This window comes from Rickettsia endosymbiont of Lasioglossum villosulum (assembly GCF_964026455.1).
GTDB lineage: Bacteria > Pseudomonadota > Alphaproteobacteria > Rickettsiales > Rickettsiaceae > Rickettsia.
In genome coordinates, this window is record NZ_OZ032152.1 from 519,044 (window position 1) to 634,386 (window position 115,343).

Sequence of the window (115,343 nt, forward strand, 5' to 3'; positions counted from 1 at the left end):
CTTTTTCTATAAATTGCTTTGAGGTATAAATTACTTTTAGCTGTGCAGTTTTACATGAGTTAATAATAGTATTTATCCCGCTGCTCCAATTAATTATAGCTGGAACAAACCCGCTAAATTGCATGGCATAAAAGGTAATTAGGGTATTTGTCGTGTTAGGTAGCATTAAACCTAGATGCTTGCCAAAAATATTATTTCTTTTGATTAAATCACCAAGAATAAAAGATTTGAGTATTAAATCACGATAAGTAGCTTTGTTATTTTCAAAATCATTAACTATTCTTTTCTTAAACCCATGAATTTTGGCAGCTTCTATCAGCGATGCAAATAAAGTATTCTTATAGTCTGAACTCTCAAACATCATATCAGCCATGATATCATATAGAGTTCTTGCTATATATTGGCGTCTTTCTTGACCGGATGTAGCACCAATATCAGCAAATTTTACTGGCGGTAGAACAGTAACAGTAATTTTAGGAAATATTTTTCTCTTTAATATATTTTGTAGCTTTGAGAAATGAGTAAATTGTGTGCCATCTATTCTAACCGGTAAAATAGTTGCATTTGCTTTATCGGCAATCATCCCAGGACCCTCATAAATCTTCATTAAAGAGCCGGTAACACTTATTCTGCCCTCCGGAAAAATAGCTATTTTTCGGTCATTTTGTACTTCTTTTACTAAGGTCTTAATTGCCATTGGGTTGTTTGGATCAACAGGCAAAGTATTAGCCATACGCAAGAATGGTCTAATCCACCATATTTTGCGTATATCAGGGCTTATTGCAAAGGTCATTTCCTCTTTTAGATAGGTTGCAATTAAAGGTGGATCGAGATATGAAATATGATTGGCAATTACTACTACTTTGCTACCTGCTTTCTGTAAGTTCTCAAGTCCTTTAACTTCAACCTTATACATTAAATCAAACCAAAATTGGAATATTCTACGCAAGACAGGGTAAGGAATAATTTTAACTTCAGGGATTAGGCGATAAATATAGATAGTAACGATGATATTAGATAGGCTGATAAATAATATTATCCAAGGTATCGTAAAATTTAAATAAAATAATAATGATAGGATAATAGTTGATCCCACCATAAAGATAGAATTAATTAGGTTATTTACGGCAATAATACGGCTGCGGTGAGCGGGATTTGCGTAATGCTGTAATATAGCAAAAAGAGGCACAATATATAATCCACCAATTGCTGCTAAAAAGAATAGATCAATAACTATTCGCCAATTATGCCTTTTTGATAAAAATACAAAGATACTTTTTAGTTGAGCTGGTTCATAAGCAACTGCACTAATTCTACTAGCAAAAAATAAATCGATGCCAAAAATACTAATGCCAAGTGCTGAAATAAAGAGGTATTTAACAGTGATTTCATCTTCAAATATTTTACTACATAAAAATGAGCCGACACCAACGCCAAGCGAGAAAACCGCTAAAAATAAATTAGCAACATTCTCATCAGCTTTAAACGTTATTTTAGCAAGCAAAGGTATCTGAGAAATTATAGCAGCTCCAATAAACCAAAACCATGAAATGCCTAGTATTGCTAAGTATATTTGCTTTTTGGTTTGAGCATATCTTATCATATTTAGGCTTTCGTTTATGATATTAAAATTTATCTTAATATCACGATTTGCGTTATTTGATTTTGGTGTAGTAAGGCTTGAAATAAAGCCAATAGCTGCAATTGTAATTAAGGAATAAATTATGAAATTATTACTGATTGTGTAATAACTGCCGATTATAGTACCAATAAAAATGGCAATGAAAGTTCCGGCTTCAACAAAGCCGTTAGCTCCAAGCAATTCCTCTTTACTCAAATGATCAGGAAGAACGCTATATTTAATTGGACCAAAGAAAGTGGAATGAATACCCATTAGGCAAATAGAGCAGAGCAGTACTATAATATTATTATGATGAAAGCCGTAAATAGCAAAAGCAATTATAGCAATCTCGCAAGCTTTTATTATTTTAATTAGGGTAGAGCGTTCATATTTATCAGCGATTTGCCCGGCTATACTTGCAAATATTATAAAAGGTAAGACAAAAATAGCATTGGTAACTAAAACAAGTAAGTTATTATATTTGCTTAGAGAACCAACAACTCCATAAGTAATTAGAATTACAAGAGCATTTTTCAAGATGTTATCGTTAAGACAACCACATAATTGTACTATAAAATTCGGTAAGAATCGCCTATCCTTAAAGAGATATAATTTATTTGAATCCATAGTATATAGTAGTTTATTAGTTTTGCTTCTAATTCCTGCGTAAGGTTGGCGAGGTTTTGTAGTTAGGAAAATGCGTCCGATGTGTCATCCCGTGGCTTGTCCACGGGATGACATAGGATACATGATTTTAATCATTACCCTAGGTTTGAATTATTGTCAAATTGTATGGCTTTTTCGTGATTTTGGTTTATTTGTTATATTAGGTTTTTGTAATAACATTTTTTCTTTTTCTGATAAATTTGGCATTTTAGACAATTTATTCAAAATTTCATCTACATCGCCTTTAATTACTGGTGATATTTGTGGCTTTCTATTTATATTAGATTTATTTTTAGCGATTCCTATTTTTTCTGGTACTTTGTTAATTATTGTCAATAAATTTTCTTCATTAAAATTTTTGAATTTGCTAAATATATTAAGCTTATTTATTTTAATTTTTTCCAATCCTTTAGTAATTATATCTACTATTTTTTTGCTATTTATAACTAACGTCGGATAAAAATTCTTCTCTAGCTTATTGAGTAAACTATCGTTTAGTTGATCGGTTAATATTTTCGTTACGTTTGTTTTAGTTGAATTATCTAAATTTAATTTGTTGTTATTTTCATATTGTTCTATGGCACTTAATACTATTTTTTCTGTAGTTATACCTAAATTATTACCGTAAATAGTAATAATATTATTAACTTTATCATCTGAAGATATATTTTTTTGTGGGTCTGAGTTGAATTTTACTTGTTTATGATTGATTGCATGTTGTGCAATATTAGAGTCACTTAACTGCTTAATATACTGACCTTTCATATCTTGCAATGCTATTTCAGTACTCATTTTAGTCTCATCGCTCCAATCTTGGTAAGTTTTTGTAGCTCTTAAAAGAGAAGGATATAAAAGAAAGTTTATGCTTTGAGATACTAAACTATTGATATCATAATTAGATTTATTATTCTCTCTTACCTTAGTATCATTATAGAAATGTTTTTGTAATGTATTATAATGAGCTAAAATAGCGTCAGGAATGTCTTGAGGCTTTAGAGGTTGTGCGTTATTATTATTGTCAAATTTTATTTGCATACCACTACGTTTAGCTTCCATTACTAGTAAGTCAGCAAAAACTTTCTCTTCTTGCGTCCTACATAAAAGATTCGGTGCGTCACTTAAAATGTTAGCATGCTTCATTACTGCGGAGTTTAATGCATGTAAATCCTGATCTGTTAAAATTTCATCTAATACGGCAAGAAAAGCTTTGCGTCCAGGGATATTGTTACCAAAAGCACTTTTTAGTGTTACGACATCATCTTTTGTAACTTGTTGTGTTGCTATTCTATTTATTATTTCATGCGTTATAATCATATTCGTTTCCTCCTCATTAGTAATTTGCCGTGCATTATTATACTTTATTTTAATATATTACAAGCTAAATTATTTGCTAACGGTAAAGAAATCTTAACTTCTGAAATATTTTTATAAGAAGTTACATCTTTTCATCTTTTTCTAGTTTGTTCTTTGCTATCTTTGGTAGATGACATAAATTATATTATTCATTCTCAGCTTCTAGAAGTCTTGATTTTATTAATTCATCCGCCAAAGAAATTTTCTTTCCTTTAGAATCTGTATAATTTTTTATCTTTTCTTGTAGTTCAGATAAGGTTTGATTTCGAATAGTAATATAATTTATATTTTCTTCAATAATATTTGTTTTTTATTATTACTTTAAGCTTGAGATAGCGTCAACTTAAATTATATTTAGTCCTTTTAATAAGGGTTGCCTAAATCTTCATAATAATCACGGGTGGCTTCTCTATTAGCCGGAATATCATTACTAGATTTTTCTATATTTTGTTCAGGAATAAATAAAGAGAAAAAATTACCAATTTTAATCATTAATGTATATAAATTCATATTTTACCTTTTTAAAATATTTAATTGTTAGGTTTTTCTTCCTTAGCTTTTTTTCGTCTCTGTAAATTCTTTTTTAGAGCAGATGATAAATTGCTAAAATTAGGCTTTATTTTAGTTTTTCTAGTTTGTTCTTTGCTATCTTTGGTAGATGACATAAATAATTATCTTTTCACGCTAACATTATTATATTATACTACGGATATTTTGAAAAATAAAATTATAAATATCTATGAATCAAAGTAATATAATCTCTGCGGAGTTACTTGACGAAAAAAAAAATATTGCGAGGCAAGGGGGTGGTGAAGATAGAATTAATACCCAGTATAAGAAAGGTAAGTTAACAGCACGTGAGCGAATAGAGGTATTATTAGATCCTAATAGTTTCACCGAAACAGGAATGTTTGTAGCTCATAGATGTGAAAATTTTGGGATGGATGATAAGAAGTTTTTAGGTGATGGTGTTGTAACGGGTCATGGCACAATAAATGGTAGATTAGTTTTTATTTATAGCCAAGATTTTACAGTGCTTGGCGGTTCACTTGGTGAGTATCATGCTAAAAAGATCTGCGATATTCTAGATCAAGCTATAGCAACTGGTGCTCCCGTAATCGGCATTAATGATTCAGGTGGTGCAAGAATTCAGGAGGGTGTGGATGCTCTTGCTGGATATGGTGAGCTATTCCAGCGTAATGTTTTAGCATCAGGTGTTATTCCTCAGATTACCTTAATTATGGGTCCTTGTGCGGGCGGTGCTGTTTATTCGCCTGCTTTAACCGATTTTATATTCATGGTTAAAAATAGTTCCTATATGTTTGTAACCGGTCCTGATGTAGTAAAAACCGTTACTGGTGAGGAAGTAAGCCAAGAGAAACTTGGTGGTGCACGTATGCACACTACCAAAAGCGGTGTGGCTGATCTTGCATTTAATAATGACATAGAGGCATTGTTGGAAATTCGTAGGTTCTTTAATTTTCTGCCATCATCTAATCGTAGTCCTCTTCCTATTCGTCCTACTGTTGACCCTGCTGATAGGGTTGATATGTCTCTAAGTACTCTAATCCCTAATACTCCCAATAAACCTTATGATATGAAAGAACTTGTCGAACGTATTGTAGATGAAGGAGAGTTTTTTGAATTACAACCGGATTTTGCTAAGAATATCATCATTGGTTTTGGCTATATGGAAGGATATCCAGTAGGGTTTGTTGCGAATCAACCATTGCATTTAGCGGGGTGTTTAGATATTAATGCTTCAAGAAAGGCAGCAAGATTCATTAGATTTTGTGATGCTTTCAATATTCCTATAGTAAGTCTTGTTGACGTGCCAGGGTTTTTGCCAGGTACTTCTCAAGAGCATGATGGTATTATCAAGCACGGTGCTAAACTTTTATATGCTTATGCTGAAGCAACAGTCCCTAAGATTACTGTAATTACTCGTAAAGCTTATGGCGGAGCTTATATAGTGATGAACTCTAAACATCTTAGAGGTGATATAAATTATGCTTGGTTTAATTCCGAAATCGCAGTTATGGGAGCAGAGGGAGCAGCTGAAATAATATTTAGAGAAGAATGCAAAGATCCAGAGGCTAAAAAACAAAAAATCGATGAATATAAAAAAGTAGTAACATCACCTTTTGTTGCAGCATCTAGAGGCTATTTAGATGATATAATAAGACCACAAAATACAAGATGGCGAATATGTAAAGCCCTAAATTTCTTACGTACTAAAAAGGTAGAATTGCCTTGGAAGAAACATGATAATTTGCCGTTATAGCTGTCATCCTTGCGTAGGTAAGACGCATTTGATGTCATCCCGTGGCTTGACACCGAGGGTGCTTTTCGATCCACGTGGGGCAAGCCTTAAGCGGGAATGACATATGTTCTACGCAATAACGCCAACCCTATGAAAGAATGACATTATTAAAGTTCATAATAATATAAACAAAAAACTATGACTAAACCTTTATTTGATAAAATTTTAATCGCTAATCGTAGCGAAATTGCTGTTAGAATAATCCGTACTTTAAAAAAAATGGGGATAGGGTCGGTTGCTGTATATTCTGAAGCCGATACAAACTCAATGTATGTTCAGCATGCAGATGAAGCTTATTATATAGGTGATTCACCGGCAACCGAAAGCTATCTATCTATTAAAAATCTTGTTTCCGCAATTCGTGAAAGCGGTGCAAATGCCGTACATCCTGGCTATGGCTTTTTATCTGAAAACCCTAATTTTGCCAATGTTCTTAAAAGAGAGGGAGTAGTTTTAATAGGTCCTAATGCTGCTACTATAAAGAAAATGGGCGATAAAATTGAAGCAAAAAAGATAGCAATAGAAGCAGGAGTTAGTACTGTTCCTGGCTATATGGGAACTATAAATGATGTTAAGCAAGCAATAGATATTGCAAAAGAAATAGGTTTTCCGGTCATTGTAAAAGCGGCTGCCGGTGGTGGCGGGCGTGGTATGAGAGTGGTAAATAACCCTTCTGAAATGGCAAATGCTTTTGAATCTGCAAAGCTTGAAGCCGGTAATAGTTTTAGTGATGATAGGTTGTTTATTGAAAAATTGATCCAAAGACCTCGTCATATCGAAATTCAATTGCTTGCTGATCAGTATGGCAATAGCGTATGTCTTGGGGAACGTGAGTGTTCAATACAGCGTCACCATCAAAAAGTAATTGAAGAGGCACCAAGCTCATTCATTACCGAAGAAATAAGGCAAGAAATGTATAGGCAAGTAATATCTTTATCCAAAAAGGTAGGATATTATTCAGCAGGTACTGTTGAGTTTATAGTAGATAGTGAGAAAAATTTCTATTTCTTAGAAATGAATACGAGATTGCAGGTAGAACACCCTGTTACTGAATTAATAACTGGTATAGATATCGTTGAAGAAATGATAAAAATTGCTGCCGGTAAAAAATTATCATTTACGCAAGATGATGTAAAATTAAAAGGTTGGGCGTTTGAGTCACGAATTTGTGCAGAAAATCCAAGTCGTGGTTTCCTGCCTTCTAGTGGTAGGATTACGGCGTATTCTGAACCTGTAAAAAGTCCAAATATTCGTATAGATACCGGTATTGGACTTGGCGGTGAAGTTAGCATGTTCTATGATTCGATGATCGCAAAATTATGTACTTACGGCGAAACAAGAGAGCAGGCAATTGAGGTAATGCGTTCTGCCTTAAGCTCTTATATTATTAATGGTATTTCTCATAATATTAGTTTCTTAGAAGCAGTGATGCTTCATCCTCGTTTTGTTAGCGGTGATATTTCTACTGCTTTTATTCAAGAAGAATATCCAGATGGATTTTCTGGTGCAAGTCTAACCTCAGAAGTAACGGGAGTATTTTTAGCAACCGCTATTTTTATTTATATATCTGAGCAAAGACGTGCTTCTTTAATTTCTGGAAATATCAATAACCAAGCTAATAAAATCGGTACTAGATGGGTGGTAACGATTGACGATAAATTATTCCCCGTTCTAATTACGCCTGTTGAAAATGGCTATAATATACGCCATGAAAGTGACCGAATATATATTCGTAGTAACTGGAATTTAGGTAATGAGCTTTTTGTAGCTATAATTAATGGCAAAAAGACAAATATTAAAATTGAAAATATCAGAACTGGTTATTTACTATCACATGCTGGTATTAGCGTAAAAGCCTTCGTTCGTTCTCCTCGTATTTCAGAACTTGAAGGGTTAATGGTTTCGAAAGTAGTAACAGAAGAAAATTCTGAACTGCAAGCTCCTCTTAACGGTCAAATTGCATCAATTAAAGTGAAAGAAGGACAAGAAGTAACAATAGGGCAGGAAATTATGATCTTAACCGCTATGAAAATGGAAAATATCATCTTAGCCGAACGTGACGGGAAAATAGCTAAAATTTTCGTAAGTGAAAAGGATAATGTGGTCAAAGGTCAGATGCTGCTTGAATTTAATTAAATTACCATCTTCATTTATTAGAAAGCATAAAAGCTAGAAATAGTGGTATTTCTAGCTTTTTTTGTTATTATAGTCAATGTTATTCCTGCGTGAGACTTGCTTGCGTGGATGGATAGTCGTCATTGCGAGGAAGAGGCGAAGCCTCGACGTGGCAATCTTAGGAGTTCTACTTCATGAGATTGCCACGCTTCCTTTGGTCGCTCGCAATGACGATTTACGAGCCATGCAACACGTTAAAATAACAAACGAATTAAGATTTTAAGATAGCAAGATGCCGAAATTAAAAATATTTTTATTTAAATATCTCTATAGTAAAAGATTTATAGGTATTTTAGTCGCAATAGCTATTATTTTCTCTTATTTCACTTATTACACAATATCTATCGGCACAAAAAATGGTGCAGTTAATTCTAGTAAAGTGATTTGGTTTTTACTAATTGATTTAATAATTTTCTTAATCCTTGGCATATTATTAACTCGCAGATTTTTCCAAAGTTTTTTCTTTAAAAATAGCGATCAAAATACTTCTAAGTTACAAAATCGTATAGTAGTTGCATTTAGTCTAGCTGCTGCTATTCCCACTATAATCGTTTCAATATCTTCTGCTTATTTTTTAAACCTTAGTATTCAGGCTTGGTTTGATCGAAAAATTTCTGTTGTACTTGATCAATCTATAATGGTTGCTGATTCTTATATTGCTGAACATAAAGTGCTGTTACGAGAGACAGCACTTGCTGTTGCTGAGGATTTAAGTGATATGTATTACGATTTAATTCATAATCCCGCTTTATTTACTAAAACATTAAACACCGAAGCAGAAATGAGATCGCTTGATGAAGCAATAGTGTTAAATAAGTCGACTAATACAATAATTGCTAATAGCTATTTAAGTTTTTCTCTATCATTTGCAACTATTCCTGCCCATCTAATTAAAAAGGCAGATTCGTGTGAGCCTGTAGAAGTAAAATCTGATCCAACTAAAATAAGAATGTTAATTAAGTTAAAAGAATATAATGATGTGTATTTACTAGTTGGTAGGTCAATTGATAATAAAATTATTGATCATATAGATGCAACTAATGGAGCGGCAGCAGAGTATCATCGTCTTAAAAACCAGATAGGGAATATACAAATAAAATTCTCAATTATTTTTATCTTTATAGCCTTATTACTTCTTTTAATAGCGATAAGTTTTGGTGTTATAGTTACTGCTAAAATAGTAAATCCCATTAAGAAGTTAGTTATTGCAACCGATAAAGTAAAAAGCGGTGATCTAACAGTGCAAGTCCCAGAGAATGAAGTAGATAAAGACGAAATAGGAACGCTTTATGCGGCATTTAATAGAATGATTAAGCAGCTTTCACGCCAACAAAGGGATTTAGTGATAGCACAACGGGCATTAGCTTGGTCGGATGTAGCAAAAAAAGTAGCACATGAGATTAAAAATCCGTTAACACCTATTTTGCTTGCTTCTGAAAGATTGCTTAAAAAATTTAGTCCTGAAATTAAAGAAAGGGCAGAGTTTGAGAATTATTTAAAAATGATTATTCGCCATACTAATGATATTAAAAATATTGTATCTGAATTTGTTCTTTTTGCTCGTCTTCCTGCACCTAAATTTACCAATTGTGATTTGATTTATGTAATTAATAATATTGTAGAAGCACGTAAATTACTTAATGATAATATTTCCTATAGTTTTGAAACTAATATCGATCAATTTAATTTTACGTGTGATACTACTCAAATAAATCAAGTGATGATAAATTTGCTTAAAAATGCTGAAGAATCATTAGAGGGAAGTAATCAAGCAGCAATAAAAATTAATGTAAATGCGAGTGAGCAATTTATTAATATTGCAGTCATAGATAACGGCAGAGGGTTCCCGCCTGAGCTAATAGGTAAGGCTACTGAAAGCTATGTAACCACTAGAAGTAAAGGTATGGGAGTAGGGCTTGCTATAGTCAAAAGAATAGTTGAAGAACATTGCGGTGTTTTAGATATTGCAAATAGAGAGACAGGTGGAGCTGCGATTGATATTAGATTTAACCTTGAGGAGCTTAAGCTCAAGGTTAAACGTCATGAAATAGGTGTAATTAGTTAGGCTTTCTAAAACTCCAGAAAGCCTATAATTTAAGGCTCAACACTAGTGTAAGTATCACTATAAATATTTCCTTCAGTATTTACATAGTTCCGAATTATTATTAAATGGCTGCATTCCATCGGAAAAACTATTAGAGGATTTACTGAATAAATAATTTTATTTACAACAATCATTTAAAATAATTGTCAAAAAATTAATATTTATTAGCTTAGGTTAAGATTTTATATTTATACTTATTAAGTATTATATAATTTTTTAACATAAATAAGTTAGTATATGTCTAAAGACTTTGAATCCAAAATAAAAACACAGAAAGAAGCAAAAAAAGTACAAGAAGCACCACCTGTATCGGGGCTAAAGGGACGCATGGCATTAGGCTTTGAGTCTGAAATAAAAAAAGCAAAAGAAGCAAAAAAGATGCAACAAAATTCTATTAAACCTTTAATAGATATTATAGATAACGCAAATTTACAAAATCCTAATCAGGTATAAGAACTAAAAAAGGTTCAAACACAACTAGCAAATTGCTTTAAAGAAAATAAATTAGCTACTCATAATAAAGTAGATCAGTACTTAGAAAGCAAAGCTTCTCAAGATCGTCAAGAAGTTATGAAGGATGCTAAATTACCATTTGAAAGATAAAATATATAAACTTATTGGAAAAATGTCAGGTGCTTTAGGTATATCTTCATTAAAAAATTATTGTCAAAAGAAACTTAATGAGCATGCTGTCCAAAGGCAAGAAAAGAAAAAAATGACAGATAAAAAAAGTCATGTGGAGAGATTAAAAGAATCAACAGTAAAACGTGGCAATAAAGTAAATGAAAGATAATTATATCTGTGAATTTTTGAGTTTTGTTATAATTAAAGCAAAATAATTATAATTTTTAAAATAAATTTTAATACGTAATTAAATATAAAAAACCTTTAAGAATCAGCTCTTAAGGCTTTTGAAATTAAATATTTATACTGGGTAGTAATAAGTTATAAAATAAAAATAAAAATAATTTCAAAATTGTAGTTGACAGGTTCGATTATATTGCTTATAACTACACCTATCGAGAGCGACAAATGAAAAAAAATCGCAGCTGTTTTTAAAAGTAAATAATTAGATATAGATAGTGACAGTAAACATGTACATATCACAAAAGTGATAATTAAACCTGTCAATTTTTTAAAGTAAAACTGACAGAATCAAACTTGAGAGTTTGATCCTGGCTCAGAACGAACGCTATCGGTATGCTTAACACATGCAAGTCGAACGGACTAATTGGGGCTTGCTCCAATTAGTTAGTGGCAGACGGGTGAGTAACACGTGGGAATCTGCCCATCAGTACAGAATAACTTTTAGAAATAAAAGCTAATACCGTATATTCTCTACGGAGGAAAGATTTATCGCTGATGGATGAGCCCGCGTCAGATTAGGTAGTTGGTGAGGTAATGGCTCACCAAGCCTACGATCTGTAGCTGGTCTGAGAGGATGATCAGCCACACTGGGACTGAGACACGGCCCAGACTCCTACGGGAGGCAGCAGTGGGGAATATTGGACAATGGGCGAAAGCCTGATCCAGCAATACCGAGTGAGTGATGAAGGCCCTAGGGTTGTAAAGCTCTTTTAGCAAGGAAGATAATGACGTTACTTGCAGAAAAAGCCCCGGCTAACTCCGTGCCAGCAGCCGCGGTAAGACGGAGGGGGCTAGCGTTGTTCGGAATTACTGGGCGTAAAGAGTGCGTAGGCGGTTTAGTAAGTTGGAAGTGAAAGCCCGGGGCTTAACCTCGGAATTGCTTTCAAAACTACTAATCTAGAGTGTAGTAGGGGATGATGGAATTCCTAGTGTAGAGGTGAAATTCTTAGATATTAGGAGGAACACCGGTGGCGAAGGCGGTCATCTGGGCTACAACTGACGCTGATGCACGAAAGCGTGGGGAGCAAACAGGATTAGATACCCTGGTAGTCCACGCCGTAAACGATGAGTGCTAGATATTGGGAGATTTTCTCTCGGTTTCGCAGCTAACGCATTAAGCACTCCGCCTGGGGAGTACGGTCGCAAGATTAAAACTCAAAGGAATTGACGGGGGCTCGCACAAGCGGTGGAGCATGCGGTTTAATTCGATGTTACGCGAAAAACCTTACCAACCCTTGACATGGTGGTCGCGGATCGCAGAGATGCTTTCCTTCAGTTCGGCTGGACCACACACAGGTGTTGCATGGCTGTCGTCAGCTCGTGTCGTGAGATGTTGGGTTAAGTCCCGCAACGAGCGCAACCCTCATTCTTATTTGCCAGCGGGTAATGCCGGGAACTATAAGAAAACTGCCGGTGATAAGCCGGAGGAAGGTGGGGACGACGTCAAGTCATCATGGCCCTTACGGGTTGGGCTACACGCGTGCTACAATGGTGTTTACAGAGGGAAGCAAGACGGCGACGTGGAGCAAATCCCTAAAAGACATCTCAGTTCGGATTGTTCTCTGCAACTCGAGAGCATGAAGTTGGAATCGCTAGTAATCGCGGATCAGCATGCCGCGGTGAATACGTTCTCGGGTCTTGTACACACTGCCCGTCACGCCATGGGAGTTGGTTTTACCTGAAGGTGGTGAGCTAACGCAAGAGGCAGCCAACCACGGTAAAATTAGCGACTGGGGTGAAGTCGTAACAAGGTAGCCGTAGGGGAACCTGCGGCTGGATTACCTCCTTAAAGACTAAATTTAAGTACATTACTTTAATAGTAATTACTTCAGTCCAAATATTTACTGTCACTATCTTTAACTAATTGTTTGCTTTTCAAAAAACTTTTCTCATCCTTACATTTATCTTACCAACCTACATAATATTAAATAGCCTTATTTTTCTGTCATTGCGAGGAGCATAGCGACGAAGCAATCTAGTAAAAAAATGCTATAAATTAACATTTTTTATTATTTTTTCTGGGTTACAGCAAAGTTTCGCTCCTTGCAATGACGATTTTAATAATATTACAATTTTCCCTGGACACTACTGTGCAGTAACAGTGGGAATCCTATGACACCACCACAGTTGCTTGTAATGATGATATTTATGCTTAATTAACAATGCCATTTCCTACTATTTAAATAAGCAGTTTTTTTGATATTATTATTTTTCCAATTTTGCAATGAAGGATCAGAAATATTATATAATCTAAAATTTTCTTTTGCTTGATTTAGGCTTGTATCGTTTGTTCCTCCCTCAAAATCAGGATCGTAGAATTGGACCTCATCATATTCCCACGCACATATATAATGTGATCCGGGAAAGTCATTTGCTGGAAATGAAAAACTTTTACAAACAGGACATTCTATAGTTTTATTTTGTAACATTTCTTTAAAATATTTTCTTAAGTAATCTTCGTAATTATCAACTTCTTTTAATATAAAGTGATAATGCGAATCGGCTTCTTTAGTAAAATGAATAATCTCAACTTCTCCGAAAAAACCATATATATTATCTATAAAATCATTATCTACTTCGTCTAAAGCAGTAAGGTTTCCGCTTACATTTGATACCATATCGTTAGCACTTATTTGCCCTAAACGAAATCCTTTTGAAAGTGCTCAGTACCCTATTTAAGGGCCTTATATTGTTTGAGTTATTCATACTTAGTTATTGATTTTGTTTGTCTACCGGCTTTTCTTCTATTAACAGTTAACAAAATTCCTTTAAAATAGTGATATAAGCATTCTATTTAAATGATAATAAGTAGTTTTTTAACAATAATAAATAAATTAATTGTTCTAATTTAATAAAATTCCTTAATTAAATGTAATTAATATAGCATAATAATATTAATTAATATTAAAGGAATAATATATGCATTATTTAGGATATGGTGGTATTTCTCTTGGATCGATCCTCGCAATAGTAATATCATTTAACGTAAACCATTCAATATTATGGGCTATTATTCACGGATTTTTTGGTTGGTTTTATATTGCGTATTATTTATTGTTCAGAAAATAAGTTAGGTTCTTGGCATTTTGGTTAAAGAATCATCACCTGCTAATGAAATATCTATATTACTTTAATTTTCTAACTCAAATGGTGTTTGAAATAAAGTAACACCTAATTGATTATTGATTGCATGGTGGTTAGCTAATTCTGAAGCAACCAAAATCTTTCCATTATTTAATTCAAATTCCCAATATACTGGGGTATGCCAGTGTTTACCATTCGCTTTTAAATTAGCAAAATCTTTTTTAAAGGTTGCTGAAGAAAAAGTTTTAGCAATTAAACGTCCATTATCAAAAGTTCCAACTGATTCAACAATTTGAGTTATATCAGGGAAACTTTTACGAAAATCGATAAGACCATAATGCAAATCATAAATAGTCTCGATATTGAGTATCGGATGTATAAATTTCCCTTTACCCTCAACATATTGTGCTACTTTATCCTATGGGCTATCTGGCTCAAAAAGTGCGTTAATAAAATTAGTTATCATTTTTTTTTCTGGATGCATAATAATTATTGATTTTTAAATTAATATTTGATATCACTTTTTAAATTTATTAGATACTACAAAATTTGGAGAATGGCAAGGTGATTAATATTGAAAGCTTATATAAAAAACCTTATGCATTAATTCCTTTTTCGGTTAAAAAAGCTCAAATAGAAGAAGCTATAGGTTCTTTTTTTGAATTCCTAAAACTTCCTGAGAATATAAAGCAGCATATAGATTTAAAAATTTCCCCTTTACATCGGAGAGGTGATATCGGTTTTAAGCATCGTAACCCTGAGGATGATATTTATAATGATAGTAAAGATTTTTTTCATTATCATCCAATTATTGAAAAACACTATTCTGAATTTATTAAAAAGCATGAAACGCTCAGAATATTTTTAAAAAACGCTGCTCTATTATGGGATATTGTTTATTATACTATTAAAGATATATTAGCTAATTTTGAAAAAGACTATCCAAAATATTTGATACTGATACACCGCACATATTATTAAGGTTTCTCAAATATGATTATTCAGTATCGGGTCAGTATCTTGCAAAGCCTCACTTCGATTCAGGATCATTTACTATCGCAATAGCAGAAAGTAGTCCTGGTCTTCGAATTGGAACAAATCCTGAAGATTTGGAAGTTGTCAGACATAAAGAAAATAAAGCTATTTTCTTTATTTCTAGTAATTTTAGAAAAATAATTGATAATGAGCTATAAAACCTGCATGGCATGACGTAATTCAATTAGATAAATCTGAGATTGGCAAGTCTTTTTCAAGATGGGCGATTGTGGCGTTTATTGATGGGCATTCAGTTGAAGCTTTACCAAGAAGTAAAACCCATAAATTTTTTGTAAATATATAACTTTTATGAATCGCATTTTAATTGATTTACCGGAAGTAATTGAAACATCAAAACTAAAGTTACAAATGCCTAAAGCCGGGTACGGAAAAGGCTTGTATCAAGCGATGATGGATGGTTATGAGGATTGTATAAAATGGCTTAATTGGTCTTCGACTCCTCCAACTTTAGAATCGGTTGAAGAGGAATGTAGGAAGCATCATGCTGAGTTTATATTACGTAATTGCATTCGTTATCTTATCATCGATAAAGCAACTAATAATATTGTTGGCAGATGTGCATTCCCGCCTATTCAATCAGGTTGGTCAGTGCCGCAATTTGGTATTGCATATTTCATAAGAAAAAGTCAAAGATCTAAAGGTTATGCTACTACTGCAACTCATATAATGGCTTTACTAGCTTTTAGAAGTCTGAAGGCTAAGAAAGTTGAGATCCATTGTGATGCAGAAAATTTACCAAGTATACAAATTCCTTTAAAGCTTGGATTTAAGCTAGAATATTCCCAAAAAGGTGGATGGTTAAGGCAGGATAATACACTAGCCGAATTAAAGACTTTCTCTATATTTTCTGAAGATGAGCTTCTGCATTTAGAGATTGATTTATTTTAATTAAAAATCTCTTCTTTTTTCTGTACAAAAGGACGAGCATCATAAAATAATTCTATACGAGAAATAAGCCCGTCATTAAAAGATAATAGTGAAGCACCTCGAAAAATACCGATAGGTGCAGGGCAATCAAATTCAAGTGCCAGCATAACTTTATCATTAGAAGAAAATTTTTCACTAATTGTAAGATTCTTAAAGAACATAGCAAAGTTTTTCGCTGCCTCGACAACTGATTCTTTACCATCCATAACTGATAACGGTCCTATAAAATGAATATCAGAATGTAAGCAGGAAGCCATTTCCTCAAATTTCTTGTTATTCATGGAAGTATAGTAAGTTATTGCTATATTCAGATTCTTATCAGTCATATTATAATTTTCTATTAGTTTTTATACCTACAATATATTATTTAAAATATATTTAAAGAGAAAAATATGCTTACTGATATTATTTTCTAAAAAATATAAATGAGTCAATATACCGAAGCAGTAGAGCTTTTAGTGTTGTTCAATTAGTTCTTTTGCTAGTCCTGATAATTCTTCATTAATTTGATCAAAGCAGCTTAGCCAAGGAAAGTGTCCTGTATTACGTAATTCGACTATTTTTATATTAGGACGAGACCATTCTTTATCTTTCAAAAATAGTTCAATAGGCAGCGATCTATCATCATGACTTCCAATAATTAAGGTCGGTAATTTACTAGGTATCCAGCTATATTTATAAGAGTTATAAAAATTTTGACTAGCCCATATTCTTGTTTTTATGTTATATGAACAAAGCTCTAATAGCTCCTTTCCTGCAGGGATCTCATGTTCGCAAAATATATATGGAATATTTGCATAAATAAATGCCTTTAACTGATCATCTGTTGGGTTTGTATATAGCTCATTTATATCATTGGTTAAATCTGGTAAATTATATTTAGTAGCAGTTTTTTGTAATAATTCCATCCATGAACTATTAGGGGCACTATTCATTATAACTAAACCGGTTAATAAATTTTCTAAATTATCTATAGTTAATGCAAACATACCACTAAAAGAATGGGTAACAAGTATGCAGGGTGCTAATTCAGTTACTACTTCTATTAAACCCTCTTTCCAATCTTCATAACTTATTTCTTTAACATTACGATCATTGTTGCCATCTCCAGGAAAATCCCCTATAAACAATGAACCTGGTAAATCTAATTTTGATACGAAATCAATCAAGTAATTAGCTCCCATGCCAGGACCGCCAGGAAGGAAAAGCCAATTAAGTTTATAAATACTATCTTCCTTTAATTTATTTAACCTATTATTTTTTATAAATAGATAATTAGCCTTTATTTCTTCCTCTTTCATATAGCACCTTATAAAACGACTATTTAATTTTATACAATTTATAATATAAAAACTCAATTTAATATATCTCATTTATCCACGCTTTATAAAAAATTCACTTACTAAACAATTAATTAATATAATTAAAATATTTTGTTATAATCATAGGTAGTAATTATTACTAACTATTAAAACCCCTTATTATTGCTCTTAACCCCATACTAATCCTTACTTTTCTCAAATTACTCCTAAGTTATTAATTTATATTTTTAGTTAAATTTCTATTGCTTTCTTAAATCTTCTTATCTAGATTCTTCCGATAGCTCATTTTTAACAAAATATTAAAAATTATGAAATTTAATAAGAGTATAAATTATGTTTGGGTGGTTTCAAACTAAGCACGAAAAATTAATACAAGCAATAAAATCAAGAAATGAATTAGAAGCACAAAGATTAATTACTGCAATGAATATTACAGAGTTAAGCAAAGTTGATAATAACAGCGAGACAGCTTTAACTTGGGCTGCAGGTAACGGCTTAGAAAAGATTTGTGAGTCTCTTATTCTTAAAATGTCGCCACAGGCTATTAATCAGATTACTAAATACGGTGAAACAGCTTTAACTTTGGCTGCAGGTAATGGCTTAGAAAAAGTTTGTGAGGTATTAATTCTTAAAATGTCGGTGCAAGCTATTGACAGTGTTGTTAAAGATGGATTACTTAAAGGGCATACAGCATTAAACATAGCTAAGAATAAAGGTTTAAAAAAAATATGTGATTTATTAACTCACAAAATAGATGAACAAAACAATCCACCTATAGAAGTAAATAAGCAAGATCAAACTCAAGCAAATCTTCCAGCGTCAGAAGAAAATCTTTATAAAGTACTACAAAAAATGCTTGAGATACAAAAGCTAGTAGAAAACACAGCCGATTTATATACGCATCCAATAAGTCAAAACATAAAAGAGGTTATAAACAAGGATCAAATTAATAATGATATGTTAATCGATTTAGCAGGCAAACTTGATAAAGTATTAGAAGAGCAAACTATAATAAATAATCATTCATGTAAAGAAAGGCTTGTTTTATTCAGCAAAATAGCGATGGATATAACGGCTAAGTTAGATGATGACAATACTATTAGCTCAAACAATAAAGCTATAATGCAAAACGTCATGAACAAAATAATAGATAGGGTAGCAAATTTAACAAATATATCTCTCATAGAAAAAATAACGACTAGTATAACAGAGCTTAAAACTGGAAAAATTACAAAAGGTAAGCTTTTAGACATAGAAGATGAAATGGAGGGGTTTATACTTGAACAAACTAATAAAGAAGCTAACATGATGCTAACTTGGTCAGTAAAAGAAATAGTTTATGATAAGCCGCTTTTGAATCATCCAAAATTGCTAGAGTTAGCTTTAAGCAAATTTAGCCTGCAAAAAATAGCCGAGTTAAGTGATAAGTTAAGCCCTGATATAGTACAAGAAGCTATTACTAATTATGATTATGAGCTTGTCTTAGCCGCATTAATGAGCGTCGAAAATGCTGAAGTATAAAAAATGCTAATTTATAGTATTTTTTATTATTTTCTGGATGCCGCGGTCAAGCCACGGCAGGCATTGCCTGTGTAGATCATTTTCCCCTGTCATCCCGTGATTTATTCACGGGATCCAGTTAAAAATACTAATAAAATTAGTATTTTTTATTATTTTTTGAATTGCTACGTCGCTATACTTTTCGCAATGACGACTTTCAATCTACGTTTAAACTCTAAATTTATTCAGAATATAATTCTGGGTGACTGCCACTAAGTTCTAGGTATTTGTCGTTACTATATTCTAAATGGTGGCTTCTAAAAAATCTATCAGCCTCGTTATGATTACCCTTATGATCAAAATCTATTAACAGCTTCCCATTATCATTTGCATGTAGAATATTTGTAAATAATCGATCTCCTTCTGATCCTTTTAGCTCAATGGCATTATTTCTTATAAATTTAACACCAGTTCCCCCTTTACTATGGTGTAATATACCTTTTTTTAGAGCGTTTTCGTAGGAATCTATATTATTATCTAATTGAAGATTTTTAGAAATTTTCGCATAACAATCTAGCCCTTTATATTTTCCTATAAAAGTTGTATCTGTGCTTTTTATAATATCTTTATCAATATACCATATTATAACATCATTTTTAATAATGTTTTGGCTAGCTTTATAAAACGCTTCTTTCTTTAATAGCTGATAATGTTCATGGATCTTCTTTGGATCGTGCTGCTCAACAAGCTGCTCTATATCTTCTGCTGGGTTCTCGTCTAAAGAATAGCTTACGATAATTTCTTCTTGTTTTTCTTGGCTTAGTTTATTAGCATACTCCTTAGCTGTATCTGTATCTTTATTTAATAAGGAAGTAGCTACCCCTATTTCTAATGTTTCTTCATTATTAGGGTTATATTCTAAGGCTTTTTTAATAGTTTCAGCGGCTTCGCTAGGTTTTTTATCCGCAAGTAAACAAGTACTACTTGTATTAAGTACCTCAATGGCTTCTTTATCAGAGAATTTAGATTCTTCTATAAATTTTAGAATCTTTTTTAAACTCAAATAATTATTAACGAGTAAGTTATATTGCTTTAAAGTTTTACTATTAGCTACTTGTTCAGCAGGTATTTTATTAAAAATAATATGTGCTGTTTCGTATTCATTAGCATAAATTGCTAATGTAAAAGCATGCTTATAATCTAAATAATTATGTAAAAATTTAATAAAGTCATTTTTTATTTTTAAATCCATTATTTTATTATGCTTATTAATATAAGCGATGTATTTTAAGGCTTCATATTTTTCTTTACAATATGGAGATAACGCATCAGGATTAATTGATTTTAATTCTTCATCTGTAATTAAAGAAGTTTTAAAGTTCATCAAAAGTATTTTTTTTAAGTATCCATTAGGTAATTTTCCTACAAATTCGTCTATTTTATCAATTTCATTTTGAAGAGTAAAAATTGATATTAAGTTACAAATTACATCCTCATCTTTACAATTCTCAAGAGCCTTTAAATAATATTTTTCAGCCTCTGTATAATTTCCAAGTTTACAATATGCTAGAGCAAGGTTAGAGTAGCAATTAGTGAGATCAGGGTCTGACTTATCATTAGGAAGTGGTTTCTCAGTTAGTAATTCTATGGTTTTGTTATAATAATTATTATCTACTAATATTTTAGAGAAGTTAGACAATGCATTAAAATCATGTAGCCAGTATTTTTTAAAATCCATAATAATTTCTATTTGAAATTTAGGCTCTAAAAACATAGTAATTATTGCTGTAATAGCTTGAGTACATTTTTCATATTGTAATTTATTAGTAGTTTGCAATTTATCTAGAAATTTTGCAGTATTTTGTAGTAGATATTTTATAAGCTCATCTGCCATTGCTAAATTATTATTCATTGTAGCGGCATGTATAGCAGAGAAATATGCCATAGCTTTTGAAAAAGCATCTACATTTATATCTTTACTGCTATTATTTATTTTATATATTTGAGTTTTGTCGCCTATTTTATATTTTAAATGAGTCGTTTTATTACGCTCAATATTATACTTTTTAAGTAATGCGTTTTTACTATATTCATGATATTTATAACTATCAAATAGCTTTGTCATAATATTTTTAGTAGTCGTTACATCCCCTTTATTATGGTTAATAGTAAAATTAACTATTTCCACTGCTGCATTAGCATTTTCTACATATAAAATATCGTTATAACATGTTTCAAAATTTAATAATAAATGTGCATACTCAGCTATATTAGCTTTAGCTTTTTCTGAAATAATTTTTACATTGGAGGAATAAATATCCTTAATCTTATTTGTCTTATACATAATTTTACTAATATTAATTTTTTAAAAAAGAATTAATATATAGCTTTTTTTGTAAAAACTCAACTACTATTAACTTCCTGTAATAATAATTAATTTATAACTTTTCAATTTATAGTTTAAAAAACCTATTGACTTTAGAGTTAAAAGTGTTTATTACCATATCTATATGTAATTTATAGTTGAAAAATATGTTAGGCTTATTAAATAGTACGACTAATCAAAAAGAGAAGAAAAGATTTGTATCGATAAATAATAGAGTTACAAGAAGTGATCTAGATGAATCGTTTTGGCATTCTATTGCGGCAAATAGTTATGATACTAATTGGAAAAATATCCCAATGCAAAAAAGCCCTTTTCAAATTGTAACTACTCAGAATTTAATTCAAGAGTTAAAGCCTAAAACTATTATTGAATTTGGAAGTTTTAAAGGAGCTTCAGCTTTATGGTTAGCTGATATACAAAGTCTATCTGTAGAAGAAGGGAAAGTAATTAGTATAGATATTGATTTTGACAATATCGATTCAAGAGTAAAATTTGATGATAGAATTGAATTTTTACAAGGTGATTCTAATAAAGTAGAAGAAATTTTTCCCAAAGAAAAAATATCTGAAATAATTCATCCGCTACTTTTAATAGAAGATGCTCATATTAATACTACAGGTATTTTAGATTATTTTCATAATAACATATTTAAAACCGGTGATTACTTTATTGTTGAGGATACTAATATTGACTATAACAATGCGTGCTATGATATTTGGAGAAAAACCTTGCATAGAAAAACTAGAAAATTTAAACAATAAAATTGTTAAATTAACTAACTGGTTGAGAGAGAAAAAAGATTTATATTTAGTTGATACAAAATATGTAGATTCTTTTGGTATTACTAATGCTTCAAAAAATTGGAATTCAGTAATAAGAAAGTTTTAAGATAAATTATGAGAAAAGAAATTTATCTTAAAAATTTTGATATTGGATATAATGATATTTTAAATAATCTTTCTGATAATCCTCATCAAGCTAGTATGTTTTTTAAAGATTTTTTAGAAAAAACATATCCGGATTATATCAAAGAAATTAAGGATGCAATAAATAGTGGTGCGGAAATTATACATATAAAGAATGCTAGTAAGCAGAATTATAATGTTCTAACTCCTTATAACGGTGAAGTAGAAGTCACAGGAATAGAGGATTTAATTTGTCATATGTATGGAATAATAAGTGCAATAGATAGTTTACATATATTGTATAAAGATGAAGATAAAAATATTATCAGGGCAGTAGCACCTCGGTATGGTTCTCATAATGAACGCAGCTCTCAGTCACCTTTTAATGATTTAGATTGGCATGTTGACGCTGCGTATAGACCAATGCTTGAAAAAGCTAATAATCTATCGCCTATAGTTGATTATTTGATTTTCGGCATTGTTCATAAAGGGCATGAGAACTTACCTATAGTTTATATCAGCCTTAAAGATATATTAAACCAATTAAGCTATGATGATATTTTAGTAGGGCTAAGCAAAGAATTTACGATTATGAGTGCGGACTCTTTTTTGCATAAAATATCGATCAATAATATGCCTTTATTAGTAGAGCATTCTACAGGATATTATAGTAGAATAAAAATGGACGTTATAGCTGAAACGCAAAAGGCACAAGATTTTTTAAATAGAATTAGAGAGATTGTAGATCAGAAATCAATTCAGAACCATATATACGTTAACTCTGGGGATATTGTTATATTGAGCAATAAAGCGGTTTTACATAAGAGAGATAAATATACCCCTAAATGGGATGGAAAAGATCGTTATTTCACAAGAATATATGCAGTAAAAGATATAAAACAAGGAGTGCTAGCAGATCCTGATAAACCTTGGATATGGATATAAATATAGATATTGTCAGTGGTAAATTGTATTGCCCGCATGGACCAAAAAGCGTTCTCGGTATCATATCGAATAGTATTGGATAGTTTATTATTATAAGGATATTAAATAGCTTCCAAATCGTCATTGCGAGGAAATTACGAAGTAATTGACGAAGCAATCTAGCCAAAAAATGCTACTTATAATTTTTTATTATTTTTTCGGGATTGCCACGTTCGTTTCATTTGCGTAGCTCAGACGAATCTCGATCTACGCAACAAGGCCTTGCAAAGAGTGAAGCTTTGTTGCAATCTCATGAATTAAAGTTATAACTTCTAAGATTACGTACGTACAATATTTCATAATTTCCTCGCAATAACGAGACCTTTTTTAATAACTGTCCGGTACTGTAGGTTTGCGTGGATCGAAAAACGTTCTTGGTGTCATACCGTGGTGGCATTGTTGCGTGGATCATTCTCCCCCCTGTCATCCCGTGGACAAGCCACGGTAGGTATTGTTGCGTGGATACCAAATCGTCTGAGCTACGCGACTGCAAGGAGCGTGGCAATCCAGAAAAAATAGTAAAAAATGCTATAAGTAGCATTTTTGGGCTAGATTGCTTCGTCAATTATTTCGTAATTTCCTCGCAATGACGACTCTCAATCCACGCAACAATGCCTCCACGGTATGATACCGAGAGCGTTTTTCGATCCACGCAATAATGCCTCCCGTGGCTTGGGAACTAGATCCAGAAAAACAATTTTTGATACTAATAATTTTAGTATTTAAAGCTGGATCCCGTGATCAAGTCACGGGATGACAGGCAAAAACTGATCCACGCAATAATGCCTCTGCGAGAATGACATACAGGACGTTTTTTGAGCCATGCGACGACACTAGTACTATAATGGAGTGACAGAGAAAAATGATCCACGCTGGCAATGTCTACAAAAGAATAAATAAGTTTTACTAGATCGTATGAAATAAAAATTATTTCAATTTTAAAACATGCTCTAAAATTTTCTCTGCGGCAGCACTAGCAGATAAATCGCTAACGTCCAGTTCTAATAAATTAGAATGTGAGATATTAATTAACTCTATCCCCTCTTCAATTTGTAGAGATTTATAACGCAAAGCTCTTTCAGGGTTTGCTACACGTATTTTATTTTCTTCTTTTGAGATAAGTAGTTTTACCGGCACAAAAAGCGAATCACGCTGCAAAGCCATATTCTCTACTTGTTTAAAAAGCTTGTGATCTCGTTCAATTTCACCGAGTACATTAGTTAGCACATAATTATTGCTATGTTTGCAAGAAATAAATTCAAAAATATTATCCCGAATTTTCCTAATTATTTCCCAAGCAAATTCCGGAATCTCTTTAAATCCATCATATTCAAGCAACGCAAAAATAGGATTATTGATTAGTTGGTTGTCACATACAATATATCCACTTTTGCTAAGTTCTTTCGCTATAGTATATTTATACCTTTGATACTTCAAGATTTGGCATGTCAAATTTCGGGATTCGCCTGTGCTCACGTATTAATATACGCTGTGCAGGCTCACCGCTTATTTGACTTACCAACTTTTGAAGTATCTGCGGTATACCCGTTCTAGGTTTTCCTATCAAATAAATAATGGCTGTCATTTTCTAATTCTTTCCTCTAATTCCTTATCTAAAAGCCAAATATGTTCTTTTTCAAAAATTTCATAACGTAATTCTTCTTTTTCTTTATCAAGGATAGGTAAAGGGGCTATTTTAGCGGCTCCGTAATGAATACCTTGAAAATCAATGTTCATATCTAGGCAAGCTTTTTCAACCGATTCAAGATATTTTAGACTGTCATCAATAAAAATAATTTTTTTAAAATGTAAATTATATTTCTCAAGAACAGCTTTAAGTACTAAACCTTTATCTGCTAAGGAAGTTAGAATAACTCCTGATATTAACATCGGAATCCCGTTTTCATTCTCAAATTCCGGAAAAGTCGTATCTTCTTTAAAAGGTGAAGTATTAATGAAAGAAATATCCACTTGTTTTAAAGCATCAAATCTCAAATTTTCCATTTTATCTATTTTACCATACTTCCCTGTCCACCATCCGGTTAAAGCAATTGCCGGAATGTTCCGTTGTTCTAAGCTTTTAATCAAGCCTCGCATATTTGGTTCAACAGGCTGAGCATTACGTCTTTCAAAGACGCAACTATACAAATATTTAAGCTCATCTTTTGAGTAGTGTTCTCTTAGTTTTTGCGTTAGTGCTACTCTAACGGGAGCATTAAAAGCAAACTCATCGGTTGGTATTGCAAGCACATCATCCACATCAAAAATAACTAAAGTATCTTTATCGGCTTTACATATTCCTCTATTACTTTGAAATCATTAGTCGGAATAATATCCCCGAAACAATTAGCGGATAAACAAAAGAGGCTTAAGAGGATAAAGTTTAGAGGTTTCATTACTGCTCTATTTTTAATTTAGAAATTGGAAAATTACGAATTGTTGGATGCATTACAGAGTGTAAAATTATGATAATTATTATACCGCTTGGTTGTTTTATATAATAAATTACATGCTTTTTTATAGGAAAGCTAAATAGATTTTGATAGATATTAGAACGCAATACTCCAATATTAGGATTGGCACTTAAATCAAGCGTCTTTTTATATATTTCATCTAAATATTTTGTAGTCTGCTGTTTACCCCAATTTTTTAAGCTGTAATTTATAATATCTTCAATATCACGTTTAGCACTATCGGTAAAATCACATTTATTCATTAATTTTCATTTTTAAACTGTCAAAAACACTTTTGTGTGAGTGAATTTTACCTTGAGAAATATCATTTATTCCTTCAGCAATAGCAATTTTTAGGAATTGCTCCTTAAAAGCTTCCAGCTCTTTAAATTCATTGTTAGAAATAATTACTGCTACAGGCTTACCATTTTTAATAATACTAATAGGTTCTACTTGAGCTTTAATAAGCAATTCTCCAAATTCACGTTTTGCTTCAGTTGCGTTTAATTGTTCCATAAAATGATCATTTTAATTATTTTAATCAATTAAACCATAAATTATTAATCTAATCAACTTATTTCTTACCACTTTCCCACAAACTTTCTACATCTGAATCTCTAAGTAGATGTAAGTTTTGCTTTATCTTATCATCGCTCCAATCCCACCATTTAATTTGTAGTAACTTTTCTATATCTTCGTCAGAGAAGCGTTTTTTAATCAAACGAGCAGGATTACCACCCCATATTTCATAAGCTCCAATGTTTTTAGTTACTAAACTCCTTGCTCCTACTATTGCCCCATCTGCTATTTTAATCCCAGGCATAATTAAGCTTTCAGTACCGATCCAAACATCATTTCCAAGCACAGTATCACCTTTGAGCTTATAAGCTTTCGGTGGGACGGTTTCGTAATTGTCAAAATCTTCATCAAAAGAATCGAGAGGATAAGATGCTATCCAATTATAATTATGCCCTTGCGTCCCACCCATCATGAATTTAACACCGGTAGCAATGGAACAGAATTTGCCAATAATGAGCTTATCAATTTCATCAGCGTCACAGTTATTATTTTCTACATCTAAATACGTAACGCATTCATCAAATGCCACACCATGATAATAGCCTGAGTAATAAGAATATTCGCCTGCTATAATATGCTTTGATTTGACATGATCTTTAATATAAACCGAATCACGATAACTATTAAATATTTTCATTTTTTATACCAATATAAATATCTAAAACAGCTTCATTATGGTCGTGGCTTCTTTCATCATATATTTCGAAGTCAGCTATATAAGCTCTTTTACCACCTAAAGCTGTATCATCCATTTGCCAAATCTTTTGCCACATATCAATAACGATTGTCGGTATTTGCCCGGGATCTGATGTAAATTTTGCATAATTCTGTAATGGGATAGTTAACTCTTCAAATCCTTGACTAACATTTTCAAAAGTAGTAACCTCTTCACCCAGAAAATAGGTATATTCTCCATTTTCATCGCTATCGTAATTTGTGTAAACTGCAAAAATTTTACCGGGATTTTTTCTATTCAGAATTTTATCTTGTAAGTTATCAGCAAAAAATCTTTGCAACATAGACTTTATTTTAGCAGTATCAGGATTGAATTCAGCTGCGTTAGAAGTACGAGTTGTAATACCGACCAACTTAATTTCGGGTAATTGTGTAATAATTTTATTCATTTAGCACTCCTTAAAGTAATTTGAAGTAGAATATTGTAACATAAACAATTTTTAAAAATATGTATACTCGTTTTATTTGAAAAATTGGCTACGTCGTTTTATAAGATCTGCGGTGCTCAAGTATTATTATACGCTCCGCTCCTCGCCTTATAATCTCCTTGCTCTTTTCCAAATAAAACTTCGTCTACTTAAGCCTTTATTTATTTGATGTATAAAAACTTAATTATTAATCTTTGTTTGGATGATAGAGAATGGCAGGAATATCACCGCATACGAGCGGAACAAATTTTTGATCCTATAAATGTAGAATATGACTCTAACCATTCGACTATAACTGCAAATAATCATTATCATTTTGTGCTTTATAAGGCAAAAGAGATAGTTGCAACCGCTCACATAGAATTCTTAAATAAGAATGAGGCAGCTTTAAGATCGCTTGCGGTGGATAAGCTCAGTCAAAATAAAGGATTCGGTAAATATATGATGCAGCTTTTAGAAAAATGGTTAAGAGACCAAAATATCAAAATTCTAAAAATGCATGCAAGAATAAGTGCTGAAGCTTTTTACCGCAAGCTTGGATATATAGATGTGGAGTTTAACGATATTTCGATACAAAAAAATTATATAGATTTAGGAAAGGTATTATAAATTTATGAGTGCTTTAAAAGATTTAATTACCTTAGAAAAAGACGCACGAGCTTATGGGTTTGATTGGTCTGATTATGAGATGATTTTAGAACAGGTAATTGATGAATGTAGAGAGATAAAAGAAGCTATTAACGATGGTGAATCTAAAGAAAGAGTACAGGAAGAAATAGGCGATTTACTCCACACAGCAATTTCTTTATGTAGGTTTTTAGAGTTTGATGTAGAAGAGACGCTTAACAAAACCAGTACAAAATTCGCTAAGCGTATGGAGGCAGTAAAAACACTTACCAAAAAACATAATTTGCTAAATCTACAAGGACAATCCACAGAATTTTTGCTGAAGCTTTGGAGAGAGGCAAAAGAGATGGCTAAGGAAAAATAAATTATTTACTATATTCAGTCGATATAATATTTTCATAATACTCATCGCCTATTTCTAAAAATAAATCAAAAAAAGTAGAGCTGATTATAGTTTGCGGGAAACAATACTCTCTTCTAGAATTTTTTATTGTCCGATTCTCTGCAATAAATTTGTTCGCTTTTTGTCGCATTTTACTTATAATTATAGCAATAATATTATCTTCGCTGTACCGTAATAAATTTTGTCTAATGAAATCTCGTATTTTACTCTACTTACTGCTTGCCATGATAAGTTAAATATTTGTCCTACTGAAAAATCTTCAAATAAATCTGTAAAAGTTGATAAAGCTTGCTTTTCTGCATGCTGATCCATTTCAGGAAAGCTATGTTCTTCTAATAAACATTTTAAATTTTCTAAACATTCATATTTAGTGATTAGCTCCCGCATTTTAATAACATCGTTTTTCCATGAGAAAGACCATTCGCCTTTAATAATATTTAGAATTGAATTTAAATATTCTATTTTTTCTCTAATATCCATATTAGGTAAAAGCTCCCATAATACTCTATCTCGATAATAACCTACTACCTTGTCGTTTAAATCAAATTTAAAAACATCGAGATTATTTTTTAAAGGATTAATTTGTATGAAGCCTCTATGATTTAGATGTTCTATAATATCATATATTAACTCTTCGTCTGGTGCTAAACTTGTTACAGTAGGTCCTTCTAAATATGGTTTTATAAACTCAAAGTCTTTAGTAGCCGAGTGTTCTGCTGCAGAAATTAAATATACCGCATCTTTCAATGTCAATTCCTCAACTGCAGGAATATCAGTATTAACAGGCAAAAATGTTTGCATTAAAATATTTCTTTTATTTTCTTCTTCAGCTTGTTTTTTTTGTTTTCTAATATCTTTGCAATGAGAACATGAGCAGTGTGAATTGTCTCTATGATCACATGCAGGGCAAAATTTTTCAAAATGTACTATGTTACAATTAGTATGACTCCTACCTTCTAGTTTACTTACTAGGTTTACATCTGAGCAATATTTACAAAATAATTCATTATGAATTACAGGAGGAAAGAGTTTAATTAACGTATTAGGATGTACGTTAATCTTAAATTCTTCTAATAAATCAACCATTTTTTCATGATTATAGTAACGTTTTATTAAATCTTTAATTTGTTCTTCTGTTAAATGTGATAAATCTTTATGAGCCATAGGTTAATATAAATTAGTTGATTATTAGGTATATAATTGTAACTTACAAAATTGGGCTTATAATAGAGAAAGTATTATTAATATGCAACTATTTTTAGTATAATAATTAGTAGAACAATTTAAAGAGTGAGTCAGGAAAATATAATTTGACAGAAGAAAGGCAAGAAGTATTAGATTATTTTGAAAAAACGAGCTTTTAGAGTTACCTAAAAAATAGCTAGAAGATCAAATTAAAACTGCGGTAGCTAATTTTTTCAAATAAAACGAGTATATAAATCCTCATTTTGGTCGCTTATACCGCTTATGTTAATTTTATATTCTTGTTCTAGTTTTGTGATAATTTCTATATAGGAAAGCGATAAATTATCCATCAAATATTTTTTACTTTCATCGGGATTTTGAATTAATTTAAATTCAGCAAAATGTTTCAAGGTTAATACTGGTCGTAATGTTTCAGTTAAATCTTGATTACCTACATATTCATGGATTTTCTTCTCTAAAAGTTCTTTCGTTTTTTTGCTAACCATAAGAGAATCATCATTTAAATAATTATTTAGGGTGAATAATTTGTAGATATACTTACTTAAGAGGGTTTTATTATTTTTGATATATTTAGGTATTTCAGCCTCTGCTTTCCATATTACAAAATCTTCAAGATGAGCTTTGGTAATATAAGCTTTTTCTACAATTTTATATATTTTTTTATTACGGAATAAATGTTCAAGTTCTAATAAAGCTTTTAAAGCTATTTCTTTTTCATCAATTATTGATCTTTGATCTCTATAAAAATTATTTATAATTTTTGAAATAAATTTAGCATCATATTGTAATAGCAGCTTAACAATATCGAAATTAGCTTTAGAAAAAGACATAGTCGCTGCCTCTAATGGAGTAAAACCACCAAAACCTTGAGTATCTATAAAAGCACCGTTTTCAAGTAAAATTTTTATTATATTAGTATAGCCCTTTTGAGCGGTTAAATGTAAGGGAGCATCTCCAAAATTATCTAAGTTGTTAGGATCAGCTCCTCTTTTTAGTAATAATTTAATTATCGTATCATTTTCATTTTGCTCCTTTATAACCCAATGTAAAATTACACCGCCTCCTTCAATATCATCTTGATAATTTGTATTAGGGCTAATACCATGCTCAAGCAAATACTCAACTTCTGCAATATTTTTCTCTCGTATCGCTTTAAACAATGCTTCCTGAGTAATTAAAGAAAGCTTCTTTTTGCTGTTATAGTGCTTCTTAATATATAATTTTATTCTACTTAACATTGAAATAACCTATCCAATTATTAAGCTATACTATAACATATTTTTAATTATTACATAACTATTACTATCAATTAACTTTTTTAGAGGTAAAAAAAGATTGTCAATCGTCAACTATGTTTTAAATTTAAAAAAAGAGATTTTAATTTAGCATTAGAGATAATGATTAATTTACGCATAAGAGCAGTAAGAGCGATCATTTTCTTTTTAGTTTAAAACATAGTCGACGTCAGTTAAATATGTATTGACAAAAGGCATGCAAAACCATAATATTAAAATATGCAGAAACAACACTATTTTGAATTTAATCAAGAAAAAAACTTTTTTTATTTAAAGAAAGAGGAATAACGTTTGAACAGGTAATTGCTTTAATAGAAAAAGGCTATGTATTAGATTTAATAGATCATCCTAATCAAAGTAAATATCCAAAGCAAAAAATGTACATAGTTGATATAGATAATTATTGTTATTTAGTACCCCATATTATTCAAAAAGATAAAATTTTTTTAAAAACAATTATACCAAGTAGAAAAGCAAGTAAAAAATACTTAAATAACTAAGGTTTAGAAATTATGAAAAAATATAAATTAACAGAAGAAGAACAAGAAATATTAGATTATTTTGAGCAAGATAGTGTTGTTAGAAAACCTATTACTGTTGAAGTAGAAAAAGAAATAAATATAGCTAAAACTGCGGCAGCTAATTTCTTTAAGAAGTCCGAAAGAATCAATATTAGATTAACCTCACATGATTTAAATCATATAAAACGGATTGCAGCTCAAGAAGGAATGCCTTATCAAACTCTTGTTTCAAGTGTATTGCATAAATACGCATCTGGGTATTTAGGTCTAGATAACTAATAATTAATCTATAATTTCTTTATACAAATAACCTTTCTTATTGATTAGCTTTTGTAAAGGTAAAAAAAGATTGTCAGGTAGTTTATCTAATGCAAACCATTGCCAGCTTTCTACTTTATGGGGTTCTAAATTCTGTAATTCATGCTCGTTTAAACAATGAGCTTTAAGGAAAATCGATATGTAATGTTTTTGCTCTTTTTCAAAAACATCATTAGTAACAGCTAAAAATTTAGGATCTTTAATGATCAAATTTGTCTCTTCTAAAACTTCTCTAATGATACACTCTTCAAAAGTTTCACCAAACTCTAAATGCCCACCAGGATTGCCATAGGTAGATTCACCATGCGAGTTAATACGCTTACCAAGCAAAATCTCATTTTTACTATTAAATAGGATAATCCCGATACCAACACGTGGGTAGTTAGTCATAAATCCACTTCCTTATAAATAGTGCGGTAGAGGTCAGAGGTTTTTAGTAGATGAGCGTGCGTTCCTTCGGCTTCTACTACTCCTTTATCTATTACCAAAATATTGTCTGCTGATTCTATACTGCTGATGCGGTGGGCGATTGAGATAATGATTTTTCCTTGCATTATATCCCTAATAGAGTTTAATAGTTTCTGCTCGCTTTCGGTATCTAAAGCACTCATTGCTTCATCAAGAAGTAGGATTTGCGGTTTGCGTAGTAAAGCCCTTGCTAAGGCTATTCTTTGCTTCTGCCCGCCTGATAGCCTAACGCCTTTTTCGCCAATTTTGGCATTAATCCCATCAGGAATTTTATCAGCAAAATCAGCTATACCGGTAATTTTTATTATTTCGGTTATTTCCTCTTCGCTAGAATCATTACCAAACATAATATTTGATTTAATAGTACCAGAAAAAATACTAGCTTCTTGCGGAACATAAGCGATTAATTTACGGATTTCATTAGGATTTAAAAGAGCAATATCTTGGCTATTTACCAAAATTATACCGCTTTCTTGGACATAAAAGCCTAATAGTAACTGCATCAAAGTACTTTTACCTGAGCCTGATCTGCCAACGATACCAATAAACTGAGTAGAATCTATTTTAAAAGATATATTGTTGAGGATTTTTAAATTAGGTCTTGATGGGTATGAAAAATTTACGTTTTTAAACTCTAACGATATAGAATTAACGGGCTTTAAATTCGAATAATTAGTATGATTAATTATAGGTGATTTATCAATGATGGTAACTATTCGCTCTAAAGCAGCAAGCGGCAAGTGCATCTCGCTTAATAGCTCAAAAATACCACCACTACTAAAGCCGGCAATAATTGCATAATAAATGAATGATATAATTTGACCGGAGGATAAATTACCTTTTACTATATCCAAAGCCCCAATCCAAATAACGAGTGTAACCCCAAGAAATATAAAAGCCATTGAGAATGCGAAAAACAAAGCACGAATTTTTAAACGAGTTGCCGAATAGGTCAAATAATCTTGCAGCAGATTATTAAACTCAGTAATTTTAGCTGCCTGACCGCCAAAAGCATGGATGGTTTTGATATTACTAAAACTTTCGTTAATATCAGATGCTAAAAGTGATTGAGATTCTAAGGTTTTTTTGGATAAAGCTTTAATATGTTTACCAAATTTGATTATAGGAATCAGTAGCAAAGGAATAGTGATAATTACTATCGATGCTAGTTTAAAGCTTTCAAAAAACATCAAAATAATGCTACCGACTAACATCACTGAATTGCGAATAAAAAAAGATAGGAAATTAACAATAAGCTTAGATATTTGATCTATATCACTCGTAAGACGGGAGATTATATCGCCAATTTTTAGCTCTTCAAATTCAGTAATTTCATAATTAATTAGTTTGCTATAGGCTTCCTTTCTTATTTGACTCGAGACTTTCTCAGCAACATTATTAATAAAATACGAACGGAAAAAACTAGCAATGCTTAAGATAATAATAAGCAGGCAGATATATAATATGGATTTATCAACTGCCGCAGTGCGATCTAAAACCAAACCCTGATCAACTAAATTTCTGAAAACATTTCCGATTAGTAATAACGCAAGCGATACGCTAAGAAGAGAGATTATAACAATGATCAAATCTTTTTTATAGAATCTTAAGTTTTTAGCCAGTCTATATAAAAGTTTGGTGTTCATATGAAAAGAATTATGTCATTCCTGCTTAAGGCTTGCCCCGCGTGGATTAGTTTTTCCGTCATTGCGAGGAAATTACGAAGTAATTGACGAAGCAATCTAGTTAAAAAATGCTAACTTATAGCATTTTTTATTATTTTTCTGGATTGCCACGCTCATTTCATTCGCTCGCAATGACGACTCTCGATCCACGCGGGGCAAGCCTTAAGCGGGAATGACATGTAATAAAAAATGGGGCGAGTGACGGGAATCGAACCCGCGACCCTCAGAACCACAACCTGATGCTCTAACCAACTGAGCTACACCCGCCATAAGTTATCAAAGTAACAGCGTGACTTTAAATTATTATCACTATTTAGTCAAGAATATTTATACCTTACCTCGTGTTAATTTCATTATTTCATCGGTAGACATATTTGAGGTACTTTTACCTGATAATTGTTGTATTAATTTTGTACCTTTTTTAGTGTTGTCTATATCTTTGCTTAAAGCACTCAAATCTTTACTATTAATAGTTTTTTCTTTAATAAATATTTTTGTAGTCATAAAAATTTCTGTATATATTTTATATAATTGTATTATAATTACTCTTAATAAAGAAATGAATATAGAAATGAAAAAAGCGGTTATTTTAGTTAGTGGTGGGGCGGATTCTGCTACTGTTCTTGCAATAATGAGAGAGCAAGGTTATGAGATTCATGCTATAAGTTTTAACTATGGGCAGCGTAACAATGCTGAACTACGGAAAGTTACGGAGCTAGTAAAAGAGTATAACGTCAAGCAACATAAAATTGTCAATATAGACTTAAGAGCTTTTGGCGGTTCTGCTCTTACCGATGATAATATAAACGTTCCTCATTATCAGGACGGGAAAGAGCTACCTGAAGATGTACCTGTTACCTATGTACCTGCTCGTAATACAATCTTTTTAAGTTACGCATTAGGGTTTGCCGAAATAATAGGTGCTAAGGATATTTTCATAGGCGTACATACTAGCGATTCAGCAAATTATCCTGATTGCCGCCCTGAATATATCAAATCTTTTGAAGCAATGGCAAATCTAGCAACCAACATAGGCGGAGTTACTATTCATACTCCTTTGATTAATATGACTAAAGATCAAATAATTAAAACAGGGCTTAGGCTTGGAGTAGATTATAAAAATACCATATCATGTTATGATCCTAGCGAAGATGATCTATCTTGCGGCACTTGCCTTGCTTGCACGATAAGGCTTGATGCTTTTAAAAAGAATAACGTACAAGACCCTGCAAAATATTTATGATTGATAGAAAATATTTATACTCCCCCTTTCCTACGCTCGATTTAGATGATATAATATTAAGAGAGTTAACGGACGTGGATGCTGAAGATTATTTTAATTATATGAATAAGCCTGAAATGGCTATTTATATAACAGAAAGTAACAGACCAAAAACTTTAGAGGAAGCTAAGGAAGAAATTCGTTATTGGTCTAGTTTATATAAGAATCACAGAAGTTTTTATTGGGGTATTGCACTTAAAAGTGATAATAAACTTATTGGTACTGCCGGTTTTAACATAATAAATTTAGAGCATCATAAGGCAGAAATCAGTTATGATTTGGATTATAGCTTTTGGGGGCAGGGCATAATGTTAAAATCTATAAAAAATATTTTAAAAATTGCTGATCATATTGGAATTGTCAGAGTTCAAGCAACAGTAATTACAGATAATTTACGCTCAATTAATTTACTTGAAAGATGCGGGTTTGCACGTGAGGGAATACTTAAAAAATACGAAATAGTTGCAAATGAGCATAAAGATTACTATATGTATGGTAGGGTTTTGTAACAAAAACGTCATTGCGAGCCACTGAAAGTGGCGTGGCAATCTTATGAAAATGTCCTTAAGATTGTATCAAAGCTATGTTCCTCGCAAGGCATTGTTGTGTGGATCAAAAAACGCCCTCGGTGTCATCTAGTTGCTTGACCACGGTATCCAGAAAAGCAACTTTTAATACTAATAATTTTAGTATTTTAAGCTGGAACCCGCTACAAGCTCGCGGGATGACAGAGGAAGAATTGATCTAGACAACAAAGCTTCCACGGGATGATAGAGCTAAACCATGCGAGTACGTCACCACGATAGACAATAAGTATATAAACATAAAAAAAGAAAAATTGATGGTAGTAGAAGCTAATAAAAAGGAATTAATTTGTTCATTCTGTAGCAAAAAGCAGCATGAAGTGAAAAAGTTAATAGCAGGTCCTGCAGTATTTATTTGCGATGAATGTATAAATTTATGCATGGATATAATGGAAGAAGAAAGTAAAATAGCGTTAAAGCAGATTACTTCCACTATTCCAACTCCGCAAAAAATATGTTCAGTTTTAAATGATTATGTAGTTGGTCAAGAGCAAGCTAAAAAAGTTCTAGCAGTAGCGGTATATAATCATTATAAGAGGCTTGAATATGTCCAATCAGGCAATAATGATGTTGAGCTTAATAAATCTAATATTTTGTTAATTGGTCCTACCGGTTCAGGTAAAACGTTGCTTGCTCAAACACTTGCTAAAATTTTAGACGTACCTTTTACTATGGCTGATGCTACCTCTTTAACGGAAGCTGGTTATGTTGGTGAGGATGTTGAAAATATTTTACTTAGATTACTTCAGGCTGCCGAGTTTAATGTGGCTAAAGCACAAAAAGGTATAATATATATTGATGAGGTTGATAAGATTGCTAGAAAGTCCGAGAATCCTTCAATTACTAGAGATGTATCAGGGGAGGGCGTACAACAAGCACTACTTAAAATTATGGAAGGAACTGTTGCTTCTGTTCCTCCGCAAGGTGGTCGAAAACATCCACAGCAAGATTTTGTGCAGCTCGATACCTCAAATATTTTGTTTATTTGCGGTGGTGCTTTTATGGGAATTGATAGTATCATAACTTCTAGAACAAATAATAGTTCTATAGGTTTTGCAGCAAATGTAAATATTGACAAAGAAAAAATTAACAGAGAAATTCTTAAATCTTTAGAGATTGAGGATCTAACAAAATTTGGATTAATTCCTGAATTTATCGGAAGATTACCAATCGTTACAACCTTAGATGATTTAGATAAAGAAGCTTTAGTTACAATTTTAACTAAGCCAAAAAATGCTATAGTGAAGCAGTTTAAAAAACAATTTGAGCTTGATGAAGCTGAGTTAATAGTTGAGGATTCTGCATTGGAAGCTATTGCTGAAAAAGCTTTAGCTAAAAAAACTGGAGCAAGAGGTCTTCGTTCGATAATTGAGCATCTTTTACTTGATAGTATGTATAAAGTTGCTGAGCTGAAGAAACAGCGTGTTACTATTACAGAAGATGTAGTTAAGGGGCTAATAGAGCCAATAATTACTTCTATTATTACCCCAGCAGCAAAAACAAGTAAAAAGCAAGCAGCTGTTGAAGATATACCGGCTTAAGGTGGGTGTAAGTCATTGCGAGGAGCATAGTTTTAATGCAATCTCAGGAGTTTGCTTTATGAGATTGCCACGTCGTGGCTTTTGTAATGACGGAAAATTAATCCTCTTATTCTTTTTATTTTAAAAGATTTAAATATCTCCTAAAATATTACAATTTTCTATAATACCTTGAGAATTTATAGTAGTTTCAAAATTTATTGGATATCCTTCATATTTTAACGCTACTTCAAAAAGTTCAAGATTTTCTGGGGCAGTAATATTTTTTGCAATTTCTTTAATAAACTCTTTATTATCAATCTCTATCTCTTTGCTCTTAATGATATCCCTGCTCTTAATGAGAGTTCTAGTAATTTCAAAAAATTTATTAGAAACAGCTTTCTGTATAAAATTTTTCATTTGATTATCTTCAATAAATATTTCATTATTCGTACAATATTCAAACAATAATTTGATAATTTTAATATCATTTTTATTTATAGCTTTTTGTACAAAATAATTAATTTGCTCTTTACTAAAATCTTTGAGGTTCTTAGGAATCAAATGTTTATATTTATTTTTACCAAAACCTGAATTTTTAGGTTTAAGGTTGACGTGAGGATTAAATAATTGCTCTAAAGTATGTATATTTTCATTTTCAGAAACTATATAGAATAATTCTTCAAGTTTAAAATTTTCTTGATCTTTAAGAGTATTTGTATTGGGATTTGTAAAATATTCTTCTAATATTCCAGAAATAGTATTTTTTTTAACTTGGTCAAAACCTTTAATATATGGTTCTATTAAGTCAAATGATAAATCCTTAAATCCTAACTTAATTAGTTCTAAAGAATTAAAACTTGCAACTTCTTTAATTCCAAACTTTTTCAATAAATGTTTTAATTCTTCAAATTTATTTAAATCTTTTGTATATTTTGTAGCCGCTTTTATGTAGTTACTTTCTTTATTCAAATATGTTGATTTTAAATACTGCAATAAATAATTTTTATTTAAATCTTGAACAACCGGATGTTCGAATATTATTTTTATATTATCTTTAGACCAATTTTCAGCAATTGAAATAATGTTTTTAGCAGATATTTTTTTTGAATGTTCTAATAAAGTTATAAATGATTTTATATCTTGCCTTTCAATTAATTTAGTCAATAAATTATCGATGTAAACTTCTTTTAGCTTTTCAAAATCTTTATCAGCTAACTCTCTAAACCTAAAAATTTTAACTGATTCTACACCTCGACTTTGAATTAATTCATTCAATAGGTTGTTGTGGTGATCATCTTTTAGTTTCCCAAAGGCTATATCAACTAACTCTTTTAATCCAAAATTTATAACTCTTTCTATACCTAATTCATTTAAAAAGTTAGCTAATCCTTTAATACTATTATATTTTTTGATATGTTCAGCTATTACATCTCCATAAACCATTTCAGTTAAATTTTCTAATTCAAGATATTTAAAACCTTTTTTATGTAATAAAGATTTTATTTCTTTATCTTGCCTAATATTCTCATTGTATTTAGCTATAGCATTTATACTAGCATTACTTAAACGATTTCTTTCTATATCTAAAAGAAAATCTTCTGGATGTATTTTTAAATGCCTAAAAACTTCTTTTATAAAATCTTCATTACCATTTTTGGTTATCATATTTAAAAATATTGGATAGCTTACTGCAAACGTATTTATGAAATTTTTATAACCTAATAACTTTGCAGCATTAACACTATTACTTTCAATAATCAAATCAGGTTTTCCGTAAGAAGCTAAGTGCGGGGCTAATAAATCTAGAGCTTTTTTATTATCAATTTTAATAGCTAAATTACAATAACGACTATAAATATCACTTGTTATTTTGTCTTGACTATATGTTATATAGCGGGCAATAGCCTCAAGAAAATTAGGATTATTGATTAAATGTTGTTCCTCAATATTTCTAGAGTTAACTTTTCTCCCCATTTAATTTTTATCATATTTGTAATATATTTATTTTAAGAAACTTACTATATATTAATACTTAATTTTTGCAAGCATTTAATTAAATTTTTAACTATTTCTTAAAAAGAATAAATAGTGCAAATTTAAAAAGATCAAGTATAATTAAAATCAAAACTGCTTATCATATTTTATGAATTATTTACTACCAAGTGCTGCAATAGTTTTACTCGTTTTAGTGAGCTTAAATATATGGTTTTATATAAAAGTTAGAACTTTAAAAACAGAGCTACAATTCTTAACAGATCAAAATTTGGAAATTACTAATAATAATCAGCTACTTAATCAAGAAAAAATAGCTTACTTACAGAAAATCGAGCAACTAAAGTGCAGAGTAGAGTATCAAGAGCAATCTATTAAGGATTCTGAAAAAATACGTAGTGAATCTTTTTCTTCAGCTAAAGCTGCATTATTTGATTTAGGCAAGGATTTATCTAAACAACTTATCGAAATCCATAAAATGGAAAACACAGCAGCAAGAGAACTAGCTGAGAAAAATATTGCTACTGCTTCTGGAAAGTTTAATAGTGAGTTTGAGCGTTTAATTATTATGGTAGGGACACTTAATAAAGATATTGAGCAGTCTAAAAGCACAGTGGACTTAATAAAACAGTCGTTACTTTCGCCTATTAGGGCAGGGCTACTTGCTGAGATTACTCTCGAAAATATCTTAAAATCATCAGGATTACGTTCTAATTTAGATTTCATCATGCAATATGGTTTAACTACTGCAGATAGTACTAAATTAAGACCTGATGCACTTATTTTTCTGCCTTCCGGTAATTTGATGGTGATTGATTCAAAAGCTTCCAAATTTTTAGTTGATGAGCAGGATAATAGTGGGAATCTTAGCAAAACTATGAATTATCATTTAAAATCGTTAGCTAATAAAGATTATGCTGAAAATATTTTAGCTGAATTAAATAAAAAAGAGCAGAATTATAACAATGTTATTACTTTAATGTTTTTACCCACTGAACAAGCCGTTGAAAAAGTTATTGCAGCTGATCCTAATTTTCTACAAAAAGCATGGGGCTGTAGTATTTTCCCAGTAGGACCTAGTGGGCTTATGAATATGCTTTCATTCGCAAAATTTCAAATTACTGACCATAGACGCTCAGAAAATTATAAAGTAATTATTGAAGAAGTAAGAAAGTTATTAAGCTCTATTGGTACTATAGCAGATTATTCTCAAAAAATTGGCAATAATCTACATAATATGGTTACTAATTATGATAAGTTTGCGGCTTCTTTTAATCGTAATTTTATGTCAAGAGTTAAGAATATACAAAAACTTGGTATTGATTCAGGAAATAAAACGCTACCTGCAAGTCTTGAACGTTACCAAATTGTTTCTTCCAAATCCGAAATTATTGAAGTAGAAGCAGAAAATTCTCAACCACAACAAATAGAAGAATAAATTGATAATTCAAATGTTAAGAAAAATTTTTATAATTTGCATATCAATATTATTAGTATTTGTCTGCATATATGGTATAGAAAATTTAAAGTCCAAAAAAAATGAAAATATTCTAAGGGTTAGTTTCATCAATATGTGGTCAGGATTTACAATAGATGAACTGCCAATGATAAAAGAAGTAATAGAAGAAAGTGGAAGAAAAATTGTTATAGATCATAAAAATTATGACCTTATAATTGAGAGTGTTTTCGGTCAGAAAAAAATTAGTAACAAGAATAGTATAAAAATATTTTTTACTGGTGAATCTATTAGACCTAACCCTGATAATTATGATATAGCTATAGGTTTTGATTATATAGATCATCCGCATTATATAAGAATACCTCTATATTATATGTATTTTACTAATGAGATAAGCACAAATTATAAAAGACCTAAATGCAACCCGAATAAGCCGCATTTTGCTTGTTTTCTTGTTAGTGCACATATAGATGATACTGAAAAATTTGATGGTTGCGTTGCAAGAGATAAATTTTTTCACAAGCTATCATCATATAAAAGAATAAGAAGCGGAGGTAAATACTTAAATAACGAAGCTAGAGTAGTACCTAAAGAAAACACTAGAGAGTGGTTATCTGAATGCAAATTTGTAATTGCTTATGAAAATAAGACGTATGAAGGCTATGTTACTGAAAAACCTTTCCAAGCTTATCTAGCTGGAGCGGTCCCTATTTATTATGCAGATAAAAGTTATGTTAAAGACGTAAATCCTAAGGCAGTAATATTTGCTAAAGATTTTGCTTCAGAAGAAGATCTATATAACTATATTATTTCTGTTGATCAAAATGACGAAAAATATTGTGAAATATATAATAACTCAATTGTACCCAATTCTTTAAATAATTACCCTATAATAAAAGAGAAATTAAAAGAAAAACTTTTACCTTTATTAAATGAAAAATAAAATTTATCGCATAAAAAAGTATTTTTTTATATTACTTATCAGTTAAAAAATAATCCGATTAGTGAAAAAGATATTAAAATTTTTGTAATTAATCTAGATCATAGTACCAATAGATATAATAATATAAATAAACAATTTATTCATATTAATTTACCTTATGAAAGATTTAGAGCAGTAAACGGTTATGAATTATCTATAACAAACCAAAAAGGAGAAAAGTTTACCGGTTTAGATGTAAAGAATAATTCTTCCCTTTTATCATTAGATAATAATTATACTATTGTTTGTCCATCAGAGAATATAAATTATTATGCAAATAGTAAGATATTAAATCGCACCTTAACCGCGGGTGAATTTGGGTGTTATTGTAGCCATAGAGAAATTTGGCTTAAAATGGTTGAAGAAAATATTCCATATGCCTTAATTTTAGAAGACGATGCTATATTAGAAGAAAATTTTTATAAGAAATTCTCAACCATAATCAAATCTTTACCTAGTGATTGGGATCTAGTCTATTTGTTTTTGATGCATCTACCGAGGCAAAAATTTTATAAAATTTATAATAATCCTTATCTTAAAAAAATTAATACCCAAAGATATTTTTATACTTCTACAGGTTATTTAGTAAATTTAAAAGCTGCTACGAAGCTTCTTAAATATAGTAAAAGCTTTAGCGAGCCAATTGCACAAGAAGTAGCTAATAATAGAATACAAGCTTATATTACCGTACCTTTTTTAATAAATACTGATTTTAAAGATTCAACTATTATTGATATGGGAAGACCAAACTAGAAATATAGTAAAATGAATCTTTCCTAACCGTATCCTTAAGATACCGCAATCGAATCGCAGTATGACATACTATTATTAGAGTTTTATCAAACCATTTTAGCTTTAGGTTGTTTAAAATTAGCTTGGTCAAAATCGTATATGAAGCTTTTAATAACAGGTACTATAAACTGTTTAAACTTACTGCCGCTAAATACGCCATAATGTCCTGCACCTTTTTGTAAATGATATTTCTTCATTGATTCGGGAATATTGGCACAAAGCTTTAAAGCTGCTTTGGTTTGACCAACTGCTGCAATATCGTCAAGTTCTCCCTCTATACCAAGTAATGCACATTTAGTAATATTTTTTAGATCAATAGGACGTTGCTCTGAAACTAATTTGCCTCTTGCTAGTGAAAATTGTTGGAATACTTCATCGATAGTTTGTAGGTAAAATTCTGCCGGCATATCCATAGCAGCTAAATATTCATCATAGAATTTAATAGTATGATCAGCTTTTTGATAATCGCAATTTAATAAATTTTGCCATAATTCCAAATGCGAATCTATATGACGGAATAGATTTAAGCTTACAAAACCTGCAAGTTGTAAAAATCCTGGATATACTTTTCTACCATGACCAGGATAATTAGGTGGTACTTGCATTGTAACCATTTTGCAAAACCATTCTAAACTTTTGCTTAGAGCAAATTCATTTACTGCTGTTGGGTTTTTTCTAGCATCAATTTTAAATCTTTTATCGATTCAAACATTATTAGAGGGATTATAGCCATATTTAATCTTGCTGCATCATTATAATAAAAATTTTGGAAAAATATGTTATTGCTTAACTCCTCTCCAGTAACATCTTGAGTAATTTTATTACCATAGTAAGATGATATTAATAATGAAGCAAGCCTTGCGAATTTAATAGAAACTGAAGCATAAAACATAGGATCTTCATAGAATATGGTTTCTGGGTCTCGGAAATAAAAACAAATATAATCAATTAATAATGTAGCCATAGCAAGATATTTAGCCACATCCTGCCAATTACTATAAGTATGAATATTATTTAATTCAGGATTATTAAAATCTATATCCTGATCTGTAAGTCTTTTGTATATTGCTTGTAATTTCTGCTCATTAAGATCATTTTTTTTTAGATGTTTAAACAATACATAAAAATAAGGTTTAATTTCTTCAGACGAAAACAACTTATTTTCAATTAAAGCAGGAACAATTTTATTGTGCAAAAATCCAAGTAGCTTATTGTGCATAAAGCCCGTAACTTTACTTTATTCTTCGACGACTCCAGCTGCGGATAACCAACGTAGAGCGGTACATGTTATAAAATAATTTACAGTATCATTATTTAATAAATCAATAGGCTGTAATAGTAGATTTGCTGCATATCTAAAACAAATAACTACATTATTTATCAAATTATCAGAAAAGGTAGGAGTATTATCAAATAAAAATTTAATATCTTCAAAATGACTTTTATCGTTTGTTTTACTTTCTAATTCCTTAAACAGATTATAATTAATGATTTTGGTTTGTTTACTTGATAATACGGTACTCGGAAAAGATAATAAAAGTTGTAATATAGCAAGAATAGTAGTTGGTAAAGCACACAGCTCATATAGTGGTTCTTCTTCATCAAATACATATGAACGAAGTAATATTACTCCTGTTATAAGAGTACTATAAGTCAATGCTATTTTGCCAGAATGGCTGCTAATAGAATTGGATTTTTCTATTAGCCAAGAGTTAATTTTATGTTCCTCGTTAAATTGATCTTTAGCTTTTTCTAGCTTAAAGTAACTTTGCTTTAATGAACTAATATACCTTACAAAATTTAAATGTATCTCTTTTTCTTTGTTAAATTCCTCTGCATAATTCACGTTTGGCTTATATAATATTGCCTTAGCAACATATCGATATAGGAAATATTCTTTAGTGAGCGGATATGACGTATTAGAAATTTTTTCTGCTGATTCAAATAATTTTGCGTAATGCTCAAAATTATTCTCTAAAAACAACTGAACTTTATTACGTAACTCAATAAATTCTAGTGATTTTATATCTCCTATATATTTTAGAATTGCGTCAATAAGATTTTTATTTTCTATTCCTATTAATTTTTGTAATTTTATATGTAAAAAATGATCATAGTTATTTAGTTCGTTAAAAATATTTTGCCAATTTTTATCGGTAATATTTTCACCTTGATATTTTTTAGTTTTTGCTATGCTGCTTAATAGTGCTTGTAAATGTTCTGTGTAAACAAAATTTTTTGTTGTTGTGGGTAAATTATCAAAATTTTTATCATATCCCCATATTTTAAATAATTTACCAAAATCAAACCTTGCAAGTGCAGTAGTACTTTTCCATAAGCATGTTGAAAAAGCTGATATATTATTATAATAGTTTAATATTATTTCAAGCTTGCTGCTCATAATTTTTCATAATAGTTAATTTAAATTAACTATTATGAGCTATAGCAATTTTTAATGCAATTATTCTTTTGTAAAATTTTTAAGCAAAATTAAAGCCTTTGCCGGTAAGAGGTAGTATTTCTTGAGAGATGATTTAACACATAAAGTTAGACCTGTGTTATAATCAACGTTTCCTTTTTGATCAAAATAATCTAATAATAATCCTATATCTGCATGATATTGCTCTACTATTTCTAATAATTCTAGTTTGTAGTATCATCTAGTAACGTTAGTTTACTCTATTTTTTAAGGGCTTAAGTGCTTTAGCCGGTTTTAATAATTCCGGCGTTAAGATGAATTTAGTTTTTCTCTCGATATTTGATAGAAAAAACAAATGAAAATTGTGGGGATGATGTATTACCGCATATTTATCCCATTCAGGATATTGTCTATTTAAATTTTCCTTTGGGTTATAGGGACCATAAACTTCTATATCACCAAATTTATATTTTTTTAAAGGTAATAATTCATGATCATAAAAGAAATCATTAGGATATTGAGTGCGTGTTTTTAAGTTAGAATGAATAAATTTATTTTGGTCTTTTTGAAAAGTAAAAATATCAATGCAGCCTTTTTGACATATTTTATAAGCTAGATCATGAGAAATAGAATAACCTAGTTTTTGAAACTCTGGAAATATTTGTTGTAGCCTTATCTCATCTTCTTGCATTATGCCAATATCAAGATCATCATCATAAGGTATTATCCCTTGATGACGAACTGCCCCAAGCAAGGTGCCTCCGTCTATCCAATAATTAATATTGTGCTTAGTTAACAACTCATGAGTATCTTTCATTATTTGATAGAGTGAGAGAGTCGTATTCTCACTAATTCTATATTTTTTTACTTCTTCATCGGTTGGCACTTTATAACGCCAATCATGTTCAAGCACGTGAGTATAAAAAAATATACTGGCAAAAAGCAAGAGAATAGAACCTAAAATATTTTTAGGTGAGAATACTGACTTTAATTTCATTATTTGTTGGTTTGAATTTTATTTCTTTTGCTGATGTAACATTTTTTAAATCTGATGTCAATTCTTCGGATAATTCAATGCCGCTAACTTCAAGCAATTGTACTTCTGCTTTTATGGATAGATTCTTTTCAGCTTTAAATTTTCTAACATGATCTAAAATCTCAAGCAATCCTTCCGGCTGTTTTGCATCTATTTTATAGTTTAAATTACCATAATTAATCCGATTACCTTTAATGTGAATAGAATTTTCACTATATAATATTTGATACAACTCCTCGGTAATATGTGGCATAAATGGTGCAAATAGTTTAAGTAGGGTTTGCATGACGTGATAAAGCGTTAATATGCTACTATATTGTCCGCTAGGGTTTTTATTTTCTTCATCATAAGCACGTGTTTTACTGATTTCTAAATAATTATCACAAAATACTGACCAGAAAAATTTTTCCGTTAAATGCATAGCGTTAGCATATTCATAATTTTGCAACTCGTTTGTTGCATTGTTTACTAGCTCTACTAATTTATTAATTATCCACTGATCGAATTCATGAGTAATTTTTTCTTTCACATATATAAGATTTGCTTTTTTGTCTTCATCAGATAATTTATCAAAATGTTGCGAGACAAATTTAGCAGCATTCCACAGCTTATTAACAAGCCTTTTACCATTTTTTATTACGTCTTCTGAATAGGCAGTGTCAGCTCCTAATTTTGAATTAGCCGACCAATAGCGTATAACATCAGAACCATATTGCTCTAGCAATTTTTCCGGTACTAATACATTTCCTTTGGATTTAGACATTTTACTACGATCTTCAGCCAAACACCAACCACTTACCATAATATTTTTCCATGGTAGAGTATTTTGATGTAGATGAGCTTTTAAGATAGTATAGAATGCCCAAGTTCTAATAATCTCATGTGCTTGAGGTCTTAAATCCATTGGGAATAAGTTATTATGCCTATCCTTATTCACGGCAAACTCATCAGAAATACCCCATGTTGAAAGTTGCGGCGAAACAGAGCTAGTTGCCCAAGTATCCATAACGTCTAAGTCGGGTTCTACTTCATCTTTGCTATAGCCAATAGGCAAATCCTTTAAAGGATCAACAGGTAACTGCGAGATATCGGCATATAAAATTTTACCCTCTTCGCCGATTCTTTTAGAATACCAAACAGGAAATGGCACGCCAAAATAACGCTGCCTGCTTATACACCAGTCCCAAGATATGGCATTAATCCAGTTGTCTAAACGAATCTTCATATTTTTAGGATGCCAATTTAGTTCGTTTGCTCTTTTTAATAGCTCATCTTTATGCGATATAGTTTTAACAAACCATTGTGGCACAGTTAGTACTTCAAGAGGTGCACCTGAACGCTCAGCACATTTAACAGTTTGGGTAATCTCTTCTTGCTTAACAAGCAATTCTTGCTCTTTTAAAATATCTATTATCTTGCTTCTTGCTTCTTTTATTTTTAAGCCGTCTATTCCGATCTCATGAGGGAAATCTATCGTACCTTTTTTGGTAATAATAGTATTCAAAGGCAGATTATGCGTTTTCCACCAAATAATATCCGTTTGATCACCAAATGTGCAGCACATAACAAGCCCTGTGCCTTTATCTTGCTGCACTAACGGGTCAGCTAAAAGCGGGACTTTAACATTAAACAGTGGAGTAACGGCAAACTTTCCTGCTAAATGCTGATAACGCTTATCGTCTGGGTGATAGAATACGGCAACGCAAGCAGGTAATAGTTCAGGTCGTGTAGTTGCGATGGTAAATTCATCATTTGCTTCAGTTTTAAAAGTGATATAGTTCATGAATGAGGTTTTTTCCTTATCCTCAATATCAGCTTGAGCAAGGGCTGTACCATCTACCGGATCCCATAAAATTGGCTGATTATTACGATAAACTTCGCCTTTTTTTACTAAATCAAGGAAAGACATTTGCGAGATTTTACGAGATAGCGGACTGATTGTTTGATATTCTAAATTCCAATCTACCGATAAAGCGACTTGATTAAACAAGCTTCTAAATTTTTCTTCTTCGCTTGCTACTACCTCATTACAAATATTTATGAATTCTTCTCTGCCCATATTATACGCCTTGACTTGTCTTTGCTTTTCAACAAGTCGCTCAGTCGGCAGTCCGTTATCGTCAAAGCCCATAGGATAGAAAATATTTTTTCCCATCATACGCTGAAACCGTACTATAAAATCGGTCTGTGTATAGCTATAAACATGCCCGATATGGAGCTGTCCTGAAACAGTCGGCGGAGGCGTATCTACAACAAATGTTTCATCTTTAGCGATATTCTCATTGTATGCATAAACTTGTTTTTCTTGCCAAATTTTTTGCCATTTTTTTTCGCTTTCGATAAAATTATAATTTTTCGGAAATTCTTTCATAAATGTTTTTGCTAGTTTGAATAACTAACATTATAAAGATTATATTTAATTATGACAATAATGCGTTGCTTTTTTTGAATAGGATATAAATTATACAGCAAACTACTGCACAATTAATTACTTTCTATAATTGAGCGGATAAGGGTTTCTTTTAGACCAGTCAGCTCAGCAATAACGGGAATTTTGAAACCTTGAGAGAACATCTTTTTTGCTATCATCACCGCTTTATTATACTCACCTTCCCGCTTTCCTTTTCGTTTTCCCTCATCTATATACACATCTGCTATAGTTTTCATAATGTTATCCTTGTGTTGTGGTGATAAATATTTATCAAATACTTGCACTAATCTCGGTTGTTGCTTTTTTGAGATCTTTGCATCAGTATACCATAAAAACGATTTTAGGTAAATATAACCTTTTTCTTTATCAAGCATTATAACGTGATTAAAATTTGCTAAAAATTGCTCCCATAATTGAATCATATCACGTTCATATATATGTTTAAGTATATATTCTAACATTCCGATGTGCTTTTTCTTAACGATTTCATTATCTGACATGGCTTGTAAGTCTACTAGCTGATAATCTTCCATCATTAGTTTTTTTGCCATTACGCTATTAGTAAACAAATCCCATAAATTCCGAGGAGCGTTATAAACTTGCTTACCATTATAAATAACTAAGTTATATACTAACGGCAATTTATTCCTTTTTTCTTTATGCCGTTCACATAAGAGCAAAGTATATTTCCATAATCTTAGAGCAGTCCAATAATCCACAGTTGATTGTGCTTCAATTAATATATACACAAATCCCTTGCCATATTCTTTCGTTTCAATTCCATAAACTATATCACTGTATTTTTTACTTAGAGACTCTTCAATATAGCTTTCTTGTTCTACAGTTATTTTTGATAAATCTATCAGTTTTTTAAAATCCTTAGGTAAATAATATTCTAAAAATTCTTGTGCCGCTATTTTATCGGTCATTATTATTTTTACTAAGGAATCATGCTTTAATTTTTTGACCACAAAATCTAGTAATTTTTTGCGGCATATTTTATCCTAATTTATATATGATGTCTATATTTATTTAAACTTAAGATTTAACATCAATAATACAAAATAAACTTCTATTTACATAAAGCTTTAGTAAAACTTAGGCGATGATAAGGGGATAAGCCATATTCTTTTATAGCCTGAGCATGCTCTTTTGTGCCATAACCTGAATTTTTGTGCCATAAATATTGCGGGAATTCATTACTTAATTCTAGCATTAATCGGTCTCTAGTAACTTTTGCTATAATAGAAGCAGCAGCAATCGATATTGATAAATTATCACCGTCTATGATGCTGATCAATCTTTTATCGCTGAATTGCATGTTACCATCAACTAAAACTATTTCCGGCTTAGTACTAAGGTTTTCCGCAGCAAGAAGACAAGCTTTTTTCGTTGCTTCTAATATATTAATCTTATCAATCTCAGTGTGTGAGATAATACCGGTTGCCCAATTGTAATTAGCAGTTATCTGTTCATATAATAACTCTCTCTTCTTTTTAGAAAGCTTTTTAGAATCCTTAATGCCAGCTATAATATTGTTTTGATCCACTATTACAGCGGCAGCTACTACTGGTCCGGCTAGCGGTCCTCTGCCAGCTTCATCTATGCCAGCTAGAATGAAATTTGGGTATTTTTTTTCAAAATGTAATATATCTATTTCCATAATTGTATTTTTTATATTTTTAATATATGATAAAGCAGTTTATGAGTTACAAATAAAGTGCAAAATTATTTTGAATTGCTAGGGTTAGAGCAAATTTATAATATTGATTTGAAGATATTAGAAAAGCAATATTTTTCTATGCAGATAAAATATCATCCTGATAAAGCCAAAAATTTGCAAGAAAAAGAGCAAAATCTTATTATAGCATCAAACCTAAATAAAGCTTATTCTACCCTTAAAGATAGTTTAAAGCGTGCTGAATATATGCTGCTTTTATATGGTGTAAACTTAAATGATGAGAAAGTACGCAGTAAGCTTTCTGCTCTTGAGTTAAGTATATTCTGGGATGAAATGGAGCTTATAGAAAATACTAGCTCATATAAAAGTTTAGAAGAAATAAAAAGTAAATATGAATTAATGGAGAAAGCAGAAGTAAATTTTTTAGCTGAGTCTTTCAAAAAGCAAGATTTATCAGATGCGACTATCAAAACTAGTAAACTTAAATATATTCATACATTGCTGAGTAAGCTTCAGGAAAAAATGAAATTATGCAAATAATAGAAATTAGAGAACCAGGGCAAGCAGAATCTAAACAAGAAGCTAAAATAGCTGTGGGTATAGATTTTGGCACTACTAACTCGCTAATAGCTATTTCAGCTGGTAAAAAAGTTAAAATTATACAAACTGAAGATAATAAAGAATTAATCCCAACTACTATAGAATTTACGAATAACAATATTATAGTAGGTAGTAATAAAGGTTTACGTTCAATTAAAAGGTTATTCAGCAAAACATTAAATGAAATTCTAAATACTCCTGCTCTTTTTTCTTTAATTAAAGATTATATAAATGTAAATAATCAGGAACTTAAATTAAATTTTGCCAATAAGCAAATGCGGATTGCTGAAATTGCAGCAGAAGTTTTTATATATCTAAAACAACAGGCAGAAAAAGAGCTTACAACCGAAGTAACCCAAGCTGTTGTTACTGTTCCAGCTCATTTTAATGATGCGGCAAGAGGGCAGGTGATGCTTGCAGCAAGGCTTGCAGGCTTAGAGGTTCTAAGGCTAATTGCAGAGCCTACTGCGGCTGCCTATGCTTACGGATTAAATAAAAACCAAACAGGTTATTATCTTGTATATGATTTAGGTGGTGGTACTTTTGATGTATCAATTCTAAATATTACAGCAGGTGTTTTTCAGGTTATAGCAACAAGTGGTGATAATATGCTTGGCGGCGATGATATAGATAAAATCATTGCTGATTATTTTTGTAATAAATTTAACTTACCTGATAACACTGATACTCTACAGTTTGCTAAAAAGGCAAAAGAAGCATTATCGAACCAAGATAATTTTGAGTTCAATAATATATCGCTTGATAAACAAACATTTGAACAGTTAATTACCCCTATAATAGGTCGTACAATCAATATAGCCAAAGAATGTTTGGAAATAGCAGGAAATCCGAACATAGATGGCATTATTTTAGTAGGTGGTGTAACTCGTATTCCGTTAATCAAGGATGAATTATATAAAGCTTTTAAAGTAAATATTCTTTCAGATATTAATCCTGATAAAGCTATTGTATACGGGGCTGCACTGCAAGCAGAGAATTTAACAACACCAAATATAGACTCATTATTGATTGATGTAGTACCATTATCTTTAGGTATGGAGCTATATGGTGGCATTGTTGAAAAAATTATCATGCGAAATACTCCGATCCCTATTTCTGTGGTAAAAGAATTCACAACTTATGCTGATAATCAAACCGGCATACAATTTCATATACTACAAGGTGAACGTGAAATGGTAGCAGACTGCCGTACTTTGGCTAGGTTTGAGCTAAAGGGACTTCCTCCCATGAAAGCAGGAAGTATTAGAGCGGAAGTTACTTTTTCTATTGATGCTGATGGTATATTATCTGTTTCTGCTTACGAAAAAATAAGTAATACCTCACATATCATAGAAGTGAAGCTAGATTACGGGATTGATACAAGTGAAGTTGATAAGGTTTTAGAAAATGCTTATAAAAATGCTAAACTAGATCATGCTGCAAGATTATTACAAGAAACAGTTATTGAAGCTGAATCTTTGATTTTTAATATAGAACATGCTATTAAAGAATTAGTAGATTTGCTATCAGAAAACGAAAAGCATATAATCAGTAGTTTATTAAATAACATAAAGCATGCAATAGATGCACGAGATCGTGCTTTAATTAATAATGCTGTTAAAGATTTTAAATCTAAAACAAAAAAATCTTTAAATACGAAGATTAATGTAGTAATTAGTGATTTATTGAAAGGTAAAAATATCAATCAAATTAAATAACTTACTTCTAAAGGTAATTTGTACGTCAATCCGTTACTCGCATCCTTACGTACGTTTATGTATGCTGCGTTCCGTGTTTCCTGCAAATTCCTCTTTATAAGATAAGTTATATGAAAAATCTAAGGAAGAAAGAGGATAATGTCAAAAACAATAAAAGTTACATTTGTTATAAATAATGGGGAAGAGAAAATAATAGAGGCACCACTAGAGCTTTCTATTTTAGAAGTTGCTCATAGTAATAGCATAGATCTTGAGGGGGCTTGTGAAGGTTCTCTTGCCTGTGCTACTTGTCATGTTATTTTAGAGGAAGAATTTTACAACAAATTAGAAAAACCTAAGGAAGAAGAAGAAGATATGCTTGACTTAGCCTTTGGTCTTACGGATACTTCTAGATTAGGGTGTCAGATTATTTTAACTGAAAAATTAGACGGTATAAAAGTACGTCTCCCTTCTGCTACTCGTAACATAAAATGATGGATTAAAAAAGTGATACGTAAAATACTTATTTTTGTTTTCTTAGCCTTTACTATAGTATGGTTTGCTGCTGCTTATACTTTGAAAAACAATGTAATAAATTTAATTAAAAATTCTGAATCGGATAATCTTAAAATATCCTATAATACAGTTAAATTTTCAGGATATCCGTTTCACTGGAAAATTACTATAACAGATCCAAAAGTAAAATTAATAGATCATGTAAATTCTAAAGAGCTTTCAAGTGAAAATATTGTTTTAAATATTAAGTTTAGTACTAAAAAAGCTACTTTAAATTTTGGACCATTTATTAAAGAAGTAGATAATTACGGCGATAAAACATTCACCTATGATATGCGTAGTAAAGAGGATATAAAAGGAATAGGGAAATTTAATAAACCTTTATATAAAATATCGAAAGATGATGATCTAAAAGAAGTAATAAAATCGATTCAGCTTAATAATAAATCATTATTAATATTCAAAGATGATGAAGAGATTTTTAAAATTAATGATTTAGCTTTCTTTATTTCTAAGAAAAATCTAGCAGATAGCGAAGATATTTCATTGATTTTAAATATGAATTATGATTCTGAGAAGAACATAGCTAATTTTAAAAATGCTACTTTAGATATTGCTGCTTTATTAAAATTTACCCCAGATGGTGAAAATTCTGCTATTTTACAAAATTTTAATATAGAAAAATTTATTTTTAGTTGTGATCATAACTCTAAAATCAATCTAAATGGTGCTTTACAATTTTTTGCTAACAAATTACCACAAGGTAAGTTATCATTTGAGCTTGAAAACTATCACTCTATTATTGATAAGTTATTACCTAATAACATTATGTTTTCTAAAAAGTTTATTAAAACAGTTATAGCTAAAGCAGTTAATAAAGCTTCCGATGAAGCTGTAGTTAAAGAATCAGATAACTTAAATCCTGATTATTCTAATATAGAAAAAGCTAAGTTTGATGTTGAATTTTCTGAAAAAGGAATAAATATCGGCTCTATTAATTTACTTGAGTTAAAACTTGGTGATAGTAAAGAAGAACAGCAGCCTGAAAATCATGCGAATTAATTATATGAATAACCTTAAATTAGTATTATATAGCTTTGTTTTTAGTATAATTCTTACATGTAGTGATATTTATGCTGATCAAAAGCAAAAAGTTTTTAAGATTGGTACTGGCTCTATTTTGCAAGGTTATTATTCTATAGGTCTTGATTTATGCAAAACAATTATAGGAGATGAAAAAAATAACGAAAATATAGTATGCGAAGTTGTTGCAACAAATGGTAGTATTGAAAATTTAAAATTATTGCAACAAGGTAAAATCGATTTAGCTTTAGTGCAAGCAAATATTGCAGTAGAAGCATATGATGGAATAGGTTATTATAGCGATAAAGGAAAAATGCAAAATCTACGTCAGCTACTGAATTTGCATGATGAATTTTTTACAGTTATTGTAAAAGATGAGGATAAGATAAAGTTTTTTGCTGATATTGATGGAAAGAGAATAACTAGTGGTCCAGAATATTCCAGCAGCAATATTACTTATGATGCAATGTGTTCTCTATATAAATTTGCTAAAGAACCAATAAATACTGATATTAATTACGAAGATTCTATCGATAAATTCTGCCAAAAAGAAATAGATGCTATAATCATGATGGTTGGGCATCCAAACCCTTTAGTGAATTTAATTGCTAATAGATGTGAAATTGATTTTGTTTCAATTGAAAACGATAAAATAGCAGAGTTAATACAACAAAATAGAGCTTTTCGCAAAGCGGAGCTTCATAAAGGCTTATATCCAGGTATTACAGATGATCAAACAACTGTAAAAGTATCAGCAATTTTAGTAACTAGAAATGATGTAGATTCTAATATGTTAGATAAATTTATTGGTGCTTTTCATAGAAATGTTGCAAGTTTTAAACTTTCTAATTATTTATTGAACAATATTAACATTAACTATTTTGCCGATACTCAAAACTTTGTTTTACCAAAACATGACTCGGTAAGAAATAGAGAATAACTATTTATTAGAGTATTATATAGAAATACTATGTTTAAAAATATACTTATACCTATAGACTTAGCAGATAAAAAGTCTGTGAAAGCTCTTCTTTCTAAAGCTTTAATGTTTGCAACAGCTTCTCAAGCAAAGCTACATTTTATATATGTGATTTCTGATTTTGGTATGAAAATGGTCGAAGATTGTTTACCTAAAAATTGGATTGCAGAAAAAAAAGCAAAATATCAAACTCAAGTAAAAGAGCTTATAAAACAATATGTACCAGATGAAATTGAAGCTGATTATTACATAGGTAGCGGTGCTGTTTATGATGAAATAATTAAGCGTTCCAATGATATCAAAGCTGATTTAATAATAATTTCAGCAGTTAGACCGCAGCTAAGAGATTATATGCTTGGTCCTAATGCCTCTAAAATCGTTCGTCACTCTAGTATATCAGTCCTAGTAGTAAGAGACGAGTAATTAAACCTCGTCTATTAACTCTTCATTTACAAAAAATATATTTTCTATTATTAATAGAAAATATAGTTGACATTTTAGAAAAGTTAGCTAAAATCCTTTGCAAGGATAGCAGTAATGCTATCCTTGGGTATAGAAGCCCTTGATCACAGATGGTTAGCATCATCCATTTAAAAATGCTCCTCAACTTTGTCATGGTTGGGGAGATAGTAGCTATGTACAAGGTTTTAAACCTAAAGGCTGTTATAACTGTTCTGTGACGGTTCTTCTAACTCCCCGGCCACCAACGTTATGCTCTTTGGTGGTTAATTTGAGTAATTTAAACTTTGTACACAGAACCATTAACCGGTATGGTACGGCATATTTTATAAAGTTTGATACAAGTGAATTTACGCTGTGTAGACTTATCTTGAAATTTATCTTGTCTGAAATTTTATAAAATATGCTTTAAATAGTATATAACTTTCTTATATTTTTATTTGGAATTATAAGTCAATTAAACCATAAATAACTTTATCTAAGGTGAAATCTGCTTTTCACCTTAGATGTTTATTATTATCTAAAGCTTTTTGAAAAAGAAGCACATATACCGCAATTTGGCTTGCCAAATCTTGAAATATTAAAGGTATACATTAATAAAACTAACTATTTTCTCATCTTAAACAATTCATATTAGAAATCTTCATAAAGCCTAGAAGTATAATCCTTAAATATTGGATTTATTCGGAATATACTTATGATAAGCTGAAATATCGTTGCTTATTTGCAACTCACTATTAGGAGCTAACTATTATGGATATTTAGTTCAGAAAATGATATAATAAAAATATTAAATAGAATAGTAAAAGAGATATGTACAAAGTTAATCCAAGAGTAGATTTAGCGTTTAAAAAAATCTTCGGAGTAGAGGAGAATAAGGATTTATTGATATCACTTATTAATTCAATAGTTAGTGAAAAAGATCAAATTGTAGAAGTAACGCTTCTTAATCCATATAATCCGAAAAATTTTGCAGCAGATAAATTATCTATTCTTGACGTCAAAGCTAAAAGTGAAACTGGTAAAATGTTTAATATCGAAATACAAGTGACCGATGAAGCTGATTATGATAAAAGAGCCTTATATTATTGGTCTAAATTATATGCAGAACAATTAAAAGCCGGTGATGACTATTCGAAATTAAATAAAACAATAGGTATTCATATACTAAATTTTACTAGTATTCCGAATACTGCAAACTATCATAGTGCCTTTGAGTTAAGAGATAGAGTAACCGGCTTAGTATATTTTGAAGATATAGAGTTACATACAATAGAACTAAATAAATTTACTAATGCTAAAGAAGAGCTAACAGATATAGTAAAAAAGGTTAAAGATTCTCTTGATATATGGCTAGCTTTTTTAACTCGCCATGATTTATTAAACAAAGATAAGCTGCCAAAAGAATTGGATAATAAAGTTTTAAAGAAAGCCTTGACTGTACTTGAGGTTATGAATTTTAACGAGGAAGAGCGAAACACTTATGAAGACCGCTTAAAATGGCTTATGATCGAAGCTAATACCTTAAAAAAAGCAGAAGTGAAAAAAGCTGAAAGCAGAAATTTAGAAAGGATTATTTAAGCCAAGTTTTCCGTATGTTTCTGAATTATCTATGGCTTTTATTCCTTGTTTGATTAGGCGTAATATGTAATACATTCCTGCCCCGAAAACAATCGTATATACTACTATAAAAGCCATCAAAGAAATAAATACATATTTGCCTAGCACCGGTGATGCCATATCGGCAGTTCTTAAAATATTATAGACAATATAAGGTTGTCTGCCTACTTCAGTGACAAACCAGCCGGCTAAAACTGCAATAAAGCCTGATGGTGACATTAAAATATACCAATATTGAAACCATTTAGCATTATATAATCTTTTCTTTAAATAAAGATATAATCCGGCGATGCCAGTAAATACCATTAAAAAACCAATCCCGACCATAATACGAAAGCTATAAAATACTGTAGCAACCGGTGGACGTTCGTCTCTTGACCATTCTTTTAGTCCTTTTATTTCACCATCTAAGCTATGAGTTAAGATTAAGCTACTAGCATATGGTATTTGCACAGCATATTTTGTTTTTTCCTCTTCTTTATCCGGAAAGCCAATAATATTTAAAGCTGCCCCTTTTTCTGTGTCCCAAATTCCTTCCATAGCCGAAACTTTAACAGGCTGATATTTAAGAGTATTTAAGCCATGCTGATCACCAATAAATACTTGTACAGGAGCAACAAATAGTGCCATTAATACTGCCATAAAAAGCATAATTTTAGCATGTTCTTTATAGCGATTATTTAGCAAATAAAAGCTCCCTACGCCGCCAATAACAAACGAAGTGGTTAGATAAGCTGCCGTAAGCATGTGAAGAAAACGATATGGGAAAGAAGGATTGAAGATAATCTCAAGCCAATTTAAAGGATAAAAAAGCCCATCATCCCTAATTTCAAAGCTGGTAGGGGTATGCATCCAGCTAATGGCTGAAAGTATCCAAAAAGCCGAGATAACAGTGCCAATGGCAACTATTAAAGTAGAAATAAAATGTACTTTTTTGCTGACTTTATTAAAGCCAAATAACATGATGCCGAGAAAGGAGGATTCTAAAAAGAAAGCGGTAAAAACTTCAAAGCCGAGTAATGGACCAAGTACGTTGCCTACCTTATCAGAAAAATTCGACCAATTAGTGCCAAATTGATAGGACATTACGACGCCAGAAACTACGCCCATACCGAAAGTAACTGCAAAAATCTTTACCCAGAATTTATATATTTCCTGATAAACAGTTTTTCCTGTTTTTAACCATAACCCCTCAATGACTGCCAGAAAGCTTGCAAGACCTATAGTAAATGCTGGAAATATGATATGAAAGCTTATGGTAAAAGCAAACTGAATTCTTGATAATAATACTTGATCAAATTCCATATATTACAAAACCATAACTAATAAATTTCTGTATTTGATTTAATTATCCGCCTTTGCTATTATCAAATTCTATCTGATTAGTTTTAACAAATTTTCCTTTTTCGGAGTTCCAATTATAATGAACATTTACTATTCTTACTTCTGTAACATTAACATCACCGTTTGGCAATTGCGTAACATCATATCCTTTACGGATAGAATCAGTAATTAACAGGCTTGCTTGGCAAATATATTTTACATCGAAGAATGGAGAATTATCATCTTTCATGTCTTCTTGTTCTTCTAAAAAATTATTAGATAATTCTTTTTCTTGCATTTCTAATGATTTTGAGTTTATTTTCTGATTTTTGTAACACTATTTAATACAAGAAGCAAGAGTTTTCAATATATTTAATAGTTTTAGGTATATTTTTACAAAAAAATTAAGTTAAATACACTGCTTTCTTAAAATATGAGGTAACATTATAGTGATAAAATATCCTACTTTATCCAAATCGACGCTTAGTTTAGGTATTTATTTTTTAAAATTCGATAAAGTTAAAATTCTCTTATTAACTGCTAGTTGTATCATATTTGGTATGATTCCGGCAGTTGATAGTATATTATTGCAAAAGATTATCGATTTAATTGAGTCATTTAGTGACGCTAATGCACATAATCTTTTATCTTCAATGATTTATTGGGCAGTATTTTATGCCCTTTGGTGGGAGGGAATTAATATCGCTTACCGCTCATACGATTATTTATATTTAAAAACCATGCCGGTTATTAAAGGAAAGATATTAAATGAGCTTTATAATTATACCCAGTATCACAGCCATAAATTCTTTCAAGACAATTTAGCAGGGCATATTAGCAATAGAATTACTGAGACTGCTAGATCATTTGAAATGATAATTTCGATATTTGGTGAGAAAATTCTCCGTAAGCTTGCAATTATTGCTTTTGCATTAGTTGCTCTATATTCGGTACATTATATTTTTGCCACCATATTTATTATATGGATTACAGTTTTCTTAGGGCTTAGTGTTTTATTTTCAGGTAACATTAATAGATATTCGCTAAATTATGCACGAAGCCAATCGCTTGTCGCTGGTAGTATTGTTGATGCAATCAGCAATATTAATGCAGTTAGAATGTTCACCTCACATAAATTTGAGCGTCAACATTTGGAAACAAGAGTAGAGAATGCCGTAGCTGATGAGCAAACTATGCAGTTTTTTATGTTCAAGCTGCGTTATGCTCTTGGCACTTCCTGCTCGATAATGATTTTTGTCATGATTTACTACCTCTCAACACTTCGTAGTGAACTCGCTATAACCATAGGTGATTGTGTGCTGGTGTTAACATTATGCATAAATGTGTCAGATAATATTTGGGATTTAACCCAAGAAATCGGTGATATGTTTGAACAAGTAGGAGCTTTTAACCAAGGTCTATCGTTAATGGGACCACATATTATAACCGATATAGAAAACGCCTCTCCTTTAGATATAAAAGACGGCATCGTTGAATTTAGAAACGTTACCTTTAATTATCATCATAATAATAACTTATTCCGTAATAAATCAGTATTAATTCCAAGTAAGCAGAAAGTAGGATTAGTTGGGTTTTCTGGATCAGGTAAAACAACTTTCATTAGCTTAATTACCAGATTACACGACATCGAAGATGGTATGATTTTAATTGATGGTCAAAATATCAAAAATGTAACGCAAGATTCTTTAAGAAAAGCTATTAGCCTTATCCCACAAGAACCGATACTTTTCCATCGTACTATTTTAGAAAATATTAGATATGGTCGTAAAGAAGCATCATTTGAGGAGGTAGTTGAAGCAGCAAAAGCCGCTCATATACATGAGGTGATTAGTAAGTTACCAGAAGGGTACGATACTATGTGCGGCGAGCGTGGCAATAACCTCTCAGGTGGTCAGCGTCAGAGAGTTATTATAGCAAGGGCTATCTTAAAAAACGCACCTATCCTAATTCTTGATGAAGCAACAAGTAGTCTAGATAGCGAAACAGAAAGCTTAATTCAAGAATCAATGGAATATTTAATGCAAAATAAAACTGTGATAGTTATTGCTCATAGATTATCGACTTTGCTTAATATGGATAGAATTTTAGTTTTTGATAAAGGTAGTATCACTGAAGACGGTAGCCACTCAGAGCTGTTAAAAAATAGTAAGCTTTATCAAAAATTATGGAATTCACAAGTGAAAGGCTTAATAACCTAGATTTATGGGTAATGAATTTTCGCTTGATATTAAGTGTACAAAATCGTCATGAGTTCGGCGAATAAAATGAGCATGGCAATCTTATGAAACAGTATGATACTCCTGAGATTGCCACGCTCACTCGCAAGGCATTGTTGTGTAGATCGAAAAACGTGATCGGTGTCATCTAGTTGCTTGGGAACTAGATCCAGAAAATAATAAAAAATACTAATTTTATTAGTATTTTTAACTGGCTCTAGTTCATAAATCACGGGATGACAGGGGAAAATGGTCCACGCAGGCAATGCCCACTCGCAATGGCGTATTTAGTATTTACGTAACAAAATCACTAAAACCCGCTTAAGCTATTAGGACCAATAACAGCAGATGTAGCGTTAGTACTAAATATTCTAGCTGCTGTTTGTATAATATCCTCGGCTTTTATATTCATGATAATTTCCATAATCTCTTCAGGAGAGATATATTTACCGAAAACAGCATAATTTTTGCCTATCTCTTCTGATTTATAAGCTACTTTTTCCTGAGCCATTTGTAAATTACTGCGGATTTGTGTTCTAGCTCTTTCGATCTCTTCTTGTTTTACTTGCTCTGTCATTCTCTTTATTTCATTCTTCAGCTCTGCGGCTAATAGCTCTAATTTATCGTGAGCTGTACTTGCATAAATAGTAAATACTCCGCTATCAAAATAGGGACTATTATAACTTCCTACAGCATATGCAAGTCCTAATTTTTCACGAATATGTTGGAATAATCTTGAAGACATCCCACCGCCAAATATTATAGCAAGTAGCTGAGTTTGGTAAAGCCTTTCTAAATTAATGTAAGATGTTCCTTCAAATCCTAATATTAAAGTAGTTTGTTCTAAATCTTTATTTATAAAGCTATGACCGCCTATATATTTTGCAGGTGAAAAATTACTTTTCTTTCCTTGTGTTAAAGAAGAAAATAAACGTTCTGCTTCTTTTACTATTTCTTCATGGTCAACATTACCTGCAATCGATAAATAAAAGTTCTCAGCATTATAATGTTTACCTGTAAAGTTTAAGAAATGATCCTTATTAAAAGTCTCAAGGGTTTTGCTTGTTCCAAGTATCGGTTTACCAAGCGGCTGATCTTTAAACACACTATTATAAAACTTTTCATATACTAAATCATCAGGATTATCTTGAGCATGTGCTATTTCTTGCAAAATTACCTGATACTCCTTTGCTATCTCTTTTTCAGCAAAAGCAGAATTTTGTACTATATCAGCAATTATTGCTAGTGCTTTATTACAATTTTCAGATAACACTCTTGAATAATATACTGTCTTTTCATGACCGGTATAAGCATTAAAATGTCCGCCTATAGAATCAAACTCTTCAGCTATTTGCTTTGCTGTTCTGGTTTTAGTACCTTTAAAAGCCATATGTTCAAGGAAATGTGATATTCCTTCTTCTTCCGGATTTTCATAACGGCTACCAACTTTGGCTATCAAATTTATTGCTACCGAATTAACATAAGGCATATTATATGTTAAAATCGTTAAACCATTCTTTAATTTACTAACGTTAAAATTTTCTTTCATAATTACTTTTTTATTTTCTAAATCGTCATACAATATTGTCATCCCGTGGCTTGTCCACGGGATCTTGTATAACAAACTGTGTCTTGAGATCCTGCGATCGAGTTGCGGGATTACATTGCAGTGATGACTCTCTCAACTTCGCAAGCCGCAAAAATCTTGCAAAAGCAAAAATCATTGAATCTACAAAACCATCAAAGCCGAACACAAAATATCTTCTAATAAAAAATGCTTTGAAAAACCACCATATCATTTCGGTTGCTATTCGAATATTCGATGGTTTTTTACCCTGCTTAATTAAATCTTTTGCTTGCTCACCGGAATAAAAATTTGCTTTAGCTACTAGCTGCTCGATCGAAGTACCTGAATAGTGATAAGCAGCTTCATTTAATGTATAGATTTTATTTGCAAAATCAACATCCTTATTAAACACTACCGAATCATGAGTGGTGCTATTTATAGTATTTGCAAAACTAGCAAATTTTTTATTATACAATCTAGTGCATTTATTATAAGGGGCAAAAATTCTAGGGCGTGTATCATTACGATGCATTATTAAAAGCTTTATCTGATAAGCCAAATAACGATCTTGATTTTGAGAGGCAAAGATATATTCTATTTCGTCTTGCAACTCTTTAGAAAGTTCTTCATCAGCATCAATATTAAGAATCCAATCGTTTTTACATAGATCTTCAGCAAAAGATTTCTGCCCTACATAACCAAGCCATGGCTTTACTACTACCTTAGCTCCTAAGCTTTCAGCGATTGCTACAGTCTCATCAGTACTTTCGCTATCTACAACTATCACCTCATCAGCAATGTTTTTTACGCTATTTATAGCCCGTTCTATCCTTGCAGCTTCATTTTTAGTAATGATAAAAGCTGAGATTTTGTTCATAATACTTACACCGTCATTGCGAGGAAATTACGTCAGTAATGGTACGTACACAATCCAGTTAAATAATCTCTTCATATAAATCTCTCCATTCTTGATTTATTTCTTCAATAAGTTCCAACTTTCTTTTTCTTGAACCGCCTTTTATTTGCTTTTCCCTTGTGATTGCTGATATCATAGTGTCATGTAACTCATAAAACACCAGCATTTTACAATCATACTTTTTAGAGAATCCTTTTAAAAGTTCATTTTTATGCTCATATATACGTTTAGTAAGATTAGAAGTTACTCCAACATACAGAGTACCATTTCTTTTGTTAGTAATAATGTATACTACTGGTTGTTTCATAATAATGTCATTGTGAGCAAAAAGGAATATAGAAACAGAAAAATAAAAAAAAAAATGCTAAAAATTAGCATTTTTTAACTGGATTGCTTCGTCAATTACTAACGTAATTTCCTCGCAATGACGAACATATTTAAACCAGCTCGTGCTATTTTTTTAGCATCTTTTTGTGCTTGTTTAGTATAGGCTCTGTGAACATTTCTAAAAAGATTTAATTTCGGCTCTTTTTTGCTGCAAATTATAAGATTTTTTTGAAATATGAATAACTATTCCGGCAAAAATCTTATTAATTTTCGCTAAAAAATAGCTCAAAATTGAAAATCAATTAGAAATGTTCACAGAACCTAGCGAATTATATACATTTATAAAAAATTACCAATCTAGTTTATTGCTATACTTTTCTATTGGTTCTTTTCGTCCTTCGGTTATAGACTTATGCATATTTGGAATAGATAGTAAATATAAAGTTTCTTCCATATTACGATAATCTTCTTCTGAAATTAATACTACCTTGCTTTTCTTACCTTTAATATAAATAGGTTTATTTATACCCCTAATAAATGAAGAGTTGAGTATACGAAGATCAACTTGGAAAAGAGCAAGGAGTATATAAGTCGAGGAGCGGAGCGTACAAATAGTATGTGAGCACCACAGATCTTATAAGACGACGTAGCCAATTTTTCAAGTTCATCGAGTATACTTATGTTTTCCTATTAAAAACCTAATTAGCTTTAATAGCATCACTACTCAAAATAAATTTCTTTATCTTCTCAAAAGCGGTGTTTTCTATTTGTCTAATACGTTCTTTAGAAATATTATATTCACTACTTAAAACATCGAGAGTTTTAGGAGTATCTTGCAATTTACGCTCTGTTAAAATACGTAATTCTCTGGCGTTTAAAACTTTCATAGCACTAGATAATAAAGCTCTCTTATGAGTCATATCTTCTTTACTAATGGCTATAGCTTCAGGGCTTGGGCGTGTTTCAGGTAGTAATTCTATCAATTCACCTGAACTTGCATCATCATTATTTATAGTATTATTTAATGATAAATCAGAACCGGAAAGCCTGATATTCATATCAGAAACTTCACTAACTGAAACGCCTAATTCATCAGCGATTTGGACAAAATCATCGCTTGTAATAGCTCTTGAATATAAATTAGTGATTTTATTTTTAATTTTACTAAGGCTGAAAAATAATTTTTTCTGTGCAGCAGTCGTACCCATCTTTACTAATGACCAAGATTTTAATATATATTCTTGAATAGCTGCTTTAATCCACCACATAGCATAAGTTGATAAACGAAAACCAAGCTCAGGATTGAATTTTTTTACTGCTTGCATTAAACCTATATTACCTTCCGATACTAATTCGGTAACAGGAAGACCATAAGTTCTATAACCAGTTGCAATTTTTGCAACTAACTTAAGATGGCTAGTTACTAACTTATGTGCCGCTTGCAGATCATTCTGCTCTAAGTAAGATTTAGCCAGCAAAAACTCTTCTTCTTGCGTTAGTGAAGGAATTTTGTTAATTTTCTGTAAGTAGCTATAAAAGCCTGATTCACTAGAGATTGCTAATGCATTAATATTACTAGTCATTACTAACCTTACCAATTAATTTTCTTTATAATATCATATATATGTTCTAAAATAAACTATTTCTAGAGTATTTTTAAATAAAATCAAATAATGTCTAAAAAATCTAATAAGAATTTAGCGTTTTCCTTATTAGGACTAATAATTAGCATGGTACTACTTAGCTTTGCTGCCGTACCGCTTTATAACTTATTTTGTAAAGTTACGGGATATGGCGGTACTACTAATAGAGAAACAGTAAGTATCTACTCTAAAGTCAAAGGAACTAGACCTATAATTATTGAGTTTGATGCTAATGTCGATAAAAATCTACCTTGGCGTTTTATTCCAAGACAGCAGAGAGTGCAGATTGTTCCGGGACAAAATACTTTAGTTTTTTATGAAACAGAAAATTTAAGTAGTAACGATATTATAGGAACTTCAATTTATAACGTTACTCCTAATAAAGCAGGAAAATATTTTGTAAAGATTCATTGTTTTTGTTTCGAAGAACAATTATTAAAAGCCGGTGAGAAAGTTTTAATGCCAGTCACGTTTTATATAGATAAGGATTTCGAAAACGATCCTGAAATGAGAGATGTAAAAGTACTTACCTTGTCTTATAGCTTTTTCAAAGTACGAGATGTTAAAAAATAAGGAATTATCAAAACATAAGATTTTAATTAATTGATTAATTCTATTAAAAACAGTAAAATCTAAGAAAACAATTATTTTTATGATAGTACAGAAAAGTTATATTAATAATAATGGTAGACTTGCAATTCCTATAAAAGTTAGGAAAAAGTTAAAACTCAAAACAGGTGATGAGGTAACAATAAAATATAATGATTCAGAATTAATAGTATCAACTTTTCATTCAAATATAGAAAAAGCCCGAAATATATTAGATAAGTATAAAAATATTGATCTAAATAAAGAATTAAAGCTTATGAGAAAGTATGATTCTGATGTCATTCCCGCGGAGGCGGGAATCCAGAAAAATAATAAAAAATACTAATTTTATTAGTATTTTTTAGCTGGATCCCGTGAATAAATCACGGGATGACAGGGGAAAATGATCCACGCGAGCAATGCTTATGCAGAAATGACATCAAAGTTTAACGAGTATACTCAATAATCCATTTACGTAATTTAACTATTGGCGAAGTATTTATAAGAGCTGTAGACGGCAATGCTTTACCATTAGTATTAAAGTTAATTATTGGATCTATACCATATATGCTATACCAAGCTTTTAACGGCGAACTATTCGAATTTTTACGATGAAACCAACTTAAAAGCGGCGTAGTCTCTTCATATTCTATTACTTTAACTGATTGTGGATTTTGGTGATATACAAGGCTAAGCACTGACTGGTCTGAGTGATGCCATTTATATTCGTCATAATTAGGATGAATATTATAATCTTTACCTGAAAGGACTCTAATATCCTCACAACTTTTTAGCCATTTTTCAATAAAGGAGCGAGCAAGCTTAGTATTACGTACTACAATAACCGCACTCCAAATATGATCATCATTTCTACATTCTTCATTAAGGCAATTCATCAAGGCAAAGCTTTCGCCTTTTACAAAACTGCCGTTTTTACGATCACGATCATGTACCAGTAATACATCATTATTGCCTAACAGATTAGTCAGATTGCTAATATGTTGTTTGATAATAAAAGCTGAATCTAAATATACTATAATAGCTTCCTCGGGAGCATTTTTCATTGTTTCAAGTATAATATAGGGTTTCCATAACCATAGACCCGCTCCTGCTTTTTCATTAAAAATTTCTTGATGTTTTTCAATAAATGTTTGATCAATATGTTTTTTCTTATAATTAAGTATAAAGTCTATACCTTTATTAATCGCATAATGACTTGTCGCATTCTGGTTACGATAAATATGTTCTGCACCATCAGCATAAGAAACTAAATAAATAGGTTCTTTTATTGAGTTTTGAACTGATAAATCCACTTTCTGCATCGATAAATCATTTATAAAACCTTGGCGAGCATATTCTAAAATAACCAGCACCAAATAAATAAATATTAATGCAGCAAACGTTTTACATAAAGTTTCAAGGGATTTTTTATATTGCAACGACATATTATTAGCTTTTAATTTGAATTAAAGTTTAGTGTAATGGTTTTCTAGTTTTTATGCTAATCATTGCTTATTTCCCAATCAGATTCGAAAGAACAATTTACTATATCATCATTTATTCTAACTGTTCCTTTTAAGAAACCAAAATAACTTCTTTTAATTCTTTTAAGGTGTTTTTTAAACATCTGCACATTAGTATTTATTCAGTATGTATAATAATAGCAGAAAAAAAGTAACATTAAAATTTAAATTTTTCATAAATAATTGGTTGTAATTTATCGTAAATCTAGTATAACTTGCTGTTTGTTTAGAAGTTCTTATGATTAACTCAAACGATAGACAGTCTACTTTAGTCGTTGCGATGTCTGGCGGCGTTGATAGTTCAGTGGTTGCTGGGATATTGTGCGAACAAGGCTATAATGTAATAGGTATTACCCTGCAATTATACGATCATGGTATGGCTGTGGGCAAAAAAAATGCTTGTTGTGCAGGTCAGGATATTTATGATGCTAAAATGGTAGCAAACAAGCTTGGCATGCCTCATTATGTGCTTGATTATGAAAGTAAATTTAAAGAATCGGTAATAGATAATTTTGTTGATAGCTATTTGCGAGGTGAGACGCCTCTGCCATGCGTACAATGCAATAAATCAGTAAAATTCAGGGACTTAATCAAAACTGCTAAAGAACTTGGAGCTGATAAACTTGTTACAGGTCATTACGTACGAAAAATAAATGGTGATAATGGTCCAGAACTTCATATGGGGCTTGACCCTTTAAAAGATCAAAGTTATTTTTTATTTGCAACTACTAAAGAACAGCTTGAATATTTGGATTTCCCGCTTGGAAGTCTTACTAAAGACGAAACAAGAAAACTTGCTAGTAAATTTGGGCTTGAGGTGGCAGATAAGCCTGACAGCCAAAATATTTGCTTTGTACCTGATGGGAATTATAAGAACGTAATAAATAAGATGCGTCCTAATGCAAGCGAAAGCGGTAAGATTCTGCATATAAATGGTTTTGAGTTAGGAACTCATAGCGGCATAATTAACTATACTATAGGACAACGACGTGGTCTTGGGATATCTTACCACGAGCCTTTATATGTGATAAAGATTGATCCTAATAGTAATATAGTATATGTAGGTCCAGAATCTGCGTTAAACGTGCAGGAATTCGTAATTAAGGACGTGAATTGGCTAGCCGGTAGCCTAAAAGATGGCGAGAAGCTGGAAGTAAGCGTTAAAGTCCGCTCAACAAGACCCCCTCGTTTAGCTGAAATAAGTAAGCTTGAGGGTGACAGAATGAAAGTAAAGTTTTTGTCTGAAGAAAAGGCTGTTGCCCCTGGACAAGCATGCGTTATTTATGACGGCACAAGAGTACTTGGCGGCGGCTGGATTACTAGGGATGTGTCATCCCGTGGCTTGACCACGGGATCTTAGGACGCAGTCTGCGACACAAGACTCCGCAATCAAGTTGCGGAGTGACATTAAACACATAATTCATAAAAAAATAAGCTCACTAAAAACAGGAGAAACTAATGAGTTTTTTAAGAAAGAAAAGTTTTGAATCAGTAAAGGAAATAGGTAGCTCGAGCGGTCTTAGTAAGACTCTTGGAGCATTTGACCTAATACTACTTGGACTTGGTGCTATGATTGGTACCGGCGTGTTCGTTGTTACCGGCATAATAGCCGCTAAATATGCAGGTCCTGCTGTAATGTTATCATACGCAATTGCAGGTATTACCTGTATTTTTGTAGCTTTTGTTTACACTGAGCTTGCGGCAATGCTTCCGACATCCGGTAGTATTTATACTTATTCCTATGTTGCATTCGGTGAAGTATTTGCTTGGATGATTGGTAGCGTTATAATATTAGAGTTAGGAGTTGCTTCAGGAATAGTTGCTGCCGGTTGGTCTGGTTACGTACAAGGGATACTCGCAGCTGGTGGAATTGAGTTGCCGAAAGCTTTAACTACAGTGCCGACAAATGGCGGTATAGTAAATTTACCTGCATTTTTAATTTCGGTATTTATTGGGTTCATTCTATTTTTAGGTACTAAAGACAGTAAAAAATTAAATGCTATTTTAGTATTTGTTAAAATGGCGGCGATATTCGTCTTTATAATTGCTGCTGCTCCACATTTTGATGCAACTAATTGGAGCAATTTTATGCCGTTTGGTTTTAGTAATGTCTTAGTTGGTGCATCTATTTTATTCTTAGCCTTTACAGGATTTGGAACAATTGCAACTGCTGCCGAAGAGTGTAAAAACCCAAAGCGTGATATAATGATCGGTATTATCGGCTCGCTCATTTTAACTACTATAGTATATGTAGCAATGGCAGGTCTTGTTACGGGTATTGCACCTTTTGATCAGTTAAATAACGATCAACCGCTTGCTTATGCTTTAACTATCAACAACAGTAAAATCGGCTCAGCTATCGTTGCAACCGGTGCAGTTTGCGGTATGATGACGGTGTTAATGATGAATATTTATGGTACTTCACGTATTTTTTACGCTATCGCACGTGATGGGTTACTACCAAAAAGCTTTGCAAAATTACATCCTAAGTACGATAGCCCATACATTACAATTATAATATTTGCATCTTTAGCTGCTATTCTTGGAGGATTTTGTTCAACGGAATTATTGACCCAATTAACTTCGATGGGAGCAATTATTGACTACATAACTGTTGCAACAATAGTGTTGTTGTTTAGAACAAGACTACCGAATGCTCAAAGACCTTTTAAATGTCCTTTGGTATATATTATTGCTCCTTTTATTATATGTGCATGTGTATATTTGTTATTTATTCAAGTATTTGATGGTGAATTTAATTTACATACTGCAGGACGTGCTTTATTAATTTGGTTTGTTACGATATTTGTTTTATATATTGTGAGATCATTTTTTATGAAAAAAGAAATATAGCTAATGTCCGTCATTGCGAGGAGGTTATTTTAATAACCGACGTGGCAATCTCATGAAATAATACGAAAATTCCTGAGATTGCTTCGTCAAAATTTTTAATTTTTCCTCGCAATGACATCAAAACCAAAAAAACAAAACTAGTACAATGACTGATAAACTCCAACCACTTCGAGGAATGAAAGATCTTTTGCCGGATGATTATAAAGTTCATGATTATATAATCAATAAAGCAAAAGAGGTTGGGGAATTATATGGCTATAAGCAAATGAGTACGCCAGTACTCGAATATACCAAAGTCTTTAATCGCTCAATGGGTGAAAGCTCTGACGTAATTAGTAAAGAAATCTACAGCTTTTTAGATAAAAGCGATGAATCAGTAGCACTACGTCCTGAATTTACAGCAGGGATTGTAAGAGCTTTTATTTCTAACGGCTTGCAGCATAAACTACCTCTCAAATTATTTTCTACTGGTCCTGTTTTTCGTTATGATAGACCGCAAGCAGGGCGTCAAAGACAATTCCACCAGCTAAATTATGAATATTTAGGGGCTAAAGGAGCAATCTCTGACGCTGAAACCTTAAAATTAGCAGTAGATATACTTGAAAGTTTAGAGGTTTTAGCCGATACTATTTTAGAGCTAAACTCTCTTGGTTGCAGTCAGTCACGTGCTACTTATCAGCAAAAATTAGTAGAATATCTAAATGACTTTAAGGATGAATTATCAGAAGATAGTAAAATAAGGCTAACTAAAAACCCGATGCGGATTCTTGATTCTAAAAGCGAAATCGATCAAAAAATAATAGCAAATGCCCCTATTTTATCAGAGTATTATACTGATGAGTCAAAAGAATATTTCGAAGAGCTATTAAAATATCTTGATATTTTAGGCATAAAATACACCATAAATGCACGCCTAGTTAGAGGACTTAATTATTACTGCCATACTGCTTTTGAATTTACGACTACAAAGCTAGGAAGCCAATCCACTATTCTTGCCGGCGGGCGTTATGATGGGCTTAGTCGCATTATGGGCAATAACGATGAAGTACCAGCGATAGGTTTTGCAGCAGGAATTGAACGAATAGCCTTGATGCGGGAATATAATATAGATTCGGTAACTCCAATATTTGTATTGCCAATAGGTGAGAATAATATTCCGCATTCTTTAAAAATAGCCGATCAATTACGCTTACATAACATATCTGCGTTGATAGAAGTAAGTGGTAAAATGGCAAAAAGAATGCAAAGAGCTTTAAATGATAATGCCAAATTCATTGTCTTTATCGGTGACGAAGAACAAGTAAATAACAAACTCAAAATCAAAGATTTAGAAAAGCAAGAAGAGTATATTTTGGACTTTTCGAAAACAATTGAGTTGCTAAAAAAGCCTTAGACTTCTTTTATATATTATTGTACAAAGGGGCTTTGTTGCATGGTCGAAAAATATCCACAATGTCATTCTTAGCATATGCGGGGATTCAGAAGCCTTTAAATGTCATAACGTGGTTTCGGAACTAGAGCCAGAAAAATAATAAAAAATGCTAATTTATAGCATTTTTTAACTATATTGCACACGTACAAAACTTGTAGTTTTTCCTCGCAATGACGCTAAATAAATTTTAAAAAATAATATATGAAAAAAAAACTATATGAAGGTTCAAGTAAAACCCTATATACTTCTGAAGAAGAGTTTTTGCTTGTAATGGCTTTTTCTGATAGAGCTACTTTAGAAAATGGTGAAATTATTGATGTATCAGGCAAAGGAGTGCTTAATAATAATATCTCTTCTTTTGTAATGAATAAGCTTGAAATGATTGGCATTGAAAATCATTTTATTGAAAAGCTGAATATGAGAGAGCAGTTAATTCAATATGTTGAGATGTTTCCTCTGCAAGTAGTCGTATCTTCTGTTGCGTGCGGTAGGTTTGTAAAAGAATTTGGCATGGATGAAGGCTTTGTATTTGATAAGCCAATAATTGACTTTAAAGTAAAAAGTCGTGAGTTTAAATATCCGATAGTTAATGAACATCAAATATTAAATTTTGGTTGGTTAACTAAAGATGAAATTAATACAGTTAAAAAGCAAGCTTTGCGTATATATGACTTCCTAAGCGGTTTGTTCATCGGCATCGGTATTAGGCTTGTTGAATGCAGCCTTGAATTTGGACGGGTATTTACCGGTGAGGAATCTTTGGTAATGTTAACTGATGAAATTAGCCCTGATACTTGTAAATTATGGCATATTAATAGTAATGAAAGACTAGGATTTGAATTGCTAGAAAAAGACCCAGCTAAAGCTTATGAATCATATAAATTAATAGCTGATCGTTTAAAAGAAAAATAAGTTAGAATAAAAAATGATAAATATTTCTTTCCCTGATGGGAGTGTAAAACAGTTTGAAAAGAATATTACCGCATTTGAGATAGCTGAGTCTATTTCAACATCGCTTGCTAAAGCAGCAATGATTGCTGAGATTAATGGTGAGCTTAAAGATTTAAGTACTCAAATTGATAGTGATTGTAAATTGCGTATTTTGACTGTTAAAGATCCTGAATGTCTTGAAGTTATAAGGCATGATGCTGCACATTTAACAGCGGAAGCGGTAAAAGAATTATTTCCTGAAACGCAAGTAACAATCGGTCCTGCTATCGAAAATGGTTATTACTATGATTTCGCTAGGGATAAACCTTTTACTACTGATGATTTAGCGGTTATAGAAGCTAAGATGCATGAGCTTGTTAAAAAGAATGAGAAAGTAACAAGAGAATTATGGGACAGAGAAAAGGCTGTAGAATTTTTTAAATCGATAGGTGAGCATTACAAAGCTGAAATTATTGCCTCCATCCCGTCAAATGAGCCTATTAGTTTATACAGGCAAGGTAACTTTATTGATTTATGCCGAGGTCCACACGCTCCATCTACCGGCTTTGTTAAACATTTCAAACTGATGAAAGTTGCGGGAGCTTATTGGCGTGGTGATAGCCGAAATGAGGTATTACAGCGTATATATGGTACAGCTTGGGCTACTAAAGAGCAGCTAGATAGTTATTTATTCATGCTTGAAGAAGCTGAAAAGCGTGACCATAGAAAATTAGGAAAAGAGCTTGATTTATTCCATTTTCAGGAAGAAGCTCAAGGAATGGTATTTTGGCATGATAAGGGTTGGAGTGTATATAATACTATTGAGCAATATATTAGAAGAAAGATTCGCAAAAATGGTTATATTGAGGTTAAGACCCCTGTTTTAGTTGATAAGAGTCTTTGGGAGCTTTCGGGGCATTGGGAAAAGTTCCGTGATGATATGTTTGCTTTAGAAACAGACGACAAGACGCTTGCTTTAAAGCCGATGAACTGTCCTTGTCACGTACAGATTTTTAAGCAGGGTATTAAGAGCTATCGAGATTTGCCGCTTCGTATGTCAGAGTTTGGCTTATGCCATCGTAATGAGGCGTCAGGTGCTTTACACGGGTTAATGAGAGTGCGAAGTTTAGTGCAGGATGATGCACATATATTTTGCAGCGAGGAACAAATTACTGAGGAAACAGTTAGCTTTTGTAAGTTACTGACAGAGGTTTATAAGGATTTCAGTTTTACTGATATAAAAGTAAAATTCTCTGATCGACCGGAGGTTAGAGCTGGTAGCGATAAGACTTGGGATAAGGCTGAGAATGCTTTAAAAGAGGCAGTAGAGAAAGCCGGTTATAGCTATACACTAAACCCGGGCGAGGGTGCTTTTTATGGTCCTAAGCTTGAATTTGTGTTAACCGATGCAATAGGGCGTCAATGGCAATGTGGAACTCTGCAAATGGATTTTGTTTTGCCTGAGCGTTTAGATGCTAGCTATGTTGCAGCAAGTGGTGAGAAAAAAAGACCTGTGATGTTACATAGAGCAATACTTGGCTCGCTTGAGCGTTTTATTGGGATATTAATCGAAGAATATGCAGGACGTTTTCCTTTATGGCTTGCTCCTGTACAGGTTGCAATAGCTACCATTACAAGTGATTTAAACGATTATGCTTTAGAAGTACAAAAAGCTTTAATTGAGAGTGGCGTGCGAGTCGATATTAATATATCACCCGATAAAATTAACTATAAAATTCGTGAATTTTCTAACCAGAAAGTACCAATGATTGCGGTAATTGGAAAACAAGAAAAAGAGAATAAACAAGTAACTATTCGAAGACTTGGAACTACCGAGCAGGAAGTATTATCGATTGAGCAGTTGATAGAGCTTATTAAGGAAGAGAATAGTAAGTATATTTAGAAATGTTGTAGTATATCGTCATTGCGAGGAGCGTAGCGACGAAGCAATCTCAGGAAGTTTGACGAGATCGCTTCGTTAAGACTTAAGTCTTTCCTCGCAATGACGTTAAAAAATTTTATAAATGCAATATATATTTCCTTTTAATAATTCTTCAAAATATCACCCTGAGGAATTTATTGTTTCTGAGTCTAATGCTCTAGCTTATAATGCTTTACAAAATTGGCAGAATAGCTTTGGCGTTAATCCTTATAAGTTTACTTTACTAATAAAGGGTCCTGCCTCTTCAGGCAAAACCTATCTAACCAAAATATGGCAAAATTTAAGCAATGCTTATGTAATTAAAGATATTTTTTTTGATGATAAGATTTTAGCAAATCATAATGCTTTCATTATTGAGGATATAGAAAATTGGCAGGAAACAGCGTTGCTGCATCTATTTAATCTTATTAATGAAAAGCAAAAATATCTTTTGCTTACATCTAATAATAAAGGTAAAAATTTTACCTTACCTGATCTATCATCACGTATTAATTCTGTATTAAATGTTCTGCTTTATCCTCCTGATGATGAATTAATTAAAATTTTAATATTTAAACATTTTGCTACATCTTCTGTAACAATATCACAAATAGTAATAGATTTTTTATTAGTAAATTTGCCTAGAGAATATAACAAAATTTTAGAAATATTAGAGTATATCAATAACTTTGCGTTAACTTCTAAGAGAAAAATAACTATTCCATTAGTTAAAGAAGCTTTAAATTTTGTAAATATTTCTTACTAATTCTTTACTTTTTTGTTGACTTACATATAAAAAAATATAACTCTTTATTTGCAGTTTATTTTTTTATAAAGGAATTATGTTAGGATATCAAAAAGAGCAGACAAGTTTAAGTAGAAAACAAAAACAGGCTATAAGTTTATTATCCATAGGAAATTTTTTAGAATATTTTGATTTGATGTTATATGTTCATATGGCTGTATTACTTAATAAAATATTTTTCTCTCCTGATAATCCTCATTCAATAAAAGTACTTTCTGCTTTTGCGTATTGTTCAACATTTGTATTTAGACCTTTTGGGGCATTACTATTTGGCTGGATAGGGGATAATATAGGGCGTAAACCGGTAATTATAATTACGACTATAATGATGGCTTGCACCTGTATTGGTATGGCTATTCTTCCTTCTTATGATGAAATAGGTTTTGCTGCTACAATAATGGTTACACTTTTTAGAGCTATTCAAGGTATTTCCTCCTCTACTGAGGTAGTTGGTGCTGAACTTTATATTACGGAAATGGTAAAACCTCCTATGCAATATCCTGCTGTAGCGTCAGTCACAATTTTTTCTACACTTGGAACTTTAGCAGCACTTGGAGTAGCTACTATCGTAACTTCCGGAAATTTAAATTGGCGTTATTTGGTGCGTTGGTAGCTATTACCGGTACTATGGCACGTACAACGCTTAAAGAAACTCCTGACTTTATTGATGCAAAGCGAAGAATAAAATCTAGTCTAGAAAAAACCGGTTTAGACCCAAAACAAATCGATAATAATGATATTTTAAAACAAAAAACGAATTTAAAAACTTTTATTTCTTATTTTGTAATTCAATGTACTGGACCCGTATGGCTTTATTTTGCTTATTTTTACTGTGGAAATATTTTAACAGAAGTTTTTGGATATAGCCCTGCTGAGGTTATTAAACATAATTTTTTTATTTCAATTGGAGATGTTATCGGTGGCATATTATTAACTTATCTTAGCTATAAAATATACCCTTTAAAAATATTAAGAACAACATTTTATATTTTTGTAATATTTCTTTGTTTTTCACCTATAATAATGCAGAATTTAGCTCCTAATTATTTAATGCTAATTCAATTATATTTGCTCCTGGTTATTTTCCAGCTACGGCAATTTTTTATAAACATTTTCTGGTATTTAAACGCTTCACGCATACTAGCTTTATATTTGCTATATCACGTGCACTTATGTATATCATTACGTCATTTGGACTTGCTTATTTAACGGAAATTTTTGGATATATAGGAATATTAATGATTATGGTACCTGTAACAATATTCTATTATCTAGGATTACGCCATTTTGAAAAATTAGAAAAACAGGTTAATAATTTTAATATCCCTTGAGTTTAGTATTAAAAATAAGTGATAAAGGTAAGAGACAATTTTTACCTTTATCACAGAATTTATTTACCAACAGCATTTATTCAAAAAATCCATAAAATCTTCTTTTATAACAACCTTTCTTTCACAATATCCAGGTTTGCGTTTTTCATTCTCTTTATCTGTTTTAGATAGTTCCAAAGAACTTGTTTTTTCATTAATAATATCATCAACTTTCAATTTAAAAATCCTTAATTTTTTAAACTAATTTAATCTATTTCATTTTATATTTCAAGTCAATTAATTTAAATTCTATACACTAAAAATCCCTTGACTACGTTTAATTCCTATAATATCCTGTAATTTACCATTAAATCCCAAGATAACCCAAATAATACCAATGAATATATTTTTATCGAAATTTATCAATAATAATATTGATAAAAAGGGTAGGGTATCAGTACCGGCAAATTACCGAGCGGTATTAGGGAAAGAAGCATTTAATGGGATAATTGCTTATCCATCGATTAGAAATAATTGTATAGAAGCTTGCGGTATATCCCATATTGAGAAACTAAGACAGATGATTGAGTCGCTTGATCCGTATTCTGAAGAGCGTGATGCTTTTGAGACTATAATATTTGGTGAAGCTGTACAGCTTTCATTTGATGGGGAGGGCAGAGTGATATTGCCCGCATCTTTAATGCAGCATGCGGGGATTGAGGATCAAGTATGTTTTGTAGGTAAAGGAGTAATTTTTGAAATTTGGCAACCGCAAAATTTCAAGGATTATTTAGCTTCTGCTCAAAAGCTTGCCCACGAGAAACGTTTAACTTTAAGGAATACGAATTGATGCAACAGCCTCATATACCCGTAATGTTAAACGAGATGCTGAAGTTTTTAGCACCAAAAGCCGGTGAATCCTACTTAGATTGTACGTTTGGGGCAGGGGGATATAGTAAAGCGTTATTAGAAAACTGTGATTGTTATGTCACAGCTTTGGATCGTGATCCAAATGTCATTAAGAAAGCAGAAGAGATAAAACATAATTATAAAGATAGATTTGATTTTGTAGAAACAAATTTTGGTAATTGTTTTGCAAAGCTCGAATCAAAAAAATTTGACGGCATAGTGCTTGATTTAGGTGTTTCTTCTATGCAACTTGATATACCAGATCGTGGATTTTCGTTTTTACATGACGGACCTTTAGATATGCGTATGAGTGGGCAGGGGCTTAGTGCCGAAGAGTTTATAAATACCGCAGAAGAAAAAGAGCTTGCGGATGTAATTTATAAATATGGTGATGAGACTTTTTCCCGAAGGATTGCTAAGAAAATTGTAGAAGTAAGAAAAGCCGCAAGGATTGACAGTACTGGAAAGTTAGCTGATATAGTGCGTAGCTGCATAGGTTTTAGAAAAGGTAAAATTGACCCTGCAACTAAGACTTTTCAAGCCATCAGGATTTATATAAATAACGAACTTGGAGAGCTTGAGCAGTTCTTAGCGAATGTAAAAAATATACTAAAAAAAGATGGTCGTTTAGTTGTTGTTTCGTTTCATTCGTTAGAAGACAGAATAGTTAAGAATTTTTTCAAAGAAAATTCAGAAAAGCCAGTAGCAAGGTCAAAATACGCTAAAGAAGATGTTATATTGAACCCGGATAAATGGCTTAAGATTATTACTAATAAAGCGGAAATACCATCAGATAAAGAGATATCTCTAAATGTAAGGGCAAGATCAGCAAAATTAAGAGCAGCGAAGAAAATATAATTATGAGTATAAAGAAATTTCATTATTTAGTGTTGCTAGTAATAATTATAGCAGTTTGCAGCTTGTTTACCATTAAGGAACGAGTTTCAACTATTGATTACCAATTAAGTAGTGTTTTAAAACAAATAAATAGTGAAAATAATAACATTCATATTTTAAAAGCAGAAAAAGCTTATCTCATCTCGCCAGCAAGGTTAAAAAATCTTGCAACTGCTTATTTAGAATTACAAACGGTGAAACCTTGTCAAATGGTAAGAGATCCATTATCACCGATTACTGCCTCAAATATTAGATTTGATCAAGATATTAATATTTTTAAAAGCAATAATAATCGGAGACATAAGAGAATTACAAATAATAAATATATACAGACAGTTTCAAGTCGGGAGAAGCCTTAAGCGTCATTGCGAGTGAACGAAGTGAGCGTGGCAATCTCAGGACTTTTTCATAAGATTGCTTCGTCAATTACTTTTCTGGATCCCGTGGATAAACCACGGGATGACAAGGTGCTTGAAACAAAACAAATTAATATGAAACAGATTTTAGAAAAGTGGAAACCTGATATTAAGAGTTTAATATTTTGGAATGTTTGTAGTAAAAATACAAAAATCCGATTATTGATAGTTATTGGTGCTTTTTCTGTTCTTTTCTGTACTTTATCTTACAGGCTTATAATAGTTGCTACTAATGTTTATGATAAAAACCTCCACGCTCTAAAAAAGAGTAGCCAGTTTAGAAAAGAAATAGTTGATCGTAACGATAATTTGCTTGCTGTAAACTTACCATCTGCGTCATTATTTGCCAATCCGCAAATAGTAATTGATCCCGAAAATTCCGTAAAAAAAATAGCTGAGATTCTGCCCGATATCAACAAGGCTAAACTACTTGCTGATCTTAAATCCAATAAAAGTTTTATATGGGTTAAAAGAGATTTATTGCCTAGTCAGCAAGAAAGAATAATGAGTCTTGGGTTGCTTGGTTTTGATTTTGAAGAAGAACAAAAGCGTATTTACACATTTTCTAACTTATCATCTCATATTGTGGGCTATGTTGGTAGAGATATGGCGGGGCTTAGTGGACTCGAACTTGCTTATGATAAATATTTAACTAATTCCGATCTTGATTTGAATAAACCAGGAAAGCAGAAAGAGCCGCTTAAATTATCAATTGATATTAGGTTGCAAAGTATCTTGAGCGAAGAAATCGACAAGACTTTAAAGCAATTCAGTGCTATAGGAGCGGTGGGTATTATTGCGAATCCTAATAATGGTGAGATTCTAGCTTTAGTTAGTAAACCGGATTTTGATCCGCATTATCCAAGTGCTGCAAAGCCTCAGCAGCTTTTTAATATGGCAAGCCTTGGAATTTACGAAATAGGTTCGGTATTTAAATCTTTGACTATGGCGGTTGGTTTTGATACTGGTGCAATAAATATGAATGATGCTTATGATATAAGCTATATGAAAGTCGGTGGTTTTCAGATTAAGGATTATACCCCAAGACAAGGGTGGCATAGTGTACCAGATATTTTTCTGCATTCTTCAAACATCGGCGTAAGTCAGATTATGCTTGAAGTAGGTAAAAATAATTTCAGGAAATATTTAAAGAAATTAGGTTTGCTAGATCAAGTGCAAATAGAATTGCCGGAGCGAGGTACTCCTCTTTTTCCTTCAGAAAAAAGATGGAATGAATTAACTAGTGCTACTATGTCTTATGGTTATAGTATTTCAATTAGTCCTTTACATTTTGTTAGGGCAATGCTACCTGTTGTAAATGGCGGTATTTTATACGATCTTACTTTGTTAAAAAGAGATGATGAAAAAGTTGAGGGGACAAGAGTATTTAGCGAAAATACTTCAAAGAAAATGAGGCAGCTATTTAGAACTGTGGTAAAAGATGGAACAGGTAAAAGGGCAGAGGTAAAAGGATATTTGATTGGCGGAAAAACCGGTACTGCTGAGAAATTATCAAGCAATGCTAGTAAAAAGAAATATCTTAAAAATAGCCGTACTACTTCATTTTTGGGATTACTGCCAGCCTCAAAGCCTGAATATGTCATCTATATTATGATTGATGAGCCAAAACCTACTAAAGAAACGTTTGGTTTTGCAACAGCTGGTTGGACTGCTGCACCTACCGCCGGAAGAGTGTTTGAACGCATGATATCGCTGTACGGCTTAGAGCCAATAGAACAAATAGGGGAGGTGGTGGAGTAAAGTAAGCGTCATTGCGAGTAGGCATTGCCTGCATGGATCATTTTCCTCTGTCATCCCGTGGCGGCATTGTTGCGTAGATCGAGAGTCGTCATTGCGAGCGAATGAAATGAGCGTGGCAATCCAGAAAAAATAATAAAAATACTAATTTTATTAGTATTTTTAACTGGCTCTAGTTCATAAATCACGGGGTGACAGGGGGAAACAATCCACGCGGGCAATGCCCTCTCGCAATGACGGGAAAACTGAAGCCGAGTCTAATAAACATTCTTTTAGAGGTTCATATTTATGCAAAATCAAAATACCGATTATAGCCCTGTTATTGAAGAACTTAAAAAAGCTTATAAGAACTATATTATAACCAAAGATGCATTAATAGAGGTTTGCACATTTGGAATGAATGCTGGAACTATAGGATTATTTTCGGTTCTTGGACCTGGAATGGTAGTATTATTAGTGGCTGGTTCTGTTTTGGCTATAGGGAAAGCTAAAGAGGCGTATAAAAAAGAATTATTAAATGCTCTTTCTATAGGTGAGCTGGGTGATGTTACGGAAATCGAGAAATATTATAAGCAGCTTCCTAAAAAATTACGAGAAGAGTGGAGTGATGATAATTTTTTCCCTAAATTAGCTAATCATCTGAAAGAGAAGTTTTTTGAAGATAAAATATTTGGTATTGATAAGAATCCTAATCCATTTTGTCAAGTAGAATTACAAGATTTTTACCAAGAAATAGATAATGAGTGGGTTGATCTTTCAGGAAAAGAGTAAAAACGTTGTATTTTTACAATGAGATTTAAAATTACTCTAATAAAATAGTTAAAAAAGCTTTTTAATTGTTAACTTGTTAAGTTTTAATTGCTAATATCAGTTAAATATTTTAGACATAGCATTATTTTAAGGCAAGACAATGGCAGATGATGGGGATAATAAGAAAGATGTACCAGATAAAAAAGATGATATTCAGGTAAAAAATGACAATTTGAGTAAGTCAAATGATAACCAGGCTCAAAATAAACAAGACGATGCTCAAGTAAAAAATGAACTCAATGCAATTAGAGCCCAAGTTACAGCCACTAACAATCCTGCCGAACTTGCACGTTTAGCTAGTGCCGCTGCGGGTCTTGCGTCCAGCACTAATAATCGAGAATTATTAGACCAAATCAAAAACCTCCAATCCTCCATTTCTAAAAAAGAAGAAAACGCCGAACAGATCATATATTCAGAAGCCTCTGAAAAAGGCTTGAATATGGAGGGGCAGGGGAATCAGTATGATTATGAAGCCGCACGTGAGAAAGAATTATATGACAGGCATGAAAGGCTAAAAGCTGGTCATGATCAGTTCATGAAAGAAGCAGATGAGTTTATTGAGAGTAAGAGGCAAGAAAAAGAAGAGTGGCAAGCTCTTTTAAACGATATGAAAGCAGGTAAAGAAATTGATCCTGAAAGATTAAAAGCATTAAATAAGACAGAAGCACAGCTAAAAGATGATCAGAATAAAAGAAATCCTATTAAAGAATATCAAAAGAAAGCAACTGAGCATTTGCAACAATTAAAAGCTGAGGAAGATAAATTAAAGCAGCAACAAGCTCAGAATGTTAAAGCCGCTGAAGAGCAACGTATTGTTAATAGCAAACTGGCTGCTAATTCCAAAGAACTGGAGCAAGGTCAGTATAAACTAAATAGTATTAATACTAGAATAGAGCAAACAGGAGCAAAATTATCTGCCCTCAGTCCAAAAATAGCAGAAGCAACAAAAATACAAGCTGATGCTGATAAGCAAGTTGAAAAAGATGAAAAAGAAAGGAAAGAAATACAAGATCTTAGAATAGAAACTCAAAAAGAAGCTAAGAAAGATCTTCAAAAATACTCAGCAATTAATGATTTTTCAGAACTACTTTTAAATCAAACAAAATCAGTCGAAACAAATGAACTTAAAGATAACGAATCACGTAATGAGTTTTTAAGTAAAGAGAATAAGAAAAAACCAGAAATAAAATTTCCAGGCAAGCCATCTCCAGATATAATTTTTCCAGGAAAAGACGAAATATTGCCTCCCTCACAAAAATCAACAAGTGTTGAAGCATCTACTACTAAAAAATTATCTCAAGGCGAAGAAGCATTAAAATTATCAGAAGAAAGACCAGTTTCTCCGGATAAGATAAATAAATTTACTAATAGAATAAAATCGTCTCTTGAAAAACAGAAATCTTCAGTAGTTACTAATAAAGAAACTCAGGTTAATAAATTAGCTCGAACTAACCAACAAAACAAAAAGAATGATAAAGGTCATTCGAGATAAAATAACGGAGTAGCCTACCATGTCTAAATCAGATAACCATTGCTATCTTGATAAAAACGAAACTATTATATGTACTGCTAATAATTTACATAATAGTGCATTAGAGTTTTTTAATAATATAAGAAATATAGAACAAAACCAAGGCGTAACTGCATTAGTAACAAAAGGTTATATTGCTGCTCGAATCGAGTTAACGCAATCGCTTCTTTTTGGAAAAATTGAAGCATGTATTGGTCTTGCTGTTTTTAATCAACGAGGTATTGGTGGTCCTATAAGTCGTTATAATGAAAAATTATTTCTGACTATTGGTAGTAAGCTTGGAAATCAACTTTGTAAGCAAACTCTAACACAATTATCAAATAATAATTACAATGTTGAGCAAGAAGCAAATATTTGGGCTAATCATATAAATACTTATAAAAGAGATTTAAATACAGAAATAACTACTCCAGAATTATCAGCTAGTTCAATATTTTTAAAAAATGATCTTAAAAACAATGGTATAAGCTTAGATGCTTATAATGCACATTTTAATATTTTAAGTGTAGATGAAGAGTCAGAAACAAATTACACCCCCACTCCATCTTCGGCAGTAAATCAGTATGATCATACCCCGCCACCCGTTCCTAAAAGAGCAGAGAGTAAACAAGAAGCTACAGGGTTGAAATCTTTTTTTAAGGGTATGTTTAAGGTTCTGAGGCTTCCGCCGCTCCCAAGGCTGCTTTAGTTCCGGTTGTTGCTCCTAAAGTTACATCCTCAAATGTTTCGTATAAAGATATTTTACTTAAAGATCCAACATATGGAGTTGTAGTAAAATTACAAGAAGCAACAATAAATACTAATTTAATAATTAGGGTAAATAGTCAAAATATATTTGAAGTTAAACAATATAGAGCCATTAAAATTCCTGACACTTTAGAAAATATTAAAGCACCTAATCTAAAATTTGTTTTCTCTTACTTAAATGGTGTAAAATTAAGTGATGAATTTGCAGCAGATAGAAAGGGGACAGCCCATCTAAGGCTTGATTATAATAATGATGGTAGATTAGAGAAATTAACCTTACCAAACGCTCCAATTTATTTTAAGGATAAGCCTGGTTATCCTGCATTTTGTATCTTTAAGAAAATTATGTGTACTTTACCAGTAGATAGCGGGCAACTTGGTCACCTAATGCAAATCGCACCTAAAGTAGAATTTAATAATGTTGACGAATATACTTATAAAGTAGAATTATTAGGCTAAAATAAAATATTATTTTGTAGCTGTGTTATTTTTGCATAACCATTACCCACGTGCATCATTTACCCCGTCATTGCGAGCGAATGAAATGAGCGTGGCAATCTAGGAAAAATAATAAAAAATGCTAATTTTATTAGTATTTTTTAGTTTCCTCGATAACACCGAAAGCGTGTTTTAACCACTGCAAAAAGACCTAAAAATACATATTTGATATTTTTTATATTTTTTTTGAAAAAATAGCTTGCAATCTTTTTTATTATAGGGTAGTTTTATAATATATATTTTGTCATAGCTCCCAAAGTGCATTAAGCTCGCATTTTGCTATAAAAAGGTATAAGTTCTTTACAATCCAATTTTTTGTAAGGAACTTATGCTGGGTCACAAAAAAGAGCAAGTTAGTTTAACTCGCAATCAAAAAGAAGCCATAGGCTTACTATCTATAGGTACATTTAATTTTTTATAAAGGATTTATGCTAGGTTATGCAAAAGAGCAAAGAAAGTTTGGTAGAGATCAAAAACAAGCTATAAGTTTATTATCAATAGGTAGTTTTCTTGAATATTTTGACTTGATGTTATATGTGCATATGTCAGTACTACTAAATAAAATATTCTTTTCTCCAGATAATACTTATTCTGTAAAAATATTATCAGCTTTTGCTTATTGTTCAACTTTTGTTTTTAGTCCTTTTGGCTCCATTCTTTTTGGTTGGATAGGGGACAATATAGGACGTAAACCGACAATTATTATTACTACTATATTAATGTCCTGTACTTGTATAGGTATGGCTATTCTACCATCTTATGATGAGATAGGTTTTACTGCTACTGTTTTAGTTACGCTTTTTCGTGCAATTCAAGGTATTTCATCTAATACGGAAGTTACGGGTGCTGAACTTTATTTGACAGAAACAATAAAGCCTCCTTTGCAATATCCAGCAGTAACATCGTTTACAGTTTCTACTGCGTTAGGAACAATGGCAGCTCTTGGTGTTGCAAAGCTTGTAACTTCAACAGATCTTAATTGGCGTTATGCTTTCTTATTTGGAGCATTTGTAGCTATTACCGGCACTATGGCACGAACAACACTTAAAGAAACGCCTGATTTTGTTGATGCAAAAAGACGGTTACAATTAGCTATAGAAAAAATCGGAATAGATCCTAAAAAAATTGAAAATAATGACATTGTAAAAGAAAGAACAAATTTAAAATGCTTTTTTCCTTTTATAATGCAAAATCTGACGCCTTCTTATATAATGTTAATTCAATTATATTTTCTTATATTTGCTCCTACAGCTACTCCTGCTAAAGCAATTTTTTATAAACATTTTCCAGTATTTAAACGTTTTACGCATACTAGCTTTACATATGCTATGTCTCGTGCATTAATGCTCTTAATAACTTCATTCGGTCTTGCTTATTTAACAGAATATTTTGGTTATTGGGGAATATTAATGATTATGATACCGGTGACAATAGGCTATTATTTTGGATTACGTCACTTCGAAAATTTAGACAAGAGATAATTATTATCAAGCTTAGAAATGATATTATTATTTTGAATAAAGTTATAACATACATTATATAGTTTATTTTCAATGCTCAGTACTTCTAAATGAGCAGCAACAACTAAAAAATCCGTTATAGTTTCTTCTATTATCTTTTGTGCCTTTTCAGGTGATTTTACTCCTAGTGTTTGCACGTTATGAATACGATCGAAAAGTTTTATTAATGCTGTGTCATATCTTTTTTGTTTAGCTAGCAAATTTAGACTTTCTTCAGCAGTAATTTTTCCATAAGGTTTAATGCGGGTTAAGCCTTCAACGTGTTTTGCAACTTCTTCTCCGAAGATTTCAGTAATCATTTCTTCGGTTAATGCCGTATCTTCGATAGTATCATGTAGTAGTGCTGCTTGCATCATTACAGATGTATAAAGTTTAGGTACTTCCATTGCCGTAAACTCTGCCACCATAATCGCTACTTCAATTGGATGGGAATAATATGGATCGCCTGACTTACGCATTTGAGAGCCGTGATATTTACGAGCGTAATATATTGCTTTTTTGATTTCTTCAAGATTTACAGGGTTTGCTACTTTAGTGTTTAAATAGTCAAGTTTATTGAGAAGCTTTTTAGCATAAATGCATTCTTCAAACTTTTCTTTCCAAGAGCTTAAATCTTCCATAAAAGTTTATTTTTAGTTGGTTAAAACAATTCTTGTACCAGCTTATACTCAAAGTGAAAAGTAAAAAATTATAAAGTCATATAATTAGTAGAGAAATTAAGCTCTTTCTTGATTAGTTAATTAAAATTATTTGACACCAAATATAAGTTATATTGACAACTAAAATAAAGGAAAAGCAATGAAAAAATTTTTATTATTATTCATAATATCTATTATCCCTTTAAATTTATTCGCTCAAGCCAAAGTAAATAATATAGTTGCACCAGTCAGCTATTTTATAAATCACGTTCAGCCACTAAATCAAATAAAGACTAATTTAGAAAAATACAGGCAAACAAGTATTGTAGGTGTTAGCGGGATGGGTAAAACTCAGTTAGCTAGAATGTATGCTTATGGAAATAAAGATAATTATAATTTAATTTGGTTTATTGATAGCAATTTAAATATTAACGATGAACTTTTAAAGCTAGCAAAAGCTATTAACAAAGCTGAAGAGAAAACTGTAATTGCAGAAGAGGCAGCTAATGTAAAAAAAGAGTTAATGGAATATTTAGGGCAGAGTGATAAATGGTTATTAGTATTTGATAATTTAAAAGTAGGTGAGAATAAAAAAGTACAAGATTTTATTAACTGGGAGCATAACGGCAATATTATATTTTGCTCGCAAGATAGCGATATGATGCCTTATATAGTAAAAGCTGTACCATTTGAAAAGCCCGAAACTATCAAGCTTGCCAATAATATTTTATTGGATAAAGATAATAATTTAGTAGAATTTTTGGTACAAGAGTTTAAAGGTTATCCAGTATTGATAGTACAAGGAGCACAAATATTAAACAATGTTCCAGGATTAGATAAAGAAAAATATAAACATCAAATACAAAAATCTAACGATAAAATAGATTATAATATATCGCTGGTGATTAAGCAATTAAGTTCTAGTGCAAAACAACTTCTAAGTAAAATAGCATTACTCAATAATCAAAGTTTTTCCAAAGATTTTCTTGGGATTATTACCGATAATAAAGATAATCTTAATGATGATATTTTCGAGTTATCAAAATTTGCTTTAATAACAAATATAGATGCTAGAGAAGATAATCCTGTTTTTGAAATGCATGATGTTATTGCACAGAAAATATTAGAAAAAAATGGTGCAAATAATAGTAAGTATCTAGAAGAAGCGGTTACTAAATTTATTAATGGTACACCAAAAAGTGTAATAAAAGCGTTTTTATATAGGAACGCTAAAACAGTACCTGACAATATCGAGGTAATGACGCAGAATGCTGAAAAATATAATATAAGTACTTATAAATTATTAGAGTTAAAGCTAAAGCAGATAGTGCAGTGTGATAATTCTTATGATTTAGCAGGTGGAAAGAAATTAGTTGATTGGTTTGATACAAACGATAGAGATGGGAAATATAAATTATGGTTAATGAATAATGAAGAAAAGCGGGTATATGCTGAATATTTAAACTTAATAGGATGGTATTACTTAAAAGCTTCTAATTACAAGATGTCTATAGAATATTTTAAAAAAGCTAACAAGATATTTGAAGATGTCAAAGGATATGAAGAAATGAAAGCTAATGTAATATCTGGTTTGACTAATACATATATTGTAATAGGAGATATTCAAAATGCACAAGAAAATATCAAAATTTTAGAGCAAAAATTAGCTGATAGCTCTGATCGAACATCAATATATGCTAACAAAGCAAGATTACTTTATGTAGAGGGAAAATATCCTGAAGCATTAGAACAGATCAATCAATCTATTCAAGCTGCTATTTCAAGTGGATTAGATCCAAATGCATTATTTTTAACAGGTGATTATTTAGTTAAATCTGGAGTATTAAGTAAACTTGGTAAATACCAAGAAGCTCTTAATCAAGTAGAACAAGTATATAACATGCAAAAGCGTGTAAAAAAGGAAACTAATATAATATTTGGTAGAATATTTACTCAAAAAGCAATAGCATTATTCGGTTTAGGTGAAAAAGATAAAGCTTTAGAATATGCAGATAAAGCAATAGAGATTTTTAAGAATAATGATAAAAGCTTTATGAGTAGAAGAATACCTGATGTATTCAACCCTGCAATAGCTATTACATGCACAATAAGAGGGGATATATTATTTGCGAGTGATAAGCTTGAGGAAGCTTTAGATAGCTATATGGACGCACGAGGTATATATTTTAACGTTTACAGAAAAAATTATAAGAACGTAGCACAGGTAAGTGAGGTAAATCTTAAAGGAGCAAAGGTTGCATGCAAAAGAAAAGACACGCTTAACTATAAGTTTTTTGCTAAACCACAAATTATAGATTTTGGAGCGGAGCATCCTGATTCAATTGAAATGCTTGAATATTGTAAAACTTATGGTATGGGTTTAATTAGTAACAAAGCTTATATAAATAAATCTAATAACTAAGAAGATTAAAAGAGGGGGTGCATTTTGCCCCCCCTTATACTTTGTAGAAAAATTAAGCTATTTCAGATGTAACTTCAGCTGTTTTACCGGTTAGCTCAAATTCTGATACTTCGGTTTTATCAATTAACTGCTTAGGTAACTGCTCGACTATAAAACTTTTATCATAATCTTCAGCAGTCATTAAAATACTGTCAAGTTTTTGTATAATTTCATTATTATTAAACTTTGGATTTCTTATTAAATGATTTTGAAGATTATATAATTCCTTTAAATGATAAGAAATAAATTCATGATTTTTAGGTAAGGTTGTCATTCGCCAATCAATAAATTCTTCTATATCTTTAACTGTAATGGAATTATCTATTATTTTGAAATCATTATCTTGGCATAATTTTAATAAACCATGTTGCAAAAGAAGTTTTGTTAAATAAATGCTTTGTTCTGTTTCTGAGTGTGTTCTTTAATATATAAAGGCGTAATCTGATCATATACAGTATTTCTAATATTAGGATCAGCTCCATTTTCTAAAAGAAACTGAGCTATCTCATATAATTTCATTGTACAGGAATAATATAGAAGAGTGCAATGATCTCCATCTTTCATATTAATATCGAATCCTTGATTAAGAGCTTGTTTAACAAGAATTTTAAAATCATTTATTTGATCTAAAGTTTTAACAATAGAAAGTGCTACACACAAAATGTCCAAATCTTTAGAATTAGGTGTAAGAACTTTGATATGAGTTGGATGCATATAATTTTTAATTTTATTATTAATGAATTTATTAATAGTTGAGTTATTATTAATTATCAAGTTAATTTTTTAGAAATTTTTTAATAAAATTAGTGCGTGATAAATTGAATAGTACCGGGCAGTTGTTAAAAAAGAACCCGTCATTGCAAGGAAATTATGGCGTTATTGTATGGCTCGAAAAATGCTATATATGTCATTCCCGCTTTGGCTTTGTTGTATGGATCATTTTCCCCTGTCATCCCGCGATGGCATTGTTGCGTGGAACAGTTTTTCTGTCATTGCGAGAAAATTACGAAGTAATTGACGAAGCAATCCAGTTAAAAAATGCTAACTTATAGCATTTTTTATTATTTTTTCTGGATTGTATAATACGCAGCAATGATTCGGTATTTACACAGTCTGTTAGTCTCATCTTACCATCAGGTGCTTTTAATTTTAACTGTAGACAAATTGTCGACAGTTCAACCCTATCTTCACTGCTAACTCGAGTTTTTATCTTAGACCAATAATCTCGTGGGTTTGCACTATCAGTTAATGCTCCTACTACATCAATTACAGAAAACCACCATTCGTTATTATATAAAATTCTTCTAATATTTTTATCTTTAAAAATCACTAATTTATTAAGTTCATCGTTATTATTCATTGCATTTCATATAATATTAAAAATAGTAATAATAAAAAACAACTAATGGTTTGTAAAATTTTAAGCATTAATGGCTTTTAGTAAAATAATAAAACTTAATTGCCAATTGACTTTTTTAGGGAGTTAAGTATAAATTGTAACTGAAATAGCTATTAAGCTATTTTGGGATGTAAGAATCTCTTGTTACATGGTGGGTATCTACCATTAAATGATACTATCCTCGGCTTTATTACGGTCGGGGTGTCAATAGCTATGTCCAGGGTTTAAGGTGCATACCTTAAACCTAAAAGCTATTGTAAACTGTTGTAACGGTTTTCTTACCTCCCCGGCCACCAAAGTTTCATTCATTGGTGGTTTTAATTAATCGGGAGCCATCAAATGTCAAATCAAAATAAAAAAACCATTCACAATATTAATTTAGATTTCATTGAAAGAGAAGTAAATATTCTAAAAGATGAAGTTGCACATTTATTAGAAACCCCCGTAACAGATAAAGATATTGAAAGAATAGAACAACGCTTAGAAGAATTAGAAAAAATGTTTTACAATTTGAACTGACGCTAGTTATTAATGTATAAGGGTTTTGCTTGCATGGGTCGGTTTTCTCGTCATAAGCTACACAATTGCAAGGAGGGTGGCAACCAGAAAAAATAATAAAAATGCTATGCCTTTTACTAGATTGCTTCGTCAATTACTTCGTAATTTCCTCGCAATGACGAAAAACCGATCTACGTAACAATGCTCGCTCGTAATGACAACTCCTAATCCACGCAACAAACGCTTGACGAAAAATAGTTTAAATTTTGTTTGTAGAGTCTATATGCATATCCATTAAATATTCTGCTAAATGTTTTTGTACTTCTTCTGACTTACCTTTTAAAGCACATTGATATACTTCTTGTATAATAGAAGTAATTTTATGCATAGAAAAATCAATATTTTTGTCGGAAATAATATTTGTAGTAAGGCTTACAACTTCGCCAAATAATTTTATTTGTTCTGGATTTAAAATATCAATTTGAGTTTCTTTATTATCAGAAATTAAGGATTCTACCTTAACATTCAAAGCATTTGCTAATTGCTTAATAGTATAAATGCCAGGGTTTTTAGAGCTACCAAATATTATACTATTAACAGTATTTCTACTTAGTCCTGTTAAATTTTCAATATCTTTAGCACTCATTTTTCTTTGAGCCATTAACTCATTAATTTTGGTTTTTAAATTTGACATAAAAATAAAGTAAATTCATCGCTTGTTTTAAATATAAAATATATTGTTTATATTTAAAGTAAAAATATAAACAAATTTCTTTACATTTCTACAAAATAATATAATCTCAGCTGTATAAATTTAATAACTATAAAAAAACCAGTAAATATTCTACCTACCAAAATAAGTATATTTATTGGTTTAATATAAATCATAATATTGTTACAAGCATACTAAAATGCTTTAAAAAAAGCAAGAATATACCTAGATATACCTTAGGTATAGAAGATATCTAGTTTCAAAACAATTCAGATTTTACTCACATATCTTATAGCTTTTATTTGAACAATATCCTTAATAATTTATGCCTTGGGTTAATTTAAGTTCTTAACCCAAGGTACCAAATAAAATCAGGAGAATATTTTATGAATAACATAGAAACAAGAATATTAGATTATGGAAGAAAAATAGATATGAATCTACAAACTATTTCTGAGCAAATAAATCAAATACAGAAATTAATAGGTGAAATTCCTTTAGATGCAAGATTAGTTAAAGAATATGATGATGAAGACGATGAAGATGATTTTGATGATGGAGTATGGATAGAGTTTCCTTTTAGAGAAACAACATAAAATTCGTAATTTCCAGCTTGATATAGATAGACTGCTTGCTTTAAAAATGGTAAGGTATAAATTCCTGTAAGTAAATAAGATATAAATTATGATATGGTTGTTAATAGCACTTTGTTTAACCGGCTTAGTTTTGATTATAGGGGTAGTATCGATGGCTATTGGTGGTAAATTTGATAAAAAATTTAGCTCAAAGCTTATGACTATGAGAGTTTTTTTTCAGGCAGTTGCGGTATTACTGTTATTTATAATATATTTTTATAAAGTTAATCCATAAACTACCTGAAAAGTTCTATAATTATTACTCGTTTTCTTGCATCTCTCCCCTTATTTTTTTCCATTCTGCTAAAATTTCTTCTAATCTTTCTTTTGAAACTTCTACTTCTTGATCTTCGAAATCCTCTAGAGAAGTAATCATTTCTTTTAGTAAGGTTTGTGCCATATTCGGTCTATAGTCATCGCTGTAATTATCTTCAAGATGTTCGGCAATTTCCTCGATATCATCCCAATGCATTAGTGTATTCCTCTTTAATTGTCATGTAAGCTTATTTATTTAACATGTTATCTGATATTTGCCATTATTTTTTAATAAATATTATTAACTCAATAAAATATTGTAAGCAAGTGAGTTTATTATGCAACTATATATTCTTCTGTTTTGAAGAATTGGCTCTGCAAAACTTCGGGGAACTCGTATGCTTACCTATTAAGTATAGGCTGTGCGTGCTCGCCCCTTGTTTTACATTCCAATTCTCCAAATCATTTGAGTATACTGTATTTAAATAAAGAGTGGGTATACTTAAATATATTACAAAGCTTATGTTAGTTTGTATTCTTTACATTTTAAGGGTTTTGTGATATAATTAATTAAATATTAGATGGAAAAATATGTCAATACTGCCTATCGTTACAGCACCTGATGAAAGGTTAAAACAAAAATCTCAAGCCGTTCCAGAGGTTAATAACCAAATCCAAAAATTTATGGATGATATGGTCGAGACTATGTACCATGAAGATGGGGGAGGGCTTGCTGCTGTGCAGGTTGGGGTATTAAAACGCATCATGGTAATTGATATAAAAGATCATGATCCGATTAAAAGACCAAAAGATTTCTATCCATTATTTATTGTAAATCCTGAAATAATAGAAAAATCAGGAGAGCTTGTTATAGCTAATGAAGGATGTATCTCAATACCTGAACAACGTTATGAGATAGCAAGATCGGAGTCTATAAAAATCAGATATTTAGATTATCATAACAAACCGCAAGAGCTTGAAGCTAATGATTGGCTTGCAAGAGTAATTCAACATGAGTATGATCATTTGGAAGGAAAGCTAATGATCGATTATTTAAGTAGTATGAAACGTGATGTAGCTCTTCGTAAGCTTAAAAAACTCAAAAAAGACATAGTGTGAAGATAATATTCATGGGGACGCCTGAGTTCGCTGTTCCTGCTCTTACCAAATTAATAAATTCAAATCATAAAGTTGTTGCAGCTTTTACGCAACCACCTAAAGCTAAGGGTAGGGGGCTTAATGAAACTAAATCCCCTATACATCAATTAGCTGATGAGGCTCAAATCCCTGTCTATACTCTTTCTACTTTACGAAATGAAGAAGCTGCAAACTTAATTAATAGTATCGATGCTGATATAATAGTCGTTATTGCATACGGTTTTATCATTCCGCAAAACATTTTAGATGCTAAGAAATATGGTTGCCTTAATATTCATCCGTCTGATTTACCTCGTCATAGAGGAGCAGCTCCTTTACAGCGTACTATTATAGAGGGCGATAAAACAAGCAGTGTATGTATTATGCAGATGGATGCAGGGCTTGATACAGGTGATATATTGATGAAAGAGGATTTTGAGTTAGAAGATAGGATAACTTTACAAGAGCTTCATGATAAATGTGCTAATTTGGGTGCAGAACTGTTAATTAAAACGCTTGCAAATATCGATAAGATAGTGCCGAAACCCCAATCTAATGAGGGTGTTACTTACGCTCGTAAATTAACTAAAGAAGAGGGTAGAGTTAATTGGCAAGATTCTGCCTATGCTATTAATTGCAAAGTTCGAGGTATGAATCCATGGCCAGGAGTATATTTTAAATATAATGATAAAACGATCAAAATTCTTGAAGCAGAATATTCAGATGAAAAACATAATTTTACCCCGGGGACAATTATTAACAAAAATTTAGAAATAGCTTGTGGAAAAGGAATATTAATGATAAAAAAACTTCAACAAGAGGGTAAAAAAGTCTTAAATACTGAAGAATTTTTAAGAGGAGTTAAAACCCCTATCATTAATAAAGTACAATAATAAAAATGTTAAATTTTACAAAATATTTTATATTTATAGTTTTTTACTTTTTCTATACTAGTAATATTTATGCAATAAATAATAATCATCAATTTATTGCGGTAGAATCATTAGAATCTCCTAATATAAAAATCAAAAAATTACTTGAAGAAAAAAATACCAGTCAATTTATTTTAGAGTTACCAAACGGCGTAGTAATTAATGAAGGTGGAGTTTTAACTGAAGAAGGTTATATTCTGCAAGATACTCAAACAAGCACAGGTGATCAACATCGTTTAGTGAATAAGAAACGAGATATTAACGAAGAAAACCCATTATACTTTAAAGGAAAGCTGGCAGTAATTTCATCTCCTGGCTCTGAAAATTGGTATCACTGGCTACTGCAAGTTTTGCCTAGATTAATTATATTAAAAGAATCAAACTTTGAGTATGATCGTATTTATGTTAATAATTTAAAATATCAGTGGCAAATTAAATCACTAGAAGTAGTATTAAATTATTTAAATATAAGTGAAGATAAGCTTTTAGTAGTAAATAGTGATTGTATAATTCAAGCTTCTAACTTAATTGTACCATCTGTACCGTTTATTCCTGTAAAAGTTACAGCTTTACCTTTTTGGTTAAAAAAAGATTTAAGGAATATCTTTCTTAAAAATAATAAGGATGATATAAAAACTTATGATAAAATATATATCTCACGTAAATATGCTTCTAGTAGAAAAATAATCAACGAAGAAAAATTAATAGAAGAAATAGAGAAAATTGGTTTTAAAGTAATATATTTAGAGCTACTTTCTCCTCATGAGCAAGCTCAAATTTTTAATAAGGCAAAAATAATAATCGGGATACACGGCTCAGGGTTTGCCAATCTTATTTTTGCAACTCCTAAATGTAAAGTTGTGGAAATTGATCACGGTACAAATCCTCCAAGAAGTTTTTATAAGAGAATGGCAAATTATATGTCATGCGATTATTATCCTTATTACGTAGATCAAACAACTGAAGAACATTTAGAAGATGATATAAAAATAGATATCAATAAATTTATGAAATTTTTTAATGAGTTAAATAAATGAAAAATTGAAATTCAATTCTAAAATCGTTGTTTAATAAGTAAGACTCGCTATTCATTTCATTTAACCTTGAGATAGTATACTTTAAAACTTGTTTTTTATTTAAGTTTTGACATTTTCTTAAAAAGCTATTATAATAAACTAGTTAATTATATGACCAGTTCAATTACGGCTTTTGATGCCAAAACTCATTTTTCTAAGCTATTAAATCGAGTAATTAAAGGTGAAGAAGTTTTAATTACTAAAAGAGGAAAAATTACTGCAAAGATTGTTCCGGTAAATGCTACACATGACGTAGAAGCTGCAATTATAGCTGCTAATAGAATTAAAAAACTTGCTCAAGAGATTAATTTACAGCCTTCAGAGTTTGAAGAATGGAATTTCTATAGAAAGATAGGTAGAAAATAGCATGGCTTCATTTGTTTTGGATGCTTCCGTAACTCTTTCGTGGTTCATGCCTAATAAGACAAAGCAATATAAATTATTGGATAAAGCGACAACTGAAGGTGCTATTGTACCGATTATTTGGGGACTCTAAGTAATTCCTTACTATACGCAGAAAGAAGAGGGCGTATTGATGTATCTCAACGTCAAAGTGCAATTTATTTATTAAAAGAGATAGGTATTAAAGTTGATCGAACAAGTTTAGAACATATTTGGTCTGAAACAATGGATTTAGCAGAGCGACATTGCTTAACTATTTATGATGCTAGTTATTTGGAGTTAGCATTACGTTATGATTTACCTCTAGCAACTCTTGATAAAGCCTTAAAATTAGCAAGTCGACAGGAAAAAATTATTACACTTTAAATCAGTTTCTAAAATCGTTGTTTAATAAGTAAGACTCGCTATTCATTTCATTTAACCTTGAGATAGTGCGTTTGAATTCTTCAGCTCTTGCTGACCCCTGATATATTTTATTAGGGTTATCTTCTAAACTCATAAAAAGTAGAATTTTATAAAAATAGGCATTATCAATAAAGTTGATAAATCTGACTGCTAAATTAGTATTATCAGGTGGAATAACTTGCACATTCTGCACAATAATAATATTAAATTTCTGGCAAATATTGACATAATCAATATAGCTAAGATTTCTTGTAAATAATTCATTAAAATCAGTGATTAATGTTCTTTTATGAACTTTTTGAAAGGATATTTCTCTGCCTAAAACTTCAATAGTTTGTGAAGTGAAATTATTATCACTAATATCTGCAATAATTTTTTGGAACTTATCTTGATTTTTAGGTGTTAGAGGATAAATAACCCTATCGCCTTTAACATTTAAAGCTTTATCAAATCTGTAGTCATGGTGATTATCAAGATATTTAACGTAAAATTCGTTATTTATTTTATCGATAAACGGCAAAAATGAATTTCTTTGCAACCCATCCTTATATAAATTATTAGGCTGGGTGTTAGAAGTTATGAAAATAAAAACATTTTGTTTTATTAGCTCATCAAATAATCTACCGATTATCATTGCATCGGTTATATCTTTAATTTCAAATTCATCTATCCCAAGTACTCTAGTTTTTTTAGCATAATCTTTAGCAATTTTGGGGACGATATCTTTTTGATTTTCCAGTTGTAATTTATGCATTGTTTTGTGAATATCCTGCATAAAATTTTGATAATGAATAATTATTTTTGGCACGTTAAGCTTTTCAAAAAAAGAATTCATCAACATAGTTTTACCTGTGCCAACCAGACCAAATAAATAAATTCCGCTTTTAAGGTTATTTTTGTTAAAGAATTTAAGTAAGCTCTTAGGTTTATTAAGCTCTATTGCTATTTGGCTTAATTCTTCTAATAAAGTAGTTTGTTTTATGTCTAATGTTATCACTTGATGAGGTTTTATTGTACTCATACAATATATAAAAGATATTTAAATAGCTAATGGTCTTGATTAATGAGGAGAATGGTACGTAATGCGTTGCTCACATAGATTGCTTTTTCCTGTCATTGCGAGGATACACTGAAAGTTTTGACGAAGCAATCCAGTAAAATGCATAGCATTTTTTATTATTTTTTTGGATACGTAATATGAATTTCCCATGAGTATAAATTAGACTTAAGTAAGGCTTTTGTCAAGTTTTGTTATATTAGTTTTAAGTGAAGTGTATTTTTTAAATTCTTTTCTGTAAGTAAGTTATGACTGAATTTTGCAACATAAAGTTTAAAAAATATTTATTATTATAACTTTTTACTTTTAACTTTGAATATAAGCTGTTACAAAAATTGTTTTAACTAACTAAAAATAAACTTTTATGGAAGATTTAAGCTCTTGGAAAGAAAGGTTTGAAGAATGCATTTATGCTAAAAAACTTCTAGATAAACTTCGCTATTTAAATACTAAAGTAGTAAATCCAATAAATTTAGAAGAAATAAAAAAAGGGATATATTATGCCCGTGAATATCACGGCTTGCAAATGCGTAAGTCAGGCGATCCATATTATTCTCATCCAATTGAAGTGGCAATTATGGTGGCAGAGTTTACAGCCGCAGAAGTACCTAAGCTTTACACATCTGTAATGATACAAGCGGCACTACTTCATGATACTATCGAAGATACGGCATTAACTGAAGAAATGATTGCCAAAATCTTCGGGGAAGAAGTGGCAAAGCACGTAGAGGGTTTGACCAGAGTTAAACCATACGGAAAAATTACCGCTGAAGAAAGTCTGAATATATTAGTTAAACAAAAAAGATATGACACAGTATTAATTAAGCTATTTGACCGCATCCATAACGTACAAACCTTAGGTGCTAAATCACCTGAAAAGGCACAAAAAATTATAGAGGAAACTTTGAGAAGTTTTTTACTTATTCCTTTCTTGATAGAAAATTTAGCATTAGAAAATTATTTATATAAATTATGCTACAATGCTATATTTCCTGTTGATCATATGGAAAGGCAAGAATATGTATACTAATTTATTACTAAATTAGTATCTTTCTTGAATTCTAGTTTTTCAAAATAATTTAATCCTATTTTATAAAAAATAGTAAATGGCATTAACAATATAAGTATCCCCCAGTAGTTAAAAATTTTAACTAGATAAACTAAGCCAAAAGAAGTTAAAACAAACATTATGGCACGTACTATAGCAAAAGTTAGACTTACACATCTGAATCTTTTAAATACAGGAAAGTTTTTATAAAAAATTGGAGCAGCAGGAAATACCCTAATAGCAAACATTCCTATAAGTACTTGTAGTATAAGTAATTGGAAAACATTATCCATTTTAATCAATAAATATGGATAAAATAAAACCATACATGCAAATATTACCCATCTTATTCTTAAAATTTTTAAAGGATGAAATTTATAACTTAAATAAGTAACTATACCACTATTAATAAGAGTGATTATTGAAACGATAAAATTATGAGTAATAACTTGGCTAGAGGTATAAGCAAAGTGAGTTTTAAGTATATCTCCACATAAGATATATTTAAAATAAAAACAAATAGGTCCAGTTGATTCTATTGTAAAATAAGCTAATAAAGTTTTTATATTTAATTTATCATTTAAATTTATATTAGTTTCTATATCTGATTTATTAAGTCCAAAGTTTTCAATTTTATTTACTAATCTCTTGGTTGCATCAACGAATTCTACTGTTTCTCTAAGCCTTGTTCTAGCAATAGCCCCGATTACTGCGATGATAGTACCAAATAAAAATGCATATCGCCAATTAAAACCTTGCATAGTTACAAGGGTTGCGACTCCTAAAGCAGCAGCAGCTCCTAAATTTCCAAATATATCACAAGAAGCAACCACTGGATATTGTATGGGTGGTTTAGTTAATTCAGTTAAATATAATTCTGCTCCTATTATTTCGCCCAGGGAAGACATGCCTTGAAGTGCACGACAAATCGTAACTATTACAGCAGCAGTAAAACCAATTTCGGCATAAGTAGGCAAGATAAACATTAAAAAACAGGATAAAGCCATTAAGAACGAAGTCATTACCACTGTAGTTTTACGCCCTATCTTATCCCCAATCCATCCAAATACTAAAGCACCTATAGATCTAAAAGCAAAGGTAGAACAAAAGGCAAAAGCCGATAATAAGTAAGCTGCAGATTGATTTTGTTTTGGAAAAAATAACTCATTAAGAAGCACTGCCATATGAACATACAGCATAAGGTCAAAATATTCTAGAAATGTTCCTACTGACAATAATCCTATAGCTTATTTTTGTTCTTTACGTAAGTTTTTTTGCTCTTTTGCGTAACCTAGCATAAATCCTTTACAAAAAATTAAATTGTAAAGAACTTATACCTTTTTATATAAAAGTCAATAGGAATTTTTACCGGAGGTTAAAATTTTTTATTTGGATCAATAATATAATCGAATAGAGATTCAAAATAATGAAGAGTTCCGTATATTTGTTTACCAATTTTTTTAGGAATATATAACGGTAGAGAGAAAAGAAAATAAAGACTTTAGAAAAGAAAAAATGCTAATTATATATTCAATCTTATCAAGTTAGTTTTAATTTTAGTTGGCGGATAGAGGGGGATTCGAACCCCCGACACGTTGCCGTGAACACGCTTTCCAGGCGTGCGCCTTAAACCGCTCGGCCATCTATCCATGAATAATGAGTATTTTAAATGGAAAGCGGTTTCCATCTAAAATACGAATTTAATTTATTATTTATTATTTGAAAAAATATTGTTAGCTTCCAAAAGTTCATTTTTAGTATTAACACCGACAATCAAATCATGATTATTAGATAATAAATAAGAAACTTTTTCTTCTTTAGCTTTGCACAATTTTACTATTTCTGTTAAATAAACTTCTTTATTATCTCTAAAATTAGTAGCAAATAAAGGTAAATATTTGTTTAAAATTCCAGGATTAAATGCCATAATTCCAGAATTACAAAGCTTTATTTTCTTTTGTTCTTCAGTAGCATTTTTATATTCAATTATTTCCAAAAATTCACCATTTTGATCTATGGAGATTCTACCATAAAAAGCAGGATCGTCTCTTTCAAAACATAATGTTACTAATGAAGCATTACTAAAATTTAGGTATTCTACTAATTCATTCATTAATTCTGGAGTAATAAGTGGGTGATCACCATATAATACTAAAATAGTTTTATTCTCATCAATCAAATCTATTGCTGCATGAGTAGCATGAGCTGTACCTTTAGGCTCTTTTTGTAAGGCAAAACGACACATATTTTCATAAGGTGTCAAATATTTTTTTAAATCTTCTGAATAAACTATAACTACATCATCAGTTATTTTAAGCGAGTTCTTTAATACTGTTTCAAGCATTGGAACGCCGCCAACCTCATGCATTACTTTTGGTAAATTAGACTCCATTCTGCTGCCTTTGCCGGCTGCTAAAATAATTATTTGCATATTATTCATCACTGCCTTGTAAAATCTCGTAAATTTCATCTGATAATTCGTAATTACCGAAAACTCTCTGCACATCGTCGCTTTCTTCTAAAAGATCAACAAGCTTTAAAAGTTTTTCAGCTTTTTCTTTATCATCAATAATTATTGTATTTAAAGGAACCCATCCTATATAAGCTTCTTCAGCAGTGCCATATTTATCTGTTAGAAATTCTAAGACCTTAGAAAAATTTTCAATATCGGTGTATATAGTATGTAGTACTTCATCTGAAACTATATCATCTGCTCCTGCTTCTATTGCAGTTTCTAAAATATTTTCAGCTGAGCTAATTTCTAGAGGATATTGAATGACTCCACAATGTTTGAATAAAAAATTAACGCTACCAGTTTCGCCCAAATTGCCGCCATATTTAGTAAAGCTGGAGCGTACCTCAGCAGCAGTACGATTTTTATTGTCAGTTAAAGCTTCAACTATTATAGCAATACCGCCGGGTGCATAACCCTCATATCTAATTTCTGTATAATTTTCATTATTAGCGGAATCATTAGCACTATTAATAGCTTTATCAATTCTTTCTTTAGGAAGATTTTGGCTGCGAGCAGTGGCTAAAGCAGTTCTAAGACGTGGATTATTATCGGGGTTTGTAGAGCCGGCTTTGATGGCGGTAACTATCTCACGGATTAATTTTGTAAAAACTTTTGCTCTTTTCTTATCTTGAGCACCTTTACGATGCTGAATATTTTTAAACTTTGAGTGTCCCGCCATTTTATCTATACTTTAAAAATATTTAACCTTGTTTTGCTTTAAATCTTTTATTCTTTTTATTTATTACAAAAATTTTGCCTCTTCTTTTAACGATTTGACAATCTTTATCACGCTTTTTTAATGATTTTAATGAACTAACGACTTTCATATATGTCCTAACTATATTTAACTTGAGGTGATAATAAACTTTTTTGTCCAATCAGTCAATTACCAATTTATATGATAGCTTATCTTTGAGTACTTTCTTGTTTACGATTTTTTGGTTTGGTATTTAATTTTGGTTGGATATCTAATTTTATATTCATTTTATTAAGTCTTGCGGTTTGAATTCCTTCTTTTCCGCTTCTATTATTCATTAATACTTCTCTTATATCTGAGGTAATATTTTGTACATTTTCAAATTTATTGATCTTGTTTAATGTTTCAGGATCGATTTTTGCTTTAAGGTCATTTGCTATCCCTTTAAACCCGATTTTTTTACAAAATCTTGCTAATTTATAATAGATTTTATCAGTTTTTGATATATCAAATTTATTTTCATTATTTATAAATTCTGTAGTATTTTTAATTCTCTCTTTAAAGCTTTTATCATTTTTAATAGTTGCTATATCTTGATCTGTCAGCAGTTTTTTATCTTTCATTATCTGAAGCGTATCATCATATAATTTTTCCATTGCTTCTGTTGTTATAGTATTTTTTGAATTATTTTTTACAAATTTCTGAGCTAATTTTTCAATTTCACTAGTAATAGCTTTATCTTCTTTATTAAGGTTTTTAACTATACTATCATCTTTAAAGCGTGTATTTTCTTTATAAGATTCATTAAAATTGTTTTTTATACCTAAATTTATAGCTTGATTTAGAAACTCTTTTTCTGATTTTGATATTGCAACTTGATTTCTAGATAAGATATATTTTAGAGGGTCTATGGATCGGTATTCTTTCTGTTTTTTTTCTACTTACTACTGGAGTTTCTTCCCATTTTCCGTTTGCATTTTTACTCCATTGGCTTTCTGTTACTTTTTCAGTTTTTACTTCTGATGTTGGTATTTCAATTTTATAATTATTTTCATGTGCCCATTGTAAAGCGTTTTTACCTTCAATTTGAATATCATTATGTGCGGCATACGCTACCGGATCTTGCATAGGCGAATTAGCCATATCTTTTAACCATTTACCATTTTCAAAATCTGGTGAAGGGTTACTATATTTTGCCACTATATCAACTTTTTTTGCTATTTCTTTCATATTGGAAAGATTTTCTTTAATATTATCTTTATAATATTTTCGTAGCTTTTGTTCGTTATTAAAAATAACACTTGTATCTAATCCCTTTATATCTAATTTACCTGGACATATTCCTTTAGCATCAAATCCATTTTTTACTAACTCATCTACTTTTTGGTCAATTATATTATCGATTTGATTATTGTCTAGTTGATTAAGCATTTGATTTAGTGATTTACTATATTCCTTAACATTAAATGTTAATTGTCCTTTTTCTATGTTTTTATTATATCCAAAGCGTTCAAACTTTTCATTTGCATCTTTAAGCATTGAAGTAAAATCTTTATTAAAATTCATAAAAGATCTTCCATGATCAATCTTTACTACAGTATTATTATTTTGAACCATTAAATTTTGAGTATGATAATCCGATTCACCTAATATATGAGAGGCGGCAATAGCTTTTTCAAAGCCTGATAGTTTGGGTGTCTTAGTTTGTTCTAATACATCTCCTAAATGTTCGCTATTCTCTAAAAATTTAGAACGTACGTATAAAATTTTAGAAACAAAATCAGGCAATTTAGAATTTGCATAGCCAGTTACTAACTCTTCTTTAGGAGCACGATTATATAATAATTGCTCATACATATTACCGCCGATTAATTCACGTACTGCGTCATTTCGATCCATCCATTGTTGAGTTGTTTCTACATCTGCTCCTTTCTTATAAAACCGTTTAAGCATAAAAGTGTTATGTGTTGCCTGTTCATCTGCTATATATCCTCCTGATACTCCCTCACTTTTATCAGCCTCTTTTTTAAATTCTTGAACATTTGCAACCCTCCTATCACGTATAAGATCAGAAACAGCTTTTGGGACAACTTTTCCTCGTTTTTCAAAATTTTCTTTTTCTTGATTATATTCTTTAGATTGTTTTTCTGCCAAATATTCAATTAATGGTATATCTAAAATTTCTTTTACATCAGGGTTTTGAATAGATGGTAAAGTATCTTTTATAACCGTTAGCATTTGAGCTAGCTTTTTTTCTTTAAAGTCAGGAATTTCTTTGTTGATCTTTTCTATTTCATTTAAATAAGCTGTATCTGTTTCTGAATTTAATTCCTTATTAATATTTATAATAGAATTAGCTAAATTGTCGCTTGAAGCTTGAATATTTGCATTTTTAGTTAGATCAGTATCTTTAAGGATATTAAAGAATTTAGAAGATAGTTGCTCAGTTTCATTTTCTGCCATAAATGCCTTTATAAATAAATTACTATTTATTAATAATAATTAAATTTTATAGTTGATTATGAATTTTTGTTAATAATGTAGTTTAAAGTGAGTTATTTTTTTAAAAAATGTGGTAAAAATACGAAATAAATTACCATGTTTCATGGTTTTTCTTGACATATATTAATAAATTAGAATATGATATCTTTACAAAAATTAATAAAACCGTATTTTATGGTTTTTGCCGCCACGTCTTTATAAACATATGGAGTATTTAAATATGCAGCAATATTCAATTCATAACCTTAAAGAAAATTTAGTTAAAATTGTTAGAGATAATAAAGAATGGAGTCTTAATGACTTTGGGGGTTTTGAAGCTCTTCAAAAGTTACCTGAGATAGTTAAAAATAGCCCATTATTTGCTAAAGCAGTAAAAAACTTTAATCCGACAGTTGAGGGAACAAGCTTATCTATATTTAATTCTGTAAATAGTACAATACCTTATACATTACCTATTAAATTCACAGAAGTTGCTCTTGAATTGGAAGCAGTAGGTAGAAATGCTAGCCATGTATGGGAAACCTTGTCAGTGATATTAGAAAAAGCTCAAGGGAAAGGAGTAACTTACTTAAGTTTAGGTAGAGGCTGGGATGGTAAGCAAGACATAGCAGGTGGTAAAAAGATATTAGATCTTATGTCGCAAAATTTACAAGCAACTCGAAATGATCCACTCAAGTCTAAAGTATTTAATATATTATTAGAAGAAACAGACAAAAAAGAACAAGGTTTATTTGCTATTCCTGATAGCCATAAAAAATATCCAACTGTAATGAAAGCATATGCAGAATATAAAGCACTTGTTGAAGATAGTGAATTTGTGGTATTAGGAGTACAATTTAACACCCTTGAAGTTCAGATTGAAGCAGAGCCACAACAATCAGGATTAGGAAATAACGCTCAAAATCCTCCGCTTGATGTTAAAGGGAAGATTAATAGTATCAACGAATTATTAAAAAATTATAATGAAGAGTTAAAGAATTTAACAGAGATGGGATTAGATGCAGAAGCTATAAAAACTATCTTTTAACAGAAGCAAAAGAGCTTACCAAAGAATTGCTTAAATATTATGGGAATCTTTCAATTTTAGAAAAAGGTTTTTTTAAAGATTCAGAAGTTTGTAATAAATATAACAAATTAGCAACAGATATTCGTGCTATTGATATAGGCTTATCTGATGATTTAAGATATCCCTTAATTAAAATTATGTTAAATGTTCCTAAAAATCCTTTTGAGTATTTGGGGGAGTTATTTGGAGGACAATCAGCTGAAGCATCTGAGCAGATATTAAAAGATTTTATAATAGAATATGAAAATACACATACTAGTGAAGAAGTTAATTCTTTAGGTGATTTTTCTTATTTAACTTAAATCAATCTTTTAAAAGTTTAATGTCATAACTTTTTTTGTCTTATAAAGAGAGTTATGGCATTTTACTTTATGTCTTAAAAACTCCTAAATTTTTTTTAACCATCTGTTTTATTGACAAATCTTAATAATATTCATATATTGCATTTCCAAAAATTAATACCATATTTTGTGGTATTAAAACTTAAACTTAATTTAAAAAAGGATATATTCTGTGAGAGAGTCTTTAATTAGCATATTAAAAAAAGCAACAGCGAATAATAAAAAGCCCAAATTTACAAATTATTTAGATATAATAAATGAGGTTATAGATCTTACTAATAATGAAAATAATATTGATAACAGAGAAGAAAAGTTTCAAGATATCCAAATATCATTAGAGCAGATTAAAGAAAAATCAAAAGAAGATATTATAGAAGTTAAAGAAAAGTTAAGGGAAATATTAGAATATTTTGTTCAAGATTTATATACAACTAAGAACGATCTAACGAAAGCAGAAATATTTAAAATCATAGTTAATGATTATAGAATTTGTGGCGATGAAGAATATCGATTGGGTTTAGAATTTAAGGTAAGATTTGATATTGTAAAACCTACCGAATCAGGTGAAGAGATATTTTATAAGCAGCCAGAATTAGCCTTAAGCAATAATACAAAAATACTAGAAGTCGAATTAATAAATCCATTTTCTGAATTAGAACAATTAGAGCAAGTATTAAAAACCTTAGGGGAAGTAGAAAGCAACACAGGCGTCAATAATCTAGAATAATTATTTAGTCTTTTGTAATATAACTTTTCTTGCTTAATTAGAAAAGTTATGTTACGTTAATTTATCCAAAAATAATAAAGTAATTTAGGGTAAATGTTTGTTAAGTTATTGATCTTCACAATTCCTTATATCTTCTTTTCATCAATAGCTATTGCTGATCCTGAAATAGCTGAGTCTTTAAAATGTTCTAAACTTTTCCCTTATTTTGAAAAAAAATTTAATATCCCGTCTAACACGCTTCATTCAATTGCTTTAAAAGAGTCAGGTAAAAAACATAAAACTCGCAATCTTAGAGTAGTATGGCCTTGGACTGTTAATGTTGAGGGTAAAGGTTATTACTTTAATACTAAAAGAGAGGCAGTAAATTTTGTAAGAAAAGAAATTATAAGAGGGCGTGAAAGTATTGATGTTGGATGTATGCAGATTAATTTAAGGCATCATTTAGGGGCTTTTAACTCTCTTGATCAGGCATTTGAGCCGAATAATAATATTCGTTATGGTGCAGAATTTCTACGTTCAAAGTATGATCAGCTTAAGAACTGGCATAAAGCTATAGCCCATTACCATTCAGCTACTCATTCTTTGGGTTTTAAATATAAACAGGATGTAGTAAAAATAGCAAGTAATATGGCACTTTATAAAGCATCGTTGCATGGTTACTTAAATAATAGTGAGGATATTTTAGTAAATAAGGCTGTAGTCAGTAATAATAAAGTTCAGAAAAAGCCATTTTTTACTAGTAATAAAAGATATAAAAGTAGTATTATGGTCCCGATCCCAGTTAAAATTAACTAAATTTATGAATATTAAATCAATAATATATTTTGTAATATTAGTAAGTGCAGTAAAAATTAATGCCGATTTTAACGATATTCAAGTTACAGAAACTACTCAAGATATAGTAATAGAGCAAGAAACTATAAAATTGCCATGGAGTGATTGCACCGAAATACATAAATTATTTGAAAGAAAATTTTCTTTTTCAGAAAAACAGGTTAAAAAAGAAAATAGAATTTATGAAGAATATAGAAAATTTTATTTAGATCATAATAATCCTAGCAATTTTTCTATGCAATTTAGTGAAAGAAAAACTGATGCTCAGAGAGTAGAGACGTTAATTTCAGGTTTTTTAAAATTTTGTGAAGACAATTTTCAAACCAGTAATATTAAGCCTAATTCCTTAAGCTATCAAATTAAAAAACAACAAGAACAGTTGTTTAATAATATAAGAAGTGAAAATTATAAAATATATTATAAACAAAGATATTATAATAATGCTGTGTTACCCTCACATAATAAATAATTAATTACTCATTAATACTTGCATTTTGTATTTATTAATTTATTTTAATAAACTCAATATAATAGGTAGGTATTATGTTTAGAAAATTTATATTGGTAGCATTATTATGTGTCAATAGTTATAAAACTTTAGCAGAAGATAAGAAATCAGAGAGCGTACCAACTAAAATTTTGATAAATATTTCTGAAAATTATAATTGTAGTGATAGCGATTTAGTAGAAAAACGAAAACAGCACATAAAAGAGAAAAAATTACAAATTTCATTACCTGATGATCAGATTAAAATTAAAGGTATTAGGGATAATTTTGAAATAGTAGAAAGAATTAGGGGTGATGATATTCATACTGCAAGAAAAAGAAAGCGTATTCAGGATCTCATAAATGGTGATCTACCACCTATCATTAATTGGATGGTAGAAGAGAAAGCAATTTTAGAAAAGAAAGTAAAAGAAAAATATAAGATAAATTGAGAGAGTTATATATTCAATAGAGTAAATATAAAAAATAACCGCAATAATGCAGTAGTTGGAATTAGTAACAGCTTGTTTATGAAGCAGGTAGCAGACGATCTAATTGATCGTTTGAAAATGATCGATAAAAATTTTTCTAATATTTTGGAAATATCAGCTAAGTGTGGTTATCTGACTAAATTATTAAAGGTTATCTACAAGGATGCTAAAATTACTGCAACTGATATGTCTAAGACGTTGCTTGATTCATTTGAGCATAATAATAAGTTATGTATTGATGAGGAGCATTTAGAACTTCCAGAAAATTCATTTGATTTAATAGTTTATTCCTTAGGCTTACACTCCATAAATGACGTACAGCGTTTTTTGCTTAATATAAGAAAGTTCCTAAAAAATGATGGTGTTTTTATCGGTAATTTTATTGGAGGTAGCAGTCTTCAAAATTTGCGTAAATCTTTAATAGAACTCGAGATAGAAAGCAGCTCTCAACATTCTCCTCATATCTCGCCTTTTATTCATTTCGATCACGTTCCAATCTTATTATCACAAGCAGGCTTCGATGAAGTAATTGTTGATTACGAAAATATAGAGCTGAAATTTGATAATCCATTAGAATTAATGAGAGAAATAAAAAATATAGGCGAGTCAAACTCGTTAATTCTACGTCAAAATTATGCTATTTCTAAAAAAATGTATTCTTTGCTACAAAACCATAAAAATAGCTTCGAAGATAACATTACCTTAATTAGTTTTATTGCTTCACCTAGTAAAAATAGTATAAGATTAAAGTTGTTATAAGAACTAGAATGCTGTATTTTTAGGGTTTAATATGGGTTTGTTATTGTGAGTTGTGTATACGTCATTGCGAGGAAATGCGTAGCATTGACGCGGCAATCTTGTCATGCGTCCTGAGATTGCATCAAAGCTATGCTCCTCGCAATGACGTGTATGTTGGGATGACATAAAGGACATACAGTTATTGATAATATTTATAAGGTATATATGCAAGAATTTGATTTAGTAGTAATAGGAAGCGGTCCTGCTGGTTATACTGGTAGTATAAGAGCCGCACAACTTGGTATGAAAGTAGCGTGCATTGAAAAAAATGATACGCTTGGTGGTACATGTCTAAATATAGGGTGTATACCTTCTAAAGCACTGCTTAATTCTTCTGAAAAATATGAAGAAGCTTTAAAGCATTTTGAGAATATTGGTATTAATGCGGAAGTAAAGCTAGATTTACAAAAAATGCTCGCTAATAAAGATAAAGTGGTTTCAGACCTTACAAAAGGTATAGAAAGTTTATTTGCTAAAAACAAAATTACCAGAATAAAAGGTGAAGCTAAAATTATATCTAATAATATTATTGAAGTAGGTGGCGAACAGATTTCGGCTAAAAATATCCTAATTGCTACCGGTTCTAGTGTAATAGAAATCCCAAATATTAAGATTGATGAAGAATTTATCGTCTCTTCGACCGGTGCTTTAAAGCTTTCAAAAGTGCCTGAAAATTTAATAGTAGTTGGCGGCGGTTATATCGGTTTAGAGCTTGGCTCTGTTTGGAGGCGTCTAGGTTCTAAGGTAACAGTGGTAGAATATGCTGAGAGTATTGTACCAATGCTTGATAAAGAAGTCGCTAGCCAATTTATGAAGCTTCAACTGAAACAGGGAATAGAATTTAAACTAAATACTAAAGTATTATCTGCGGAAGTAAAATCCGGTAAAGTTAACCTTACAATCGAGGAGGGTGATAAAAGCTCTGTAATAACTTCGGATGTAGTACTTATGGCAGTCGGCAGAAAAGCTTACACGCAAAATTTAGGTCTTGAAGCTGTCGGCATTGCTACAGATAAACAAGGTAGAATCGAGATTAACGAACATTTCCAAACTGTTGTACCAAACATTTACGCAGTCGGTGATGCTGTAAAAGGTGCTATGCTTGCACACAAGGCTGAAGAAGAGGCGATAGCTGCCGCCGAAATTATGGCAGGGCAGGCGGGTCATGTAAATTATAACCTGATCCCAAGCGTAATATATACTTCCCCAGAAGTAGCAAGCGTTGGTGAAACTGAAGAGCAATTAAAGGAAAGAGGCGTTAGCTACAAAGTGGGTAAGTTCCCATTCTTAGCCAATAGTAGAGCAAGAGCAGTAGGTAAAACTGAAGGAATGGTGAAGATTCTTGCCGATAGTAAAACAGATAAGGTTTTAGGAGCTCATATTATCGGGGCTGATGCAGGAACTCTAATAGCAGAGCTTACGGCTTATATGGAATTCGGTGCAGCTGCGGAAGATATAGCAAGAACTTGCCACGCCCATCCAACTTTAAGCGAGGCAATCAAAGAAGCAGCTCTTGGGGTAGATAAAAGAACTATAAATATTTAATTGTCATCTAGTTGCTTGACCACGGCATCTAAAAAATAATAAAAAATACTAATTTTATTAGTATTTTTAACTGGCTCTAGTTCATAAATCACGGGATGACAGAGGAAAAACCGATCCACGCTGGCAATGCCTAATAAATCATGGGATGATAGAAAAACTTAATATATTTAAAAAATATGAAAATAATAAAAAAATTATCAATTATTATTTTGCTCTCATTAGCAGCAAGTTTTAAAGTATTTGCTGAGCCTGACAATAATATTGGGCAAGTTTTTTTATATGTAGATCAAAAAAATTGGTCGCAGGCAGAGCAGTTAGCTAGGGAATTAAATAACAAAGCTTTAACAAAAATTGTTGTTTCGCAAAGATTTTTAGATAGCGATTATCCGAATAATAGCTTTGAGCAAGTAATTAAGTTTTTGTGCAATAATCCAAATTGGCCTCAAAGTAAGCTATTAGAAGAAAAAGCAGAAAGATACTTAAATAGCAATACAAATAAAAAAACCATTTTTGAATGGTTTAGTAAGCATCCACCCCTTACTGGTAAAGGTTATAAATATTATGCATTGGCTGCAAGTAGCTTAGTTAATGATCAAAAAATATTATTGCCTATTATTAAAGATGCTTGGATATATGCAGATTTTAGCCCTGAAGAAGAAAGTGCATATTATAGCAGATGGAAGAAATATTTAACCACAAATGATCATTTAGAACGAATAGAAGAACATCTTTGGAAGTCTGATATTAGATCAGCTGAGCAATCACTAAAATATGTAGATCGTAATTGTCAAAACTCCTTTAGAGCTCAAATTGCTATTATAAATAAATCGCCAAATGTTGAAAAGCTTTTCAGAAAAGCCCCTGAAAAATATTATACTTCTGGTCTGTTATATCGTTATTTAGATTCTAAGAAAAAGCAAAAACCAACTGGTGAAATTATTACTTTATTTAAGAAAGCAAAGAATAATCGTAAGCATTTTGCTAAATGGTGTCGCTTGCAGCTCTACTATGCTCGTGAATTTATCGATTATAAAGATTTTGCTAATAGCTATAAAATAGCATCATTGCCTTTTGCTACCTGTCCTGAAACGATAAGAGAGCAGGAGTGGATGGCTGGATGGTTGTCTCTAAGCTTTTTAAAGAAGCCTGATCAGGCATTAGCACATTTTAATAAATTTATCAAAATTGTTAAAACTCCAATTAGTTTAGCACGTGGATATTATTGGTTAGGACGAAGTTATGAAGCGAAAGGCAATAAACAAACTGCTAAACAATTTTATGAACAGGCTGCTAAATACTCTTTTACCTTTTATGGTCAGGTAGCAAATATTGAGTTAAATAAAACTAATTTAGTATTGCCTCCTGTACCTATAGTTAGTAATGAAGAAAGAAAAACTATTGAAAATAAAGATATTATTAAAGCAATAAGATTATTAGTTAAATATGATAAAAATAAATTAGCTGTTATATATTCTAAAGCTGCTATTAAAGAGACTAAAAACCCTGCTGAAATTTTAGTAATCACAAACATTATTAAGTCAACTAATAATGCTAACTATATGGTTGATGTTGCAAAAATTGCTGCTCAAAATAATATTTTCATTCCAAATTGTGCTTTCCCAACTCCTTATAATCTAGCAGGGCTTCCTATTGATCCCCATTTAGCTTATGGGATTATTAGGCAAGAATCTGTTTTCGATCATAAAGCGGTAAGTAGTGCAAATGCTAGGGGCTTAATGCAGCTTATTGATAAAACTGCTTGTGAAACCGCTAAATCTATAAGTCTTAAATGTAGTGTAGCAGATTTAACTAGAAATCCTGCATATAATATTAAACTTGGTACTCATCATTTTAAACAATTACTGGGTGATCATCGTGGATCTTACATTTTATCGATTGCTTCTTATAATGCTGGCAGTCACAATGTTGCAAAATGGATAGATAGATTTGGTGATCCAAGGAATATCAAGGATATGAGAAAAGTTATTGATTGGATGGAACTTATACCTTACCGAGAAACAAGAGATTATGTTCAAAGAGTTCTTGAAAATATTCAGATTTATCGTACAATTTTGAATAAAAATAATACATTCAAGTTTAAACAGGATTTACACGCTTGTGATATACCAAAAAGTTAATTTATGTTAATGTTTTGTTTGACATAATCATAAAATATGAGTATGGTGCGGGTATATAATTAGTAAGTTAAGGAGAAAGTTATGCCATTAGGAAGAGAACAAAAAAAATTTGGTAAAAAAGTAGAAAAAGAAGTCAAAAAATTCTCTAATGATAATGATAATAACGTACACAATATTAAGGAAATGCTTAGCAGTTTAGGTATTAATCATGAAAATAGAGAGACTTTTGACATTGGGATGCCCCACATCCTTTAAACCCTCTTAATGAACAAGAACCAGTTAAATATAGATGGATAGCAAGTACCTCTAATTCAGGAGAGGACAATCAAGAAAAGGGCGAACAAGCTAAGCTAGTATTAAAAGCTTTAATAGAAACAAAACGTAGCAATAATCTAAATGATGTAACGAATGAATTTAAAGATCATTTTTCAAAATTAAATCCTGGTAGTGTAGTAGCATATATGACTACAGCAAAAAAATTAGATATTAACCCCGACGGATGTGTTGGTACTGCTCTTAAAAATATGGGAAACTATGCTGCAAAATGGAATGGTATCTCAACAAAAGAATTATTTACAAAATACGATGTAACAAATCCATATTGTTCTTTTGACAATAAAATAGAACAGGACCGTCAAAATCAAGAGACTATACTAAATGTTGAGTTGAAAGCTCCAGAAAGTTTACCTGAACCAGAAGAACAAATTGTTAATACTAATTATACAGCTTCTTCATTAAAAATTTCGAAAGAATTACTTGGCGAGAAAGTAACGCTTATTAATGGTAAAGAAGTTGAAGTTAAGAAATTCTTAGAATTATTATATAATCAAAATACTAAAGAATTTGATTTTCTTTTAAAAATGTTACCATCTGACACTAGTGAAGTTATGAAAAAAGAAGTAACATTGAAACTAGCTTATGATTATTTTAAAGATTCTAAAAACTTTGATGAAACAAATGCAATATCCGAAAGAATAGGAACAAGTGATATATTTGAAGAGTATCTTGGTTTTAATATTGATCAATTTAAAAGTGAAGAAATGAATATTATGGGTGGTGATCAGCATTCTTATTTAGATTTTTCAGCTTAAAATTCTATCATAAGGCTTGCCTTACGTTCTCATTTTAAGGAAAAACTGGCGTTGTTGTATGGCTTGGAAAATGCCCTGTATGTCATTCTTAGCAATGGCGGTAATCCAGCATAAATCGAGCTTTTAACTTTAAAAACTTGCTTTATGTATACTTTTTTTCCTGGATTCCCGCCGTTGCTAAGAATGACATAAGAGCCATGCAACGAAGCCACTCCTAGCTAGGTATGACATAATAGTAAAACTCTAATAATAAATATCATGAAACTTAAAAATTTAATTTCATTAATATTACTATTTTCTTCATTATCAGCTTTTTCGCAAGCTACAATACCTCAATTATTAAAAAATATTCCAATTAATGTCGTTGCACCGGCTTCAGGTGCTGATAGCAAAACTTTATCTGATTTAAAAAGTATCAAAACTCTTAACTTAAATATGCCGGCTAAATGTTTTAGCAAAGGTGATTTACCATTTTTAGCAAGTACTGATGAGATAAGATTTAATTGTTTGAAAGATGCCTTATATAATGAATCTAGCAATATAGTATGGAGTTTAAGAGGCGGTTATGGTTCTGCAAGATTAATTCCTGATTTATTAAAACTTCCAAAACCAAATAAGAAAAAATTTTTTATAGGATATAGTGATATAACGGCTTTGCATCTTTTCTTATCGCAAGAATGGGGATGGAAAACAATACATGGTACTAATGTAGCTGGTTTGCTAAAACCTGAACAAGATCAAGGTAACTTTATAAAACTTGCTGAAATATTGCAAGGTAAAGTAAAACAAGCGGTCATAAATGATTTAGCAGCTCTTAACAATGTAGCCAAACCAACCGAACTTGTTAGCGGCAAGCTAACCGGCGGTAACCTAACTATGGTATTAAGTAGTATAGGGACTAGATGGCAAATAAAAACCGCTGATAAAATTCTTTTTTTAGAAGATATAAATGTAGCTCCTTATCAGTTAGATCGTGCTTTAATACAATTAAAACAAGCTGGATTACTTGAAAATATTAAGGCTATAATATTTGGCACGTTTGATAAAGATTCTAAACTCACAATGTTAGTGCTGCGTAATTTTGCAAATAATTTAAAAGTACCGGTATTTAAAACTGATAGATTCGGTCATAAGAAAATTAATGATCCAATTATTTATAACACAGATAGTAAAATTATCGGTAATGGTGAAAAATTTAAGTTGATAATGGATTTGTGATAACTCCTATTGTTTTATACACACAAATATACTATAATAATTAAACCTGGTAAATTTATTCCTGATAATGAAATGTGGCTTTATAATAAAAATAACAATGAGATAATTGATAGAGCTATAAAATGGGCAGAAATAAATAAAAGGCATGAAAATTTTGATGAAATAGTAGATTTGGTACAAAATGACTAAAATATTACTAGATATGAATTATCCTGCTTTTCAAGAACAATTATTTGGCATAGAAAAGCAAGAGCAACGTGCTTTACTTACTACTTTAAAGAAAATCAAACAAACGTGTTTGTTGCATGGCTTCGGTGTCATTCTCGCTTTCGCACAGTAGTGTCTGGAGAAAATTGGAGTATTATTAAAATCGTCATTGCGAGCGGTCGTAGACCGCGTGGCAATCCAGAAAAATAGTAAAAAATAACTAATTTTAGCGTTTTTTACTGGATTGCTTCGTCGAATTACTTTGTAATTCTTCTCGCAATGACGAAAAAACCTAATAATAACAACGTTTATTTTTTTCCGGACACTAACTGCGCTTTCGCAGGAATGACAATTAATGTCCCCTCAAATGCAAATAATCATTATATTTTGACATATCCAAATCATAAACAAAGGACTTGTTTGTAACATAATATTCAAGCAGTCTTA

The 115,343-nt window shown here is 31.1% G+C and carries 119 protein-coding genes, 2 tRNA genes, 1 rRNA gene and 5 pseudogenes (2 of these 127 running past the window's edge); 72 read left to right on the forward strand and 55 right to left on the reverse strand.

Going from position 1 to position 115,343, the window contains the following annotated elements; translation table 11 throughout:
* The 4 genes from AAGD49_RS02510 to AAGD49_RS02525 all read right to left on the reverse strand — a co-directional run.
* On the reverse strand, positions 1 to 2,248 hold the 5' portion of the coding sequence (locus tag AAGD49_RS02510) for an acyl-[ACP]--phospholipid O-acyltransferase (protein ID WP_341788995.1). Its footprint begins 1,184 nt before the window's first position; 2,248 of the gene's 3,432 nt are visible here — the first part of the coding sequence; its start codon is at positions 2,246 to 2,248; its stop codon lies off the left edge, out of view.
* Between the two features lie 156 nt (positions 2,249 to 2,404).
* The gene (locus tag AAGD49_RS02515) at positions 2,405 to 3,601 is read right to left on the reverse strand and encodes a DUF5410 family protein (RefSeq protein ID WP_341788996.1); all 1,197 of its coding nucleotides are present in this window, start codon (positions 3,599 to 3,601) and stop codon (positions 2,405 to 2,407) included.
* Between the two features lie 402 nt (positions 3,602 to 4,003).
* Complete coding sequence (locus tag AAGD49_RS02520) at positions 4,004 to 4,150, reverse strand: hypothetical protein (protein ID WP_012152024.1); 147 nt, start codon at positions 4,148 to 4,150, stop codon at positions 4,004 to 4,006.
* A 20-nt stretch (positions 4,151 to 4,170) separates the two neighbouring features.
* Positions 4,171 to 4,305 (reverse strand): hypothetical protein, encoded by a 135-nt coding sequence (locus AAGD49_RS02525; protein WP_341788997.1) that lies wholly within the window; start codon positions 4,303 to 4,305, stop codon positions 4,171 to 4,173.
* Between the two features lie 74 nt (positions 4,306 to 4,379).
* Here AAGD49_RS02525 and AAGD49_RS02530 point away from each other — a divergent pair, with 74 nt between their 5' ends.
* The 6 genes from AAGD49_RS02530 to AAGD49_RS02555 all read left to right on the forward strand — a co-directional run bounded on the left by AAGD49_RS02530 (position 4,380) and on the right by AAGD49_RS02555 (position 12,898).
* On the forward strand, positions 4,380 to 5,924 hold the full coding sequence (locus AAGD49_RS02530) for an acyl-CoA carboxylase subunit beta (RefSeq protein WP_341788998.1): 1,545 nt from the start codon (positions 4,380 to 4,382) through the stop codon (positions 5,922 to 5,924).
* A 177-nt stretch (positions 5,925 to 6,101) separates the two neighbouring features.
* Entirely contained in the window at positions 6,102 to 8,099 is a 1,998-nt protein-coding gene (locus AAGD49_RS02535) for an acetyl/propionyl/methylcrotonyl-CoA carboxylase subunit alpha (RefSeq protein ID WP_045798767.1), read from the forward strand.
* A 271-nt stretch (positions 8,100 to 8,370) separates the two neighbouring features.
* Complete coding sequence (locus AAGD49_RS02540) at positions 8,371 to 10,203, forward strand: PAS domain-containing sensor histidine kinase (protein ID WP_341788999.1); 1,833 nt, start codon at positions 8,371 to 8,373, stop codon at positions 10,201 to 10,203.
* Between the two features lie 276 nt (positions 10,204 to 10,479).
* On the forward strand, positions 10,480 to 10,695 hold the full coding sequence (locus AAGD49_RS02545; protein WP_341789000.1) for a hypothetical protein: 216 nt from the start codon (positions 10,480 to 10,482) through the stop codon (positions 10,693 to 10,695).
* Between the two features lie 124 nt (positions 10,696 to 10,819).
* Positions 10,820 to 11,035, forward strand: coding sequence for a hypothetical protein (locus tag AAGD49_RS02550; RefSeq protein ID WP_341789001.1), 216 nt, complete (start codon positions 10,820 to 10,822; stop codon positions 11,033 to 11,035).
* A 364-nt stretch (positions 11,036 to 11,399) separates the two neighbouring features.
* A 16S ribosomal RNA gene (locus AAGD49_RS02555) occupies positions 11,400 to 12,898 on the forward strand.
* A 367-nt stretch (positions 12,899 to 13,265) separates the two neighbouring features.
* On the opposite strand, the gene AAGD49_RS02560 is transcribed toward AAGD49_RS02555, so the two are convergent.
* Positions 13,266 to 13,727 (reverse strand): CPCC family cysteine-rich protein, encoded by a 462-nt coding sequence (locus tag AAGD49_RS02560; RefSeq protein ID WP_341789002.1) that lies wholly within the window; start codon positions 13,725 to 13,727, stop codon positions 13,266 to 13,268.
* 301 nt (positions 13,728 to 14,028) lie between these two features.
* Here AAGD49_RS02560 and AAGD49_RS02565 point away from each other — a divergent pair, with 301 nt between their 5' ends.
* Entirely contained in the window at positions 14,029 to 14,178 is a 150-nt protein-coding gene (locus tag AAGD49_RS02565; RefSeq protein ID WP_341789003.1) for a hypothetical protein, read from the forward strand.
* Between the two features lie 61 nt (positions 14,179 to 14,239).
* Here the strand turns inward: AAGD49_RS02565 and AAGD49_RS02570 are convergent, their stop codons facing one another.
* Positions 14,240 to 14,536, reverse strand: a complete 297-nt coding sequence (locus tag AAGD49_RS02570; RefSeq protein ID WP_341789004.1) for a hypothetical protein — start codon at positions 14,534 to 14,536, stop codon at positions 14,240 to 14,242.
* Between the two features lie 221 nt (positions 14,537 to 14,757).
* Between AAGD49_RS02570 and AAGD49_RS02575 the strand changes: the two genes are divergently transcribed.
* Both AAGD49_RS02575 and AAGD49_RS02580 read left to right on the forward strand, forming a co-directional pair.
* The gene (locus AAGD49_RS02575) at positions 14,758 to 15,174 is read left to right on the forward strand and encodes a hypothetical protein (protein WP_341789005.1); all 417 of its coding nucleotides are present in this window, start codon (positions 14,758 to 14,760) and stop codon (positions 15,172 to 15,174) included.
* A gap of 363 nt (positions 15,175 to 15,537) precedes the next feature.
* Positions 15,538 to 16,137, forward strand: coding sequence for a GNAT family N-acetyltransferase (locus AAGD49_RS02580; protein ID WP_341789006.1), 600 nt, complete (start codon positions 15,538 to 15,540; stop codon positions 16,135 to 16,137).
* Here AAGD49_RS02580 and AAGD49_RS02585 read toward each other — a convergent pair.
* Positions 16,134 to 16,502, reverse strand: a complete 369-nt coding sequence (locus tag AAGD49_RS02585; RefSeq protein WP_341789007.1) for a nuclear transport factor 2 family protein — start codon at positions 16,500 to 16,502, stop codon at positions 16,134 to 16,136. The two genes, AAGD49_RS02580 and AAGD49_RS02585, sit on opposite strands and share 4 nt — an antisense overlap.
* Positions 16,503 to 16,631: 129 nt before the next feature.
* Complete coding sequence (locus AAGD49_RS02590) at positions 16,632 to 17,477, reverse strand: alpha/beta hydrolase (protein WP_341789008.1); 846 nt, start codon at positions 17,475 to 17,477, stop codon at positions 16,632 to 16,634.
* 354 nt (positions 17,478 to 17,831) lie between these two features.
* Here AAGD49_RS02590 and AAGD49_RS02595 point away from each other — a divergent pair, with 354 nt between their 5' ends.
* The gene (locus tag AAGD49_RS02595; protein WP_341789009.1) at positions 17,832 to 19,019 is read left to right on the forward strand and encodes an ankyrin repeat domain-containing protein; all 1,188 of its coding nucleotides are present in this window, start codon (positions 17,832 to 17,834) and stop codon (positions 19,017 to 19,019) included.
* A 220-nt stretch (positions 19,020 to 19,239) separates the two neighbouring features.
* Here the strand turns inward: AAGD49_RS02595 and AAGD49_RS02600 are convergent, their stop codons facing one another.
* Positions 19,240 to 21,342, reverse strand: a complete 2,103-nt coding sequence (locus AAGD49_RS02600; RefSeq protein ID WP_341789010.1) for a tetratricopeptide repeat protein — start codon at positions 21,340 to 21,342, stop codon at positions 19,240 to 19,242.
* Positions 21,343 to 21,680: 338 nt separating this feature from the next.
* Between AAGD49_RS02600 and AAGD49_RS02605 the strand changes: the two genes are divergently transcribed.
* Together AAGD49_RS02605 and AAGD49_RS02610 are read left to right on the forward strand one after the other, a co-directional pair.
* Positions 21,681 to 22,145 carry a CmcI family methyltransferase gene (locus tag AAGD49_RS02605; protein WP_341789207.1) on the forward strand — a complete coding sequence of 155 codons (465 nt, stop codon included), beginning with the start codon at positions 21,681 to 21,683 and terminating at the stop codon, positions 22,143 to 22,145.
* A gap of 135 nt (positions 22,146 to 22,280) precedes the next feature.
* The gene (locus tag AAGD49_RS02610; protein WP_341789011.1) at positions 22,281 to 23,234 is read left to right on the forward strand and encodes a cephalosporin hydroxylase; all 954 of its coding nucleotides are present in this window, start codon (positions 22,281 to 22,283) and stop codon (positions 23,232 to 23,234) included.
* Between the two features lie 966 nt (positions 23,235 to 24,200).
* Here the strand turns inward: AAGD49_RS02610 and AAGD49_RS02615 are convergent.
* From AAGD49_RS02615 to AAGD49_RS02645, 7 genes and pseudogenes are all read right to left on the reverse strand, one after another.
* Entirely contained in the window at positions 24,201 to 24,710 is a 510-nt protein-coding gene (locus AAGD49_RS02615; protein WP_341789012.1) for a hypothetical protein, read from the reverse strand.
* Positions 24,694 to 24,817, reverse strand: a pseudogene (locus tag AAGD49_RS02620) (palindromic element RPE5 domain-containing protein); the annotation flags it as partial. The gene AAGD49_RS02615 and the pseudogene AAGD49_RS02620, both read right to left, overlap by 17 nt.
* A gap of 37 nt (positions 24,818 to 24,854) precedes the next feature.
* Positions 24,855 to 25,532: a DUF2608 domain-containing protein gene (locus AAGD49_RS02625; RefSeq protein WP_341789013.1), complete on the reverse strand. Its 678-nt coding sequence runs from the start codon at positions 25,530 to 25,532 to the stop codon at positions 24,855 to 24,857.
* A 136-nt stretch (positions 25,533 to 25,668) separates the two neighbouring features.
* Positions 25,669 to 25,989 carry a type II toxin-antitoxin system RelE/ParE family toxin gene (locus tag AAGD49_RS02630; RefSeq protein ID WP_341789014.1) on the reverse strand — a complete coding sequence of 107 codons (321 nt, stop codon included), beginning with the start codon at positions 25,987 to 25,989 and terminating at the stop codon, positions 25,669 to 25,671.
* Complete coding sequence (locus AAGD49_RS02635; protein ID WP_341789015.1) at positions 25,982 to 26,242, reverse strand: type II toxin-antitoxin system prevent-host-death family antitoxin; 261 nt, start codon at positions 26,240 to 26,242, stop codon at positions 25,982 to 25,984. The genes AAGD49_RS02630 and AAGD49_RS02635 overlap by 8 nt, the downstream gene beginning before the upstream one ends.
* A 58-nt stretch (positions 26,243 to 26,300) precedes the next feature.
* Positions 26,301 to 26,942, reverse strand: a complete 642-nt coding sequence (locus AAGD49_RS02640; protein WP_341789016.1) for a CatB-related O-acetyltransferase — start codon at positions 26,940 to 26,942, stop codon at positions 26,301 to 26,303.
* On the reverse strand, positions 26,929 to 27,429 hold the full coding sequence (locus tag AAGD49_RS02645) for a GyrI-like domain-containing protein (protein WP_341789017.1): 501 nt from the start codon (positions 27,427 to 27,429) through the stop codon (positions 26,929 to 26,931). Before AAGD49_RS02645 ends, AAGD49_RS02640 begins: the two co-directional genes overlap by 14 nt.
* Before the next feature lie 207 nt (positions 27,430 to 27,636).
* Between AAGD49_RS02645 and AAGD49_RS02650 the strand changes: the two genes are divergently transcribed.
* Complete coding sequence (locus tag AAGD49_RS02650; protein WP_341789018.1) at positions 27,637 to 28,077, forward strand: GNAT family N-acetyltransferase; 441 nt, start codon at positions 27,637 to 27,639, stop codon at positions 28,075 to 28,077.
* Between the two features lie 4 nt (positions 28,078 to 28,081).
* Positions 28,082 to 28,459: a MazG nucleotide pyrophosphohydrolase domain-containing protein gene (locus AAGD49_RS02655; protein ID WP_341789019.1), complete on the forward strand. Its 378-nt coding sequence runs from the start codon at positions 28,082 to 28,084 to the stop codon at positions 28,457 to 28,459.
* Position 28,460: 1 nt separating this feature from the next.
* Here the strand turns inward: AAGD49_RS02655 and AAGD49_RS02660 are convergent, their stop codons facing one another.
* The 3 genes from AAGD49_RS02660 to AAGD49_RS02670 all read right to left on the reverse strand — a co-directional run bounded on the left by AAGD49_RS02660 (position 28,461) and on the right by AAGD49_RS02670 (position 30,942).
* A complete protein-coding gene (locus tag AAGD49_RS02660) occupies positions 28,461 to 28,628 on the reverse strand; it encodes a hypothetical protein (protein WP_341789020.1) in 168 nt (55 codons plus the stop codon).
* An 11-nt stretch (positions 28,629 to 28,639) separates the two neighbouring features.
* A complete protein-coding gene (locus tag AAGD49_RS02665; RefSeq protein WP_341789021.1) occupies positions 28,640 to 29,662 on the reverse strand; it encodes a hypothetical protein in 1,023 nt (340 codons plus the stop codon).
* 254 nt (positions 29,663 to 29,916) lie between these two features.
* Complete coding sequence (locus tag AAGD49_RS02670; RefSeq protein ID WP_341789022.1) at positions 29,917 to 30,942, reverse strand: ankyrin repeat domain-containing protein; 1,026 nt, start codon at positions 30,940 to 30,942, stop codon at positions 29,917 to 29,919.
* Positions 30,943 to 31,376: 434 nt separating this feature from the next.
* Between AAGD49_RS02670 and AAGD49_RS02675 the strand changes: the two genes are divergently transcribed.
* Positions 31,377 to 31,499, forward strand: a complete 123-nt coding sequence (locus AAGD49_RS02675; protein ID WP_341789023.1) for a hypothetical protein — start codon at positions 31,377 to 31,379, stop codon at positions 31,497 to 31,499.
* A 12-nt stretch (positions 31,500 to 31,511) separates the two neighbouring features.
* Positions 31,512 to 31,799, forward strand: coding sequence for a CopG family antitoxin (locus tag AAGD49_RS02680; RefSeq protein ID WP_341789024.1), 288 nt, complete (start codon positions 31,512 to 31,514; stop codon positions 31,797 to 31,799).
* Between the two features lie 102 nt (positions 31,800 to 31,901).
* On the opposite strand, the pseudogene AAGD49_RS02685 reads toward AAGD49_RS02680, so the two are convergent.
* From AAGD49_RS02685 to AAGD49_RS02700, 4 genes and pseudogenes are all read right to left on the reverse strand, one after another.
* Positions 31,902 to 32,228 (reverse strand): annotated as a pseudogene (locus tag AAGD49_RS02685) (nucleotide triphosphate diphosphatase NUDT15); the annotation flags it as partial.
* Complete coding sequence (locus AAGD49_RS02690; RefSeq protein WP_341789025.1) at positions 32,225 to 33,952, reverse strand: ABC transporter ATP-binding protein; 1,728 nt, start codon at positions 33,950 to 33,952, stop codon at positions 32,225 to 32,227. The pseudogene AAGD49_RS02685 and the gene AAGD49_RS02690, both read right to left, overlap by 4 nt.
* 229 nt (positions 33,953 to 34,181) lie before the next feature.
* Positions 34,182 to 34,258: transfer RNA gene (locus AAGD49_RS02695), tRNA-His, on the reverse strand.
* A gap of 60 nt (positions 34,259 to 34,318) precedes the next feature.
* On the reverse strand, positions 34,319 to 34,495 hold the full coding sequence (locus AAGD49_RS02700) for a hypothetical protein (RefSeq protein WP_341789026.1): 177 nt from the start codon (positions 34,493 to 34,495) through the stop codon (positions 34,319 to 34,321).
* A 67-nt stretch (positions 34,496 to 34,562) separates the two neighbouring features.
* Between AAGD49_RS02700 and queC the strand changes: the two genes are divergently transcribed.
* The 3 genes from queC (at position 34,563) to clpX (ending at position 37,398) form a co-directional block, all read left to right on the forward strand.
* Complete coding sequence (queC, locus tag AAGD49_RS02705) at positions 34,563 to 35,234, forward strand: 7-cyano-7-deazaguanine synthase QueC (RefSeq protein WP_341789208.1); 672 nt, start codon at positions 34,563 to 34,565, stop codon at positions 35,232 to 35,234.
* A complete protein-coding gene (locus AAGD49_RS02710; RefSeq protein ID WP_341789027.1) occupies positions 35,231 to 35,782 on the forward strand; it encodes a GNAT family protein in 552 nt (183 codons plus the stop codon). The genes queC and AAGD49_RS02710 overlap by 4 nt, the downstream gene beginning before the upstream one ends.
* A 332-nt stretch (positions 35,783 to 36,114) precedes the next feature.
* Positions 36,115 to 37,398: an ATP-dependent Clp protease ATP-binding subunit ClpX gene (clpX, locus tag AAGD49_RS02715; protein WP_341789028.1), complete on the forward strand. Its 1,284-nt coding sequence runs from the start codon at positions 36,115 to 36,117 to the stop codon at positions 37,396 to 37,398.
* Positions 37,399 to 37,527: 129 nt separating this feature from the next.
* On the opposite strand, the gene AAGD49_RS02720 is transcribed toward clpX, so the two are convergent.
* Entirely contained in the window at positions 37,528 to 39,351 is a 1,824-nt protein-coding gene (locus tag AAGD49_RS02720; protein ID WP_341789029.1) for a hypothetical protein, read from the reverse strand.
* Between the two features lie 169 nt (positions 39,352 to 39,520).
* On the opposite strand from AAGD49_RS02720, the gene AAGD49_RS02725 reads away from it, so the two are divergent.
* The 3 genes from AAGD49_RS02725 (at position 39,521) to AAGD49_RS02735 (ending at position 42,563) form a co-directional block, all read left to right on the forward strand.
* On the forward strand, positions 39,521 to 40,807 hold the full coding sequence (locus AAGD49_RS02725) for a DNA recombination protein RmuC (RefSeq protein WP_341789030.1): 1,287 nt from the start codon (positions 39,521 to 39,523) through the stop codon (positions 40,805 to 40,807).
* 13 nt (positions 40,808 to 40,820) lie between these two features.
* Complete coding sequence (locus AAGD49_RS02730) at positions 40,821 to 41,771, forward strand: glycosyltransferase family 10 domain-containing protein (RefSeq protein WP_341789031.1); 951 nt, start codon at positions 40,821 to 40,823, stop codon at positions 41,769 to 41,771.
* Positions 41,772 to 41,849: 78 nt separating this feature from the next.
* A complete protein-coding gene (locus AAGD49_RS02735; RefSeq protein WP_410525917.1) occupies positions 41,850 to 42,563 on the forward strand; it encodes a glycosyltransferase family 25 protein in 714 nt (237 codons plus the stop codon).
* Between the two features lie 86 nt (positions 42,564 to 42,649).
* Here AAGD49_RS02735 and phaZ read toward each other — a convergent pair.
* From phaZ to AAGD49_RS02770, 7 genes and pseudogenes are all read right to left on the reverse strand, one after another.
* Positions 42,650 to 43,288: pseudogene (gene phaZ / locus AAGD49_RS02740) on the reverse strand (polyhydroxyalkanoate depolymerase); the annotation flags it as partial.
* Entirely contained in the window at positions 43,258 to 43,821 is a 564-nt protein-coding gene (locus tag AAGD49_RS02745) for a hypothetical protein (RefSeq protein WP_341789032.1), read from the reverse strand. The gene AAGD49_RS02745 and the pseudogene phaZ, both read right to left, overlap by 31 nt.
* An 18-nt stretch (positions 43,822 to 43,839) precedes the next feature.
* Positions 43,840 to 45,003: a hypothetical protein gene (locus tag AAGD49_RS02750; RefSeq protein WP_341789033.1), complete on the reverse strand. Its 1,164-nt coding sequence runs from the start codon at positions 45,001 to 45,003 to the stop codon at positions 43,840 to 43,842.
* Positions 45,004 to 45,271: 268 nt separating this feature from the next.
* Entirely contained in the window at positions 45,272 to 46,021 is a 750-nt protein-coding gene (locus tag AAGD49_RS02755; protein WP_341789210.1) for a LicD family protein, read from the reverse strand.
* A complete protein-coding gene (locus tag AAGD49_RS02760; protein ID WP_341789034.1) occupies positions 45,990 to 48,428 on the reverse strand; it encodes a valine--tRNA ligase in 2,439 nt (812 codons plus the stop codon). The genes AAGD49_RS02755 and AAGD49_RS02760 overlap by 32 nt, the downstream gene beginning before the upstream one ends.
* 113 nt (positions 48,429 to 48,541) lie before the next feature.
* Positions 48,542 to 49,459 (reverse strand): Rpn family recombination-promoting nuclease/putative transposase, encoded by a 918-nt coding sequence (locus AAGD49_RS02765; protein WP_341789035.1) that lies wholly within the window; start codon positions 49,457 to 49,459, stop codon positions 48,542 to 48,544.
* A 101-nt stretch (positions 49,460 to 49,560) separates the two neighbouring features.
* Positions 49,561 to 50,151, reverse strand: coding sequence for a ribonuclease HII (locus AAGD49_RS02770; RefSeq protein ID WP_341789036.1), 591 nt, complete (start codon positions 50,149 to 50,151; stop codon positions 49,561 to 49,563).
* 57 nt (positions 50,152 to 50,208) lie between these two features.
* Here AAGD49_RS02770 and hscB point away from each other — a divergent pair, with 57 nt between their 5' ends.
* The 7 genes from hscB to AAGD49_RS02810 all read left to right on the forward strand — a co-directional run bounded on the left by hscB (position 50,209) and on the right by AAGD49_RS02810 (position 57,084).
* On the forward strand, positions 50,209 to 50,709 hold the full coding sequence (gene hscB, locus AAGD49_RS02775) for a Fe-S protein assembly co-chaperone HscB (RefSeq protein WP_341789037.1): 501 nt from the start codon (positions 50,209 to 50,211) through the stop codon (positions 50,707 to 50,709).
* The gene (gene hscA / locus AAGD49_RS02780) at positions 50,700 to 52,487 is read left to right on the forward strand and encodes a Fe-S protein assembly chaperone HscA (RefSeq protein ID WP_341789038.1); all 1,788 of its coding nucleotides are present in this window, start codon (positions 50,700 to 50,702) and stop codon (positions 52,485 to 52,487) included. Before hscB ends, hscA begins: the two co-directional genes overlap by 10 nt.
* A gap of 138 nt (positions 52,488 to 52,625) precedes the next feature.
* Complete coding sequence (locus tag AAGD49_RS02790; protein WP_341789040.1) at positions 52,626 to 52,961, forward strand: ferredoxin family 2Fe-2S iron-sulfur cluster binding protein; 336 nt, start codon at positions 52,626 to 52,628, stop codon at positions 52,959 to 52,961.
* A 12-nt stretch (positions 52,962 to 52,973) separates the two neighbouring features.
* Complete coding sequence (locus AAGD49_RS02795) at positions 52,974 to 54,044, forward strand: hypothetical protein (RefSeq protein WP_341789041.1); 1,071 nt, start codon at positions 52,974 to 52,976, stop codon at positions 54,042 to 54,044.
* Positions 54,045 to 54,048: 4 nt separating this feature from the next.
* Positions 54,049 to 55,005 carry a TAXI family TRAP transporter solute-binding subunit gene (locus tag AAGD49_RS02800; protein ID WP_341789042.1) on the forward strand — a complete coding sequence of 319 codons (957 nt, stop codon included), beginning with the start codon at positions 54,049 to 54,051 and terminating at the stop codon, positions 55,003 to 55,005.
* Between the two features lie 30 nt (positions 55,006 to 55,035).
* The gene (locus AAGD49_RS02805; RefSeq protein ID WP_341789043.1) at positions 55,036 to 55,467 is read left to right on the forward strand and encodes a universal stress protein; all 432 of its coding nucleotides are present in this window, start codon (positions 55,036 to 55,038) and stop codon (positions 55,465 to 55,467) included.
* An 849-nt stretch (positions 55,468 to 56,316) separates the two neighbouring features.
* Positions 56,317 to 57,084, forward strand: coding sequence for an Rpn family recombination-promoting nuclease/putative transposase (locus AAGD49_RS02810; RefSeq protein WP_341789044.1), 768 nt, complete (start codon positions 56,317 to 56,319; stop codon positions 57,082 to 57,084).
* Here the strand turns inward: AAGD49_RS02810 and AAGD49_RS02815 are convergent.
* Both AAGD49_RS02815 and AAGD49_RS02820 read right to left on the reverse strand, forming a co-directional pair.
* Positions 57,067 to 58,428, reverse strand: coding sequence for a cytochrome ubiquinol oxidase subunit I (locus AAGD49_RS02815; RefSeq protein WP_341789045.1), 1,362 nt, complete (start codon positions 58,426 to 58,428; stop codon positions 57,067 to 57,069). The genes AAGD49_RS02810 and AAGD49_RS02815 overlap by 18 nt on opposite strands.
* A 43-nt stretch (positions 58,429 to 58,471) precedes the next feature.
* Positions 58,472 to 58,744 carry a DUF2671 domain-containing protein gene (locus AAGD49_RS02820; protein WP_341789046.1) on the reverse strand — a complete coding sequence of 91 codons (273 nt, stop codon included), beginning with the start codon at positions 58,742 to 58,744 and terminating at the stop codon, positions 58,472 to 58,474.
* A gap of 151 nt (positions 58,745 to 58,895) precedes the next feature.
* Between AAGD49_RS02820 and AAGD49_RS02825 the strand changes: the two genes are divergently transcribed.
* On the forward strand, positions 58,896 to 60,665 hold the full coding sequence (locus AAGD49_RS02825) for an ABC transporter ATP-binding protein (protein WP_341789047.1): 1,770 nt from the start codon (positions 58,896 to 58,898) through the stop codon (positions 60,663 to 60,665).
* 328 nt (positions 60,666 to 60,993) lie between these two features.
* Here the strand turns inward: AAGD49_RS02825 and AAGD49_RS02830 are convergent, their stop codons facing one another.
* The 5 genes and pseudogenes from AAGD49_RS02830 to rpoH form a co-directional block, all read right to left on the reverse strand.
* Positions 60,994 to 62,232, reverse strand: coding sequence for a pitrilysin family protein (locus tag AAGD49_RS02830; protein ID WP_341789211.1), 1,239 nt, complete (start codon positions 62,230 to 62,232; stop codon positions 60,994 to 60,996).
* Between the two features lie 25 nt (positions 62,233 to 62,257).
* The gene (locus AAGD49_RS02835) at positions 62,258 to 63,127 is read right to left on the reverse strand and encodes a glycosyltransferase family 2 protein (RefSeq protein ID WP_341789048.1); all 870 of its coding nucleotides are present in this window, start codon (positions 63,125 to 63,127) and stop codon (positions 62,258 to 62,260) included.
* 58 nt (positions 63,128 to 63,185) lie between these two features.
* Positions 63,186 to 63,473 carry a GIY-YIG nuclease family protein gene (locus AAGD49_RS02840; protein ID WP_341789049.1) on the reverse strand — a complete coding sequence of 96 codons (288 nt, stop codon included), beginning with the start codon at positions 63,471 to 63,473 and terminating at the stop codon, positions 63,186 to 63,188.
* Positions 63,474 to 63,842: 369 nt separating this feature from the next.
* Positions 63,843 to 64,013 (reverse strand): annotated as a pseudogene (locus AAGD49_RS02845) (type II toxin-antitoxin system Phd/YefM family antitoxin); the annotation flags it as partial.
* Positions 64,014 to 64,191: 178 nt separating this feature from the next.
* A complete protein-coding gene (gene rpoH / locus AAGD49_RS02855; protein ID WP_011477198.1) occupies positions 64,192 to 65,076 on the reverse strand; it encodes an RNA polymerase sigma factor RpoH in 885 nt (294 codons plus the stop codon).
* 90 nt (positions 65,077 to 65,166) lie between these two features.
* Between rpoH and AAGD49_RS02860 the strand changes: the two genes are divergently transcribed.
* Positions 65,167 to 65,709, forward strand: coding sequence for a cytochrome c oxidase assembly protein (locus AAGD49_RS02860; protein ID WP_341789050.1), 543 nt, complete (start codon positions 65,167 to 65,169; stop codon positions 65,707 to 65,709).
* 79 nt (positions 65,710 to 65,788) lie between these two features.
* Entirely contained in the window at positions 65,789 to 66,070 is a 282-nt protein-coding gene (locus tag AAGD49_RS02865; RefSeq protein ID WP_341789051.1) for an AbrB/MazE/SpoVT family DNA-binding domain-containing protein, read from the forward strand.
* 100 nt (positions 66,071 to 66,170) lie between these two features.
* On the opposite strand, the gene AAGD49_RS02870 is transcribed toward AAGD49_RS02865, so the two are convergent.
* Together AAGD49_RS02870 and AAGD49_RS02875 are read right to left on the reverse strand one after the other, a co-directional pair.
* Complete coding sequence (locus tag AAGD49_RS02870; RefSeq protein ID WP_341789052.1) at positions 66,171 to 67,169, reverse strand: hypothetical protein; 999 nt, start codon at positions 67,167 to 67,169, stop codon at positions 66,171 to 66,173.
* Between the two features lie 56 nt (positions 67,170 to 67,225).
* Positions 67,226 to 67,351, reverse strand: a complete 126-nt coding sequence (locus AAGD49_RS02875; protein WP_341789053.1) for a hypothetical protein — start codon at positions 67,349 to 67,351, stop codon at positions 67,226 to 67,228.
* A gap of 134 nt (positions 67,352 to 67,485) precedes the next feature.
* Here AAGD49_RS02875 and mnmA point away from each other — a divergent pair, with 134 nt between their 5' ends.
* The 8 genes from mnmA (at position 67,486) to AAGD49_RS02915 (ending at position 76,397) form a co-directional block, all read left to right on the forward strand.
* On the forward strand, positions 67,486 to 68,607 hold the full coding sequence (gene mnmA / locus AAGD49_RS02880) for a tRNA 2-thiouridine(34) synthase MnmA (RefSeq protein ID WP_341789054.1): 1,122 nt from the start codon (positions 67,486 to 67,488) through the stop codon (positions 68,605 to 68,607).
* 98 nt (positions 68,608 to 68,705) lie between these two features.
* Positions 68,706 to 70,100, forward strand: a complete 1,395-nt coding sequence (locus AAGD49_RS02885; RefSeq protein WP_341789055.1) for an amino acid permease — start codon at positions 68,706 to 68,708, stop codon at positions 70,098 to 70,100.
* 145 nt (positions 70,101 to 70,245) lie between these two features.
* Positions 70,246 to 71,493 carry a histidine--tRNA ligase gene (gene hisS, locus AAGD49_RS02890; protein WP_341789056.1) on the forward strand — a complete coding sequence of 416 codons (1,248 nt, stop codon included), beginning with the start codon at positions 70,246 to 70,248 and terminating at the stop codon, positions 71,491 to 71,493.
* Positions 71,494 to 71,733: 240 nt separating this feature from the next.
* Positions 71,734 to 72,444 (forward strand): phosphoribosylaminoimidazolesuccinocarboxamide synthase, encoded by a 711-nt coding sequence (locus AAGD49_RS02895; protein WP_341789057.1) that lies wholly within the window; start codon positions 71,734 to 71,736, stop codon positions 72,442 to 72,444.
* A 13-nt stretch (positions 72,445 to 72,457) separates the two neighbouring features.
* Positions 72,458 to 74,365: a threonine--tRNA ligase gene (gene thrS / locus AAGD49_RS02900; protein ID WP_341789058.1), complete on the forward strand. Its 1,908-nt coding sequence runs from the start codon at positions 72,458 to 72,460 to the stop codon at positions 74,363 to 74,365.
* A 121-nt stretch (positions 74,366 to 74,486) separates the two neighbouring features.
* Positions 74,487 to 75,149, forward strand: coding sequence for an HdaA/DnaA family protein (locus AAGD49_RS02905; protein ID WP_341789059.1), 663 nt, complete (start codon positions 74,487 to 74,489; stop codon positions 75,147 to 75,149).
* 76 nt (positions 75,150 to 75,225) lie between these two features.
* A complete protein-coding gene (locus AAGD49_RS02910; protein WP_341789060.1) occupies positions 75,226 to 75,801 on the forward strand; it encodes an MFS transporter in 576 nt (191 codons plus the stop codon).
* Between the two features lie 14 nt (positions 75,802 to 75,815).
* The gene (locus AAGD49_RS02915; RefSeq protein WP_341789061.1) at positions 75,816 to 76,397 is read left to right on the forward strand and encodes a hypothetical protein; all 582 of its coding nucleotides are present in this window, start codon (positions 75,816 to 75,818) and stop codon (positions 76,395 to 76,397) included.
* 185 nt (positions 76,398 to 76,582) lie between these two features.
* Here the strand turns inward: AAGD49_RS02915 and AAGD49_RS02920 are convergent, their stop codons facing one another.
* Entirely contained in the window at positions 76,583 to 76,735 is a 153-nt protein-coding gene (locus AAGD49_RS02920) for a hypothetical protein (protein WP_341789062.1), read from the reverse strand.
* A gap of 160 nt (positions 76,736 to 76,895) precedes the next feature.
* On the opposite strand from AAGD49_RS02920, the gene mraZ reads away from it, so the two are divergent.
* The 8 genes from mraZ to AAGD49_RS02965 all read left to right on the forward strand — a co-directional run bounded on the left by mraZ (position 76,896) and on the right by AAGD49_RS02965 (position 85,545).
* Positions 76,896 to 77,348: a division/cell wall cluster transcriptional repressor MraZ gene (gene mraZ / locus AAGD49_RS02925; protein WP_011477211.1), complete on the forward strand. Its 453-nt coding sequence runs from the start codon at positions 76,896 to 76,898 to the stop codon at positions 77,346 to 77,348.
* Complete coding sequence (rsmH, locus tag AAGD49_RS02930; protein ID WP_341789214.1) at positions 77,348 to 78,265, forward strand: 16S rRNA (cytosine(1402)-N(4))-methyltransferase RsmH; 918 nt, start codon at positions 77,348 to 77,350, stop codon at positions 78,263 to 78,265. Before mraZ ends, rsmH begins: the two co-directional genes overlap by 1 nt.
* A gap of 2 nt (positions 78,266 to 78,267) precedes the next feature.
* Positions 78,268 to 78,663, forward strand: a complete 396-nt coding sequence (locus AAGD49_RS02935) for a hypothetical protein (RefSeq protein WP_011477213.1) — start codon at positions 78,268 to 78,270, stop codon at positions 78,661 to 78,663.
* 132 nt (positions 78,664 to 78,795) lie between these two features.
* Positions 78,796 to 80,481: a penicillin-binding protein 2 gene (locus AAGD49_RS02940; RefSeq protein WP_341789063.1), complete on the forward strand. Its 1,686-nt coding sequence runs from the start codon at positions 78,796 to 78,798 to the stop codon at positions 80,479 to 80,481.
* Positions 80,482 to 80,766: 285 nt separating this feature from the next.
* On the forward strand, positions 80,767 to 81,249 hold the full coding sequence (locus AAGD49_RS02945; RefSeq protein ID WP_341789064.1) for a hypothetical protein: 483 nt from the start codon (positions 80,767 to 80,769) through the stop codon (positions 81,247 to 81,249).
* Positions 81,250 to 81,388: 139 nt separating this feature from the next.
* The gene (locus AAGD49_RS02950) at positions 81,389 to 82,780 is read left to right on the forward strand and encodes a hypothetical protein (protein WP_341789065.1); all 1,392 of its coding nucleotides are present in this window, start codon (positions 81,389 to 81,391) and stop codon (positions 82,778 to 82,780) included.
* Between the two features lie 19 nt (positions 82,781 to 82,799).
* Positions 82,800 to 83,507, forward strand: coding sequence for a hypothetical protein (locus tag AAGD49_RS02955; protein ID WP_341789066.1), 708 nt, complete (start codon positions 82,800 to 82,802; stop codon positions 83,505 to 83,507).
* A 985-nt stretch (positions 83,508 to 84,492) separates the two neighbouring features.
* Positions 84,493 to 85,545: an MFS transporter gene (locus AAGD49_RS02965; protein ID WP_341789067.1), complete on the forward strand. Its 1,053-nt coding sequence runs from the start codon at positions 84,493 to 84,495 to the stop codon at positions 85,543 to 85,545.
* On the opposite strand, the gene AAGD49_RS02970 is transcribed toward AAGD49_RS02965, so the two are convergent.
* Positions 85,518 to 86,204, reverse strand: a complete 687-nt coding sequence (locus tag AAGD49_RS02970; RefSeq protein ID WP_341789068.1) for an HD domain-containing protein — start codon at positions 86,202 to 86,204, stop codon at positions 85,518 to 85,520. The genes AAGD49_RS02965 and AAGD49_RS02970 overlap by 28 nt on opposite strands.
* A gap of 178 nt (positions 86,205 to 86,382) precedes the next feature.
* Here AAGD49_RS02970 and AAGD49_RS02975 point away from each other — a divergent pair, with 178 nt between their 5' ends.
* Complete coding sequence (locus tag AAGD49_RS02975; RefSeq protein ID WP_341789069.1) at positions 86,383 to 88,644, forward strand: tetratricopeptide repeat protein; 2,262 nt, start codon at positions 86,383 to 86,385, stop codon at positions 88,642 to 88,644.
* Between the two features lie 52 nt (positions 88,645 to 88,696).
* Here the strand turns inward: AAGD49_RS02975 and AAGD49_RS02980 are convergent.
* Both AAGD49_RS02980 and AAGD49_RS02985 read right to left on the reverse strand, forming a co-directional pair.
* A pseudogene (locus AAGD49_RS02980) lies at positions 88,697 to 89,397 on the reverse strand (ankyrin repeat domain-containing protein).
* A gap of 289 nt (positions 89,398 to 89,686) precedes the next feature.
* Entirely contained in the window at positions 89,687 to 90,043 is a 357-nt protein-coding gene (locus AAGD49_RS02985) for a Bro-N domain-containing protein (RefSeq protein WP_341789070.1), read from the reverse strand.
* Between the two features lie 378 nt (positions 90,044 to 90,421).
* Here AAGD49_RS02985 and AAGD49_RS02990 point away from each other — a divergent pair, with 378 nt between their 5' ends.
* Positions 90,422 to 90,601: a hypothetical protein gene (locus AAGD49_RS02990; protein ID WP_341789071.1), complete on the forward strand. Its 180-nt coding sequence runs from the start codon at positions 90,422 to 90,424 to the stop codon at positions 90,599 to 90,601.
* Between the two features lie 238 nt (positions 90,602 to 90,839).
* Here AAGD49_RS02990 and AAGD49_RS02995 read toward each other — a convergent pair whose 3' ends face one another.
* Positions 90,840 to 91,274 carry a helix-turn-helix transcriptional regulator gene (locus tag AAGD49_RS02995; protein WP_341789072.1) on the reverse strand — a complete coding sequence of 145 codons (435 nt, stop codon included), beginning with the start codon at positions 91,272 to 91,274 and terminating at the stop codon, positions 90,840 to 90,842.
* 404 nt (positions 91,275 to 91,678) lie between these two features.
* On the opposite strand from AAGD49_RS02995, the gene AAGD49_RS03000 reads away from it, so the two are divergent.
* Complete coding sequence (locus tag AAGD49_RS03000; protein WP_341789073.1) at positions 91,679 to 91,888, forward strand: hypothetical protein; 210 nt, start codon at positions 91,679 to 91,681, stop codon at positions 91,886 to 91,888.
* Between the two features lie 88 nt (positions 91,889 to 91,976).
* Positions 91,977 to 92,162, forward strand: coding sequence for a twin transmembrane helix small protein (locus tag AAGD49_RS03005; protein ID WP_341789074.1), 186 nt, complete (start codon positions 91,977 to 91,979; stop codon positions 92,160 to 92,162).
* A 24-nt stretch (positions 92,163 to 92,186) separates the two neighbouring features.
* Here AAGD49_RS03005 and iscX read toward each other — a convergent pair whose 3' ends face one another.
* The gene (gene iscX / locus AAGD49_RS03010; protein ID WP_011477229.1) at positions 92,187 to 92,399 is read right to left on the reverse strand and encodes a Fe-S cluster assembly protein IscX; all 213 of its coding nucleotides are present in this window, start codon (positions 92,397 to 92,399) and stop codon (positions 92,187 to 92,189) included.
* Positions 92,400 to 92,773: 374 nt separating this feature from the next.
* On the opposite strand from iscX, the gene def reads away from it, so the two are divergent.
* The 5 genes from def to AAGD49_RS03035 all read left to right on the forward strand — a co-directional run bounded on the left by def (position 92,774) and on the right by AAGD49_RS03035 (position 96,095).
* Positions 92,774 to 93,301 (forward strand): peptide deformylase, encoded by a 528-nt coding sequence (gene def / locus AAGD49_RS03015; RefSeq protein WP_341789075.1) that lies wholly within the window; start codon positions 92,774 to 92,776, stop codon positions 93,299 to 93,301.
* Positions 93,298 to 94,212: a methionyl-tRNA formyltransferase gene (gene fmt / locus AAGD49_RS03020; protein WP_341789076.1), complete on the forward strand. Its 915-nt coding sequence runs from the start codon at positions 93,298 to 93,300 to the stop codon at positions 94,210 to 94,212. Before def ends, fmt begins: the two co-directional genes overlap by 4 nt.
* Before the next feature lie 5 nt (positions 94,213 to 94,217).
* Positions 94,218 to 95,288, forward strand: coding sequence for a glycosyltransferase family 61 protein (locus tag AAGD49_RS03025; protein ID WP_341789077.1), 1,071 nt, complete (start codon positions 94,218 to 94,220; stop codon positions 95,286 to 95,288).
* Positions 95,289 to 95,438: 150 nt separating this feature from the next.
* Positions 95,439 to 95,693: a type II toxin-antitoxin system prevent-host-death family antitoxin gene (locus tag AAGD49_RS03030; protein WP_341789078.1), complete on the forward strand. Its 255-nt coding sequence runs from the start codon at positions 95,439 to 95,441 to the stop codon at positions 95,691 to 95,693.
* A gap of 117 nt (positions 95,694 to 95,810) precedes the next feature.
* Complete coding sequence (locus AAGD49_RS03035) at positions 95,811 to 96,095, forward strand: type II toxin-antitoxin system VapC family toxin (protein ID WP_341789079.1); 285 nt, start codon at positions 95,811 to 95,813, stop codon at positions 96,093 to 96,095.
* A gap of 1 nt (position 96,096) precedes the next feature.
* Here the strand turns inward: AAGD49_RS03035 and zapE are convergent, their stop codons facing one another.
* A complete protein-coding gene (zapE, locus tag AAGD49_RS03040; protein WP_341789080.1) occupies positions 96,097 to 97,155 on the reverse strand; it encodes a cell division protein ZapE in 1,059 nt (352 codons plus the stop codon).
* Between the two features lie 400 nt (positions 97,156 to 97,555).
* Between zapE and AAGD49_RS03045 the strand changes: the two genes are divergently transcribed.
* On the forward strand, positions 97,556 to 98,221 hold the full coding sequence (locus AAGD49_RS03045; protein ID WP_341789081.1) for an HD domain-containing protein: 666 nt from the start codon (positions 97,556 to 97,558) through the stop codon (positions 98,219 to 98,221).
* Here AAGD49_RS03045 and AAGD49_RS03050 read toward each other — a convergent pair.
* The 7 genes from AAGD49_RS03050 to AAGD49_RS03080 all read right to left on the reverse strand — a co-directional run bounded on the left by AAGD49_RS03050 (position 98,218) and on the right by AAGD49_RS03080 (position 103,914).
* Positions 98,218 to 99,474: an MFS transporter gene (locus tag AAGD49_RS03050; protein WP_341789082.1), complete on the reverse strand. Its 1,257-nt coding sequence runs from the start codon at positions 99,472 to 99,474 to the stop codon at positions 98,218 to 98,220. The genes AAGD49_RS03045 and AAGD49_RS03050 overlap by 4 nt on opposite strands.
* Before the next feature lie 326 nt (positions 99,475 to 99,800).
* Positions 99,801 to 99,888: transfer RNA gene (locus AAGD49_RS03055), tRNA-Ser, on the reverse strand.
* Between the two features lie 59 nt (positions 99,889 to 99,947).
* Positions 99,948 to 100,679: a sugar phosphate nucleotidyltransferase gene (locus AAGD49_RS03060; protein ID WP_410525915.1), complete on the reverse strand. Its 732-nt coding sequence runs from the start codon at positions 100,677 to 100,679 to the stop codon at positions 99,948 to 99,950.
* Positions 100,672 to 101,433, reverse strand: coding sequence for a YebC/PmpR family DNA-binding transcriptional regulator (locus AAGD49_RS03065; RefSeq protein WP_016948537.1), 762 nt, complete (start codon positions 101,431 to 101,433; stop codon positions 100,672 to 100,674). Before AAGD49_RS03065 ends, AAGD49_RS03060 begins: the two co-directional genes overlap by 8 nt.
* 22 nt (positions 101,434 to 101,455) lie before the next feature.
* Positions 101,456 to 101,581 (reverse strand): type B 50S ribosomal protein L36, encoded by a 126-nt coding sequence (ykgO, locus tag AAGD49_RS03070; protein ID WP_004998227.1) that lies wholly within the window; start codon positions 101,579 to 101,581, stop codon positions 101,456 to 101,458.
* Between the two features lie 79 nt (positions 101,582 to 101,660).
* Complete coding sequence (locus AAGD49_RS03075) at positions 101,661 to 102,107, reverse strand: hypothetical protein (RefSeq protein WP_341789083.1); 447 nt, start codon at positions 102,105 to 102,107, stop codon at positions 101,661 to 101,663.
* 226 nt (positions 102,108 to 102,333) lie between these two features.
* Entirely contained in the window at positions 102,334 to 103,914 is a 1,581-nt protein-coding gene (locus AAGD49_RS03080) for a hypothetical protein (RefSeq protein ID WP_341789084.1), read from the reverse strand.
* Between the two features lie 259 nt (positions 103,915 to 104,173).
* Between AAGD49_RS03080 and AAGD49_RS03085 the strand changes: the two genes are divergently transcribed.
* The 14 genes from AAGD49_RS03085 (at position 104,174) to AAGD49_RS03150 (ending at position 115,029) form a co-directional block, all read left to right on the forward strand.
* Positions 104,174 to 104,980, forward strand: a complete 807-nt coding sequence (locus tag AAGD49_RS03085) for a hypothetical protein (protein ID WP_341789085.1) — start codon at positions 104,174 to 104,176, stop codon at positions 104,978 to 104,980.
* Positions 104,981 to 105,006: 26 nt separating this feature from the next.
* The gene (locus AAGD49_RS03090) at positions 105,007 to 105,321 is read left to right on the forward strand and encodes a hypothetical protein (protein WP_341789086.1); all 315 of its coding nucleotides are present in this window, start codon (positions 105,007 to 105,009) and stop codon (positions 105,319 to 105,321) included.
* A 211-nt stretch (positions 105,322 to 105,532) separates the two neighbouring features.
* Entirely contained in the window at positions 105,533 to 106,087 is a 555-nt protein-coding gene (locus tag AAGD49_RS03095) for a hypothetical protein (RefSeq protein WP_341789087.1), read from the forward strand.
* Between the two features lie 93 nt (positions 106,088 to 106,180).
* Positions 106,181 to 106,882 (forward strand): lytic transglycosylase domain-containing protein, encoded by a 702-nt coding sequence (locus AAGD49_RS03100; RefSeq protein WP_011477242.1) that lies wholly within the window; start codon positions 106,181 to 106,183, stop codon positions 106,880 to 106,882.
* A 4-nt stretch (positions 106,883 to 106,886) separates the two neighbouring features.
* Complete coding sequence (locus AAGD49_RS03105; RefSeq protein ID WP_341789088.1) at positions 106,887 to 107,390, forward strand: DUF2532 domain-containing protein; 504 nt, start codon at positions 106,887 to 106,889, stop codon at positions 107,388 to 107,390.
* Between the two features lie 74 nt (positions 107,391 to 107,464).
* A complete protein-coding gene (locus tag AAGD49_RS03110) occupies positions 107,465 to 107,860 on the forward strand; it encodes a hypothetical protein (protein ID WP_341789089.1) in 396 nt (131 codons plus the stop codon).
* Positions 107,861 to 107,920: 60 nt separating this feature from the next.
* A complete protein-coding gene (locus AAGD49_RS03115; RefSeq protein WP_341789216.1) occupies positions 107,921 to 108,658 on the forward strand; it encodes a methyltransferase domain-containing protein in 738 nt (245 codons plus the stop codon).
* A 204-nt stretch (positions 108,659 to 108,862) separates the two neighbouring features.
* Positions 108,863 to 110,242 carry a dihydrolipoyl dehydrogenase gene (lpdA, locus tag AAGD49_RS03120; protein WP_341789090.1) on the forward strand — a complete coding sequence of 460 codons (1,380 nt, stop codon included), beginning with the start codon at positions 108,863 to 108,865 and terminating at the stop codon, positions 110,240 to 110,242.
* Between the two features lie 176 nt (positions 110,243 to 110,418).
* Positions 110,419 to 112,380: a transglycosylase SLT domain-containing protein gene (locus tag AAGD49_RS03125; protein ID WP_341789091.1), complete on the forward strand. Its 1,962-nt coding sequence runs from the start codon at positions 110,419 to 110,421 to the stop codon at positions 112,378 to 112,380.
* An 81-nt stretch (positions 112,381 to 112,461) separates the two neighbouring features.
* Positions 112,462 to 112,635, forward strand: a complete 174-nt coding sequence (locus tag AAGD49_RS03130) for a hypothetical protein (protein ID WP_341789092.1) — start codon at positions 112,462 to 112,464, stop codon at positions 112,633 to 112,635.
* Between the two features lie 206 nt (positions 112,636 to 112,841).
* Positions 112,842 to 113,471 carry a hypothetical protein gene (locus AAGD49_RS03135; RefSeq protein ID WP_341789093.1) on the forward strand — a complete coding sequence of 210 codons (630 nt, stop codon included), beginning with the start codon at positions 112,842 to 112,844 and terminating at the stop codon, positions 113,469 to 113,471.
* Between the two features lie 258 nt (positions 113,472 to 113,729).
* Entirely contained in the window at positions 113,730 to 114,689 is a 960-nt protein-coding gene (locus tag AAGD49_RS03140) for an LD-carboxypeptidase (protein ID WP_341789094.1), read from the forward strand.
* Positions 114,690 to 114,698: 9 nt separating this feature from the next.
* Positions 114,699 to 114,878, forward strand: a complete 180-nt coding sequence (locus AAGD49_RS03145; protein ID WP_341789270.1) for a hypothetical protein — start codon at positions 114,699 to 114,701, stop codon at positions 114,876 to 114,878.
* Positions 114,871 to 115,029, forward strand: a complete 159-nt coding sequence (locus AAGD49_RS03150; protein WP_341789095.1) for a hypothetical protein — start codon at positions 114,871 to 114,873, stop codon at positions 115,027 to 115,029. The genes AAGD49_RS03145 and AAGD49_RS03150 overlap by 8 nt, the downstream gene beginning before the upstream one ends.
* Before the next feature lie 219 nt (positions 115,030 to 115,248).
* On the opposite strand, the gene AAGD49_RS03155 is transcribed toward AAGD49_RS03150, so the two are convergent.
* Positions 115,249 to 115,343 carry the 3' portion of a PD-(D/E)XK nuclease family protein gene (locus tag AAGD49_RS03155; protein ID WP_341789096.1) on the reverse strand. 2,386 nt of this gene lie beyond the right edge of the window, so the window shows 95 of its 2,481 coding nt (coding positions 2,387–2,481); its start codon lies beyond the right edge, outside the window — the gene reads right to left on this strand; the stop codon is at positions 115,249 to 115,251.

Excerpts from the sequence above, each read along its gene's own strand:
- AAGD49_RS02515 (WP_341788996.1), bottom strand. The coding sequence starts at position 3,601 with ATGATTATAACGCATGAAATAATAAATAGAATAGCAACACAACAAGTT.
- AAGD49_RS02520 (WP_012152024.1), bottom strand. The coding sequence starts at position 4,150 with ATGAATTTATATACATTAATGATTAAAATTGGTAATTTTTTCTCTTTA.
- AAGD49_RS02525 (WP_341788997.1), bottom strand. The coding sequence starts at position 4,305 with ATGTCATCTACCAAAGATAGCAAAGAACAAACTAGAAAAACTAAAATA.
- AAGD49_RS02530 (WP_341788998.1), top strand. The coding sequence starts at position 4,380 with ATGAATCAAAGTAATATAATCTCTGCGGAGTTACTTGACGAAAAAAAA.
- AAGD49_RS02535 (WP_045798767.1), top strand. The coding sequence starts at position 6,102 with ATGACTAAACCTTTATTTGATAAAATTTTAATCGCTAATCGTAGCGAA.
- AAGD49_RS02540 (WP_341788999.1), top strand. The coding sequence starts at position 8,371 with ATGCCGAAATTAAAAATATTTTTATTTAAATATCTCTATAGTAAAAGA.
- AAGD49_RS02545 (WP_341789000.1), top strand. The coding sequence starts at position 10,480 with ATGTCTAAAGACTTTGAATCCAAAATAAAAACACAGAAAGAAGCAAAA.
- AAGD49_RS02550 (WP_341789001.1), top strand. The coding sequence starts at position 10,820 with ATGCTAAATTACCATTTGAAAGATAAAATATATAAACTTATTGGAAAA.
- AAGD49_RS02560 (WP_341789002.1), bottom strand. The coding sequence starts at position 13,727 with ATGGTATCAAATGTAAGCGGAAACCTTACTGCTTTAGACGAAGTAGAT.
- AAGD49_RS02565 (WP_341789003.1), top strand. The coding sequence starts at position 14,029 with ATGCATTATTTAGGATATGGTGGTATTTCTCTTGGATCGATCCTCGCA.
- AAGD49_RS02580 (WP_341789006.1), top strand. The coding sequence starts at position 15,538 with ATGAATCGCATTTTAATTGATTTACCGGAAGTAATTGAAACATCAAAA.
- AAGD49_RS02585 (WP_341789007.1), bottom strand. The coding sequence starts at position 16,502 with ATGACTGATAAGAATCTGAATATAGCAATAACTTACTATACTTCCATG.
- AAGD49_RS02590 (WP_341789008.1), bottom strand. The coding sequence starts at position 17,477 with ATGAAAGAGGAAGAAATAAAGGCTAATTATCTATTTATAAAAAATAAT.
- AAGD49_RS02595 (WP_341789009.1), top strand. The coding sequence starts at position 17,832 with ATGTTTGGGTGGTTTCAAACTAAGCACGAAAAATTAATACAAGCAATA.
- AAGD49_RS02600 (WP_341789010.1), bottom strand. The coding sequence starts at position 21,342 with ATGTATAAGACAAATAAGATTAAGGATATTTATTCCTCCAATGTAAAA.
- AAGD49_RS02605 (WP_341789207.1), top strand. The coding sequence starts at position 21,681 with ATGCAAAAAAGCCCTTTTCAAATTGTAACTACTCAGAATTTAATTCAA.
- AAGD49_RS02610 (WP_341789011.1), top strand. The coding sequence starts at position 22,281 with ATGAGAAAAGAAATTTATCTTAAAAATTTTGATATTGGATATAATGAT.
- AAGD49_RS02630 (WP_341789014.1), bottom strand. The coding sequence starts at position 25,989 with ATGAATAAATGTGATTTTACCGATAGTGCTAAACGTGATATTGAAGAT.
- AAGD49_RS02635 (WP_341789015.1), bottom strand. The coding sequence starts at position 26,242 with ATGGAACAATTAAACGCAACTGAAGCAAAACGTGAATTTGGAGAATTG.
- AAGD49_RS02640 (WP_341789016.1), bottom strand. The coding sequence starts at position 26,942 with ATGAAAATATTTAATAGTTATCGTGATTCGGTTTATATTAAAGATCAT.
- AAGD49_RS02645 (WP_341789017.1), bottom strand. The coding sequence starts at position 27,429 with ATGAATAAAATTATTACACAATTACCCGAAATTAAGTTGGTCGGTATT.
- AAGD49_RS02650 (WP_341789018.1), top strand. The coding sequence starts at position 27,637 with ATGTATAAAAACTTAATTATTAATCTTTGTTTGGATGATAGAGAATGG.
- AAGD49_RS02655 (WP_341789019.1), top strand. The coding sequence starts at position 28,082 with ATGAGTGCTTTAAAAGATTTAATTACCTTAGAAAAAGACGCACGAGCT.
- AAGD49_RS02660 (WP_341789020.1), bottom strand. The coding sequence starts at position 28,628 with ATGCGACAAAAAGCGAACAAATTTATTGCAGAGAATCGGACAATAAAA.
- AAGD49_RS02665 (WP_341789021.1), bottom strand. The coding sequence starts at position 29,662 with ATGGCTCATAAAGATTTATCACATTTAACAGAAGAACAAATTAAAGAT.
- AAGD49_RS02670 (WP_341789022.1), bottom strand. The coding sequence starts at position 30,942 with ATGTTAAGTAGAATAAAATTATATATTAAGAAGCACTATAACAGCAAA.
- AAGD49_RS02675 (WP_341789023.1), top strand. The coding sequence starts at position 31,377 with ATGTACATAGTTGATATAGATAATTATTGTTATTTAGTACCCCATATT.
- AAGD49_RS02680 (WP_341789024.1), top strand. The coding sequence starts at position 31,512 with ATGAAAAAATATAAATTAACAGAAGAAGAACAAGAAATATTAGATTAT.
- AAGD49_RS02690 (WP_341789025.1), bottom strand. The coding sequence starts at position 33,952 with ATGAACACCAAACTTTTATATAGACTGGCTAAAAACTTAAGATTCTAT.
- AAGD49_RS02700 (WP_341789026.1), bottom strand. The coding sequence starts at position 34,495 with ATGACTACAAAAATATTTATTAAAGAAAAAACTATTAATAGTAAAGAT.
- queC (WP_341789208.1), top strand. The coding sequence starts at position 34,563 with ATGAAAAAAGCGGTTATTTTAGTTAGTGGTGGGGCGGATTCTGCTACT.
- AAGD49_RS02710 (WP_341789027.1), top strand. The coding sequence starts at position 35,231 with ATGATTGATAGAAAATATTTATACTCCCCCTTTCCTACGCTCGATTTA.
- clpX (WP_341789028.1), top strand. The coding sequence starts at position 36,115 with ATGGTAGTAGAAGCTAATAAAAAGGAATTAATTTGTTCATTCTGTAGC.
- AAGD49_RS02720 (WP_341789029.1), bottom strand. The coding sequence starts at position 39,351 with ATGGGGAGAAAAGTTAACTCTAGAAATATTGAGGAACAACATTTAATC.
- AAGD49_RS02725 (WP_341789030.1), top strand. The coding sequence starts at position 39,521 with ATGAATTATTTACTACCAAGTGCTGCAATAGTTTTACTCGTTTTAGTG.
- AAGD49_RS02730 (WP_341789031.1), top strand. The coding sequence starts at position 40,821 with ATGTTAAGAAAAATTTTTATAATTTGCATATCAATATTATTAGTATTT.
- AAGD49_RS02745 (WP_341789032.1), bottom strand. The coding sequence starts at position 43,821 with ATGCACAATAAGCTACTTGGATTTTTGCACAATAAAATTGTTCCTGCT.
- AAGD49_RS02750 (WP_341789033.1), bottom strand. The coding sequence starts at position 45,003 with ATGAGCAGCAAGCTTGAAATAATATTAAACTATTATAATAATATATCA.
- AAGD49_RS02760 (WP_341789034.1), bottom strand. The coding sequence starts at position 48,428 with ATGAAAGAATTTCCGAAAAATTATAATTTTATCGAAAGCGAAAAAAAA.
- AAGD49_RS02770 (WP_341789036.1), bottom strand. The coding sequence starts at position 50,151 with ATGGAAATAGATATATTACATTTTGAAAAAAAATACCCAAATTTCATT.
- hscA (WP_341789038.1), top strand. The coding sequence starts at position 50,700 with ATGCAAATAATAGAAATTAGAGAACCAGGGCAAGCAGAATCTAAACAA.
- AAGD49_RS02790 (WP_341789040.1), top strand. The coding sequence starts at position 52,626 with ATGTCAAAAACAATAAAAGTTACATTTGTTATAAATAATGGGGAAGAG.
- AAGD49_RS02800 (WP_341789042.1), top strand. The coding sequence starts at position 54,049 with ATGAATAACCTTAAATTAGTATTATATAGCTTTGTTTTTAGTATAATT.
- AAGD49_RS02805 (WP_341789043.1), top strand. The coding sequence starts at position 55,036 with ATGTTTAAAAATATACTTATACCTATAGACTTAGCAGATAAAAAGTCT.
- AAGD49_RS02810 (WP_341789044.1), top strand. The coding sequence starts at position 56,317 with ATGTACAAAGTTAATCCAAGAGTAGATTTAGCGTTTAAAAAAATCTTC.
- AAGD49_RS02815 (WP_341789045.1), bottom strand. The coding sequence starts at position 58,428 with ATGGAATTTGATCAAGTATTATTATCAAGAATTCAGTTTGCTTTTACC.
- AAGD49_RS02820 (WP_341789046.1), bottom strand. The coding sequence starts at position 58,744 with ATGCAAGAAAAAGAATTATCTAATAATTTTTTAGAAGAACAAGAAGAC.
- AAGD49_RS02830 (WP_341789211.1), bottom strand. The coding sequence starts at position 62,232 with ATGAAAGAAAATTTTAACGTTAGTAAATTAAAGAATGGTTTAACGATT.
- AAGD49_RS02835 (WP_341789048.1), bottom strand. The coding sequence starts at position 63,127 with ATGAACAAAATCTCAGCTTTTATCATTACTAAAAATGAAGCTGCAAGG.
- AAGD49_RS02840 (WP_341789049.1), bottom strand. The coding sequence starts at position 63,473 with ATGAAACAACCAGTAGTATACATTATTACTAACAAAAGAAATGGTACT.
- rpoH (WP_011477198.1), bottom strand. The coding sequence starts at position 65,076 with ATGACTAGTAATATTAATGCATTAGCAATCTCTAGTGAATCAGGCTTT.
- AAGD49_RS02860 (WP_341789050.1), top strand. The coding sequence starts at position 65,167 with ATGTCTAAAAAATCTAATAAGAATTTAGCGTTTTCCTTATTAGGACTA.
- AAGD49_RS02865 (WP_341789051.1), top strand. The coding sequence starts at position 65,789 with ATGATAGTACAGAAAAGTTATATTAATAATAATGGTAGACTTGCAATT.
- AAGD49_RS02870 (WP_341789052.1), bottom strand. The coding sequence starts at position 67,169 with ATGTCGTTGCAATATAAAAAATCCCTTGAAACTTTATGTAAAACGTTT.
- AAGD49_RS02875 (WP_341789053.1), bottom strand. The coding sequence starts at position 67,351 with ATGTTTAAAAAACACCTTAAAAGAATTAAAAGAAGTTATTTTGGTTTC.
- mnmA (WP_341789054.1), top strand. The coding sequence starts at position 67,486 with ATGATTAACTCAAACGATAGACAGTCTACTTTAGTCGTTGCGATGTCT.
- AAGD49_RS02885 (WP_341789055.1), top strand. The coding sequence starts at position 68,706 with ATGAGTTTTTTAAGAAAGAAAAGTTTTGAATCAGTAAAGGAAATAGGT.
- hisS (WP_341789056.1), top strand. The coding sequence starts at position 70,246 with ATGACTGATAAACTCCAACCACTTCGAGGAATGAAAGATCTTTTGCCG.
- AAGD49_RS02895 (WP_341789057.1), top strand. The coding sequence starts at position 71,734 with ATGAAAAAAAAACTATATGAAGGTTCAAGTAAAACCCTATATACTTCT.
- thrS (WP_341789058.1), top strand. The coding sequence starts at position 72,458 with ATGATAAATATTTCTTTCCCTGATGGGAGTGTAAAACAGTTTGAAAAG.
- AAGD49_RS02905 (WP_341789059.1), top strand. The coding sequence starts at position 74,487 with ATGCAATATATATTTCCTTTTAATAATTCTTCAAAATATCACCCTGAG.
- AAGD49_RS02910 (WP_341789060.1), top strand. The coding sequence starts at position 75,226 with ATGTTAGGATATCAAAAAGAGCAGACAAGTTTAAGTAGAAAACAAAAA.
- AAGD49_RS02915 (WP_341789061.1), top strand. The coding sequence starts at position 75,816 with ATGGCACGTACAACGCTTAAAGAAACTCCTGACTTTATTGATGCAAAG.
- mraZ (WP_011477211.1), top strand. The coding sequence starts at position 76,896 with ATGAATATATTTTTATCGAAATTTATCAATAATAATATTGATAAAAAG.
- rsmH (WP_341789214.1), top strand. The coding sequence starts at position 77,348 with ATGCAACAGCCTCATATACCCGTAATGTTAAACGAGATGCTGAAGTTT.
- AAGD49_RS02935 (WP_011477213.1), top strand. The coding sequence starts at position 78,268 with ATGAGTATAAAGAAATTTCATTATTTAGTGTTGCTAGTAATAATTATA.
- AAGD49_RS02940 (WP_341789063.1), top strand. The coding sequence starts at position 78,796 with ATGAAACAGATTTTAGAAAAGTGGAAACCTGATATTAAGAGTTTAATA.
- AAGD49_RS02945 (WP_341789064.1), top strand. The coding sequence starts at position 80,767 with ATGCAAAATCAAAATACCGATTATAGCCCTGTTATTGAAGAACTTAAA.
- AAGD49_RS02950 (WP_341789065.1), top strand. The coding sequence starts at position 81,389 with ATGGCAGATGATGGGGATAATAAGAAAGATGTACCAGATAAAAAAGAT.
- AAGD49_RS02955 (WP_341789066.1), top strand. The coding sequence starts at position 82,800 with ATGTCTAAATCAGATAACCATTGCTATCTTGATAAAAACGAAACTATT.
- AAGD49_RS02965 (WP_341789067.1), top strand. The coding sequence starts at position 84,493 with ATGCTAGGTTATGCAAAAGAGCAAAGAAAGTTTGGTAGAGATCAAAAA.
- AAGD49_RS02970 (WP_341789068.1), bottom strand. The coding sequence starts at position 86,204 with ATGGAAGATTTAAGCTCTTGGAAAGAAAAGTTTGAAGAATGCATTTAT.
- AAGD49_RS02975 (WP_341789069.1), top strand. The coding sequence starts at position 86,383 with ATGAAAAAATTTTTATTATTATTCATAATATCTATTATCCCTTTAAAT.
- AAGD49_RS02985 (WP_341789070.1), bottom strand. The coding sequence starts at position 90,043 with ATGAATAATAACGATGAACTTAATAAATTAGTGATTTTTAAAGATAAA.
- AAGD49_RS02990 (WP_341789071.1), top strand. The coding sequence starts at position 90,422 with ATGTCAAATCAAAATAAAAAAACCATTCACAATATTAATTTAGATTTC.
- AAGD49_RS02995 (WP_341789072.1), bottom strand. The coding sequence starts at position 91,274 with ATGTCAAATTTAAAAACCAAAATTAATGAGTTAATGGCTCAAAGAAAA.
- AAGD49_RS03000 (WP_341789073.1), top strand. The coding sequence starts at position 91,679 with ATGAATAACATAGAAACAAGAATATTAGATTATGGAAGAAAAATAGAT.
- AAGD49_RS03005 (WP_341789074.1), top strand. The coding sequence starts at position 91,977 with ATGATATGGTTGTTAATAGCACTTTGTTTAACCGGCTTAGTTTTGATT.
- iscX (WP_011477229.1), bottom strand. The coding sequence starts at position 92,399 with ATGCATTGGGATGATATCGAGGAAATTGCCGAACATCTTGAAGATAAT.
- def (WP_341789075.1), top strand. The coding sequence starts at position 92,774 with ATGTCAATACTGCCTATCGTTACAGCACCTGATGAAAGGTTAAAACAA.
- AAGD49_RS03025 (WP_341789077.1), top strand. The coding sequence starts at position 94,218 with ATGTTAAATTTTACAAAATATTTTATATTTATAGTTTTTTACTTTTTC.
- AAGD49_RS03030 (WP_341789078.1), top strand. The coding sequence starts at position 95,439 with ATGACCAGTTCAATTACGGCTTTTGATGCCAAAACTCATTTTTCTAAG.
- zapE (WP_341789080.1), bottom strand. The coding sequence starts at position 97,155 with ATGAGTACAATAAAACCTCATCAAGTGATAACATTAGACATAAAACAA.
- AAGD49_RS03045 (WP_341789081.1), top strand. The coding sequence starts at position 97,556 with ATGGAAGATTTAAGCTCTTGGAAAGAAAGGTTTGAAGAATGCATTTAT.
- AAGD49_RS03060 (WP_410525915.1), bottom strand. The coding sequence starts at position 100,679 with ATGAATAATATGCAAATAATTATTTTAGCAGCCGGCAAAGGCAGCAGA.
- AAGD49_RS03065 (WP_016948537.1), bottom strand. The coding sequence starts at position 101,433 with ATGGCGGGACACTCAAAGTTTAAAAATATTCAGCATCGTAAAGGTGCT.
- ykgO (WP_004998227.1), bottom strand. The coding sequence starts at position 101,581 with ATGAAAGTCGTTAGTTCATTAAAATCATTAAAAAAGCGTGATAAAGAT.
- AAGD49_RS03075 (WP_341789083.1), bottom strand. The coding sequence starts at position 102,107 with ATGGAAAAATTATATGATGATACGCTTCAGATAATGAAAGATAAAAAA.
- AAGD49_RS03080 (WP_341789084.1), bottom strand. The coding sequence starts at position 103,914 with ATGGCAGAAAATGAAACTGAGCAACTATCTTCTAAATTCTTTAATATC.
- AAGD49_RS03085 (WP_341789085.1), top strand. The coding sequence starts at position 104,174 with ATGCAGCAATATTCAATTCATAACCTTAAAGAAAATTTAGTTAAAATT.
- AAGD49_RS03100 (WP_011477242.1), top strand. The coding sequence starts at position 106,181 with ATGTTTGTTAAGTTATTGATCTTCACAATTCCTTATATCTTCTTTTCA.
- AAGD49_RS03105 (WP_341789088.1), top strand. The coding sequence starts at position 106,887 with ATGAATATTAAATCAATAATATATTTTGTAATATTAGTAAGTGCAGTA.
- AAGD49_RS03110 (WP_341789089.1), top strand. The coding sequence starts at position 107,465 with ATGTTTAGAAAATTTATATTGGTAGCATTATTATGTGTCAATAGTTAT.
- lpdA (WP_341789090.1), top strand. The coding sequence starts at position 108,863 with ATGCAAGAATTTGATTTAGTAGTAATAGGAAGCGGTCCTGCTGGTTAT.
- AAGD49_RS03125 (WP_341789091.1), top strand. The coding sequence starts at position 110,419 with ATGAAAATAATAAAAAAATTATCAATTATTATTTTGCTCTCATTAGCA.
- AAGD49_RS03130 (WP_341789092.1), top strand. The coding sequence starts at position 112,462 with ATGCCATTAGGAAGAGAACAAAAAAAATTTGGTAAAAAAGTAGAAAAA.
- AAGD49_RS03135 (WP_341789093.1), top strand. The coding sequence starts at position 112,842 with ATGACTACAGCAAAAAAATTAGATATTAACCCCGACGGATGTGTTGGT.
- AAGD49_RS03140 (WP_341789094.1), top strand. The coding sequence starts at position 113,730 with ATGAAACTTAAAAATTTAATTTCATTAATATTACTATTTTCTTCATTA.
- AAGD49_RS03150 (WP_341789095.1), top strand. The coding sequence starts at position 114,871 with ATGACTAAAATATTACTAGATATGAATTATCCTGCTTTTCAAGAACAA.